This is a genomic window from Pedobacter sp. BAL39, from assembly GCF_000170795.1.
GTDB lineage: Bacteria > Bacteroidota > Bacteroidia > Sphingobacteriales > Sphingobacteriaceae > Pedobacter.
This window is the reverse complement of record NZ_ABCM01000012.1, coordinates 1-115,343: the sequence shown is the minus strand read 5'-3', so window position 1 is coordinate 115,343 and position 115,343 is coordinate 1. Positions and strand designations below refer to the sequence as shown.

Genomic DNA, 115,343 nt, shown 5'->3' with positions numbered 1-115,343 from the left:
AAAGTATGTATCTCCACAATAGTGATCAGACCAAAATGATATAAATCCCTGATCATGTAATCTATCCTGTCCGCACATAGGTCAGGGAGGGGCATCTCAAGCAGGGTGTGGCTGGGATCTTCCAGTAAAGATGTGCTGAATCCATATTTAGCTAGAATAGATGGTATAGTGGAATTTGCGATTACTTCTTCAAAAATTTGTTCGTGATAATCCTCTCCTTTCTGTTGCAGGACGTAATCGATAACATGGGAAAAAGCGGTATGGGAGACATCGTGTAATAAGGCCGCAACCTGTTCTTCCAAACTCCCTCCAAGTTTCCTTACAAGCAGCATCACGCCAATAGAATGTTCATATCTGCTATGATCAACACCAGGAGAGACCAAAAAAATGGCACCTCCCTGATGGATATTTTTTAACCTTTGAACGGGTTCCAAGCTGATCAGATCGCTTAGTATAGCTTCAATTTTGAAATTGCCGTAAAAAATATCGCTTGACATCATCATGCAAAGAAGAAAAATTATTATTGGAAAGCAACATCTCTGAATACTCAAAACTAAGTATTGATTATCGGGGTAAAAAAGAAGGGCAAGACCGGTTACCGTGCTTGCCCTTTCTGGCTCCCGAGACTGGGCTCGAACCAGTGACCCTCTGATTAACAGTCAGATGCTCTAACCAGCTGAGCTACTCGGGAAACTGGTTATAAAAGTAGGTTGCTGTTTCCAGAAACCCTGCTTTTTTTGGGTGTGCAATATTAGAAAATATCATCCGTTTTTGAAAGCCTCAGATCGTTTTTTTGAGGTTTTGTTTGAAATTATAGAATAACCCCCTGTATTCTAGTGATAAAAATATTTAATGAATATCTTGCTGAATACACCTATCGTGTCTAATCCAGAGTTTTCAAAGTAATTTGTAGGTAAAAACTAAAGCAACAAAGCTGCATAGTTTTGATGCTAGTGCCGGGTACGCTATCTTTGTAAGTGTAAAACATTAAATAGAAGATATGTATCCAGAATATTTAGTTGAACCTATGCGTGCTGAGTTGACTAACGTAGGTTTTGAAGAGTTAAAGACTGCTGCAGACGTTGATGGTGCCATCACATCTGAAGGTACTGTGTTTGTAGTCGTGAATTCAGTTTGTGGTTGTGCAGCAGCAAATGCACGCCCTGCAGCCAGAATGGCCGCATCAAATGAGAAACACCCTGATAAACTGGTTACCGTTTTCGCTGGGATGGAAAAAGAAGCTGTAGACAGGGCAAGAGGTTATATGCTGCCTTTCCCTCCATCATCTCCTTCAATGGCCCTGTTTAAAGATGGTAAATTGGTGCATATGATTGAGCGTCATCAGATTGAAGGACGTCCTGCACAAATGATCGCCGACAGCCTTGTTGGTGCATTTGAACAATATTGCTAGTCAGAGCGCTGAATGCTGCGAAAAGGGCTTCCGAAGGGACTGCCCTTTTTTTATGCTCCCTATTTTAATAGCACCGATTAGGCACATGTAGGTTATAGGTCTAGGATAGGTCTAGGACAGCTTGTGTATGTATCCATGCTGAACACAGATCATGTCCATGCTGAATCTACAAAAAAGGCGTAGAAACGTGGACTGTACGTGGACATGAGGTGGAGATGTCGTGCTGGTGGTAGGGCGCTGGTATAGTGCTGTTACTTACCTGTATCAGACGGATGCAACTGTTTTAAGTTTAATAGATGCCAGGGAACTTCGGGGCGGTAGTTCTCACTTAGAAATCCTTATTCAGCAACTTCTCTAATTCTCCAAAAGAAACGTTCATACGCACACGGCCTTGTTTTGCATAGGCAATCTCTCCTGTTTCTTCTGAGATGATCACCGCTACGGCATCCGTAGTTTCTGATACGCCGATTCCTGCACGATGGCGTAAGCCAAACTGAGGAGGAAGTTTATCGTTGTCTGTCAGCGGCAAAATGCAGCTGGCACTTTTGATTTTATTTTCTGAAATGACCACCGCACCATCGTGCAGCGGACTATATTTCTGGAATATACTTTCCAGCAGTCTCTTTGAAATTTTGGAATCAATCACCTCACAACTGTTGGCAAATAACTGGTCATCATAAAATTTCACAAATACAATCAGGGCGCCCGTGCGTGATTTCTTCATGCTCTTGCAGGCATCGATGATTGGCTTGATGCGCACCAGGTTGTCGCGCTCAATGTTTTTGCTGCCGAACAGGTATCCCCACCAGGCCTTATTTTGCTGTAGAAAGGTGTTTTTTCCAATAAGCAATAGGAAACGCCGGATTTCCGGCTGGAAAATCACAATGAGCGCGATGATACCCACGCTCATAAACTTGTTGATGATGGTCGACAACAAACGCATGTTCAGCTGGTCTACCGCAAACCAGATGATCAGGATAATCAGCATACCCAACAGTAAATTCACTGCCAGCGTATTCTTGATCAGGTTGTAGATGTAATAGATCAGCAGTGCGACAAATATGATGTCTACAACGTCAGTGAAGGATACCTTAAGGAAATCGAAATCAAAACCTTTCATTTACGGCCAAGTTAGGAATTTTTTACTAGTATTGGTGTTGTACCTGTTCCACCAGTGCGATACATTCCATGGCTGCTTTAACGTCGTGTACCCTTAGAATGTTTGCCCCCTTCATCAGCGCTATCGTATTCAGCACCGACGTGCCATTTAAGGCTTCCTGCGGACTTGTGTTGAGGAATTTATAAATCATCGACTTTCTGGAAAAACCAACCAGCATGGGCAGCTCGAAAAGGTCAAAGTTTTCCAATTGATTTAATAACTGATAATTTTCTGCTGTACTTTTTGCAAATCCAAAACCTGGATCAAGGATGATGTCTTTTACACCCCTGCCACGTAAATCAGCAACCTTTGCGGAGAAATAATCGACGAGATCCAGGCCGATATCTTGATAACCCGTATGCTGCTGCATGTCCTGCGGTGTTCCGCGCATGTGCATCAGGATGTACGGCACTTGTAATGCTGCAACAGTTTCAAACATCTCCTTGTCGATCTCTCCGCCGGAAACGTCATTGATCAGGTCTGCCCCTGCTTCAATTGTCGCCTTTGCTACGCTGGCACGAAAGGTGTCTGTCGACAGGTACGCCTCTGGAAAGTTTCTGCTGATCAGTTCCACCATGGGAACCATACGTTTCAATTCTTCGGCTTCAGTTACTTCTGCTGCACCAGGTCGTGTGGAATATGCCCCAATGTCTATAAACAAGGCGCCATCTTTAAGAAAGTTCTCGGTTCTTCTCAACACCTCTGCTGCGGAGTCTGCCCTGCTGTCTTCATAAAATGAATCGGGGGTGAGGTTTAAGATTCCCATCACTGCGGGCTTGCTCAGATCCACCAGTTTACCTTTGAGGTTTAATGTGGTCTTTCGGTTTAAAAATGTATCTTTAGCCATCGTTTGATACAAAAATACAGTATTTAAACAGCTTTAAACTAAATATTTTAATTGTTTTGGCCACGAACACATCACAGGAATACGACTCGGTAATAGCGGTTTGCAGATCGCTCTTTTTGAAGAAAACTACAGATTATGGTACAGCATGGCGCATCCTGCGCCCGTCGTCTATCACGGACCAGATTTTTATCAAAGCGCAACGCATCCGCACGCTTGAAGATAAGAAAGTTTCAAAGGTAGGAGAGGGTATTGTCCCTGAATATATCGGCATCATCAATTACTGCGTGATGGCCATGTTACAGCTGACATTCACAGCCGATGATCCTTATGAGCTGGAAGTTTCGGTAGTGGAGAAGCTGTTCGATGAAAAAGTAAATGAAACGAAAACACTAATGCTGGCCAAAAACCATGATTATGGTGAGGCCTGGAGGGACCTGCGCATCAGTTCACTTACAGACCTGATCCTTATGAAAGTCCTCCGCGTGAAACAGATCGAAGACAACCTCGGCCAGACCATTGTATCTGAGGGAATCCATGCGAATTATCAGGATATGCTCAATTATGCCGTCTTTGCGTTAATCAAACTTGATGTAAAATAATGAAGAAACTTGCACTTAATTTCGCCCGTATATTTGTCGGTGTCCTGTTCATCTTCTCCGGGCTGATCAAGGCCAATGACCCCCTTGGATTTGGATATAAACTGGAGGAATATTTCGAAGTTTTCCATATCCCTTTTTTAAGTGGTGCTGCAACAGGAATCGCGATTTTACTGTGCGTTTTTGAGATTGTACTTGGAGCACTGCTGCTGTTTGGCTTTTGGCGCAAACAGGTAACGGCAGGTCTGCTGGTGGTCATCATTTTCTTTACCTTCCTGACTTTCGTTTCTGCAGCATTCAAAGTGGTGACTTCCTGCGGATGTTTTGGCGATGCCATTCCGTTAACACCATGGCAGTCTTTCTCTAAAGATCTGGTGCTGCTGACGCTGATCATCTACCTGTTCATCTACCGCGAGCTGATCCAACCCATCACTCACAATAAGACCTGGCAAAGTGCGCTGCTGTCCATTGTACTTGCAGGCTCCCTGTTGTTTAGCCAGTTCACTTTTAGCAGATTACCTATATTAGACTTCCTGCCTTATAAGGTCGGCGCTAACCTGCCTGAGTTGATGCGCATTCCTCCCGGTGCCCAGCCTGATGAATTTCTGATCATGTACAACCTAAGCAACAAAAAAACGAAGGAAAAAAAGTTCATGAGTGATAAGGATTATCTGAAAACAGAAATCTGGAAAGATGACAACTGGGAGATTGTTGGCGATCCTGAGAAAAAACTTGTTAAAAAAGGATTTGAGCCTAAGATCAAAGATCTTGTGATTAATGATGCTTCAGGGACAGATTATACTAAAGAGCTGATTGAAAATCCTTATTATAACCTTGTGTTTGTAGCATATAACCTGGAAAACGCCAATAAAGATGCAGTAGGAGAATTGAATGCCATTGCCCTGAATGCGGCGGAACAATTCAATATCAGGTCTGTACTGCTCACTTCCAACTCTGCACAGACGGCAGATCAGTTCAGCAAAAAGATGAAACTCTTTGCTGAAATTTTCTACGCAGATGCGGTGCCGCTGAAGAGTATGGTGAGGGCAAATCCGGGTGTGCTCCTGTTGAAGAATGGAGTGGTCATCAACAAATGGCATTATAATGCCATGCCTTCATTCGAAGAATTATCTGACAAATATTTCAGCAAATAAATACCGATACATCACATGTTGCCTTATGCCATCAAAAAAATTCTGTATGGGCTGGCTGTAATGGCAGGGGTGGTGGTCGTGGTATTTGTGCTTTTCAACGTGCTTCCCGGTGATCCGGCGAGGATGACCATGGGGCAGCGCTCCGATGTGCAGTCGCTGGAAGCTGTGAGAAAGGAATTTGGGCTGGATAAATCCCGTCCAGTGCAGTTTTTGCTATATCTGAATGACTTGTCGCCGGTTTCTTTCCACCAGGATGACGTGCAGAATAAGGAAAAATACGGTTATGCGGTGCTCTTTAAAACTGGAACACAGGTAACGGTGTTAAAGTGGCCTTATCTGAGGCGTTCTTACCAGACGAAAAGGGACGTCATGACCATCCTTAAAGAAACAGTGCCGAATACCTTTATCCTGGCATTTGCATCAATGGTCTTTGCAGCAATTATCGGTGTTTTCCTTGGTATTGTCTCCGCTGTACATAAAGATACCTGGATCGACAAAGCTGCAAATGCCTTTGCTATACTGGGCATTTCGGCTCCTGCTTTTTTTGCGGGGATTGTCATTGCCTGGTTCTTTGGTTTTGTGCTGAGCGATTATACAGGTCTGAATATGTCGGGAAGCCTTTACAGTTATGACCCTTTTAAGGGGGAGATCATCACCTGGAAGAACCTGGTTTTACCTACACTCACACTTGGGCTCCGGCCTCTGGCGATCATTGTACAGCTGACGAGGACGGCGATGCTGGATGTGCTGGCGCAGGATTACATCAGGACGGCACGTGCCAAAGGTTTGGGCCGACATGCGATCATCTACAAACATGCCCTGAGAAATGCGTTAAACCCAGTCATCACTGCCATATCGGGTTGGTTTGCCTCCTTACTGGCAGGATCTTTTTTTGTTGAATATATCTTCGGTTACAATGGGCTTGGCAGGACCACGGTGACTGCCCTGGAGATGTCTGACTTCCCCGTAGTGATGGGCTCCATTCTTTTTATTGCCTTTGTTTTTGTAGTTATCAATATATTAGTAGACTTATTATATGCCCTGGTTGATCCAAGGGTGAAACTTGCTTAAAATGAAAATATTTCTGATTGGGTTTATGGGATGCGGGAAAAGTACCCTCGGTAAAAAGCTGGCTTCGAGGATGGGCTATGAGTTCATTGACCTTGATCACCAGATTGAAAAGGAAATCGGAAGTACTATCGCCAACTATTTCAGCGCTCATGGAGAAGCGGTATTTCGCAGTCAGGAAAGCAAAACATTGAAGGAATTTGATTATCCAGAAAATTGCGTGGTGGCAACCGGTGGCGGCACACCGTGTTTTTTTGACAATATGGACTGGATCAATAACAATGGGATTTCCATTTATATTGAGTTGCCGCCTGTTGTACTTGCGCAACGGCTGGAAAGCGGAAAAGACAAAAGGCCATTGCTGAGAGACCTGCACGGTGATGCGCTCGTGGCTTTTATTGCCGGTAAACTTGGGGAGCGCAGCAATTATTACCAGCAGTGCCAATTCACCATCAGTGGCATCAGCCTTACTGCCGATGACCTGAAATCATTACTGTTGACGGCAGAATAATCTTTCTTCCATAAACTGGTGTCCTCGGGATTAGTTGTCTTCTTCCTCAAACTGCTCAGAAATATACTTGATCTGTGTTTTGCCATGAGGAGTCGGATTGCCTTTCTCATCAACATTGACAAACACTATCTTATCAATCGTCAGAATGCTCTTTCTGGTGATCTTGTTCCTGACTTCACATCGCATGGTCAGTGAGGTATGGCCGAACTCAGTAGCCGTGATGCCGAGCTCAATAATATCTCCCTGCCTTGACGCACTGACGAAATTGATCTCAGAGATGTACTTGGTCACTACACCGTGGTTGCCCAGCTGTACAATGGCATATATTGCCGCCTCTTCATCTATCCAGCGTAACAAACTGCCGCCAAACAGCGTTCCATTTGCATTTAGATCCTCCGGTTTTACCCATTTACGTGTGTGAAAGTTCATAACAATTACGTTTTTGCCAAAATTAGTGTTTTAGCAAATGCAATCTTTCACGATCTTGTAATAAATGACAGTTTTATCGTTTGAATTATCACTTTTCTGGCCGATTCCCTGGGATTATCGCTGCGGTTTTCTCCGCATTTGCTCATCGACGGAAAAAGGACCTGAACCGACGATCCAGAACAAGACCAGCAGCAGCAGGACGATAACCGACAACCATAATTCTGAATTCAATGTGGAAAATCCCTGTGATACATTTACAAAGAATACCGCACAGATAAGAATCGGAATTTGTATGACCACTGCAAAGCGCGTCACTAACCCTATCGTAATCAGTATGCCCCCAGCCAAGTGGACAAAACCAACGATGTGTACGGCGAGACTCGCCATCATGCCCGAAAAGCCAAATACATTGTTGTCGAGCAGCAAGTCCTGAAGGGCTTGTGTGTTACTGACAATGGCAATTCCTTTGCTGAAAATTAAAAGGCCCAGAAAGATGCGGATCACATCGAGCCATTTCGCATGGTGCAGGTCGCCCCAATGCTCAATTCTTTGAATAACAGTCATGTTATACCTCCTTTTAGAAAAAAGTGCTAATTAAAGTTAACGATTAACGCTGTCTTATGCAAAAAAAAGAATGTGCCCTGATATGGCTTACGGACTGGCTTTATTTCCAGGAGCTGGATTCTTGCAGTTGCATCATCGCAGAAAATTCGGCCCTTGGGGGGAGGTTAAGATAAGGGTAGGTTACTTTGGATAGGTAAAGTCCCTGTGGATGTGCAGGCGTAATCAGTTCAGGTGTTCTTTTGTCAATCAGGTATTGTTCAAATTCATCTACGCTGAGCACGCCTCTGCCTACCTTCAACAACTGACCCATGATGATGCGGATCATCTTACTCAGAAAACGGTTGGAAGAAATCTGGAACCTCATGCGGTCCCCGTTTGGGTCAACCGTCAGGCTGGCCGACATGACATTACAGATGGTGTGTTCGTACTTGTCTGGACTGGTGCAGAAGGGCCGGAAGTCCTTGTATTTCGGCAGGATGGCCGCCGCGGCTTTCATCTCGTCGAACTTAAGGTCCTTCAGTAGATAATAGGAACTTAAACCTTGTAAAAAAGGGTTTTTGTAAGTGTGTAAAAAATAATCGTAAGAACGCTGTACGGCGTCAAAGCGGGCATGCTGCAGTCCGGGCATAGGAATGACATCAAAGACTGCAATATTCGTTGGGAGCGATTTGTTCAAGCGGAAGATGAGATCGAAGTCCCAGGCCTCCTCAATATCCATGTGGAAGAAAAACTGACTGGCATGCACATGCGCATCCGTACGGCCGCATCCGATGATTTCCACCGGCCTTTTCAGGACCTGTGACAGTGTTTTTTCCAGCACCCCTTGTACGTTTAATACGCCCGGTTGCTTTTGCCAGCCATTGTAATGAAGACCATGGTAGCCTATGTGAACGAAATATCTCAATATCTTATCTTTTGCCTGCGCGTTTGTTCAGTTCTTCAATTGGCATATTCAACATCCTGCCCACGGGCTGTTTGCCCCTATACGTGATTACTTTCAACATGGTCGCGTCTTTTGGTGGTGTCAGCTTTTCTGTATACTTCGGATAGAAACGGTCTGGAAAAGAGTTGTCAAAACTATAATAGATGTCCAATCCCTCCACTTCAGTGCTCATCTCAATCATCAGCTGTCTGTCAGCCGCTCTGCTGGCTTTAAAGATGGGGTCGTAAACACTTGGTGCATATTTTGTTTCAGCGATGTCCAGGCGCTTAAAATGCTGCTCCACTCTGCCAAAGAAATTTTCCCAGTTTTTCTTTTCCTTTGGAGACCATACGGATTCTGCGATCGCCATGCCTCTCGGCCAGGTCATGTATTCTGCCTGACGGATGTTGTATACCTGCTCAGTCCATAAATTGGCTTGCCCACCTTTCACATATTTTGGATCAATTCCAGCCGGGATGGGATCAAATTCATAAGATTTCTTCAGGCGTAGTGATGCGTATACTTTAGGTTCGGTAATGACATCGGCCTGCATATAATCCAGGTAGGCATATGCTGTGGGGCTCATCACCACTTCATGTTTCTTCGAGGTTGCCTGGATGCCATACTTTGTATCCCTCCAGACCATCATTGCTGCGCTTGAAGGCATATCACCGTCAAGGATTTCATCCCAGCCCATGAATTTTTTACCCTTTGAGGCTACGATCTTTTCTACGCGTTTCTCAAAATACCCCTGTACCTGATGCATGTTCTTTAAACCTTCGCGCTGCATCAAAGCCTTGATCTGATCGTTCTTTTCCCAGAAGTTGATGGGCGCCTCATCACCACCCATATGGATGTACTCAAAAGGGAACAATGCCGCAATTTGTGTGATGACCGTATCCAGGAAAGTATATACCTTTTCGTTCGCCGGACAAAGGGTGTTGTCGACCAAGGCAATGGGAGGTGCCCCCCTCGACCAGTCCATAATGCGTTCACCAGACCTTACGCGGTAGTTCTCTGCACCGGGTGTGCAGGACAGTTCCGGATAGGAAGCGATGATGGCAAGGCTATGTCCAGGCACATCGATTTCAGGCAGGATGTTTACAAACCTGTCTTTTGCATATTGTACCAGTTCTTTGATGTCTTCCTGTGTATAAAAACCACCATAAGTACGCGGTTCATCAGCGGTGGGAGGGATAAAGTTCCCAAATTCACCTACTTTTTTGACGCTCCATGCACCCACTTCGGTTAGCTTTGGCAGACCTTTAATTTCTATTCTCCAGCCTTCATCATCTGCCAGGTGCAGGTGCAGGATGTTGTATTTGTAGCGCACCATAGCATCGATGTATTGTTTTACTTCCTCCTTGGTGAAGAAGTGCCTGGCGACGTCAAACATCAAACCTCTCCAGCCTACACGCGGATAGTCCATCACCTGTACACATGGGGCTTTCCATACCACTTCTTCTATCAGTTCCTTACTTTCGATTTCTTTCGGGAACAACTGGATCAGGCTCTGCGCCCCGTAAAATATACCCGCCGCCTGATTGGCACGGATCTCCACGTGGGTGTTGGTGACCGACAGCTCATAACCCTCTGTTCCAAGTGCTGCATTCACTCTTTCATTCAGGATCAGTCTGATTGTCGCTGTTTTTGCAGCGTCAGCAACAACGGAAACATAACTTCCCGTAGGCACAGAAAAGCGGTCCTGCAGGAAGGTGATTACTTGTTTCAAGGCTTCGGCATCACTGGCATGGATGGTTACATTTTCAGGAAGCATAAAATGTCCTTCATTTTTAGTGATGGACACCGGCTCTGGAATGATGGCAATCTCCGACGGAAGTATTGGATTGGAGTGTCCTTCTTCGGCAAGTACGCCCAGGGTAGAGGGCAGCATCTGCGCGAAGATGGGTAGACTTAGTAAGCTGCAGATTAAAAACAAAAAAGATCTTTTCATGAAACTTATTCAGGTGTATGGATGGATAATTCCCGCAATTTATTAAAAAAAGGTAACATATAGGTCTATTTTAAGGCGTCCAGTACCTGGAAGAGCTTGTTGCGGATGCCGGAACCTGTATAATTGTTGATATTGATGACAATGATGTATTTGCGTCCGGCAGGGTCAGTATAGTATCCTGCATAAGCGGAAACATCATTGATGGTACCGCTTTTCAGCTTCATACCATTGTATTCGGGCAGTGATTTATAGTATTCAGGGAACCATTCTTCCTGCTGCGCCTGGAAAAGGACACTGCCCATGGCACTAGCAGTCACCCTGGTGGCTGGAGAAAGGCCGCTGCCGTCAAGGATGTTCATGGAATTTTTGTCTATGCCCTTGCCGGCCCAGAAATTCAGCTCGGTCTGCACGCCATTTCGGGTGGTTGCTGCTTTTCCTGTTTTCCAGGCAATGGTTCTCAGCAGATGTTCTCCATAGAGGTTCACACTTCTCCTGTTAAACCAGTAAATGATCTCGCTGAGTGATGGGGAGCTGATGGTCGCCAGCTTTTGGCTGATGGCGGGAACATTCTTACCCTCAGCTTTTAACAATCTGGCTGTCGTACTGCCATTTTGTGTGGAGATACCAAGACGCTGCAATGTATCCTGCAACCGGAATGCGGCATCGTATGCAGGATCAGGCAGTGCGGCTGATATTCCCGACTTATCAAAACCGATACCCCAGCTGCCACGCAGGTACGCCAGGTTGGAGTAGGGTGGAAGAAAGGCGTAAACATTGTCGCCGGTACCTGCAGCACCCGCCTGAAGCTCATTCACAATCGTTAGGTAGGGCATGGTTGGTATGGTTTTCAATATGGTTACTCCATCAGAGGACTTTGCCCGAAGGTGAATGTCAAATTGGTTTTCCCGCCAGCTGAGTGCCGAAGGACCTGCGCCATAATAGTTGCCGATATCCTGCCAAATCCATCCCTCCGGGGTACTCTGCGTACCCCAGGCGCTGTCATCACCAATCACGCTGCCATTTATCTTTTTGATACCAGCCTTTCTGATTGTTGCTACCCATTGCTGGAGAATCACATTTTCTTTCGTTTGGTCGTACCGCCAGGAGCCCAGTGTGGGGTCTCCTCCGCCAATAATGACAAGGTCCCCGTTCAGGGTGCCATCAGCACTGACACTGCCGCTATAGGCGAGGGTAGTCTGGTATTGAAAATCTTTGCCCAGTATGCTGAAGGCTGTTGCAGAGGTAATGGTTTTCAGGGTAGAGGCTGTGGAAATGCCAATATTTTCATTTCTGCCAAAAAGTGTTTTTCCGCTCCTGGCATCCAGCACCAACAACGTAGTAATAGCGTACCGAGCCTGGGGATCTTTATTGAGGGTATTGTAGGCCTGCTCCAGCTTTTGCAGTGGCGCCTGGGCGGATGCGGCTTGAAAACTGAGGGCCAGCAGGAAACTAAGAATAAGGCTTTTGGTTTGCTTCATAAATGTTCAGATCAGATAAAGATGTAATGGTTTAACGTGCGCAAAAGCCCTAACGATCTAATGGGGCATAAAAAAAGTGATGTATGTGAGCGCAGGCGCCTTTCATACATCACTTCATTATTTTTTGTCGGTAATTTATACCAGTTCTTTTTTGATTAGGTATTCCGCGATTTGGACGGCATTGGTAGCTGCACCTTTGCGCAGGTTATCAGCAACGATCCATAAGTTCAATGTGTTTGGCATCGATTCGTCACGTCTGATCCTTCCTACAAATACCTCATCCTTTTCATGGGCATCTTTAGGCATAGGGTATTTCAGGTTGGCGATATCATCCACCACAATGATTCCTTCAGTTTGCTCAAGGATACTTCTTACTTCAGCAAGATCAAATTCATTTTCAAACTCGATGTTTACCGATTCAGAGTGTCCACCCATTACCGGGATACGTACCGTAGTGGCAGTCAGACGAATGCTGTCATCACCCATGATCTTACGCGTCTCGTTGATCATCTTCATCTCTTCCTTAGTGTATCCGTTCTCTACGAAAACATCAATCTGAGGAATGACGTTAAGGTCGATCGGGTAAGCATAAGCCATCGGACCATCAGTAATGCCTTTACGCTCATTCATCATCTGATCTACGGCTTTCACGCCCGTTCCCGTGACCGACTGATAGGTAGATACGACTACACGTTTGATTTTATATTGATCGTGAAGGGGTTTTAAGGCCACCACCATCTGGATGGTTGAACAGTTCGGGTTAGCAATGATCTTATCGTCGATAGAAAGCTCATGCGCATTCACCTCTGGTACCACCAATTTTTTTGATGGGTCCATACGCCATGCCGATGAGTTGTCGATCACCGTAGTTCCTGCTTCAGCAAAACGAGGTGCATTTTCCAGGGAAGTGCTGCCACCTGCAGAGAATAAAGCAATATCAGGTTTCATTGAAATCGCAGTATCCATGTTTACAATAGCGTACTTCTTACCCTTGAAAGTGATTTCCTTGCCAACACTTTTTTCGGATGCAACCGGGATCAACTCGGTCAACGGGAAGTTACGCTCTTCTAACACTTTTAACATTACGGTACCTACCAAACCGGTGGCGCCTACTACTGCAATTTTCATTTTTTTAAATGGTTATTTTATTGTTTTTTGTTAATTTATATGTATTCAGTTTTTGATAATAAATTCGCAATTTAAGTATCTGGTTAACATGGGTATTGGTCTTGATTTTGCCCCTCAGACCAGATTTTTCAAATATGGTGAATTTTTACCGTTTTCAGCATAAAAAAAGGGAAGTAGCTTTTGAACCACCTCCCTTTTTCGTATGTTAAGATTTCTCCTACACCAGTTCGCGGTTCATGTAATCAATGCTTTCCTTAATGCTGACAAAAGGATCCTTGGAGAAATTCTCCTGCTCCACAATGGCATGTTTCAGACCAGCTTGCTTGGCATGCTTGAAAAGTGATTTAAAGTCTATCGTTCCTGTACCCACCTCTGTGTTGATGGTGTTGTTTGCCTTGTCCATGTCTTTCACATGCCACATCGGGAAACGCTCAGGATATTTATTAAATAGCGCAATAGGATCATTACCTGATCTGACCACCCAATAGATGTCCATTTCAAACTTCACTGCATCTTTATCCGTTTCTTTCAACATCACTTCATAACCTGTGCCGCCATCATATTTTGTGAATTCAAAATCATGGTTGTGGTAAGCCAGTGAAAGGCCTGCTTTTTTGCAGATCCCAGCTGCCTCATTTAAGCGGAGGGCGATTTTTTTATAATCATCAAGATTTGTCCTCAGGGCGTCGCCCATCCATGGTATGGTAACATACGACATCTCCAGCCCTTTGGCACCTTCAATGGCCGCATTCAGGTCATCCTGTTTGCCATCTTTCAGGAAGGTGTCCAGACCAAAGTGTCCACTTGGTGCTTTTAGTCCATTGTCATCCAGCAGGCTTTTAAAAGACTTCACATCCATGCCAAAGTATCCTGTTGCAGCGGCAAAACCGTAAGTTTCTACCTCTTTGTAACCGGCTTTGGCTATTTTTTCAATTACTCCTTTTACATCCTTTTCAATCACTTCTCTGAGGGTATATAGCTGTAGGCCTACCGGTTTGGCAGCACTTGGTGTGCAAGCAAAAGAAGGCAGCATGATGGCGCCTGCAGCGGCAATTCCCGCGGTCTTAATAAAAGTTCTTCTTGAATTCATTCTTATGGTTTTATACGTCACAAATTTTTACAGCGTCGCTGAGCGACTTGATTTTATCCTTATACTTAGGAATGAACTCCTGAGCAAGGTATCCTTTAAATCCAGTGGCCAGCACGGCCCTGATGATTGCCGGATAGAATAATTCCTGAGTGTCGTCAATTTCGTTTCTTCCCGGTACACCTGCAGTATGGTAGTGCGAAATGTACTGGTGGTATTTGTTGATGTTATTGATGACGTTGCCCTCATCGATCTGCATGTGATAGATGTCATACAGCAGCTTGAAATTTTCTGATCCTAGTCTCTTGGCCAGCTCGGCACCCCATGCTGTGGTATCACATTGGTAGTCTTTATGGTCTACCTTGCTGTTCAGCAGTTCCATCACCAGGACCACATTGTGCTTTTCAGCAATGCCAATGACCTGTTTCAGTCCGTCGACACAATTTTTCCATCCTGTTTCATCGTCTTTGCCACGCCTGCTGCCACTAAAGCAAATCAGCTGTGTATATCCTGCCGCCGCAACTTTTGGGATCATCTCCGAATAGTTTTTGATCAGCGTAGGGTGAAACTGAGGATCGTTCCATCCGTCTTCAAGATTGATTTCAGCGCCATTGCACATGGACGAATACAGGCCGTGTTTTTTCAATATATGCCAGTCGGCAGGGCCTACCAGGTCTATCGCCTTTATCCCTATTTTTTTTGCCTCGATACATAGGGTGTCCAGGTCAATATCCCCAAAACACCAGCGGCAAACGGAGTGGTTTACATTTCCTTTTAACATAGTTGATGGAGAGCTTTCCAGTGCAAACGAGGGCAATGTTGCCGAAACACCCAAAGCGGCGGTTCCGGCAACAATATTTTTCAATGCAGTTCTCCTGCTGAGTTCTTTGCTCATGGTGAATTAGCGTTTGTTTATTTAGTCAATCCTTTAAGGCTTTACTGCAACTTTTTTCTTGTCGTTGAAGAACAACGCGAAGAGCAGAAATACTACAAAGGCAATTCCTGAAGGAATGATCCACACCATTTTCCAGTCAAAACTACCATCAGCCAGTTTATAAGCATCCGTGATTGCTCCCGCTACTTCAAACCCGATGAGCATACCTACACCGTAGGTTGCCAGCGTGATGAGTCCCTGCGCGGCACTTTTATACTGCTCTCCGGCAGCGGAGTTTGTATAAATCTGACCAGATACGAAGAAAAAGTCATAACATATACCATGTAAGGCAATACCAATGATCAGCATAAAACTCAGCTCATTTGCATTTCCGTAGGCGAACAACGCATAACGTACGCCCCATGCCAACATGCCTACAAGAATCGTCTTTTTGAAACCGAATTTTGTGAAAAATACCGGTAGCAATAACAGGAACAATACCTCCGATACCTGTCCGATGGTCATCTTTCCCGTTGGGTTTTCCAGGCCTACATTTGTCAAAAATGGATGCGCATTCTGGTAGTAAAATGCCAGGGGAATACAGATCAGGATAGAGGAAACAAAGAAGATCGCGAAGTTTTTGTCCTTAAGGAGCTTCAATGCATCCAACCCCAGGATCTGGGAGATGCTCACCTTTTCACCTGCCGTAACTTTAGGTGGGGTTTTTGGTAATGCAAAGCTGAACAATCCCAGAACTGCCGAAGCGATACCAGCCATCAGAAATGTGTTTTTCAGCAATCCTGCGGATACACCCTCCGGTGAATCCCAATGGAATATAAAGCTGATTAAAAGGCCTGCTACAATCCATCCAATGGTACCGAATACCCTGATGGTGGAAAACTCCTTTTCAGGATCCTTCATCTGATTAAAAGATACCGAGTTGACTAGGGCAAGCGTAGGCATGAACAGGATCATGTACGCCAGCACATAAGGATAGAAGACATCTATGTTAGCGGCATTGTACATGAGGTACATGAGCACGGCTCCGATCAGGTGCAGCACACCGAGAATCTTTTCAGCATTAAAAAACCTGTCGGCAATTAATCCAATGATAAAGGGGGCAATGATGGCGCCCCACGACTGTGTAGAGAATACAGCGGCACTCTGGCCTCCCGTAGCACTCAGGTTATGACCGATGAAGGTTCCCAGTGTGACAAACCATGCACCCCAGATGAAAAATTCCAGGAACATCATGGCTGACAATTTGATGCGGTTGTTTAAGTTCATATTTGGTTTATAAATTTCCCTTTTAGCTTACAATTCTTTAATCATGATGTTGCGGTACCAAACTTCATCTCCATGATCCTGAAGTGCAATTTTTCCGGTTTTGAAAGCTGCAAAATCTTTCCATGTCGCGAATTTGCTTTTTGCAAGTAATGCTTTGAAGTCATCATTCCACAGCGTGGTTTTTACCACGGTGACACCGTTTAATTTAAGTTCCAGTTTGCCATTTTTGCTGATGATCTCACCAGTGTTCCACTCGCCAACAGGTTTTACGGGCTCGGAGCTGCTGGCAATGATGTCATAAAGGTCGGCAGCGCGGTGTTTAACATTTTTTGCATCAGGGTGTCCGTCATTGTCGATCACCTGCATTTCCAGTCCCGTACTATAGGTAGCATGGTATTTTTCTTTGTCTTCCTTTACGTAAAAGATGACACCGCTGTTTGCATTCGGGGCCACTTTCCAGTCGTAGATCAAGTGGAAGTTGGTGTATTCTTTATCCGTAATCAGGTCGCCGCCGCCGTTTTGTACAGAAGGGTCCAGGTGGAAGGCTCCATCTTCTACCTTCCATTTCTCGCCGGCAGTCGCCTGTCCGTATGTATGCCATCCTGCGGTGGTTTTTCCATCAGAAAGCGCTTTAAATCCTTTTTTTACAGACTGGGCCTGAATAGTGTTTACGCCTGCAATTGCAGTCAATAGTAGTGCCGATACAATGTATTTTTTCATGTTGTGTGTTGTTTTAGTGTTGATGTGGTTTGCAGGGGCTGATTACCAGCCCTTGCGGTATTCTCTTTTCACGAACTGGTTGACTTCATCGAAGTTGGTCACCTTCATGTTGGTGTTGTCCCACAGCAGTTTGGTATACCTGCCTGGATAACTGATCTTGCCATTGCTATCTCTGCGTTGTACATCGGTACCACGGATGGCAAGGTTGGCCATCAGCAGTGCTTCAGTCAATGGCCCTCCGATTTCAAAAGGAGAGCTCAGCTCTTTCTTGCCATATCCTGCGATACAGGCTTCTACCCACTGTGCATAGTGGCCGTTGGCGCCACCTTTTACACGTGCAAAACGTTCAGGCACTTTGATGTCTTTGTTTTTGCTCAACGGAAGGAGACGGGGGTCTGCACTGTAGGTGCTGGACATCATCTTACCTTTGGTACCGATAAACAGCGTTCCATTACCTCCATCGCCGAAAGTCTCATTTGCTTCCAGTTCTTCAGGTCTTTCCGGCTGGATTCCACCGTCCATCCAGTGTACGGTAACGTCACCCTGGGTCTTGTTTGTTTTCGGGAATTTCAGCGTAACGTGGCTTGATGGAGGGCAGCTTTCAGGGAAATAACCGCGTTTAAACTCATCCACGTATACCGATCCGACGCTGGCCTCTACTTGAGAAGCATATTTCAGGTTGAGCACGCTGAAGGGAGCTTCCAGCAGGTGACATCCCATATCTCCGAGGGCACCAGTTCCATAGTCCCACCATCCACGCCAGTTGAAAGGAACCAGCTTATCTACATATTCCTTGTATGGTGCAGTACCCAGCCACAGGTCCCAGTTCAGGTCTTTAGGCACTTCAGCCCTGTTGGCCGACCATGCAATGCCTTGCGGCCATACCGGTCTGTCTGTCCATGCATATACGGTGTGTACGTCACCAATCAGTCCGGCATCATACCATTCTTTCATCTGACGAGGGCCATCATTTGAAGCGCCCTGATTTCCCATTTGGGTAACCACTTTATATTTTGCTGCAGCTGCAGTAAGTGCGCGTGCTTCAAAAATGTCGTGTGTCAATGGTTTTTGCACATACACGTGTTTGCCCAGCTGCATTGCTGCAATGGTCTGGATGAAGTGGTTGTGGTCAGGTGTAGATATGGAAACGGCATCGAAGTTTTTCGATTCCTTGTCCAGCATCTCGCGGAAGTCGCGGTAGTATTTTGCTTTAGGAAAGGCCTTCACTGAAGCTGCAGCCCTGGAGTCGTGGACATCACAGAGGAAGCCGATGTCGGCCTTTCCGCTATTGTAAAAACCTTCAATATCGGATTTTCCTTTACCACCGGCGCCGATGGCTGCAATAATCAGCCTGTCGCTTGGCGCAAGGAATCCTTTACCGCCCAATACATGACGGGGAACAATCATAAAAGCCGAAGCTGCAATCGCTGTAGTTTTAAGAAAACTACGTCTGGAGGTAGCTTCCTGGTTTTTTTTGTTTTCTTCCATATCAGGTAAGGTTTAAGGAGGTTTATTTTTTGAGAGATAGGATATATTTTACCATTTCCTTGGCATCGTCTTTCGACAGGCTTGCATGTGGTGTCATCGGTACTTCACCCCAAACACCTTTACCACCCGCGATGATCTTGTCGGCAAGTAAGGCAACAGTTTTGTCGTCGTTGGTATATTTTTCAGCAACTTCAGTGTAGGAAGGACCCACCACTTTCTGCACTTTGTTATGGCATCCGATGCAGTCAGACTTCGCAATCAGGATTTCTCCAGGGTGCTTTGCTGATGGCGTAGCGGGGGCCACGGTAGTGCCGGTGTCCACGGATGTGCTTGTTGATGTAGTGCTTGTTGAACGGGATTCTGGGCTTCCACCACATGAGGCTAATACGGCGGCGAAGCAGGCTGCGATAAATAAGTTCTGTTTCATTTTATTTATTGGGGTTTTGTGTGTTATTCTACCTGGTGTTTCTTAAATTAAGCTAAACCTAAGATTTTTTTATTAAAATCGTCATTACCTCCGGAGGCTGCAAAGTCATCAAAGGCCCTGTCGGTCACTTTGATGATGTGGTCTTTGATGAACACCGATCCTTCTGCTGCGCCAACCTGCGCATCTTTGATGCAGCATTCCCATTCCATTACTGCCCATCCCTGGTAATCGTACTGCGCCAATTTACTAAAAATGGTTTTGAAATCAACCTGTCCGTCACCCGGGGAGCGGTATCTTCCTGCACGATTGGCCCAGCTTTGGTATCCGCCGAAGGTTCCTTGTTTGCCGGTAGCATTAAATTCGGAGTCCTTCACATGGAAGGCCTTGATTCTTTCGTGATAGAAGTCGATGTATTGAATGTAGTCCAGCTGCTGCAGCACGAAGTGTGAGGGGTCGTACAGCAGACATGCACGGGGGTGATTGTTTACTTTTTCAAGGAACATCTCATAGGTGATGCCGTCGAAAAGGTCTTCCCCAGGGTGGATCTCGTAGCAAACATCCACGCCGCAGGTATCAAACTCATTCAGGATCGGCATCCAGCGTTTGGCTAGTTCCGTAAAGCCGGCGTCCACAAGACCTTCCGGTCTTTGGGGCCATGGGTGGAACATGTGCCACAATAGCGATCCGCTGAAGGTTGCATGTGCATTCAGCCCCAGATTTTGTGATGCCTTCGCTGCATATTTCAGTTGCTGCACTGCCCATTCGGTACGTGCCTTGGGGTTATTTTTGTATGGTTCAGGAGCAAAGGCATCAAATGCCAGGTCATAAGCCGGGTTTACGGCAACCAGCTGCCCCTGCAGGTGTGTCGACAGTTCTGTGATTTCCAATCCGTACGACTGGATTTTGCCTTTCAGCTCATCCGCATAAGTTTTACTCTCCGCAGCCAGCTGCAGGTTGATGAAACGTTCGTCGAGCGTAGGCATTTGTATTCCTTTGAAGCCCAGTCCTGCTGCCCATTCACAGATGGATTCCAGGGAATTAAAAGGGGCTTCGTCTCCAATAAACTGGGCTAAAAAAACGCCGGGTCCTTTGATTGTTGTCATTTGCTATAGTGTAAAATCATACCATTTCAGATCGGATTGCGAGGAAGCCACAACAGAGTCGATGAAAGCCATTCCTCTTACGCCATCCTCCACTCTTGGAAAGTCCAGCATGGCTTCCGTAGGCTGTTCTCCTTTTCTGAGGGCCGATATTGTTAACGCGAAATTTCTATAAATGTTTCCGAAAGCCTCCAGGTAACCTTCAGGATGTCCTCCGGGAACACGGGTATTGTGTTTGGCAATGTCTGAAAGATATGGGTTTCCGGTTCTGTAGATCTGTGCCGGCTGGTCCAGCCATTTTAAGATCAGGGTGTTTGGCTCCATCTGGTGCCACTCCAGTCCGCCTTTTTCTCCATATACCTTAATCTTCAGTGCATTTTCCTCACCCGCAGCAATCTGTGAGGCGATCAGTACGCCATTTGAGCCGTTGTCAAACTTCAGCAATACGTTGCCATCGTCATCAAGGCCTCTTCCAGGTACGACAATGTTGAGGTCAGCACACAGTTTGGTGATCTTTAATCCGGAGATGTATTCAGCAAGCTGTGCAGCATGTGTGCCTATGTCACCCATAGACCCGCTTTTACCACTCTTTGCAGGATCGGTACGCCAGGCTGCGCCGGAGTTTCCTTCTTTTTCAGTCAGAGTGCTCAACCATCCCTGAGGGTACTCTACCATCACTTTACGGATGGCACCGAGTTTATCTTCTTTCACCATCTGACGTGCCTGTTTGACCATCGGATAGCCGGAATAGGTATGTGTGAGGCACAATACCAGTCCTGTTTCGTCCACTTTCTGCTGGAGTTGTTTTGCTTCGTCGAGAGATAAAGCGATTGGTTTTTCGATAACGACATGGAAACCATGATCAAGGGCCATCATTGCAGGAGCAAAATGTGCGAAGTTGGGAGTAACAATGGTTAGGAAGTCCATCCGTACCCCTTCAGGTAGCTGGCTTTCTTTTTCGATCATCTCCATATAGTCCGAATAAATGCGGTCATCATCAAGAAACAACGCTTTGCCAGATTCGCGGCCAACTTCGGGGTTCACGCTCAGGGCTCCGCAGCAAAATTCTACCTGCCCATCCATATTTGCAGCAATGCGGTGAACGGCGCCTATAAAGGCATCTTTGCCACCACCAACCATGCCCATTCTCATCTTTCTGTTCGTCATCAGAATATTTTTATTTTTTAATGTTAGTACTGTTTAGTACACAGGTTATAAATCTCGTTAAAAAAATGAAGCCCGCAATGACTTTAGTCATCACAGGCAAAATTTTAAAGGTTGCCTTTTTTCAGCTCTGTTACCGCATGGTCGCAAGCCCTGGCTGTAAGGGCCATATAGGTAAGCGAAGGATTCTGACACGCTGCTGAAGCCATACAGGAACCGTCGGTAACAAATACGTTCTTCACTTCGTGCATCTGGTTCCATTTGTTCAGTACAGATGTTTTAGGGTCATGGCCCATACGTGCCGTACCCATTTCGTGAATGGCCATACCTGGGGCAGAACCATTGTCGTAAGTTTTAACATCCTTGATGCCGGCAGCCTCGAGCATCTCGGCCGCATCGTTCATCATATCAACGCGCATTTTTGCTTCGTTGTCTTTAAACTCGCAGTCGATGGCAAGCACAGGCTGACCCCATTTGTCTTTTTTATCTTTATCGATGTATACGCGGTTCTCGAAATAAGGTAAAGATTCACCGAATCCACCAAGGCCCATGGTCCATGCACCCGGTGTAGTCATCAGATTTTTAAACTCCTCACCGAAAGCCATCTCTGCAATCTCAGAGTGCCAGTTGCCGCGGCTTGCACCGCCCTGGTAACCGAACCCTCTTACATAATCGCGTTTTTCATTGCCAAGATTTCTGTACCTCGGTACGTAAATCCCATTGGCACGTCTTCCATAAGTGTATTTGTCGTCAAAGCCTTCGGCACGTCCTGAAGCACCACAACGGAAGTGGTGGTCCATCAGGTTATGTCCCAGCTGGCCACTGCCATTGCCCAGCCCGTTGGGATGTTCATCAGAAGTGGAATTCAGTAGCAGGAAGGTAGATCCCAGGGTAGAGCCGTTTACGAATACAATTTTCGCAAAATACTCAATGGTTTCCTTGGTTTCTGAGTCAATAACCACTACCCCTTTGGCCTTTTGTGTTTCTTTATCGTAGATGATGGTGTTCACCAGGGAGAAAGGACGTAAGGTCAGGTTGCCGGTAGCGACTGCTGCAGGGAGGGTAGAGGATTGGGTACTGAAGTAGGCACCAAAAGGGCATCCGCGACTGCACAGATTGCGGTACTGACATTTGCCCCTGCCACCATGTTCTACAGTCAGGTTTGCTGTACGTCCCATGGTGATGATACGCGATTTTGCCCATTTGGACTCAATACGTTTTTTTACATCTTTCTCTACACAGTTCATCTCCATTGGTGGCAGGAAATGGCCGTCTGGCAGTGCTGGCCAGTTTTCGTTCGATCCACTCACACCAATGAACTTCTCTACATAGTCATACCATGGAGAGAGGTCCTTATAACGGATTGGCCAGTCTACACCATGCCCATCCTTTGCATTTTCTTCAAAATTCAGGTCGCTGAAGCGGTAGCTCTGACGGCCCCACATCAATGATTTTCCACCAACGTGGAAACCCCTGTACCAGTCAAAACGTTTAACTTCTGTATAAGGGCAATCGTGGTCATTTACCCAGAAGCTTTCATTAAACTCCTGGTAAGGATAATCTCTCTTCTGTACCGGGTGTGCTTCTTTTTGCGCTTCGGTCAGGCGGCCGCGGTGTTCAAATTCCCATGGCTTTTTCATCGCCGTGGTATAGTCTTTTATATGTTCAATGTTTCTGCCGCGCTCAAGGAGCAGGACCTTCAGTCCTTTTTCGGTAAGTTCTTTTGCAGCCCAGCCGCCACTGATTCCTGATCCGACAACGATGGCATCATAGGTGTTCTGTGCTGTTGCCTTAGTATTTAGATTGCTCATTTTTTATTTGATAAAAAGGTTTATGCCCAAACTCGCTGACCTGGTTTCAGATCTACACATCCATCATAACGTCCAGGGATGTGCACATAATCGTAAGCTTTTGTAGCGCCGATTTCGGAGGTAAAGTAGCCCAGGAGGGTGAGGTCCCTCAAGATGGCGAAGAAGTTCGGCGCCGTCTTCGGTTTATCCTTTGGCAGCATGGCTTGTCCGGGATTTTCCTTTTCTGATTTTTTCTGGTTAAGGTCCTGGTATTCTTTGTCCAGCTTTTCCTGGTCAATTTTAGTATTTGCAATGGTCTCTTCTCTCAATTTATTCATGAGCTCCTGTCGCTGGGCAACCGTAATTTCGAGGTATGACTTTTTGTAGGCGTCTTTCGACTGCTTTTCGAGGTCCTCTAATCCTTTGGTAAAGGCGGTTTGTGCGTCTTCAGGATAACATTCTTTAATCATCATGGCGATCCATGGACCCACACCGGCAGCCTTCGCACCCGGGGATGTCGTGGTTGGAATGATGATGTCTGCAGCTTCAGCAAGCATCAACTCCTGATCCGCGGAAAATAACTTACCATTTGTTTTAGTGGATGGTGAATTGCAACTATCTAAAAATACTCCGATAGTAGTTGCAGATAGTGCGCCCCCCAATAAAAAGGCAACACTCTTTACAGCTTCTCGTCTGTCCATACTTAGGCGGTTTTGATGGTGTTTATATAGGTTAAATATGTGTTCGTTTTGTAATATTAGTAAAAAAATACTGGTTAGTGTCAACATTACACGTTAAAGTAACTATATAATATTTTTGTTACTGTCGCAATAATTGACGCTTTACATAGGCAATACTTTGCGTAACGCTATCGTAGGGATCAATCTTGATGACGTCCTGTTCGATGAAAATATGCGCTAGTCCTGCCTTTTTTGCCTCAGCAAAGATCGGCTTAAAGTTGATGCTGCCGCTACCTACTTCAGTGTAAACGTTTTTATCGGCCTTATCCATATCTTTCACATGCCACATTTTAAATCTTCCTTTGTTTTCATTGAATAAAATGAGCGGATCCTTGCCTGCATTGATCGCCCAGAAGAGGTCCAGTTCAAAGCTGACCAGTGCGGGATCGGTTTCTTTAAGGAGAATGGTATACCCATCGGTATCACCCAGTGGTTTGAATTCGAAATTGTGGTTATGGTAAGCGAGCTTCAGGCCAGAAGTCTTGCACAATTCTGCAGCCCGGTTAAATTTGACGGCAAGCTTTTTATAGTCTTCGGCAGTGCCGTCCTGCCTGACGGGAGTTGGAACTGCAGGGATCACAAAATAATGCTGCCCGACGGAAGCAGCGGTTTCAATATGATTCTTCAACATTTCTTCATTGCCGCCTTCTGTCAGGAACTCAGTTACATTGTAATGGCCGGAAGGGCTGCTCATGCCATTATCTCTCAATAATGCCTTGAATTCTTTGGCGTCAAGCCCCCAGAAACCTTTGGTGGTGTAAGCTCCGGGATACCCGTAGTAGGTTTCAACATTGTTGTATCCAATGGTGGCCAGCTTTGGAATGACCGCTTTGACGTCTTTGTTCAGGACATCTCTTAGTGTAAATAACTGTATGCCCAGCTTATCAATTCCTGCACCCTCCAGCGGAGAAACGGTTGAAGTTCGAGAAAGGGAAGAGGCAAATGCCGACTGACCCAGAAAAGCCGCTGCTGCGGCTATACTTGTTTGCTGTAAAAACTTTCTTCTAGTACTCATATCAATATGATGTTGAATGTTGACAATTGATATTCGCCATCCTGATTAATCTCAGGATGGCGAAATCTGATCGTTAAAATGAATAGGCTAATGAAGCCCAGAAAGTACGTTGCAATAACGTCCTTCCAATTTGCAATGTGCCTGGTGTGATTGCGGAGAAGTCACGGAATTGATCTCCCCGGACATCTCCTTCGGTCAGCACACGTGCATTCAGCAGGTTGTCTACCCAGAACCTCATGTCTACTTTTTTCGCCAGTTTATAACCTGCACCACCACGCATGATGATGTATGCAGGAAGTTTGTAACTGCTGCTTGGAGAGGTGAACCTGCTGCCAATGTAGTTTCCTGAAACGTACAGGTTTGCTTTTCCGAATTCATAATTTGCAGAAAGCTCTGTATTGATCACTGGTACACGTTCCGTCCTGTTGCCTGTGAAGCTGTAGGTCCTGTCGCCAAATTCTGCAGCAACTGCGGCATTTGATGCTGTTGAAGCCGTGTAGTCAGTATATTTTGAGTCCTGAATGGTTCCTGTGAATCTCAGGCTCAGCGGTTTAAATAATTTGTAGGATACTTCATATTCCGCACTCCATGTTCTGGTGGAACCAAAGGCGATCAGCGCCTGAAGACCCGCTGCTGTTGTAGGTACATTGATGGCTAGGGAAACATTCTTGATGGCTGAATAACTTCCTGAAGCAAATATGGCCAGGTCATTCTTTGCGTATTTATAACCCAGTTCTGCAAGGTATACCGGGCGGTCCTTAATGTTGTCAGGATTGTAAGCAGTAGCATTATAATCAGCAATATTTGGTGCGTTGTAGGCCCTTGTAGCTCTTGCAAATAAGCTGGACGTGGTATTTATTTTGTAGTTCAGTCCAATAGAAGCGGCCCAGTTGGTGATGGTTTCGTTATAGTCGGTATAACCCGCAATGGTAGGGTTTGATGCTGCCCTGTAGTTCGGCGTTCCATCGGTATTAAAAGCATAAAAAGGTCTTTTACCGTCTACATTCTGGTTGTCCACCCTGACACCGAGGTCTACCCTCCATTGCTCACCCAGTTTCACTTCATCGCTTGCGTAGGCAGAAAGTGTCCTGGTATCACCGATAAAGGTTGTTTTTGTCTGAATGATGCGGGAGCTGTTTGCCGGCGCCTGGATCAGGATGTTTGGATTTTCTTTAAATTCCGAATAGGTCCTGAATGCGTATCGAAGGTCATCCCTATTGTAAATATGTACCCCTCCACCGATGTTGATGCTATGGTTTTTAATGGTTTTTTTCAGGTCCAGGTAATCCACAATCTGAACGTCGCTGTTGAGCTGTCCACCCGATGAGTTGGTAATGACCTGGTCTCCGGCGGCAAAAGGTGCTGCTTCGCCGTTTGTGTAATAATAAGGTGTGGTTGTGGTTCTTGCTGTGATGCCAACAGGTGTGGATGAGGTGCTATTGGTATGGGTATTCTGATAGCGGAAGTTATTCACCATCTGCCATCCGTTGTCTGTCGTATAGTTGAACTGGAACCCCCCGGAGCCCAGACGGGTATGCATGCCATCTTCCAGGTTAAAAGAATGTGATTTTCCGGTTGGGTCGCTATATTCCCATGCAGTCTGCATTGGCGTGATCGACTGGGTAACCATGTCGAAATTTCCATATTTACGTGGTTTTCCCGTTCCGTCATAAGGGTAGTAACTGGTGAGTAACCACTGCACTTTATCGTTCAGGTATTTTCCATATACGCGTACAAAACCTTTGTTGTTCTTGAAGCTGAAAGTCATGTTCCCTTTGATCTGTCCACCGGCATTTGCTGGTTTGAAGCCAGGATTTACCACCCCGTTGTCGCTGCGGTAGAAACCTCCGATGTTATACTTCACCAAATCGCTGAGTTTACCACCTGTATTTGCATCTACGCGATATAAACCCTGAGAAAGACCGGTGGTAAATTTAAACTGTCCATATGCTTTCTCGGCACCGGCATAACTGATGTTGTTGACCACAGCACCAGGAGTATTGGCCTGGATGATAGAGGCATTGCCACCCCTGATGGCTTCTACATTCTGTATGGTCAGGTCGGTTTTGTAATATTGATCGATGGAAGGTGTAGAGTTAAAGCCCGTAGGCAATAGTGGTAGGCCATCTTCCTGGATGCCCAGGAAAATATATCCTCCCTGTTGTGGGAAGCCCCTCACCCAAACGTTGCCCGGACCATCACCACCAGTGCTCTCCACAGTCAGTCCGGGTACGGCTTTCAGGAGGTCGATGCTGTTCAGTGGAGCCCTGTTGACGATGTCCTTATTGCTGATGGAGGTCAGTGCCACACTGGATTCCAGTTTCTTTTTAGGGTTACCACCGCCGGTAACCACCACGCCGTCAAGCTGCAAAGCATCCTCCGAAAGCGAAATCTCAATCGGCTTCTGCGCTTCATTGATGTTGATGTTGACCTCTTTCGTGATGTACCCGATATAGGTAAAGCTGATGGTGTAGTTGCCTGCTGTCGCCACCTTTAGGGCAAACTGCCCATTGACATCTGTCAGCGTACCGGTTGTTGTCCCCTTTAAGGAGACACTCACGCCCGGCAATCCACTGCCTTTGCTATCGGAAACTTTTCCGTTCACAATGACATCAACGAGCTGCGTCGTGCTACCATCGTTGTCTGCATATAGTAAAATGCGGTCATTGATCACTTTATAGCTGACATCATAGGGTTTCAGCAGTTTCTCAAGGAAGCCGCCTAGCTTTTCATTCACGGCATGGATAGAGGTCCTCCTGCTGGAATTGATCGACTTGGGACCATAAACAAATTTTACATGAGTAAGCTCCTCCACTTTATCGATGATGGTTTTAATGTTTTGCTGCTCAGCTTTTAAGGAAAGCTGCTTGTCCAGGACCCCCTGTGCATCTACGCCTTTCGAAAAGGCGGTGATGTTAAAGATGGAAATGGCAATTATCTGGTATATCGAAAATTTCATTGCATAGATTGCTAAGGAAATAAACTGGTTTTTTTTCATAACTTTATTCGTTGTTCATTAATAAATCGGATTTATTGGACATAGTAATACCAGGAGCCATCTCTGATGGTTCTTATTCGGCCGGCAATGCCCCACATTGCCGGCTTTTTTATATACTGATATTAATTATGGAAAATAGAATGCTGGCCCTGCTTAAGGTGAGTCTGTGGTAAAGCTTGTTTTCATAAAATGATTAGGTTTAAATTTGGTTATTTATTGATGGTGTATTCTTGTGAATTCGTATTGTGCTGCCCTTCTTACTTGCAGTCGCCTGCCCTGACAATAATCTCTGTTCCTTTGACCTCGTAGCTTCCTGAAACTGACTGACATACCAGACTTAATTGCTCGAAAAGTTCTTTTCTACTAATGTCGCCGGTGAAAGTACATTCGCTGGGTATTTGGTTCTCCATGCTGATGGTTACACCGTAGGTTGATGCTAAAGTGGCCAGCACTCTGCTTAAAGGACTTTCTGAAAACACCATTTGCTGGTGTCCGGTGCTGAGGTGTTTCAGTGGCTCAGGTTTTTCCACCAGGCTTTTACGGATTTCATGTCGGTTGGCGCTGAACTCGGCTTTTTGATTTGGTGTCAGCAGTACGCCTGGTGTTTTCTTACCAGGCATATGGAACAATCGGCGGCATGAATTTTCATTGACCTGTACTTTTCCTGTACGGACGCTAACGGCAGCGTCGGCTTCCCTGACGTAGAAGCTGGTGCCCAATACTTTTACACGCAGGTTATTGTTGTATACCAGAAAGGGACGTTTTGGATTTTTGCTGATAGAGAAGAATGCATCCCCATGAAGGAAGACCCTTCGTTCTGCGACCGCAAATTTCACAGGATAAGTGATGCCTGCGCCAGGTTGCAGGGTAACCATGCTGCTGTCACTCAGTTTTAAGGTAATGGGGCGATCGGAGTTGTTTACGCTTGACATCAGCACCGACGATTTATTGTCGCGTTCAAAATAGTGCCTGGATGAGTTGTAGTTCATCACGTAGAGAAATGAAGCGATAAAGGCGATGGCGACGGACGCGGCAACGGATACACGTGTCCAGTTGATTGACCTGACAGTAGCCTGAGTGGTTTCCGTTAAAGGAAGCACAGGTTGTGAAAGTGAGGAATCAGCGACGAATGAACGCGGTTGGTGTGCAATATTTTCATATAATCTGTTGATGATGTTGTCACTCATTGCAGAGAGTTCTGTTTCATTCAACAGGACGACATCTTCCTGGTCCAGCGATTCATACCAGTGTTCGACAAAGAGTTTTTCATTCTCTGAGCAATGCTGATGTTGATAACGATCCAATAAATCGAGAAAGGATTTCTTGTTCATGATGGAAGTTATATTTGGTTGATATATGTAAGTAACCTAAACCCACCGATACCCTAAAGGTGATTTGTTTTTTTTTTTTTGGTTATTGTGTAACTAATTGATTTTTAGGCATAAAAAAAATGTCGAAAAATCTGGGGACAGTTATAGGTAGAGGAACATGAAGATCAGCGGATAGTAGTTCTTCAGGTACGCCCTGATGAGTTTCAGGGAACGCGTGATGTGGTATTCGACAGCTTTTTCGGAGATGTTGAGTGCGAAGGAGATCTTTTTTGCTGACTGGTGTTCGAACCTGCTGAGCCTGAAGATTTCCTGCGTTTTGTCCGGTAACGAGCGGATGCCTTCTTCAATGATGTTGGAAAGGTCATCCACCTCTATCTTGCTGAATAGATCTGTTTCCGTTTGTGGCCCGGTCTGACTGAAGCTGATGTATTTATTTTCGACGATCTGGCTGCGGATATAGTTGATGATGCTGAACCGCAAACAACCCAGGAGGTAATGCCTGGCATCCTGTACCTCAAGCTGTTCTCTTTTCTCCCATATAGAAATGAAAATGTTCTGCACAATGTCCTCAACAACAATTTTATTTCTGATTTTATTGTAGGCAGCCTGGAGCAAAAACTTGCTGTATTTATTGTAAATGGCTACATAAGCCTGCTCATCGCCCGCCTTAAGACGCACGAATAAGGGATCATGTAATCCTGGCTCCTGGCTCATATTTGATTGATGTGGTTATCGGTAAATATAATAATAAACATTTTATATAGGTTTGTTTCGTTTTTTTAACTTTGTCAAAATCCAAATTATTCATGATTGAGAAAATATTAGTACTAGGTTCTAACGGTCAGATCGGCACGGAACTGGTAACAGCCTTACGCAAGACCTATGGTGAGGATAATGTTGTTGCCTGTGATATTCGCAGACCTGATTATGATATTAAAAACTCTGGTCCTTTTGAGTTTGTAAACGTGCTCGAAAAGGATATCTTAAATAACATCTTTCAAAAATACAAACCTACACAGGTTTATCTCCTCGCCGCGTTATTGTCGGCTACAGGAGAGCAGAATCCGAAGCTGGCCTGGGACCTCAATATGAATGGGTTGCTTAACATTCTCGACCTTGCCATCACTTATAAAACGGCAAAGGTATACTGGCCTAGCTCCATTGCTGTTTTCGGTCCGAATTCCCCAAAAGACCATACCCCTCAGTATTGTGTAATGGATCCCAACACGGTATATGGCATCAGTAAACTCGCAGGTGAACGCTGGTGCGAATATTACAACCAGAAGTTTGGCCTGGATGTGCGCAGCATACGTTACCCGGGACTGATCAGCTGGAAGGCTGCTCCTGGTGGTGGCACAACCGATTATGCGATCCACATCTTCCATGATGCGCTGACTAAAGGCAGTTATGCTTCATTCCTGAATGCAGCGACCGAACTGCCGATGATGTATATGGACGATGCCATCCGTGGTACAATAGAACTGATGGATGCTGAAGCCGGCAAGATTTCCATCCGCTCCAGTTATAACTTTGCAGGAGTGAGCTTCACACCTGAAGTCCTCGCTGCGGAAATCAGGAAACACATTCCAGACTTTACGCTTACCTACAAGGAAAATGACCCGCGTCAGCTGATTGCCGATAGCTGGCCACGCTCTATTGACGATAGTTATGCGCGCAACGACTGGGGATGGCAGCCGGAATTTGACCTGACCAAGATGACGGCCGACATGTTGAAAAACTTACAAATAAATCATTAATAAGGGAATCCTTAAATAAAATATACAATGGGAAGAGCATTCGAATTCAGAAAAGAAAGGAAATTTAAACGCTGGGCGAAAATGGCTGTGCAGTTTACCAGGATTGGTAAGGAGATTGTTATGGCCGTGAAAGATGGTGGTCCATCCCCGGATACCAACTCACGCTTACGTACAGCGATCCAAAATGCCAAGGCGGTAAACATGCCTAAAGACAGGGTAGATGCTGCCATCAAAAGGGCATCTAACAAAGATGAAAATGGATATGAAGAGTATGTTTACGAAGGGTATGCGCAGCACGGTGTTGCCATCCTGATCGAAACCGCAACGGATAATACCAACAGGACTGTGGCCAATGTGCGCAGTTATTTCAACAAAACAGGTGGTACGCTTGGAAAGACAGGATCTCTTGATTTTATCTTCAGCCGCAAGTCTATCTTCAGGTTCCTGCCTGGGGAGAAAGACCTCGAAGAGCTGGAATTTGAACTGATTGATGCAGGTCTTGAAGAACTTTATCTTGAGGCTGATGAAGAAGGGAACGACATCGCTGTGGTACAAACGGCATTCGAAGACTTCGGCAAGATGCAGAAAGCACTGGAGGATACCGGCCTGGAAATGAAAAGTGCGAAGCTGGAGCGTATTGCGTTGTCAACAAGCCCGATCACCGAAGAGCAGGCTGTTGATGTATTCAAACTGATTGACAAACTGGAGGAAGATGATGATGTTCAGGCGGTGTATCACAACATGGCCGACTAATTATCGTTTTTTCTCCTGAGAAAATAACCAGGGCAAGAGCTGGGGTTCTGCAAAAGCATTATCCCAGCTGTTGTGATTGGCCATAGGATATAAGGTCAGTCGTGCTGGTTTTCCCAATACTTTTAATTGGTCTGAGATGGTGGTCGAGTGAACTACAGGCACCACATCGTCCTGCTCTCCATGAAAGATCCATAGTGGTACATTTTTGTACCTGCGCACATTGGCCACATGGTCACCTCCGCAAATCGCTATCGCGGCCGCAAACAATTTTGGCTTGCGCCTCAACAGCTCATAAGATCCCATCCCCCCCATGGAAAGACCTGCAACGTATACCCTGCTGCGGTCAATAAAGGGCTTATCCATAAAGTTATCAATCATACCAAGCAGCGCTGACATTGCTCTTGTAGGTTTACCTTTCTCCTGGAAGTTGAAGCTGCGCTTGCCGGTGCTGTCAGTAATAATATTTACATTTGACCAATAGCTGTCTGCTGAGCACTGTGGGAATACCACAATTGCCGGAAATTCCTTTCTGATATCCTCCCTGAGAAACAGTTGCCCGCCATGAGTCAGCTGAGCCTCGTTGTTATTTCCCCTTTCACCGGAACCATGCAGAAAAAACAGGATCGGATATTGCCTGTTTGCATCGAAGTTTTCAGGAAACAGGATGCGGTAGGAAATGGTATCCTTACCTTTGTTAAAGCTCCCCCTATCATATTTTCTGAAATCCTGTGATTTTGCCGTCAGGGCAAGAAGCAACAACATAAATGCAGCGATGTGTCTGGTCTGATTCATTTTACTAAAATACACAATTACGGAATCTTACCGAAAGATAAATCAAATCAGCTAAAACGGTGCTTTAGTTTAAGTTGACCCACTGCTTTTTTGTGTGCGGATTAGCGGTGGAATTGATATCGAAGATGGTGTAAATTGCAGCTGGTTAAAAAAAGAACCCCCGTATGAAATCTTCATACGGGGGTTTAACATGGTATTGCCAATGTAATGTTATAGGGTCAATTTGAAGTCTCCGCTCATGTTGTCTCTTGAGTTTGCACCAATAAACACTTTAAAGTCTCCCGGCTCAGCAACAAATTTAAGGTCAGCATTGTAAAATTTCAGCATTTCTGACGTAATCTGAAAGCTGACTTCCTTGCTTTCCCCAGGATTGAGGCTGATCTTCTGAAATCCTTTCAGTTGTTTGACAGGACGCGTGGAACTGCCCACGAGGTCGCGGATATATAGCTGAACGACTTCTTTTCCTGCTACCGTTCCGGTGTTGGTTACGGTTACTGTTGCCTGTATCTGCTGGCCAGCTTTAAAGTTGGATTTGCTCAGTTTTAAATTGCTGTATCCGAAGGTGGTATAGCTTAGGCCATACCCAAATGGATAGAGGGGCTCGTTGCTGACATCCAGGTAGTTGGAGCGGAACTTGGAAAACCATTTTCCTTCTTCAAGGGGGCGTCCTGTGTTTTTATGACTATAATAGATCGGTACCTGACCCACGTTCTGCGGGAAGGTGGTCGTAAGACGCCCTGAAGGATTTACCTTTCCGAATAATACATCAGAAATGGCATTTGCAGCTTCAGTTCCACCGAACCAGACATTCAGGATGGCAGGAACGTTTTCATTCTCCCAGGTAAGGGTTAGGGGGCGGCCGGTGAACAATACCAGGACCACTGGTTTTCCGGTTTTCAATAAAGCCTCCAATAATCGTTTTTGGCTATCAGGAATGTCCAGACTGGTACGGCTGGATGCTTCACCACTCATCTCGGAGCTTTCGCCAAGGGCAGCAACAATGACATCTGCTTTTTTTGCTACAGAGAGTGCATCATCAATGATCTCCTTTTCCAGGCGGTTGTCTCTTGGGATTTCACGGCCAAACATCGTAGCGTGTTCCTGATAGGTAGCATCAGAGACCAGGTTTGAGCCCAGGCTATGCAGGATTTTAACATTAGCACCAGCATTTTTCTGCATCCCCTCCAGAAGGGAGATCGTGTTTGCAAGGTCGCTGTTTACACTCCATGTACCGGGCATGTTTGCTCCTGTATTCGCCAAAGGACCAACCAGTGCAATTGTACCGCTTTGTTTCAATGGCAACACCTGACCTTGGTTTTTTAACAGGACGAAGCTTTCAGCTGCGGCTGCCCTGGCAGCCTGAAGGTGTTCGGGTTTCAGGATTTCCGTTTTTGCACGCTCTTCATTGCAGTAGCGATATGGATCTTCGAAGAGGCCGAGTTTGTATTTGGCCTCCAGAATAAGTCTGCAGGCTTTGTCAATCTGTTGTTGTTTTACTTTACCCTCCTGCACTGATTTCTTTAAGGTGGTTAGAAATCCTTCACCCACCATGTCCATGTCTGCACCGGCATTCAATGATAGTGCGGACACCTGTTTTAAATCACCCAGACCATGTTCTACCAACTCATTGATGCCGGTATAGTCCGTAACTACAAAGCCGTTGAATCCCCATTGTTTTCTCAGCAGGTCAGTCATCAACCATTTATTGGCCGTAGCAGGTACACCGTTGATGTCGTTAAAGGAGACCATTACACTTCCAGCTCCCGCATCAACAGCTGCTTTATAAGGAGGCAGGTAGTCGTTATACATTCTGTCAAGGCTCATGTCTGTCGTATTGTAATCCCTGCCGGATTCCGCAGCACCATACAAAGCGAAGTGTTTTACACAGGCCATCATGGTGTTATATTTAGAGAGATCGTCTCCCTGATAACCTTTGACCATTGCTTTGGCGATCTCGGAACCGAGAAAAGTATCTTCTCCCGACCCTTCGGAGATCCTTCCCCAACGTGGATCCCTGGAGATGTCCACCATTGGAGAGAAGGTCCAGTTCAGTCCGTCGGCGGTGGCTTCCGCAGCAGCGATTCTTGCAGAACGCTCAATTAATGACATGTCCCAGGTGCAGGAAAGGCCCAAAGGGATCGGAAAGGTCGTCTTATACCCGTGGATGACATCCTGGCCGAAGATAATCGGGATCTTCAGCCGGGTATTATTAACGGCGATCTCCTGTGCTTTACGGATCTTTGATGGCGTAGTCATGCTAAACATTCCTCCTACCTGTCCTTTTTTGATCTTGTCTTCCACGTTGGTACTGACTACAGACCCTGTGGTCGCTTCACCACCAGTAAGCAGGTTCAGCTGGCCAATCTTCTCATCAATCGTCATTTTTGACATCAGGTTGTTAATGAAGATGTCCATTTTCGTCGGTTTTGCAGTCACAGCTTTCTTCTGTTGCGCGAAACCCGTTCCGGCACAGAGCAGTCCTGTTAACAGATATAAGTATCTCAGTTTCATGTTGTATGGTTTATTGTGCATTCATTTGTTACTTTTTCTTCAGATAAGGCGTAATCTGTTTTGTCCAGATCGCGTAGCCCTCTGGTTTCATGTGCAGCATGTCTTCCTTAAACAATTCTGGTCTCGGCTGCCCCTGTTTATTGAGCATGGGTGCATTAACCTCTATGAAATGGCTGTTTTTTTCATTCTTAAGGTGTTTGCTGATCAGCTCATTTGCAAGGATGACTTCTTTGACATATTTCATCCTGGAAGGGCTCATTTTAATCGATACATATTCAATGGGTACCTTTGGAAGATGCTGGCGGAGGTTGTTGTAGAAAGTCACAAAACGTTTGTAAGTCTCTTCGCCGGAAGCACCGGCGGCAATGTCATTTTCACCACTGTAGATGACAACCTGCCGTGGATAATATTTTATAACAAGTTCGTTGATGTAAGCGTTTGCCTGAACCAGGTCTGAGCCTCCAAAACCGCGGTTGATGACCGGATAGGATTTGTATTGTGCTTCCAGGGTATCCCACATTCTGATGGAGGAGCTGCCAACAAATACAATGGCATGTGTCGGCGGCTGAGCGATGCTGTCGAGCCGTTGAAAGTTCTGTATTTCATTCCAGAATGGTTTTTCCTGTGCCTGTATGCCAGGGGTGGAGGCCATTAAGGTTAGAAGTAGGGCGAAAAATAAGTGGGATCTGCTCATATGATGTTGATTAGTTAACTTTAATAATTTTTGTTCTTGAGGATACCCCATTTTCATTGAGAGCCTCTATGCAAAAGTAATAGGGTTTTTCTTTGTCCATGCCCTTGTACCAATAATCGTTGGCGCCGTATACCATAATCGAATTGTACAGCTTATCGGGCTCAGTGCCGAGGTGAATCTGGTAGGCATAGGCCTGGTCGTCCAATGTCCATTTGAGCCAGGCACTGCGTTTGTCTTTTTCGGTACGGAGCACGATGAAATCTTTAACGGGGTCGGGCGTTTTACCCGGACCTTTTCCAAACACCCTGAAACCGCTGATGGCAAATTTTCCCGTTGGCATGTGGATGTTTTCGAGTTTGAGGTACCTCGCTTTCACAGGCTGTTTTAACTCCAGGTAGTCATGCGGAACATCATTCTGATTTTTGCTTTTGTCTTCGAGGATTTTCCAGCTCCGTCCGTCCTGGGAATACCAGAGTTTGTACTGGTGATAAATGCCTTGCTGTTTACCCAGGAAGGCAGCGTCCTGATCAGCGTAGTTCAGCTGCACCGCTTTTACTGTGGATACATTGCCCAGGTCGGTCTGGATCCACTCTCCAGCGTTGCCGGAGGCGGCACTCCAATAGGTCTTGATATTTTCATCAACGGCATAATTTGGCGCATAACCGCCGTACGTTGAGGAGACAGTGAGTGGTTTGTTATAATTGAGCAGCATCCAGCCGGTGAAGCCACTTTTGAGGTGATCTGTGACTCTGGTGGGAAGGTAGTGGGGATAGTCGCCAAAAGCAGCATCCATATACATTACTGCATCCTGGTCAAAGCCCGCGGGCCAGATGCCCAGCCTTCTTTCAAAGTTATTCTTTACAGAAATGGCGATGGTGGAAATGTGCCAGTAATTTTTCCATTTATCCTGATAGGTAGCCCCATGGCCTGCACCGCGCGCAAAACCGCCGGGTTTATAGGATAGTGGGAGCGACTGGTGTTCATATGGGCCTAATGGTTGGTCTGAAACGGCTACGCCATCGGCATAACCGCTAAACTCGGTGCCGGGAGCGCCGTACTGCAGGTAGTATTTATTGCGGTATTTGGTGACCCATGCACCCTCCATGAAGGGGTCGAGAAAAGTATTGTCAAGGTATTCACCAAAACGCTGCCAGCCATATCGTTCGTCATTCAGCAGGAGCAGTTCCTTTCTGGTGCCTATAGGCTGGAAGGTTTTCCTGTTGAGTTCAATGCCATACAGTGGATAAGAGTTGCTGCTGCCATTGTACATATACAGTTTGCCGTCATCATCTACAAAGTGAGCAGGATCCCAGCCACCGATCTCAAAATCATGGACCACTTCCTTCCATTCGTCTTTTTTGGGATTGGTGCTCATCCAGATGGGGAAGTTCTTTGCATACGTGGAGCCGAAAACCAACATGGTATCTCCTTGTATCCACACGGATGGTGCGCAGAGGTCGTCATAAACCTTATGCTCCGGGCGTAGGAAACGGCGTGATACAAAGTTCCAGTGACTCATGTCGTTGCTCCACCAGTATCCCCACTGGTTGGTCGAAAACAGGTAATAGTCTCCTTTATAGGTAACGATTACCGGGTCGGCTGTAGCCCTGTGTTTGCCTTGTGTGGCAAAGTTGGGGATGGGGGTATAACCATAATCCAGGTTGATAGGATTACAGTAGGTCTGCTGCTGTGCCTTTCCATCAATCATGAAGAGCGAAAGCAAACAAAAAGCCGATAGATACCTTAGTATAGCCATGATGTAATTATTTGATTGCCGGTGATTCGAATCCCAGGGATTTGAGACCCCGCTGTACATCGGGACTACTCATGAACAATTTCCATAATAATCCCGTCCGGTAGTTTTCAATCATGACAATAATAGGTCCCTGGTCTATTGCCAGATGTGATTTTGCTACCCAGTTGTGTTCCTCACTGAAGGCATCAGCAAAACCGTAGGGAGTCCAGATCTTGTCTCCAAGGTCCTCATAGAAATGCCGTAGTGCCTGCATGGAATACTCTGGTGTATAAGGAAAAGCAGAGAGTGCAGCAGTAGGGGTGATGACACCAAGATCCTCTGTTGGTGAATGTGCAGCATATCCCTGCCAGCTGTCACTGGCGGTAAGGCCCCAGCTGTTTGCGCTATACCCTTTATATTTTTTTGGATTCTCTATGCAGTAGGCTCTGTTAATGAGGGTATGTGCCTTGTTTTGTTCCCAGTAGTCGGCATACTTGTCTTTCAAACCCCTCGGATCAAGTCCTGTGAAAGAGTAGTGTGAAAAGAACAAGGGTCCCCCGTAGTCAAAACCAAGTGGTAAGGTGATGTCATTAAATTTTTTTCCGTTGTAAAAAGTATTGCTGTTTGCCCAGCCATCTTCATAGACACGTCTGCTGATTGCATTTTTTGGTGACGATGCAGCCATGATGTAGGTGATCAGGCATTCGTTCCATCCTTTGATCTGATGGTTCATGCTCCATCCATTATTTGGGCTCCAATGCCAGTACAGCACATTCTGGTTTTGCGTAAACCAGTTCCACTCTATACCTTCCCACATCCAGAGAATTTTATTTCTGATGTCGTTCTCTACTGCGTTATCGGCAGTATAATATTGTCGCGCAGTGAGTAGTCCCTGGAAAAGGAAGGAGGTTTCAACGATGTCGGCGCCATCGTCTTTTGGACTGAAGCGGATGGTTTTACCTGTTTCTCCATTTAGCCAGTGGGGAAATGCCCCATGGTACATGTCTGCCTTCCAAAGGAAGTCAACAATTTTTTTTGTTCTTTCAGCTGCCTGCTCCCTGCTGATGAACTTTCTTTCTGAAGCAACGATGATAGACATGATGCCAAATCCGGTTCCACCTGTGGTGACCACTTCATCGCCATAATCGAATGATTTATTGCTCCGCTCACGGGCCATGCCACTTACAGGATGCCCGAAATCCCAGAAATAGCGGAAGGTTTGTTTCTGGACAAGGTCCAGCAACTGTTCATCGCTCAGGTTTTTTCTAATCTTCGGATCTGAGGGTACAGATATATCTTTTTTATTTTGAGCACAACCTACAGTGGATGATAAAGCAAGGAACGTGAGGAAGGAAAATAAATGAAGGAAAAAACGGTTTGATCTGTTCATGTTGCAGCAGCTTAAGAAAAGAATGGATTAAAAAAAAGGTTGCCCGCCTAAGCTGTGGCAACCTTCTGGAATTTAGATAGTGTGTAATTAGTTTGCGTAACCTGGATTTTGAACAAGCAGGCCACCACTTTGGTCAATCTCTTTTGCTGGGATTGGCCATACTTCATTCTTGTTGGCCTTCCATCCTTTGGGACCGAATACTTCCAGGCCGCGTCCCTGACGGATGACGTCAAAATAGCGGTCGTTCTCCATAGCGAGTTCAACTTGTCTTTCTTTGTAAACGGCATTGCGGAGCGCAGTTTGATCAGTAACTGTCACATCCGGAAGGATATTCGCATTACCGCCCCTTGCTCTTGCGCGAACCCTATTCAAAGAGGTGAGTGCCTGAGTCGAGTTTCCAAGCTCATTTGCGGCTTCAGCATTCATTAACAGGATATCCGCGAACCTCAGTACACGGAAATTCTGCTGAGCACCTTCATTGAATCCGGATACACGTGTATTAAATGGTACATATGATTTTTGATTGTACCTCTCATTAGGTACGGTTGTCGGTATCAGGTCTCCCTGTGGAGTCTCTTCTCCCTTAAACAAAATGGTGGCTTGTTTTCTTGGATCATCTGTCTCAAATGCTGCCTCCAATGCTGCTGAAGGTGTGTTAAAGCCCCAGCCCATGATGCCAGCTACTCCCTGAACCTGACTGTACTGAGAATTGGAAGCATCTGGATTTCCTGCAACCAGTGCAGCCTGAACTTCAAATAAAGATTCTACGCTGTTTTCATTTTCCACCCTGAAGAGTTTTTCATAATCTGGAAACAGGTCATAACCCATACCCATTATTGTATTTGTAAGCGACAATACATCCGCCCATTTCTTCTGGTATAAGGCCACTTTTGCATGTAAGCCGATGGCTGCACCTTTAGTAGCTCTGCCCACATCCTGTGCACCATAACTCTGAGGTAACACCTCAGCAGCCTCTGTAAGGTCTTTTTCAATCTGTGCGTAAACAGTGGCTTTGTCCGATTGTGGCAGGTTGTATTCGGTGTTGTCTTTAGGAGATGCTAACCTCAATACAACATTGCCATAGGCACGAACTAAACGGAAATAGGAATAGGCACGTACAAACTTGGCTTCAGCAATGTACCTTGCTTTCAGTGCTTCATCCATTGTGATTGCAGGAATGTTGTCCAGTACTTTATTGCATAGATTGATGTTTTGGTATTGCCCTGACCAGAAATCCTGAACAGAACCTTCCTGGGAAGTTGCTGTAAAGTTTTCAAAAGCATTGAAGAAGGTGGCGTCCGTAGGAGTACTTCCTTTTTCGGCTTCATCGGAACCGGTGCTTTCTATTGCGATGGCATTGAAGGCCACATTGTTCCAGCTGCGTAGGTTTGCGTAGATGGAGTTTACGGCTTTGGTAGCATCGTCCTGAGTTTTCCAGAACTCTATGGCAGGCTGTTGTCCTTGTGGTGGTACGTCAAGGAAGCCTTTTTTGCAGGAAGCTGTAAATAGCATGCTAGCCATAACTGCAGCGGCAAAGCACGACTTAATATTAAGATTTGTATGTTTTTTCATGTTCAGATCGATTAAAATGTAAGATTAACACCAAGGTTGTACGTTGCGTACAGCGGATATACGTTACCATCTACCCCTGCATTTGTTGGTGCTCCACCCACTTCAGGACTAAACCCTTTGTAGCCGAAAAGGTTGATGGCATTCTGCGCATTTGCGAATACCCTAAGACGCTGCATTTTCCATTTTGAGGTGATTGCTGTAGGAAGGGTATAACCTAGCTGCATATTCCTCAATCTCACATAGGATCCGCTTTCGATATAGAACGAGTTAGGTGCGTTGTTCATGTTACCTGCAAGATTCGCTGAGGGGTAGGAATTGGATGTTCCAGCGCCTGTCCACCTGTTGTTAAAGAAATCTTTAGTGAAGTTCTCATTTCCAAATCTGTTACTCAGGTTCGCATTGAAGACATCTACATCAGCCACACCCTGGATATCAATCGTTAAATCGAAGTTTTTGTAGGCGAAGTTGGTATTTATGCCATAGGTATATTTAGGGTTAGGATTTCCTAAGAACGTACGGTCAGCAGGGCTGACTACGCCATCACCATTGAGATCCCTATATTTGAAATCTCCTGCTTTTTTATTAAAAGGAAGTGCTTCCGCATCAGTTTGATAAATGCCCTCAACTTCGTAGCCGAAGAAGTTACCGATCGGGCGGTTAATTACTGTTCTTGTTGACAGATAGCCACTTGTGATGGTTGCTCCACCTTTATCAATTGGATTTGATCCTGAAGAAACATTCAGCACTTTGTTGTTGTTGATGCCGATGTTACCGCTGATAGAGTATTTAAAGCCGCTTTCTGTTTGGTCTGACCAGGTAGCAGCAAGTTCAAAACCACTGTTTTTGATGTCGGCCTGATTTGCAAGGATAACACTGTTAGCTGTTCCAAGACTTCCGAATACAGGGATCTCAAAAATTGCATCTTCTGTTTTTCTGCTGAAATAATCCGCTTCAACACTCAGACGGTTGTCCATGAATCCCATCTCCAGACCGATATCCGTACCGGTACTTTTTTCCCATACCAGACTTGGTGGAACAATCGTTCTCTCATTTGCACCTGTCTGAGGAAGGCCACCAATGATTGCTATAAGTCCGGCAGATTGATCAATTACCCTTGTAGTTGGATTTAATGGTACGTTGGCATTACCAACTTTACCCCAGCTTCCCCTAAGTTTTAAGTTGCTGAAGATTTTCTGATCTTTCATGAAGTCCTCATTACTGATGACCCAGCCTGCACCTACAGAAGGGAAGTTGCCCCAGAGGTTACCCCCTCCGAAGAACTGAGATGCGCCGTCTCTACGAATAGAGGCATTTAAAAGGTACCTGTTTTTGAATGAATAGTTTACCCTTCCAAAATAGGAGGCAAAAGTTGCCAATGATCCAAGGTCGGTAATGGTACTCTTGCTGGCATTACCCAATTTAAGGTATAAATCTCCATCTGTAGTAAATGGAACATCTCTGGTTTGTGCATTAATGGTATAAGATTTCCTGCGTTGAGCGGTTTGGCCGGCCAGTACAGTAAGGCTGTGGTCATCCCATTTTTTGTCGAATGTTAACGTATTTTCAATGATCCAATTGCGTGTTTCAATGCGGTCTACATCCAGTTGACTATTGGTGCTCAACTGACTTGCTGAGGCCCTGTAAACAGGGATGTAACCCAGCACCTCTTCCTGACCCATGTCACCACCGATGCTCGTCTTGAAGGTAAAGTTTTTGAGGAACTTCAGTTCTGCATAGATGTTACCGGTAAAATTGTACTTTGAGGTAGTCTGATTCCAGAAATCTAATGTGGCCTGCGGGTTTACATTACTTCCGTTACCAAGGCTGAAGTCGTTAGGGTCTCCGTAAGAGCCGTCTTCTTTAAATACCGGAATCACCGGTGATGCGGCATACAATGCGCGGAAAATGCTTGACGGTGCATCTTTTGATTTACTGGATGTTCCGGTGACGTTGTACCCGATTTTTAAAGGTTCAAAGATCTGGAAGTCATGTGACAACCTTGCGGTATATCTCTTGTAATTATTACGTTTAACAATACCGTCCTGGTCAAGGTAACCAAGGGAAAGATTGTATGTTGATTTCTCAGCTCCACCACTTACAGATAACTGGTGATTGGTTACCATGGCATCTCTAAGAATGACATCATACCAGTCGGTTCCCTTTCCAAGATTTGTATTGGCAAATAATGGGGCTTGACCAAGTATTGCATAAGATTCGTTTACTGCGGTTGCATATTCCGTGGCATTTGCCATTTCTACGGCATTTGTGACTTTCTGAAATCCAACGGATCCATTATAGTTAATCACAGGATCTCCTTTTTTGCCACGATTGGTCGTTACCAATACTACACCGTTTGCTGCACGGATACCATAGATGGATTGTGCGGAAGCATCTTTGAGGATGCTGATGTTTGCAATATCTGCCGGATTGAGGAAGTTGATGTCGTCATACCATACACCGTCAACGACATATAACACAGCAGTATTGCCATAGATTGTACCAGTACCACGGATGGTGATCGTCGGCGACGCTCCCGGTGTTCCGGAATTGGCAATAGAGACCCCAGCCACTTTACCTTGTAGAGCACTAACGGCATTTTGTGAGGCTTGTTTACCAATATCTTCTCCTTTTACAGAGGCTACTGCACCAGTAACGTCAAGTTTTCTTTGTGTACCATAACCTACAACGACGACCTGCTCCAGATTTTGGGCTGAAGAAGCCAGTGCTACATTTATAGTTGTTCTGTTGTTTGCCGGAATCTCTTGCGTGGTATATCCTATATAGGTAAAAACAAGAGTCGCATTTGCTGCCGCGCTGATGGAGTAATTTCCATTTGCATCTGTTTGTGCTCCTGTAGTAGTTCCTTTTACCCGGATACTTACAGATGGGATCGGGGTGTTGTCCCCGCCATCTGTGACTTTTCCTTTAATGGTTACATTTTGTGCAAATGCAACGTTAGTAAAAAGAAAACAGAGGAATGCCAAAACAGAAAATTTTGTAAAGATTCTTTTCATGCTCGTTTATATTTGATTGTTTAATTGTCCGATAAATTTCAGATAGAAAAACTGCTATCCCAAAAAATCGACCTATACATTAATACATCACAATTAGATTGTGTAGTATATACAGTTAACAATTGTGTCATGAAAACGGTTTGGAAAAACCATTTAGAATGGCCTTAACAGCTACTTTTGGACGCTTAATAACATCGATAATAAAGTGTGGAGATGTGAGGTGAAAATAAGGTGATGAGAGGTAATGATGTAGTGCTACAACTCCATCAGGAACTCCGTGAGGTTCTTGTCATGTGGTACTTCAAGCTTTTTACGTAACCTGTATCGCCGTATTTCGACGCCCCGCAGAGATATGTTTAACAGAGAGGCCATTTCCTTACTGCTCATATTCATATGCAGATATGCACATAACTTAAGATCATTGGGTACAAGATCCGGATGATTTGCTTTTAGTTTTTTAAAGAAGCTTTCATGTGCCATGTTAAAACTGGTCTCAAAAAGATGCCAGTCCCGCTCGTCATTCATTCCCTCGTCAATTACTTTCTGGATCTTTCGGAGCTGTTCCTCGGCAAGTCCTTTTCCATTGGTGTCTTTTAGTTTCAGGATTTCCTGGCTCAGCTTCTGCAGCAACTCATTTTTATATACCAGGCTCATCGCTGAGTTGGCCAGTTCACGATTTTTACCAGCCAGTTCTGCCTGTAACCTTTCTGTTTGGAGTTTTGTAATTTGTCTTTCAGTAGCTTCCGCCTTTTTCTGCAGATAGATTTCCTTTTCTATTTGTAGCCTGTTTGCAATTTCTTTTTGATCCCGGCTCAGTTTACGTTCATACACACGTTTTCCAATGATCAGGATGGCGATTACACAAAGCAAATAAAAGAAAAAGGCAATTTTCGTAGCGTAAAAGGGAGGTAAGATTACAAATTTAAAGGTGGTCTCCTTGCTCATCAGGTTGTCATTTACCCTTGCCCGTATCTTGAAGGTATAGGTCCCGCTGTTTAGGTTGGTAAAGTCCTTCTGAGAGGTACTGCTCCATTCCGACCATTGCTTAGAGTAACCTTCCAGATAATATTGGTATTTTACTTTTGCCTGCCTATAGTAAGGAAGTGAATAGGCTATCCGGATGTTGTTCCGCCCATAGGGAATCTCAAACTCCTGCTCATCATTTCCCATTTCACTGAGGCTTTTGTATGTATCCGTAATGTCTTCTACCTGGCGGATAAGCACTGTGGGCAGTACATCCTTGTTGGGGCCGCCAGCTGATGCATTGCCGTTATAGATGACAAAACCATCATCTACGCTGATCAGATAAATGTTGTCACTGATCTTACTGATATTTTCATAATACTGCACCATCCGTCCATCAAGGATGCTAAAGCTGTTGGAGTCTATCGATAATTTTCCCGGGATGCTCAGGTCTACCATGCCCATCTTTCCACGATTGATGAACCAGTATTTGCTGGTGCCGGCATTGATGATCTTGTTAGCGGTCGAAAAGCTTTTCAATCGTTGATTAAGTTCTTTATAGTTTCTGAACTTGTTGCTGATCTCATCATAAATATAGAAACCTTTATTGGAGGAGAACAGCAGCTGGTCCTGCATTCTGAAGATGTTGATGTTGTAATCGTCAGGAAGCCCGTTTTTTTCAGTAAACTGTGTGGCTGAGATGACTTTAGTTAGTTCTGCATTTAATTTGAGCCTATATAGACCTTTGTAGGCATGGCTTACCCAGATGTCACCTTTGGTATCTCTTTCCACGTATCGCGAGGGTTCTCCGAAGCCGGACACCTTATGATGGAATTTCCAGAGCCCTTGCACATCTTTTGCATATACCACGAGGCCGTTATAAGTTCCTTGAATGAGAAAGTCATTATTGACCCCCGCCTTTCGTATGGTCCAGCCCCCATTTTCAGTGGATATTTTTTCCATCTGATTGCCGTTAACCCGGAAGGTCCCATTGTTATGTCCGCAAATCAGTTGGCCATCAATTATGGTCAGGTCCCATACCTGTCCCTGTGAGCCGGGAATGATGCTGAAGTCAAAAGAGCTAAATGGTGCTTGTTTATCGCCGTTCCATTTGCTGTAAAACAGTCCCTGATTGGTGCCCAGGTAGATAAAGTTGTTGTATATTAAACTAGTATACACTGTACCGAACTGTCCGGACTTGTCAAAGTAAAAGTACAGTGGACTGTTGAGCTCTACGCGGTCGATGCCATTGTCAAGCCCCGCCCAGAGGTTCTGCTTGTCGTCTGCATACAGGCTGAGGACGGTGTTGTTTTGAAGGCCACTCCATTTATTGATACGTTGAACCACCTTTCCGGCATCGTCAATGATGATCAATCCGTTCAGGATGGTTCCGAAAGCATAATATTTGCCCAGCACTTTTACGCCATTGTTCAGTTGAAATGTTTTTAAAAAATCGTTTGCAGATGTGCTGAAGGGGCTAAAGTTCTGGCCATCGTAAATAAACAGTCCATTTTTACTGGTACCAATAAGAAGTTTGTTCTCGCGATAGGGTAATATCGACAGTACATCCCTGGAATTGGTAGCATCGCTACCCTTCAACGGAACCAGTTTATTGGCGGAAAGTTCAAAAAGGCCGCTTTCCAGTACTTCTACGAAGAAGCGGTGGTTTACCTGATGCAGAAATAAAAAAGGTTTCTTCGCTTTTACCGTACTCAGCTTTTTGTTCTCATAAATATAGATGGTAGAAAAGGACTGAAAGAGGACGCGGTCCCCGTCTACATAGATCTTCCAGATCTCATCCTTTACAAAATTGTCTTTCGGTACAATGGACGTGTAACTAAGCTTTCTATTGCGATAAGACCAATAGCCCATTTCGCCGAAACCACCTGTATAAATTATTCCTGATGGGGCCACGGCAACTGACCGCACAATCTGCCGGTTGGGCATCTGGTGCTGCTGCCAGTATTTGCCATCATAGCTGAGCAATCCCTGGGCATTTCCAAAATACATGACGCCCGATTTGTCCTTGGCAATCGACCAGTTCTGGTTGCCGGAGAGGTAAACAGATTTCGGGAAATTCTGTACATAGGGAACCCCGATACTTTTGATGTCATCAGCCTTAACGGAAAATACCGTGCAGGTGAAAAGGAATAAACATAAAAAGTAACCGGCGATTTTTCTGCTCATGAATAACTAATATAGCTATTATTTGGCCGACACACCAAGGGGTTGCGGCACCTTCACGTAATAACCGGTTCCATCATAAGGCCTTTTCCGCGGATTGGTAGTGCAGGCAACAGAACAGCAGCCCTGCAATTCCTCCCCACAGGCATCACACTGTGTGATGTGCTCATTGCATTCCGGATTGGCACAATTGATCATTTTTGGAGTGATGGTCCCACAGTTGAAACATTTGGAAACAACAGTTGGGTTCACGGAGTTGACATCAACAGCAATCCTGTTGTCGAACACATAACATTTGCCTTCAAAATCTTCACCACCGGCTTCTTTACCATATTTAATAATGCCGCCATGCAACTGGTACACGTCATTGAATCCATGATGCAGCAGCAGTGCAGATGCTTTCTCACATTTGATACCCCCAGTGCAGTAGGTAAGTACTTTCTTGTCTTTATATTTTGCCAGCTCATTGATTTTCTCCGGGAAGTCCCTGAAGTTTTCAATGTCGAGTGTTACCGCGTTTTTGAACTTACCGAGGTTATGTTCATAGTTTGAACGTACGTCCAGGATCACCACATCCTCATCATTGATCATTTTTTGAAACTCAACGGGTTCCAGGTGTTTTCCAGTACGCTCATTCGGGTTAATGATGCTGGTGTCTCTCAATCCTGAATGGACGATTTCTGCCTTGTAGCGACAATGCATCTTGATAAAGGATGGGGTTTCTACATCATCAATTTTAAACTCTGTCTTGGCAAAGCGTTCATCAGCATGAATTGCTACCATGTAAGCCTCACAGGACTCTTTTGTGCCGGACACGGTGCCATTCAACCCTTCATCGGCAACAATGATGCGTCCAACGAGGTTTAGCGATTTACAAAATTTAAGGTGATCGGCAGCGAATTGTTCTGCATCTGCTATGTGACTATAGCAATAGTAAAGTAAAGTCTGATATTTTTCCATAAAATCATTGATACTGTTGCATACAGCGTTTAATGTGCCGCAAAGTTAAGAAAGAAAATGGATGGTAACAATATTTAGACGCTATTGATGTGTTATTGGATAATGCTTAAGTTTGCCCTGTACGTTACAATAGTATTGGGATGGTAACGACGGCTAACTAAACACATAAAATGACTAGAATTTCTATGAAACCTGTAATGATGGCCGCTGGTCTTCTATTTACTGCAGGTAGCTTGTTTGCACAGGACAATCTGGTGAACTCGTTAAAAAACAATCAGAGCACAGACAGCAAGAATAGTTTTACCTTCACTCCGGTAATCAATGCTGAGGCGACATCTGTAAAAAATCAAAAATCATCAGGTACTTGCTGGAGTTACAGCACGAACTCCTTTCTCGAATCAGAGATGATCCGTATGGGGAAAAAACCTGTGGACCTGGCAGACATCTTTACTGCGCGTAATGCCTATATTGAAAAAGGCATCAACTATGTACGCATGCACGGTGCCCTGACTTTAGGTGATGGCGGTGCCTGTCATGATGTAATCAACATGTTTGCATTGTATGGTGCTTTACCTCAGGATGTTTACAATGGCAAGGACTATGGTACCCCTGGAAACTCTTCAGATGTGATGAATGCCAAAACAAAGCAGATTCTTGAGGATGCAGTGAAAGCACCTAACGGAAAGCTGGACCCTACCTGGAAAACCAGATATATTGCTACAATTGATTCCTGCCTTGGTGCGGTGCCTGAGAACTTTACCTTCGAAGGTAAATCTTATACCCCAAAAACTTTTGCTAAAGAAGTGGTAGGTATCAATCCTGAGGATTATGTGGAGTTGTCTTCATTCAATACTTCTCCATATTATAAAAAAGCGGTGCTGATGGTGCCAGACAACTGGTCTTATGATCAGGTGTACAATGTGCAAATGGATGACATCACTAAAACCATTGACAATGCTTTGAAAAAAGGATATACTGTAGCATGGGCTACTGATGTAAGTGAAAAAGGCTTCAGCTGGAAAAATGGTGTTGCCTATGTCCCGGAAAAAGATTTTGCGGAGATGTCTGCAGATGAAAAGAAAGCGATGTTCAATGGTCCAAAGCCGGAGAAAGAAATCACTGTAGAGATGCGTCAGGCTTCATTCGATAACTATGAGACTACCGATGATCATGGTATGCAGATCACTGGTATTGCAAAAGACCAGAATGGTAAAGAATATTATATCGTCAAAAACTCATGGGGTGCGACAAATGACTATAAAGGTTATTTATATGTGACTAAAAACTTTGTTAAATATAAAACCACTGCGTTTTTGCTGAATAAAAAAGGAATACCTTCTGACCTCCGCAAAAAACTTGGTGTTTAATAAACTCTGTTAAATGACATAAGCGGTACCAATTGATTTTGGTACCGCTTTTTTATTTTAGGTAATTTGCGGTATTGATTGTCATTAGTAAGAAAAAGTGTAAATTAATTTAAATATGAAACGCGTATTTGTCACAAGGGTCATCCCGGAACCCGGAAGAAAATTGCTGGAAGATGCTGGTATAACGGTAGTGGAATGGAAAGAAAAAAGGAAGCTGAGCAAAGAGGAGCTGATCTCTTGCTGCAGCCAGGCTGATGCACTACTTTGTGTCAGCAGCCCTGTTGATCAGGAATTTCTTCAGGCGAGCAAACACCTTAAAGTTATTGCCCTCCACTCTGTGGGATATGACCATGTGGATGTCGCTGCTGCAACAGACTTAGGGATCCCCATAGGTAATACCCCGGGCGTTTTGAGTGCAGCCACTGCGGATACCGCCTTCTTACTGATGCTGGCTACTTCAAGGAAAGCTTTTTACATGCACAAAACCATCCTCAAAGGGGAGTGGGGCTTTTTTGAGCCTACAGCAAACCTTGGGATTGAACTGAGGGGTAAGACGCTCGGTATTTTTGGCCTCGGTAAAATCGGACTGGAGATGGCCAAAGCATGTGCCGGAGCTTTCGGCATGAAAGTCATTTACCACAACAGGAGCAGAAATGAGCCGGCAGAAAAGTTGATAAATGCGCAATGGGTGTCATTCGACGAGCTGCTCGCTGAAAGTGACGTACTTAGTGTACATACCGCATTGACGACGGAAACGGCCGGCCGGTTCAATACAGCAGCTTTCGCGAGGATGAAGCCCTCATCTATCTTTATCAACACTGCCAGAGGTGGTATACACCATGAAGGGGACCTGCAGCGGGCATTAGAAGAAGGGCAGATCTGGGGCGCCGGCCTGGATGTAACCAACCCGGAGCCCATGATGTCAGATCACCCGCTTTTAAATATGCCTAATGTTGCTGTACTGCCACATATTGGCTCTGCTACTGTGGAGACGAGAAATGCAATGTCCATCCTGGCGGCACAGAATATCATTGCCGGTCTAAATGGAGAAAGACTTCCGTATCCCGTCAATCCCGAAGTCTACAGGTGAACACGGGTCACCTTTCCTTTAATAATAAACATCCTTCTGATGACATTACGACTGATGATGGTGTCTCCTTTGAATTCAGGGTTTAAAGATCGGAGAATGATCTTTCCCTGATCTTCATGTTCAAAAAGCAGTTTTACGGTGGTCATGTTGTTGGCTTGTTCGTCTGTAACAATGAGATAGGCCTCTCCCCACTGCACAATGTCACGATTCAGGATTTCCTTCACAATGATGATCTCGCCACTGCTGAACTTCGGATGCATGCTCTCTCCATAGATGGGGAGGTAAGCATTGCAGTCGTTGAAAGGTTTGTAATTGACGTAATATTCTGCAGTCTCCTGAAAGACCTGAGTGGTGCCAAACGTGGCATCAGCCAGATCTACATTGAAAAAGGGGACACCATGCTGCGTAGCTGGTAAAAGGTGCTGCCGGTCGTCGATAGGTTTGGTGAAGATTTCTCCGGTCCCTGTAGTTAGAAACTTCAGGTTGATGTGGTGGTATTCAGCAATATCCCTGGTCAGCCGCTTGCCAATAATCCGCTTTCCGTTTTCGATGGAAGAGCAGTTGCCAATATGCCTTGTAATTGGGGTGTAGAACTCTGCAAGTGTGAGGTCTCTTAATAATCTTGCTTCTTTTAATCTTGGTCCGATCATGATTTGTTGTGGATGGCTTGTTTTCATTTTGTTAATCATTTATTATTAATATATTTTTCTTTTCAATAAATTACAGGTAGTATTGTATTAATTATTCCGACAATATAGGGTTTAAAGTAGATAAATTAAATTAATATGTAAAATAATAAGTTATGAGAAGAAGGTATAATAATGTGGCATCTCCGATGCCGAGGTATTTGACTGATCAGGAGCAACAATATCCTTTAACGGTGCTGAATGTGTTTTTTGAGGAGTGTGAAATTGAGCAGTTCAGGCTTGATCTGAGGTTCTGGTTTGCGCTTTCATCCGGTGATCAGCAATACAGGGAAATGAAACAATTTGAACCATCGGGCATGGTAGATTTGCATCAGCAAATTACCCGTTTATTGGAAGCAGCTTACCTGATGCAATCAGATGAGGATGGTGGGGAAGATCTGCCCAGAACAATGTTCGCCTTTCTGACACTGTCGGAGTGGCAGGATGAGCTGGATATCCTGCTTTATTACAGTCTGAATGATACGCCTGTTGCAGCAGATTGCGATAACCACCACCTGTATTTCCCGATGTACGAGCTGCTGGATGAGCTGCTGGACTGGGCTGAAGAGATCCATGAAGATGAATTACAGCAGCAGGTTGCGGATGAGCTCCCTGAAGGAATAGTGATCTTCAATCGCAATGATGATTATTTTCCACCTGAACTCATTCTTGTTTTATATGAGTATGGAAAGGCGCAGGAAGGATCTCAAACCACAGTTGGGCTGTCTCCGGAATTGCACACAAAGGTCTTAAGCTATCTCCATGACTTTCCTCCCCTGGCAACGGTGAATGGCCTGAAGAAGATCTACCTGAATTACATGAAATTCCTGTTGAAACACGGCGATTTTCATAAAGACGATGATGGATCATTTGTAAGCCATATGGATCGTTTGTTCGAATTGCTACAGGCTGCCGGCCAGGAACTCAGATACCCGAACTAAAGTCCGTAAGTAAGTCTGATGCCGTGCTGCACGCGTTTGTTTCCATCATAGGCAAATCCATAAGTCGCCCGGAATATCAGTCGCTGTAGCCCAAAGTAAAATTCTGTGTAGTTCCTTTTGATCGGCTGGCTCAGGTAGTTGACGCCAGCGATCTCTTCTAGCCTGAACTTACGGAGCAGCGGGATTTTGTTGGTGATCAATCCGGAGAAGTTGTGTTCGAAATGCGCCTCAAAATATTCTTCGTCGGTACTGTTCAGGTAGAAATCAAGAAACAGGAATTTTCGTTGGTTGGGCTTGCTGAGCAGGGTTTTGTTGCCTCGGAAATGTTTGAACTCCGGGAAGTACACCGATGCATTGTTCAGAAACTTTCCTGCGCCCAGGATGATGGACGAATAACCCCACAGCCCGGTATTGATTCTTTCTTTATAGATCTCCAGGCCCAGCAGGTCGTAATCGACATCGCTGCCGAGTACACCGGAAATTCCTTTTTTGTAATAGAGGCTGATGCTTGGGTACTTTGATCCTTCATATATTTTACTGTCGGGCCGTGTGATGTACGTTTGCCCAATGGTGTAAGTAAGGGCTGCGTTGACGGTCAGTGCCTTGTAGGTTGGGAACAGCGGTGTTTCTGCTGATGGTGCAAATGGGTTGTTCGAGCTGAAGTTACGGTCGCCATAATCGAAGATTTTGTAGTCGGCGGTATTATTCAGATGGGTGTTTCTTGCATATTCCAGGAAGAGGCTTGTCTGCAGTCCATCTGCCAGCTCTCTGTTTGCGCCAGCGTTGACAAATTCTTTCTTGTAGAACTTTGCGAAATTCCGCTCAAAGAGAAGGGCATTTACGGCAATGCCCGGCAATGTCATTGTGCCATAATTGTTCAGGTCTACAATGTCAGATCCAAAGGAAGCGCTGACGCTGGCGCGTTTTACGGGATCATACCGGTAAACTCCAGACACGTGAGCCGTAAATAATTTGTTGGAGAAGCCATAACGTGCTTCTGGTTGTATCTGGAAGTAGCGGCCATAATCCAACCGTTTGGTGTAGGCGACACCATACTTTACTGCAAAGCCTTCAACAGTATTGTAAAATACGGATTGTGCGATGGGGTCGAAGGTTAGCGACTGTCGTTTGTAGCGGTTATTAATCGTGTAGCCATTCAGGAATAACTTTCCTAAGCCAAACTTGTTGTTGACTTTTTCCAGGGAGTCAAGGTAGCGTTTTGACTGTTTGAGTGTGGCCAGGCTGTCCTTCCGGATGTAGTCCAGGCGCTCTTCCGTTGTGAGGGGGATGGGCCTGTTGTTCAGCCAGAACAACGAATCTTTTTTATTCACCGCCTTGGTGACCTTCAGGATTTCCCCGTTAAAATGCCCTTTTGGGAAATCAGGATTGAGGTTGTATTGGCTGTATACAGCTACGTAATAGCCCTCATATTTAAAACCCAGTACATTGCCATTGAAACGAAAGTTCAATGCGGAAGGCATATACGTTTTTTCAACACCTAAAAACTGCTGCGAAATACGGAGGGTGTCAACGAAGTTGATGCCCGCATTTTTAATCAGGTAAACATCTGCATTGACCAGATGGTAGCTGTCCTCTTTTATGTAGATCACCCCCCTGAATACCGGATCATTTTCCCGTCGTGGGATCACCGCGATCTTGTTGAGCTGAATGCCGTTTTCATTACTTACACCAAGTAGTTTATATCGGTAGTAAAACATGGCGTTGTCCGCAATGGGAGATACAAATCCCCTGTTACTGACGGTGTTTTGCAGCAGGATGTTATCATAAAAATTGGCCAGCAGGTCGGAAGCCTTATTAAAACTGAAGGCGTTGTTCTGACCGGCAATTTTTGAAGAGATCATCTCTTCATGTATTTTGTCCGGACGCTCAACGGAAATATTGGAGGTCGATTCGGAAAGGTAAAGGATGCCTTTTCTGTTGGTGTCCAGCTCCAGTGTCTTTTGGATATCCCTTCCAAAGAACTTCTTTGGTGCACCGACAAGCTTCTGAAGCCCTTTTACATAAGCATGAGCAGTATAGGAGCCTACCTCATTGAGGTGTTCTTTTCTTCTTTTTATGGCCTGTCTGATGATTTCATAGGCCGGGTCTTCTGCGTTTCCATCAATGGTGACTGTCGAAAGGGTAACCGTTTCGGGAACGAGGGTGATGTTTTCTGTGGTGTTGCCGCTAATGGTGACCGTTTTTTCGACCGGTTTATAGCCAATTGCCTTATATATAATGCTGAAAGTGCCTTTTGAAATGGCCATGCTATAGATGCCGTCGACGTTAGCAGAGCTGCCCTGCGTAGTGTTCTTGATAAAAACAGAGGCAAATGGAATGGCTTCTCCTGCTGCATCTTTAATACTTCCTCTGAGCTGCATATCCTGGGCTAACAGTGTGCTTAAGCTGCTGAAAAGCAATAAAAGCGTCGCAAAAACTTTATTCATATGGTCGATTATGGCCTAAATATCGGTGATGTAAATTAATTTTTAACACAATTGTCATGTTAAAGTTTGGAATCGTGGTTTACAGGTTGTTCTGAAAGACGATATTTTCATAACTTTGGTTGCAACAAGCAGAAAATAGTATGTATAAAACATTAAAACCCGTTCTACAACAAGAACTGGAGCAAATAGAAAAAGACGGTTTATTTAAGCGCGAACGTGTGATTGTCACTCCTCAGGGTGCAGACATCAAAGTAAGTACTGGTCAGGAAGTGATCAACTTCTGTGCAAACAACTATTTGGGTTTGTCGGCAGATGCCCGTGTGACTGAGGCTGCTAAACAGGCGATTGACAAATATGGCTATGGCATGTCTTCGGTACGGTTTATCTGCGGAACCCAGGATGTACATAAAGAGCTGGAGGAAAAACTAAGCAGGTTCCTCGGTACCGAAGATACCATCTTATATGCTGCAGCTTTTGATGCAAACGGGGGTGTTTTCGAACCGCTGTTTAATGACCAGGATGCGATTATTTCAGACGAGCTCAACCACGCTTCAATTATTGACGGCGTGCGCTTGTGTAAAGCGAAACGTTTCCGCTATAAAAATGCAGATATGGCCGACCTGGAGCAGCAACTGATTGCCGCCAAAGATGCGAGACACCGTATTATTGTAACTGATGGTGCCTTTTCAATGGATGGTGTCATTGCTCCACTTGATCAGATTTGTGACCTTGCTGATAAATATGAGGCACTGGTGATGATTGACGAGTCACACTGTACTGGCTTTATTGGCAAAACCGGCCGCGGTACACATGAACATTTTAATGTGATGGATCGCGTGGATATCATTACCGGCACGTTGGGTAAAGCCCTGGGGGGTGCTTCCGGTGGTTTTACTGCTGGTAAGAAAGAAATTATAGACATGCTGCGTCAACGCTCAAGGCCTTACCTGTTCTCCAATACGCTGGCGCCTGCCATTGCCGGTGCTTCCGTTGCGGTACTGGATATGCTGAGTGAGACCACCGACCTGAGGGATAAACTGGAACGCAATACCATGTATTTCCGGGAGAAAATGACGGCAGCAGGATTTGATATTAAACCGGGGGTACACCCAATCGTTCCGGTGATGTTGTATGAGGCCAAACTGGCGCAGGAATTTGCGGCTAAAATGCTGGAGGAAGGCATTTATGTGATTGGTTTCTATTATCCTGTAGTGGGACAGGGCAAGGCACGTATCCGCGTGCAGTTGTCGGCAGCCCACGAACAGCATCACCTTGATAAAGCCATCGCCGCCTTTACCAAAGTTGGTAAGGCCCTTGGTGTGATCTAGTATTTTCTTTTTCGCCGGGTCTATTTTCCTATCGGAGATTGCTCCCAAGTTGATTTTTGGACCCGGCGATTATAAATATATTGTATAATTAGCTGTATATTTGGCCTCATGTTACAAGATAAGATAACACAGTATACCGCAGAAATAAATGCGTTTTCTACCAGCAACGCAGACGAATTAGAACAATTCCGTATTAAATTCCTTGGTACCAAAGGAATAATCAAAGATATATTTGATGAGTTTAAGGCTGTTTCACCAGAGGAGAAAAGAACACTGGGGAAAGTTTTAAATGAATTTAAACAACTGGCAGAAGCCAGGTACCAGTCGCTCAAAGAAGAAACGGAGGTTGCCGTATCTTCAAAAGATAGTGGCCTGGACCTTACGCTGCCAGGTGAAGGTTTTGATGTGGGCTCACGTCATCCTCTGGCCCTTGTAAGAAGGGAAATCATCGAGATTTTTAGTAAGCTTGGTTTTGTGGTTGCCGAAGGCCCCGAAATTGAGGACGACTGGCACAATTTCTCTGCCCTGAACTTCCCTGAAGAGCACCCTGCGCGCGACATGCAGGATACGTTCTTCATTAAAAAAGGGGGCGAAAAGGGTGACATCGCCCTGCGTACCCATACTTCATCTGTGCAGGTACGCATGATGGAGCATGGCAAGCCGCCTTTCCGGGCGATCATGCCGGGACGTGTATACCGCAATGAAGCGATCTCCGCCAGGGCACACTGTTTCTTCCACCAGATCGAAGGGTTATATGTGGATGAAAATGTTTCTTTTGCAGACCTCAAGCAAACGTTGTTCTACTTTGTGCAGGAACTATATGGAGAGGGTACTAAAGTAAGGTTCCGCCCATCTTATTTTCCTTTTACGGAGCCATCGGCGGAAATGGACATCTCCTGTACGATCTGTAAAGGTGCCGGCTGCCCTATGTGCAAGTACAGCGGTTGGGTGGAAATCCTGGGCTGTGGTATGGTTGATCCGAACGTTCTGGAAAACTGCGGCATAGACTCAAAAAAATATAGCGGTTTTGCATTCGGGATGGGCATCGAAAGGATTGCCAACCTTAAATATGAAATTAAGGACCTGCGTTTCTTCTCTGAGAACGATGCGCGCTTCCTGAAACAATATAAAACTTCCCTGATCTAATAATGATGATCAGGAAGGTTTTAACGGCTTTTTTATTGGTGCTTCTGATTTCCGCCTGCGGAAAGGAAAGAAACAACATTCCCAATATTGCGGTTAATTATAGTGCACTTTTAACGACCCCTGCTTTGCTTAAATTGAATAGTCCGGGGGGAGCGGTCATCATTTCAGGCCATGGCGTGGCCGGCTTGATCATTTACAGGACCTTAAGTGGGAACTATGTTGCGTACGACCGTTGCAGCACTGTGAATCCCGAAAAGGTATGTCCGCTGGACCTGGATGATCCAACGTTTACGGTTACGGATAAATGCTCAGGTGGAAAGTTTTCCCTCGAGGATGGAAGTCCGGTGAAGGCACCTGCAGAATTGTCGCTCAAGAAATATACGGTGATCACCACCAATAATACAATACAGGTAAGGAACTGATGGAACCAGAGAAGATAAAAGAAAGTATAATCAGGGCTGCTAAGGAGTTGTTCAGGAAGTATGGCTATCATAAGACAAGTGTCAATGAGATCGCCAGAAAAGCGCGTATTGCCAAGGCGACGATATATAAGTATTTTGAAAGTAAGGAGCAGGTGCTGGATGCCATTTTGATGGACTACCTGGACCTCAACCTGAAAGAAATTCTCCGCAACAAAGCGCAGTTTTCCAATGAAGAAGAGCATCTGAAGGCCTTGGTGATGAAAACCTGCCGCCTCACCTTTACCGTTTGCAATGAATTTATCGGATGGGACTTTGTCCGGGAGAATGCGAATTCCCAGGAATTTTTAAAACACCTGTCTGATCAGCTGGAATCATTGCTGCTCTCTGCGTATCTGGAGCTCGATCATTTCAAAAATAACCCCTCACGTAAAGAAGGGCTGGCGTTTCTCCTGAAAGCAAGTAAGAGCATTGTGTTTTCCTTCGCCTTCACGTCCGTAAGCGATGCCGATGTCCGCAAGAACTTTGTCAGCTTCCAGAAGGAGCTGTTGCCTTTTCTGGTGAAGGCCGCATTGTAATTTCTTTTTAATTATTTCATAGGATATTAACGTATACCGTTTTGGTATATGGTATATAAATGGCTATATTGTGCATTATGCAATCGTAAATAGTCATGAGTAAAGAGATTTTAGAAATTACTATTCTGGTTGATGAAAAGTTTGACGTGGACTTTAACATGGTCAATGGTCTTCTGGGCTTTATCCTGAATATCTTTGGCAAGTAAACACCTCAACTGATTGTTCTCCCTTTGGCTTGATGTTCATCATGCCCTGGAAGCCTCATGCATTTATTCCCCTCCCAAAAACAATTATATAACGTCTGAAAAAAACATTATTTTTGCGAAATAATGAGTAGAAACAGAAAATCCGGAACGGTAACCATTATCCCAAATTTAAGCATCATTGACATTGCCGAAGAGGGCAAGGGCGTAGGTAAAGCAGATGAACTGGTTGTCTTTGTTGATAAAGCAGTGCCTGGTGACGTCGTGGATGTTCGCCTGGTAAAGAAGAAAAAGAATTTTGCAGAAGCAGTCATTGAGAACCTGCAAAAGGGTTCAGAGCTGAGAACGGATCCGTTCTGTCAGCATTTTGGTACTTGTGGTGGCTGCAAATGGCAACATATGGGCTATGATGCACAGCTGCAGTTTAAACATAAAAATGTTGAAGCGGCGCTACAGCGACTTGCAAAAATTGATACCTCTGCAATGGAACCGATCCTTGGTTCTGCTGAAAATAAATATTATCGCAATAAACTGGAATATACGTTTTCCAATAAACGCTGGCTGAATAAAACAGATATGGCTACACCAGAAGACGGAGATGTCGCGCTGGAAATGAATGCCCTGGGCTTTCATGTGCCGCTGCGCTTTGATAAAATCCTTGACATTGACCATTGTTACCTGCAGGCAGATCCTTCCAATAACCTGAGAAATCAGGTGCGTGCCTATGCACTGGAGCATGGATTGACCTTCTACGACCTGCGTAACCATGAAGGTAACCTGCGCAACCTCATCATCCGTACTTCTTCAACAGGAGAGGTCATGGTGGTGGTGGTTTTTGCTTATGTTGAGCAGGAACAGATCGATGGGCTGATGGGGTATCTGAAGTCTAACTTCCCGGAGATCACTTCCCTTCTATATATCCTCAACCAGAAAAAAAATGACACCATCTTTGATCAGGAGGTGTTGACTTATGCCGGCAGGGACCACATCTTTGAAGAGATGAATGGCCTGAAGTTTAAGATTGGTGCCAAGTCCTTCTATCAGACGAATTCCAATCAGGCACATGAGCTTTACAAGATCACGAAAGAGTTTGCCGGTTTCTCTGGCGACGAGCTGGTGTACGACTTATATACCGGCGCTGGGACCATTGCAAACTTTGTGGCGCGCAGCGTAAAACAGGTGGTGGGTGTAGAATATGTCCCTACCGCTATTGAAGATGCAAAGTTCAATTCTAAACTGAATGGAATTGAAAATACCATCTTCTACGCCGGAGATATGAAAGACATCCTCACGCGCGACTTTATCGCCGAACATGGTAAGCCAGATGTGGTGATCACCGACCCGCCAAGGGCAGGGATGCATGCCGATGTCGTAGAACGCCTGCTTGAGATGGAAGCCGAAAAGATCGTCTACGTCAGTTGTAATGCCGCCACACAGGCACGCGACCTGGCATTGTTAAAAGAAAAATATGAAGTAACGCGCATTAAACCGGTGGATATGTTCCCACATACCCAGCATGTCGAGAATGTGGTGTTGCTTACCTTCAGAGGTGCACCTGAGCTTAGTGAGGCACCTGAGGCTACAGTTTAATCAGTCATCATTTAATTGTATATCATCGTATGAATATAGAAGAATTGATGCCCCAGCAGCCGGAAGGCGGGGCAGAGGAGCAAAAGAAACAAAGTCCTTTGGTGAGTCTTGAGAAGGATCTTGAGTTATATGCGGACTCGCTGAAAGAGGTTGCTGTCGAGGTGATGATGGAAGGGATTACAAGCTACCCTATATTTGTCGCTCATCAGCATACCGTGAGCATTGGTGAGGTCATCCTTGACCGGAAAGAGCTGAATACAGAATGGACCATTCAGGCTTCCACATTCGAAGAGTTTGTGGAGAAAGGAATCATCAGCCCGGAAAAAAAGACCCTTTTCATGAAAAGTTATAAGAAACCGGAAGACTTCATGTGCATTTTTGTGATTGTGCCGGAAGGTGCAAATTTCATTTACTATCCTTACAAAAAAGGATAAACTCCAACAGTCGTTTTTAAATGCAAAACAGCCTGCTGAATCCAACTCAGCAGGCTGTTTTGTCGTATATAGGGTCTGGCTTTAGTTGGCTTTGCGCACATCTCCGCTTTTAGAGGATGATGTTTTGTTCAGCGCTGCATCTCCCTTGTAAGTGATGTCGCTTCCACCACTTGCACTTGCCTCCAGGGCTTTATTGACATAAACATTGGCATCAGATCCTCCGCTTGAACTGACCTTTGCATAGTCCGTAATCAGATCAAAGGCATGCACGTCACTGCCGCCGCTGGAATTGACAGCCATATTTGTTGCTGTTCCCTTTAATTTTGCATCCGCACCGCCGCTGATGCTCAGCTGAAGGTCTTTTACCGCCAGATCAAGCTTTACATCTGCCCCACCTGAAGCATGTACCGTAAGTCGCGGCGACTTCAACGTATTCTCGGTAAATACGTCACTGCCTCCACTGGCATTGATGACTTCCATATTTTTATAGTTGATGTATATCTTTGTGCCCTGCCCTTTAAGCAGTCTGTTCATTCCGTTGCTGTTTTTATACCGGATGACCAGCCCCCTGCCTGATTTTTCAATCAACACATTTTTGAGCACTTCTTCATTCGCACTGATGCGGATGTTTTCTGAATTACTTTGGGTAAGGTAAACATCGATGCCGCTGGAAACACTGACTTCGTTAAAGTTGGTCAATGCTACATTTTTGCTGGACTGCGCTTTTGTAAGCGTCGGGTGTATGGTAAAGGCCAATAGCAGCGCTGCCAGGGGTTTGAAAAGTTGTATGTTTTTCATGTTCGAGGGTCTGGTTAGGGTTTGTAAATTAGACGCATGTTCTTTTAAAACGTTGCAGAAAGCGCAAATTATTTTTTAAATATTTGAATATGCCCCTTAAAATCGTTCTTTTTGTAGGATAAAATAAGGCATTGACAAATGGCAGAATCGCAGTTACTCATTCTTGATAAAAAGCAGATACAGCAAAAGATAAATAGAATCGCCTACCAGATACTGGAAGACAATCTCGATGAAAAGGAAATTGTACTCGCCGGCATATGGGACCGTGGTTATAAGATCGGGTTACGCCTGAAAAAGGTGTTGTCTAAAATATCCGACCTGAAAATTATCATGCTCAAGATTGATCTGGACCGGCTCAACAGTAAACTGGTGGCACAAACTGACCTCGATGAGAGCCAATGGAAGAACAAAGTCATCATCCTTGTCGACGATGTTTTGAATAGTGGCAAAACGTTGGCCTATGGACTTGGTGTGTTTCTGAATACCCCACATAAGAAAATCAGAACCGTCGTACTTGTTGACCGAAGCCATAAAATATTTCCGATCGCTACAGATTTTGTAGGGTTGCAGATGGCTACGGTACTTAAGGAACATGTGGATGTCGTAATCGACGTGGAGGGAGAAGAAGATCGCGTTTATTTGAGTTAGTCTTTGCATTTTATGCTTATTTTTCCCATTTTAGGGGGATGTACAGGTCCCGAAAAAGCCCTATCATCTTTCAGTTCTTTTCCTGGTATATCGCTTATATCATCAAAAAGGACTTTGCCAGTTATACCTATAACCGGCTTCAGCTTAAAGAAGATGAGGCCATACTTTTGCTGTCAAACCATTCGGGCTGGTGGGATGGATTCCTGATGTTCCAGCTGAATAAAGTAGTTTTCAAAAGACAATTTCATGTGCTTGTGACGGATGAGGTCTACCATAAACAATGGTACCTGAAGTATCTCGGAGCCTTTGCTGCTGAAAACAGGGGGAAGGATGTTGTGGATACACTGACTTACGCCGGGCAGCTGCTCGATGATCCCCGCAACTTACTCCTTATTTTTCCTCAGGGAAAGTTGTACACCAGTTATGTCAATACGATTTCTTTTGAGAAAGGGGTGATGCAGCTGATCAATGCTTCCAGGAAGAAGTTTCAGATTGTCTTTTCGGCCACACTGACGGATTATTTTGATAAACGCAGGCCTGCTGCGAGAAGTTACCTGGATCAATGGGAGGCGGAGGAATACGTGAGCCTTCAGCTGCTCAAAAGGGAGTTCAACAAACATTACAGTCAGTCGATTGGTCAACAAAGTAAGGCTGCATCATGAATATTTTTATTTATGCTGTCCTGGTTTTTCTAACACTGCGTTTTTCCGTCACCCTGTTCAATTTTATCTCCAATCCTAAACTTGGTGATTACCGACGCAAGTTTTCAGAAAAAGTAACCATTGTTATTCGGATCCATCCTGATCAGGAGGCGGTCCAACTGCTGGACTCCATCAGCAAACAGGATTACGAACATCTGGAAGTTGTCATGTCTGATGAACTGCCGGATGTCTCCGATAGCAGTTATGTATTGGTGCTCGATCCCAATACCTCCATTCAGAATGGTCTCATCAACAGTCTGGTATATAGGGCTAGGATCTTTAACCTTTCTATGCTGAGCATTATCCCAACGCAGCAGAATAAGGGCTTTTTACCCGATTGCCTCTTCCCCGTCGCTGATTTTGTCTTGCTGAACCTGTTCCCCCTGAGGGCCGTCCGCCTGATCAATCATCCAATATTTTCTGCCGCTCATGAGTCCTGTCTGTTTTTTGAAGCGGGAGTATACCGTAAGCTTAAGCTGCATCAGCAAGTCACAGACTCTGCAATTGCGGTTACCGATGTGGTAAAAGCACTGAAGCAGGAGCAACTGAAAGTGGATGTGCTTTTGGGAAACAGGCTGGTTAATATTCAGCATCGTGCGGATGCTGCCGAGTTTGGGCTGTTCTCCAAAAGATTGATGCTCAGCTTCAGCAATTATGCGTTTGTGGCACTGATATATGTATTGCTGGTTGTTGCCGGCCCAGCGCTATTGCTGCTGCGCTTCGCCCCTGTGTTCTACATCCTGCCCTTTGGTCTGATCTTTCTTTCGAGGATCATGATCTCTTTCATGACCGCACAAAATCCAGTGCTGAGCCTGATCCTTCACCCTCTTCAGATGATAGGGCTAACATTCACCGTGCTTAGTGCTTTTTTTAAAGGTCTATTTACCGCTGGAAGACAGAAGAAATAGTATATGAAACTCTTTTTATGTAATTTTGTTCCATCATTGGTATCCATATAATTGATTTATGAAGTACGATTTGGCCGTAACGATAGATAAGGCATCAGGGTTTTGTTTTGGGGTAGTGTACGCGATAGACATGGCTGAGGACATCCTTGATCATGAAGAATACCTGTATTGTCTTGGTGATATTGTACACAATGATGAGGAGGTCAGCAGGCTTAAGGCCAAAGGTTTGAGGATTATTGACCATGATCAACTGCATGAGCTTCGCAATGAAAAGGTTCTGATACGTGCACACGGCGAAGCACCCAGCACCTATCAGCTTGCACTGGAAAATGGCCTGACATTAATAGACGCCTCCTGCCCTGTAGTCTTAAAACTTCAGAATAGAATCAAAAATTCCCATGACGATGAAGAACAGATCCTGATCTTTGGTAAACACGGCCACGCGGAAGTGATTGGCCTTCAGGGACAGACCGATGGGAAGGCTATTGTTTTTCAGGATCTAGCTGAGCTTGATCAGGTGGAACTGCCCTCGAAGTTTACACTGTATAGCCAGACCACAAAGAGTACAGATAAATTTTATCACATCAAAGACCAGCTCATCGGCAGGGGATATGACGTGAAGGCCAATGATACCATCTGCCGCCAGGTATCCAACAGGTATGGGGACCTGGAGAAGTTCGTGGTAAACTTTGATAAAATCCTCTTTGTTTCGGGCAAGAAGTCATCCAACGGAAAAGTACTGTATGATGTCTGTAAGAAGCATAACGACCATTCCTACTTTATATCCAACCTGGAAGAGATTGAGCTGGACTGGCTTGCTCCCGGTGATCGCGTGGGCATCTGCGGCGCTACTTCAACGCCAATGTGGTTGATGGAGCAGGTAAAGGCAAAGCTGGAATCGTATTAAAATCATCATCATTAAAAAGTAATTATTGTTTTTCCGTTCGGACAAGCGGGGTTATAATATTTTGAATCGTTATTTTTGCGCAAATTATGGGAAAAAAGGGCATATTACTTGTGAATTTAGGAACTCCGGATAGCCCGGAGGTGAGTGACGTACGCAGATATCTGGATGAGTTTCTGATGGATGAGCGGGTAATTGACATTAATGCTTTCAAGAGGACCTTACTGGTGAAAGGCATCATCGTTCCATTCCGTAGTCCTAAGACTTCCAAATTATATAAAGAGATATGGGATGAGAACGGTTCTCCACTATTGTATTTCAGCAAGATTCAGGCGTCTATGGTGCAGGAAGGGCTTGGTGACGACTACCATGTGGAACTTGCAATGCGCTACCAGAACCCTTCTATACCGGCGGCGCTGGATAAGCTAAAGGCCGGAATGGTGGAAAGCATCCAGGTGATCCCTTTGTTTCCCCAATATGCTTCTGCAAGTACGGGCTCTGTGATCCAAAAGGTGATGGAGATTGTCAGCACCTGGCCAACAGTGCCACCCATCAGCTTTGTGAACTCTTTCCATGATGACCCGCTGATGATAAATACCTTTGCAGAGCACGCTGAAAAGTATCAACCTGAAAGCTACGATCAGATCCTGTTCAGCTTCCATGGTCTTCCTGAGCGTCAGCTGATTAAGTGTGACCATAGCGGTCAGCATTGCCTGAAGAAAAATGATTGCTGTGCCACGCTTACTGATGTCAATAAGTTCTGTTATTCTGCTCAATGTCATGATACCGCCCGACTGATTGCGAAACGTCTGAACATTCCCAAAGATAAATATTCCGTATGCTTCCAGTCAAGGTTAGGGAAAGAACCGTGGGTACAGCCCTATACCAGTTCCGTGTTAAAAGAGCTGGCTGAAAAAGGTAAAAAGAAACTCCTCGTTTTTTGTCCTGCTTTTGTGGCGGACTGTCTGGAAACGCTTTATGAAGTCAGCGTGGAATACCATGAGGAATTCAGGGCGCTTGGAGGTGAAGAAGTACAGCTGGTATCCAGCCTGAATGATGATCCAAAGTTTATCGAAGCCTTGATCGGTATGATCAGGAAGAATTAAAACTTTTTTTCCATATAGCTGACAATTTGGGCGGTGGAGCCTACTTTGCCAGACACATAGGTTTTGGCAAGGTTGCCTGCGTCTTCATGCCTGCGGAAATGCTCAAATGCCATTTGCAACTCTTCAGCATTGTCGATGCTGATGGCTGCACCCAGTTCAATCATGTCTTTGGCTTCCTGAAACTTATGATATACGGGGCCAAAGATTACCGGAATGCCGAAGGCTGCCGCTTCCAGCGTATTGTGGATGCTCACACCAAAGCCACCTCCGATATATGACATCTTCCCGTACTGATATAAAGAAGACAGCAGTCCAATGTTGTTGATGATCAGTACCTGTGCATCTAACTGATGCATGGCATCTGAATACCTGATGGCACCGGGCAGTAAAACTTCTATTTCCTGAATATGCGCCTCATTGATCTCATGAGGAGCGATGATGAACTTCCAGTCGGGGTGTGCCTTGATCAAAACGGCAATAAGTTTTTCATCTGCGGGCCATGTGCTGCCGGCAATAAATACCGGCTTTCCCTGAGTAAACTGTGCGGCGACACTGATCTCCTTGGGCGCACTCGCATTTTCGGCCACACGGTCAAAACGTGTATCCCCGCTCAGGCTCACCTTGTCAATTCCCATCGATTCCAGTAGCGCTACGCTTTCCGTATTTTGCACAAAAAAGTGATCGACCAGCTTGAGTATTCTGCGGTTGAAGCCACCGTACCATTTAAAGAAAACCTGCTCCGGTCTGAAAATTCCGGAGATGATATATAAAGGGATATGTTGCTCATTGAGGGCCTTAAAATAATGATACCAGTATTCGTATTTTGTGAAGACCGCAATCTCCGGGTTGATGGCAGCGATCAGTTTTTTTGCGTTGCTATGGCTGTCCAGCGGAAGGTAAAAGATGCCTGCCGCCAATGGGTAGTTTTTGCGGATCTCGTAACCCGAAGGCGAGAAAAAGGTGACGACAATTGGTTTTTCAGGATGTCGTGCCTTGAGCTGCTCCATCACAGGTCTTCCTTGCTCAAACTCGCCTAAAGATGCAAAGTGAAACCAGAGGTGCCGTTGCTCAGGATCGATGACGGTGCTTATTTTTTTAAAGATATCTTTCCGTCCGTTGATAAAAAATGCAGCTTTCTCATTAAATAGGGCAAAAATCCTCACCAATATCCCGTAAAATCCAATCCCTATGTTATAAAGCCAAAGCATTTTGTATGTTTATTTATTATCTTAGCCGAAGATACTACCATAAAAATTAAAACATAATTATTATATGAAAATAGCTGTTATAGGAACAGGATACGTCGGATTGGTTACTGGTACTTGTTTGTCTGAAACAGGAAACAGTGTCATCTGCGTAGACATAGATGCTGCAAAAGTGCAGAAGATGCAAAATGGCCAGGTGCCGATTTACGAACCTGGCCTGGATGTTTTGTTTCACAGGAACATCGCTCAGGGAAGACTGACTTTTACAACTGACCTTGCTCATGCTATTAAAGATGCCCAGATTATCTTTATGGCCCTGCCTACGCCTCCGGGAGGAGATGGAGCAGCAGACCTTTCCTATATCCTTGGTGCAGCTAAAGACATTTCTAAACTCGTAACTGAATATAAGGTCATCGTTAACAAATCTACAGTGCCGGTTGGGACTGCGGATAAAGTACAGGCAGTATTCAAAGAAAATACAGATGTAGAAATTGATGTAGTCTCCAATCCTGAGTTCCTCAGGGAAGGTGTGGCTGTAGAGGATTTCATGAAGCCTGACCGCGTGGTCGTAGGTACCAGAAGCGAGAAAGCACAGAAGCTGATGGCAGAATTATATGGTCCTTATGTAAGACAGGGAAACCCGATCCTATTTATGGATGAACGTTCTTCGGAGCTGACAAAATATGCGGCAAACTCTTTCCTGGCAACGAAAATCACGTTCATGAATGAAATTGCCAACCTTTGTGAGATCGTAGGTGCAGATGTGGATGCCGTTCGCAAGGGCATAGGTTCTGATGCACGCATCGGTAAGCGTTTCCTTTTTCCGGGAATCGGTTATGGTGGTAGCTGCTTCCCTAAAGATGTACAGGCACTTGCTAAATCTGCTGATGAACATGATTATGATTTCCAGATTCTGCGTGCCGTAATGGACGTGAATGAGAAACAAAAAACAGTGCTTGTCGACAAGCTGCTGAAATACTATAAAAATGACCTTAGTGGCAAACACTTTGCTTTGTGGGGACTGGCATTCAAGCCGGAAACAGATGACATCCGTGAGGCGCCTTCACTGTATATTATTGACCAATTGCTGAAACATGGCGCTACCGTTACCGCTTTCGATCCTGAAGGAATGGAAAACGTAAAACGCCTGCTGGGAGATAAAATCAAATTTGCAGACACACAATATGATGCATTGAAAGAAGCAGATGCCCTGCTTATCGCTACGGAATGGTCCGTTTTCAGAAATCCTGATTTCGATAAAATGGAAGAGTGTTTAATCAACAAGGTCATCTTTGACGGACGTAACCTTTATGATCTGGAGAAAATGATTGAACTGGGATATTACTACAATAGTGTAGGCCGTAAACTGATTGACTAATGGGACGTAAAAGAGTTTTAATTACGGGAGCTGCGGGTTTCCTGGGATCGCACTTATGTGATCGTTTTATAAAAGAAGATTACCACGTAATCGCTATGGATAACCTGATTACAGGTGACCTGCAGAACATCGAACATCTTTTTAAACTGGAGAACTTCGAGTTTGTTCACCATGATGTGTCTAAATATGTGTATGTATCCGGCGAGCTGGATTACATCCTGCACTTTGCCTCACCGGCAAGTCCTATCGATTACCTGAAGATCCCTATCCAGACCTTAAAAGTAGGTTCCCTGGGAACGCACAACCTGCTGGGACTTGCAAAAAACAAAAATGCAAGGATGCTCATCGCTTCTACTTCTGAAGTATATGGCGATCCAAGCGTCAATCCTCAGCCTGAAGAATACTGGGGTAACGTAAATCCGGTTGGACCACGAGGAGTGTATGATGAAGCAAAGCGTTTCCAGGAAGCGATGACGATGGCCTACCATACTTTTCATGGTGTGGAAACCAGGATCGTCAGGATCTTCAATACCTACGGACCGAGAATGCGCCTTAATGACGGCCGTGTGCTGCCTGCTTTCATCGGACAGGCTTTACGCGGTGAAGACCTTACCGTATTTGGTGATGGTTCGCAGACACGTTCTTTCTGTTATGTGGATGACCTCGTTGAAGGGATCTACAGACTCTTGCTGAGCGACTATGCGCAGCCGGTGAACATCGGAAACCCCGACGAGATTACCATCAAACAGTTTGGCGAGGAAATCATCAAGCTCACAGGTACCAGTCAGAAGCTGGTCTTGAGAGACCTGCCTGTTGATGACCCTAAACAAAGGCGCCCGGACATCACCAAAGCGAAAGCCCTTCTTGGCTGGGAGCCTAAAGTGAGCAGGGCAGAAGGATTGAAAATCACTTACGAGTATTTTAAATCTTTGCCAGCAGAAGCCCTGGTAAACAAAGAACATAAGGACTTTACTACATATAACCGCTAAGACGAATGAATAAGATACTAGTTACCGGAGGTACAGGATTTATTGGCTCACACACTGTTGTAGAGCTGCACAATGCAGGATATGAAGTTGTCATCGTCGACAATTTCGCCAATTCCAACCCTAAGATTCTTGATCAGATTGAATCCATCATTGGCATTAAGCCTGAATTTGTGGAGCTCGATTTGTGTGATGAGGCAAAAGTCGCTGAGTTTGCTGCTAAGCATACTGACATCGCTGGTGTTATTCATTTTGCGGCTTATAAGGCGGTAGGCGAATCTGTACAACAACCGCTAAAGTATTACCGAAACAATTTTTATTCGCTGATCAATGTAATCAACGCATTTAATAGCAATCTAAACCTGGTATTTTCTTCTTCGTGTACGGTATATGGGCAACCTGATGTACTGCCGGTAACAGAGGCTGCGCCAGTAAAAAAAGCAGAATCACCTTATGGCAATACCAAACAGATTGCGGAAGAAATTCTTCAGGAAACCTGTGCGGTAAGCCCGGATCTGAAAGTAATCTCCCTGCGCTACTTTAACCCGGTTGGGGCGCACGAAACGGCGCTGATCGGAGAACTGCCGATTGGCGTTCCGCAAAACCTGATTCCTTTCATTACCCAGTCTGCCATTGGCAAACGCGGCCCTATTACGGTGTATGGTAACGACTACGACACCAAAGATGGTAGTGCCGTCAGGGATTATATCCATGTGGTGGACCTGGCTAAGGCACATGTGGCCGCGATACAGAGACTGGAACAACAGAAAGCTGAAAGTAATTATGAGGTGTTTAACCTTGGTACCGGCAGGGGCACCACGGTGCTGGAGGTAATTGGTGCTTTTGAGCAGGCTACAGGTGAGCAGCTGAATTATACCATCGGTGCGAGAAGAGAGGGGGATGTGGAGAAGGTTTGGGGAGATGTCACCAAATCGGCTACCGCATTGGGCTGGACCGCAGAGCTGGGGATCAATGAGATGATGTCTTCTGCCTGGAACTGGGAGAAATATTTGAAGGACAACCCTTTCTAAATGCTGTTAAGCGAACATAAAGACCTTAAGCTGGAGATCAAATCCCTTCCTGAAAAGGAAAAGGATAAACTCCTGCTCCGGCTGATCGCAAAAGATAAAGTGCTGACTGAGCATCTTCATTTTAAATTGATGGAAAATGAAGCTGACCTGGAAGAAAGACAAGCACGTCTAATGATGCAGATTGATGAGGGGATTAAAGAACTCAGCTTCATCAAAAAGCCCAACTCCAAGGATGCACTTTTGAAAATGCGCAAACTTAGTGGTAGCATCAATCATCACCTTAAGGTGACCAAAGATGTAAACTCTGAGCTGGAATTGAGGATCCATCTGCTTCGAAACATGCCCATAGACTTCAATGAAAGTGTGTTTTCTGCACTTCATAAGTATAATGAGAAACTGATGGTCTATTTTGCCAAATCCTCTGCTACGGCCTTTGCCAAGTATCAAAAACTGCATGAAGACCTGCAGTTTGACCTCAAACCATTGATGGCTGAGCTGCTTGAGAAAGTCCATCACCATAAAACAGGAGCGATGGCGAAGGAACTTAAATTACCGGAGTCTTTATAATCCACATTGTTCAATAAAGAAGCGGTTGATCTGTTATCGCATGGTCAACCATTAAACATAAAAAAACGCTAATGAAAAAAATACTTATCACGGGAGGCGCCGGGTTCATAGGGTCGCATGTCGTACGCAGGTTTGTTAACGAATATCCGGACTATCAAATTGTGAATCTTGATAAACTGACCTACGCCGGGAACCTCGCGAACTTAACAGATATCGAAGACCGGCCAAATTATAGATTTGTAAAGGCCGATATTACCGATGCTCCGCGAATAAATGAGTTGTTTTTACAGGAGAATTTCGATGCAGTGATACACCTTGCTGCGGAATCACACGTGGACAGGTCAATTACAGACCCTTCGGCTTTTGTCATGACCAATGTCATCGGTTCTGTCAACCTCCTGAATGCTGCACGTGAGTACTGGAAAGGAAGCTACGCTGGTAAAAGATTTTATCATGTGTCTACTGATGAGGTGTATGGTGCATTGAGTGAGGAGGGAATGTTTACGGAACAGACCGCTTACGATCCTCATAGTCCTTATTCTGCTTCAAAAGCAAGCTCGGATCACTTTGTAAGGGCTTATCATGATACTTATGGACTGGATGTGGTCATCTCTAATTGCTCGAACAATTATGGGTCGCATCACTTTCCTGAGAAACTGATTCCTCTCGCAATCAACAATATCAAAAATGGACAGCCTGTGCCCGTATACGGCAAAGGTGAAAATGTGCGCGACTGGTTATGGGTGGAGGATCATGCACGTGCCATTGATGTCATTTTCCATCAGGCGAAAACGGGTGAAACCTACAACATTGGCGGACATAATGAATGGAAAAACATTGACCTGATTCATTTGCTGTGCAGGATCATGGACAAGAAACTGGGCCGGGCTGAAGGTGAATCGGCAAAGCTGATTACTTTTGTCACAGACCGAGCTGGTCACGACCTCAGGTATGCGATCGATTCTACCAAATTGCAGCAGGTATTAAACTGGGTGCCTAGTCTTCAGTTTGAAGAAGGACTGGAGAAAACGGTCGATTGGTATCTTGAAAATGAAGAATGGCTCGCCAATGTAACCTCGGGCAATTATCAGGCCTATTACGAGAATCAGTATAAGAGCAGGTAGCTCATAATATACAAACAAAACAGGCCCGGATTTCTATAGATTCCGGGCTGTTTTGTTTGTATAATGCCTGTTTGTTATTCGTATCGAAGTGCTTCCACGGGGTCTAATTTTGATGCTTTTTTCGCAGGGTAATAACCCGACAATATACCAACCAGTACACAAAGGCCAAAACCTCCGAAGATCCATAGCCATGGAATAATAAAGGATCCACCCATTGCCAGTGAGATCAGGTTCCCCAGGGATATCCCCAGAAAAATACCAAATGCGCCTCCCATCAAACAAATCATGACGGCTTCTATCAAAAACTGCTTCCTGATGACCGCGGGGTTGGCGCCTATTGCTTTACGGATACCGATTTCGCGGGTGCGCTCTGTTACTGAGACCAGCATGATGTTCATCAATCCGATGGAGGCACCGATGAGTGTAATGGCACCAATGGCAATGCCTCCCCAGACGATGTATTTCAGGTTCTCAAAGAGCGTCTGTGCAATTGCATCACTTTTCGAGATCTCAAAATTATTGGGCTCAGTTACTTTAATCTTTCTGATATTCCGGAATTCTGCGGTTGCCTCTCCAATCAGGGCCTCCTGGATGTCGTTTGAGGGTACAATAACGGTGATGGTATAGGAGGGATTGCCGTTTGAATTGATCAGCTTAGCCTTGAGCAGGGGGATATATACAGCCCTGTCGCCACTGAAGCCCATACTTTGACCTTTCGAGGACAATACCCCGATCACTTTAAAACGACTGTTTCCGGCGTTTACAATCTTGTCTATGGGATCTTCCTTTTTGAACAGTTTGTCTTTTACCTCGCTACCGATGATACATACATTGTTGCCATTCAGCGTTTCCGCCTGACTGAAGTTACGCCCCATTGAAAGCTCCAGTCCCTGAGCATTCAGGCCATTTTCGTCTACCCCCTGCAAGGTAATGTTTGGATTGGTCTTTTCTGTACCGTATTTGACTGTTGCACCGCCACTGGTGAAAACACTGATGGCCACTGTCGCCGGAGTTTTCAGGCGCTCTTTAAAGGCAATGGCATCTTCATATCGAATTGACTTAAAAGGTTTGGGCCGTTGACCCCCGCCGCCGATCCTGATTCCTGTACCACGGTTGCGAATGGTAAATGAGTTGGCACCCATACTGGAGAACGCCTCGGTCATACTTTTCTTCACTGCATCAAGGGTGGTCAGGATGCCAACCAGTGCAGATAGACCTATTGCAATAATCAGGGCCGTTAGCATGGTGCGCAGACGGTTGCTTTTAATGGATTGTATGGCAATTCTGACGTTCTCGGTATAGGTCATGCGCTGGCTTGCTTGAATTTTTTAAGGGACATAAACGATGAATCGATAAAAATAAAAAGTCCCGTTGTTAAGACAACGGGACCAGTTATAATGTTACAAAAGTTAACGCTAATTATACGGAAAAACTCGTGCCACAGCCACAGGTGCTGCTCGCATTTGGGTTGCTGAAAGTGAAACCCCTGGAATTTAAACCATCTTGCCAGTCTACCTGCATGCCCAACAGATACATCTGATGTGCTTTATGCATAAATACCCTGATGCCATCAATCTGGAACTCCTGATCTCCGTCTTTCTTCTGATCAAAGCCAAGTACATAGCTCATGCCAGAGCATCCACCACCGTCAACACCTACACGTAAGCCAAAGTCTTCAGCAATTTCCTGTTGGTCTCTTAATTTAAAAAGTTCTTTGACAGCGGTTTCTGTAAACGTTACCGGTGCAAATGCTGTATCCACTGTATTACTCATGATATTAAAAATTAGGAAGAACAAATATAAATAAAAATGTCCACATAAGTTTTTTGAAGAATATCATATCCTCGTAAAGAAGTTGTCCATAAGTCCGTCCCGTTATAAATAAAATGTACATTTTTGCGGGGTGCTTTTATACCTGAGTAAAGCATAAATGCAATTAAAGTAAACATCAATGAATACAGATCTTATAACAGCGGGCGCATCCATCGCCATTGGAGGGGCGGTAACCGTAACACTGGGTTATTACCTTGTCAGGAATGATATACAGGCCTTCCTGAAGCTGAAAACCCCATTGCGCCAGAAAGATGATGGATCAGATCATCTGTTGTCCTTGCGGCTTCAGGCGCATGAGCGCCTCATCATTTTCATTGAAAGGATCAATCCTTCAAACTTGCTGCTGCGCCTGCACCATCAGGGGATTGCAGTGAAAGACCTCCAGGTATTGATCTTAAATGAAATTAAAGCAGAATATCAGCATAATGTGACCCAACAACTGTACGTCAGTGCCGAGGTCTGGAATGTCGTTCGTCAGCTAAAAGACGATACCCTGGCAATGGTCAATAATGCTGTTGAAGGACTGCCACCACAAGCGACAGGAGTGGACCTCAGCAGAAAGGTGCTCCAGAAGATGTCAGTCATCGAAGAGAACCCCTATGACCTCACGCTGGATCTTATAAAAAAAGACATTCACAGGTTGTTCTGATCTTAGAGCAGTATGGGAATTCGGTATGATTACCTGCAGGTGCATTGTTATCCTTAAAGCGACGTTTAAAAGCGCTGTATAGTGTTTTTTGGTTAGAATCGAGTTGTTTTTATGTGGATAACTGGTGTTAATAAATAGTTATCCACATAAAAAATTTAGGTTAACTAGGGTATCAAGTTGCTGTTTAAGTACTTACCAAATAAATGAAAATTAAGTTTTATTTGTTGATAATTTTTTGAATATTCGATCTCTCGTCGAGGCGTATTTTATATGCCCATAGCGCTGCTGAAACCAACAAATTATACTATGACAATGGAAAAAACTTGTATTGAAGTATGGAAGAACTGTCTCCAAATCATTAAGGATAATATCCCGGGCCAAAGTTTCAAAACCTGGTTCGAGCCCATATCTGCCCTTAAGCTGGAAGGCAATGTTTTGACCATACAGGTGCCAAGTTTATTTTTCTATGAATGGCTTGAAGAACATTATGTTGGATTACTGAGAAAAACCGTAAAAAAGCAGCTTGGAGAAGACGGGCGGCTGGAGTACAACATTGTTGTCGACAAGTCGTCGGGCAGTGGCTCGCCTTATACTACAAATATTCCGAGCAACGGAAACGGTGCGGAATCCAAGTTTCAGTCTATGCCGATTCCGGTTTCTATCAATAAGGACATCAAAAACCCCTTCATTATTCCGGGGCTAAAGAAGCTTCAGGTGGATCCTCAGCTGAATTCAAACTACACTTTTGAGAATTATATCGAAGGTGATTGTAATCGCCTGGCACGCTCCGCAGGTTACGCCGTTGCGGCTAAACCGGGAGGTACCTCTTTCAATCCACTGATGATCTACGGTGGGGTAGGTTTGGGGAAAACACACCTTGCACAAGCTATAGGGAACGAAATCAAAAGAAATATGCCGGACAAGCTGGTGATCTATGTTTCCTGTGAGAAGTTCTGCCAGCAGTTTGTCGATTCACTGAAAAATAATACGATTAATGATTTTGTGAATTTCTACCAGGCGATGGACGTCATCATCATGGATGATGTACACAATTTCTCCGGGAAAGAGAAAACGCAGGACATCTTCTTTCACATTTTCAATCACCTGCACCAGTCGGGCAAACAGATCATCCTGTCGTCTGATAAATCGCCGAAAGACCTCGTTGGTCTGGAGGAACGCCTGTTGAGCCGTTTCAAATGGGGCTTGTCTGCTGATCTTCAGGTTCCAGATCTGGAAACACGGATTGCGATCCTGAAAAAGAAGATGTATGCCGATGGTATTGAGCTTCCCGCAGAGGTTGTGGAGTATGTAGCTCATAACATTGACAACAACGTGCGGGAGCTGGAAGGAGCCATGGTTTCCCTGCTGGCACAGTCGACATTGAATAAAAAGGACATTGACCTTGACCTTGCCAAGCAGATGCTCAAAAACTTCATCAAGAATACCTCTAAAGAGATTTCTATGGAGTATATACAGAAGCTGGTATGTGAATACTTTGAAGTTCCTGTAGATATGGTGAAATCAGCGACACGGAAGCGGGAAATTGTACAGGCACGTCAGATCTCTATGTATTTGTCAAAAAGCCATACCAAATCTTCACTTAAAACCATCGGAGCTTTCTTTGGCGGCAGGGATCATTCTACGGTTATTTATGCCTGCCAGACCGTGGAAGACCTGATTGATACCGACAAGAAGTTTAAAGGATATGTACACGATATCCAGAAGAAATTGAAGATGAACTAACTGAACATCCTCTACGCAAAATCCCCGGAATAACAGCAACTGTTGTTCCGGGGATTTTTGCTTTAATGTCTTCCGGTATCCGGTTTTAGGACATTACGCCCAGTTTCATCATTCCATAAAAAAGTGCAGAGCTGTGTATCGACTGCGCGATTTTATTGTCTATCAATAGCTGTTTTGCTTCCTCCAGGGTATACAGCTCCACATTGAGTATTTCATGCTCGTCCAAATCTTGCTCCTGTGTTTTGACGCCACCTTTCAGGAGGTAAGTGTAGGTTACATTGTTTGCCGTTGCCGGATTCGGATATAAGGTAGAGATCAGTTCTGCTTCCTGAAAAGAATAACCAGTCTCTTCGAGCAGTTCTCTTCTGATGGCATTTTCGGGTGATTCATCTCCGTCGATAACACCGCCGGGCACCTCCAGGGAGATGATGTCGCCTGCGTGACGGTATTGTCTCACCATGATGATCTTATTGTCGTCAGTAAGGGCTATGCCACTTACCCAGTTGGGGTATTCCAGTACGTAGTAGTCGTCTTTAATGGTGCCATTTTGAAGATCACAGGTATCTACCCGTAACGTTGCCCATTTTTCTTTGACCAGATACCTGCTGGATATTTTTTTCCATTTTAAGATGTCCATGTTAAGCATTTAAATAGTTACTGATCACTTTCTGCCGGTCCAGATTGACCATGTTGATGACGTGGTGTGTGACTTCCAGCACATGATAAATAGATAGTAGTCTGTCCGCCAGCATGTGGTTTGCTGCTGAAGGTGTGTGTTGGTCAAATTGAAAGAATAAAAATTGACTCAGCATGTCCAGTTTTTCTGCAGGGAAGTCTTTTTGCAGCAACAGCTGCTCAAACTCATCCTTTGTTCCGGTATTGACCGCTGCTGTAGAGAGGCCAAATTCGTTTTCCAGGGCGGATGACATCAGTTCATCCGACTCGGCCAGCTTTCCTTCCAGTTTTAAGCCCATGATACGGGCAAGGACCTGTGCAAGCTTTTGTATTTCTGCGGTAATTAAATCTCTTCTGTACATGATCGTATTTTACCAGCTTCCACTACTACCACCACCGCCAAAGCTGCCGCCGCCAAATCCTCCAAAACTGCCTCCGCCGCCTCCACTGCTGCTGCCACCTCCCCAGCTGCTACCGCCGGAACTTCTTCCTCCCCCAAGCAGCATGCTCCAGAAAAGTGCATCCGCAACACCGCGACTGCCAATGACCTGTCCGCCACCACCTCTGCCACCTCTCTTCAGGAGAACGATCACGATGACAATGATGATGATCAGAATGACCACCCCAGAGCCACCAGCTCCAGTTTTTGAAGGCTTAGGGTTGTCATTTTTATATTCTCCTTTAGTATAACTGATAATCGCATCGGTACCCGCTTCCAATCCTCCGTAATAATCTCCCGTTTTAAAGTGTGGTTTGATGTCATTGTCGATGATCCTTCTGGCATACATATCCGGAAGTGCGCCCTCTACGCCATATCCGGTTTGTATGGATACCTTGCGGTCGCCAAGTGCAACTAAAATGATGATCCCGTTATTTTTCTCTTTATTCCCAACTCCCCATTTTCTACCCAGCTCCATCGCATATTCACTGATGTCATATTCGCCAACAGATTTGATCACTGCGATGGCAATCTGAGTGGAGCTGGAGTCATCAAAGGCAACCAGCTTACGTTCCAGCTGGTCAACCTGACTGGAGCTCAGGGTGCCGGTATAATCGTTGACAAGTTTATTGGGCTTCGCCGGAAAATCCTGGGCAAAGCTAAGGGTATAAGTTAATGTCAGTAGAAAGGCAATGATGTATTTTCTCATGGTTTCAGTTGTTCTTGATGCTGATCCATGTAGATGATGTCATTTGGAAGCTCATTGACGTCTCCGCCTTCATAGGGAAAGAAGTTGGCCATTTTTTCACCGGCAAGGACAATCCCGGCGATGATGCCCTGGGCAATATTGCCGCCCGCAAAATGTGCTTTCATCGCAATTTGTGTCATTTCCCAAAAATCAGGGGGGACAACCTTATTGATGCCCTTATCACCAATGATGGCAAATTTATGGTCCGCATGTGCAAGATAAATGAGTACGCCATTGTGTCTGGAAGTTTTGTCCATCCCAAGTTTGGAGAAGTATGCGGTAGCTTTCTCAAAAGCATCACCGCTGCAGTGTTTGTCTACTGCAATCCGAATCTCTCCGGAGGTTGTCTTTTCAGCTTCTGCAATTGCGTTTGCAATTAATTCTTGTTCTAGTTCAGTGAATATTCCCATAGCAGGATTTATGAATTTATAAGGGTAAAACCTGTTTAATAAAACACATTTTACCCCTAAATGTTGTGATCGGAAAGTTTAGAATTCTACTTTAGGCGCTTTTTCGGCACCTGCTTCAGCTTTGAAGCCTGCTTTTTGACTAAAGCCAAACAATCCTGCTGTGATGTTGTTCGGGAATGACCTTACTTTGACGTTATAAGTCTGCACAGACTCATTGAAATCTTTACGCGCAACACCAATCCTGTTTTCAGTTCCGGCAAGCTCCGCAGATACATCTCTGAATTGTTCTGTTGCTTTTAACTCCGGATAGTTTTCAGTAACCATTAATAAACGGCCCAGGGCCTGACTGATCTGGCCTTGTGCTACCTGGTATTTTTCAATATTCTCAGGAGTCAGCTTATCCGGGTCAATGGTCACCTGAGTGGCTTTAGCCCTCGCCTCAGTCACCTGAGTCAATGTAGATTGCTCAAACTTAGCGGCGCCTTTAACTGTATTGACCAGATTCGGTATCAGATCTGCACGACGCTGATACTGGGTTTCCACCTGGTTCCATTTTGCCTTTACATCCTCATCTAACTTTACAAGGTTGTTATAACCACAACTGCTTAGGGCGGTAAATAAAACCAAAACGCCAACGATTACCAAGACTGTTTTTTTCATAATCTTTCTTTTAATGGAAACGCAGAAGATCCGTTTTTGATTGCTGCATTCCAGATTTTTGTTTTTCTAATGTTAAGATAATAATAATCATTCAATTTCCGTACCCAGGTCTGCAAAGCAATTAAAAACTGACAGCTTTGACGAAAAACCTGCACTCAGGTCTTGCTTGTGGTGCCTTAAATGTGGCATGTTGTCAGGTAAAGGATTATCATCAGGATTTATTTATCTTTGCAACCATTCGGGATAAAAACCCGGCAGAGTATGCAAAAGGAAATTGAGATTACCCTCGCTCCGGAAGAAAACGGAGAAGAACAGGCGTTGAAGAACGTACTGTCTAAAGCTTTAAAAGTAGAAATTTCGAGAATAAAAGATTATAAAATACTGAAGAGGTCTATCGATGCCCGCTCCAGAAAAGTGATATACAGGCTGCAAGTTCGTGCTTTTATTGATGAGACTCCGGTTGTCGATGCTTTTGTCATGAAGTATGGGAATGTGAGTAATAGCAAACACGTGCTGATTGTTGGTGCCGGCCCGGCAGGTTTGTTTGCTGCATTGCAGTGCATTGAAAACGGATTGAAACCAATTGTCCTGGAAAGAGGTAAGGATGTGAAGCAGCGACGCAGAGATCTTGCGGCGATCAACAAGGAAGGGCTGGTCAACACCGAGTCCAATTACTGTTATGGAGAAGGGGGCGCAGGTACTTATTCTGATGGCAAGTTATATACACGTTCCAATAAACGTGGTGACATCCATAAAGTACTACAGTTGTTTGTACAGCATGGTGCTACGGATGATATTCTGGTAGATGCACGGCCTCATATCGGGACAAATAAACTTCCGCACATCATCACTGCCATCAGGGAAACCATTTTAAATGCGGGTGGGGAAGTCCGCTTTGATCAGAAGGTGACTGATCTTATTGTAGAATTTGATCGTGTAAGAGGAGTGGTGGTGAATGGTGAAGAACGGTTGCTGGCGGATGCAGTCATCCTGGCCACTGGCCATTCTGCAAGGGACATCTATGAACTTTTACATCGTAAGCATATTTTGGTAGAAGCCAAGCCCTTTGCGCTGGGTGTCCGCATCGAACATCCTCAGTCGATTATCGATGCAGCACAGTATCATTGTGACATACGCAGTGAGTTTCTGCCGCCGGCATACTATAGCCTGGTGGAGCAGGTTGCCGATAGAGGTGTTTTCTCTTTCTGCATGTGTCCAGGAGGTATAATTGCTCCATGTGCAACTCATGAGCAAGAAATTGTGGTCAATGGCTGGTCCCCCTCAAAAAGAAATAATCCTTATGCCAATTCCGGTACTGTGGTGCAGGTAACACTGGATGATGTAGCTGGTGAAGATCCTTTGAGGATGATGCATTTTCAGGCTGCCATTGAAAGAACGGCTTTCAATCTGGGTGGAGGAAGCCTTGTTGCCCCCGGGCAGCGAATGGTTGACTTTGTTGAGGGCAGGGTATCGGCCGACCTGCCAAAGAACTCTTATCTGCCAGGTACAAAAAGTGTGATGTTGAAGGATACTTTACCTGATTTTGTTCATGATAGTTTAAAACGTGCACTTCCACAGTTTGGTAAGAAACTTCGGGGTTACTATACGAACGAGGCCATATTGGTAGGGGTTGAAAGCAGGAGTTCCTCTCCGGTGCGCATTCCCAGGGACAAAGAAACTTTCCAGCATCCGCAGGTGGCAGGATTGTATCCTTGTGCAGAAGGTGCGGGATATGCCGGCGGGATCGTATCCGCTGCGATTGATGGGGTCAACTGCGCCAATGCGGTGTTGAGGTTCTCTTAGCGAAAAAACAGATTTTTATATCGGTTGTTGTATTGATGAGATTGCCTGCGGGACGGTTCCTGATCATCTTGTTGTTTTGTGCGATCTAAAGTTATGCAAATGAAGTCTGGCCTTATTTGCAGTTGTTGACTAAAAATATATCTGATGAAAAATACTTTAATTATCGGTGCTACTCCTAATCCTACGAGGTATGCCTATCGTGCAGCCCAAATGCTGAAGGCGAAAGGACATCCAATTGTGAATATTGGTATCAAAAGCGGCGAAGTTGCAGGTGTTGCGATAGAGCGTCCTGCTGAAATCCATGAAGATGTTCATACCATTACTTTATATATTGGTCCTGCCGTACAGCCTGAGTATTACGACTATATCATTAAGACGGACCCTAAGAGGGTGATTTTCAATCCTGGAACTGAAAATGAAGAGCTTGAAGATTTGTTGAAGAGCCATGGAATCGAGCCTGTGGAGGCTTGTACGTTGGTCATGCTGGCTACAGGGCAGTATTAGATTGGTCTGTTGACTTCTTTCTTTTGCGATTGATATTTCATGTTTTCCAAGCATTTCTGACGATGTTTTTTTATCTTTATGACATCCAGTTGGTATTAGACTGTAATCTTTTTTTCGGACGACACATCTTGTCGTGGTGATACCTCGATTATTACTTCCTGCCCGGGAGTACGGGGTATTGTGGTTTGAATCCAATGTGAATTTGCTAACTGTGGATATGGTCTGAGGTCTGTTCGTGCACTGTTCGGGGATGGTTCTGTCTTTGTTCTGGAAGCAGGATGAATAATGACAGATCATAGAGAGAGAAAAAAGAGACCAAAGAGAGGTGCATCGTGCTTTTTGTCTCTGTTTAGTCTCTGTTTAGTGTCTCTTTAGTGCGTGTGCTTCCAGAACAAGGTACGGGCGAGGACCGAGTAAGGACGCGATAAACTAACCGTTGATGGTGATGTTGTATACTATATGTATATATGATACATTATGGATCCTACAATCCGATGCTATTTGTATTCCAGTAAGAAGGAGCCTAGGAGGAGGCTTTTAAGATTGTAATAGGGTGGTTTTGATGATTGGTTACCTATTCTTAAGGGCTTTTAAATTCATTTAAAAGATAGATTGAGCTGTTTTCCGGATTTGGGCTAGGGGATTTTGGGTTCGAAGTAAGGTTTCCTGATGCTTGAAAATGTGTTTTAAGCTTGTGAGGCCGATGTGCTAAGCCTAGGTTCCTCCGGTGTGTTTAACATAATTCGGTAATCCTAACGACGCTGATGATTTTTTTTTTGATTGTAAACCATGCAGTTAGCGCCCCGATACAAATAAAGGGCTAGAAATGTTTTGGTCTACTGATATTTTTCCTACTTTTGCATCCCGCTTCGGAGGAAGTGAAACGGTGAGAAGGATAAGAGAAGAAGAGTTTGAAATATTGCAGTAGGAATTGGCCAGGCAGGTTTTTTAGTTTTAGAAGGTTAAAACAGAGAAAATAAAAAAGATCAAAAAAAAGCTTGACAATAACAAAAAGATTTCTACCTTTGCAATCCCAAACAACGGGGAGCTAAACGAACGGAGTTCGCAAGCGAATAAACAAGATTGAAACAATAGGCTTAACCGCAACAGAACTGGACGAGAAAGACCAGGTAAACACAGGGGCAGCAGATTGCAACATATAAAGAAGACCCGTGAGGCGATTCGAGAAGTTCATTAAAGAGATGTCATTTATAGCGTAGCGAGGTAGATTAGTACGGAATCAAAGTACATGATACTGAAGCTATTTTTTTAAGTTTGATTCTAACAGACAATATAACAATTAGAATAAAGACTATTATTAACAAGTTAAGAATGGTCAGCGTTCAAACAACACATTTTACAATGGAGAGTTTGATCCTGGCTCAGGATGAACGCTAGCGGCAGGCCTAATACATGCAAGTCGAACGATACTTTCCAGCTTGCTGGAAAGGAAAGTGGCGCACGGGTGCGTAACGCGTATGCAACCTACCTTAATCAGGGGGATAGCCCGAAGAAATTCGGATTAACACCGCATAAAATCACAGTATAGCATTATACAATGATCAAATATTTATAGGATTAAGATGGGCATGCGTGTCATTAGTTAGTTGGCGGGGTAACGGCCCACCAAGACAGCGATGACTAGGGGATCTGAGAGGATGACCCCCCACACTGGTACTGAGACACGGACCAGACTCCTACGGGAGGCAGCAGTAAGGAATATTGGTCAATGGAGGCAACTCTGAACCAGCCATGCCGCGTGCAGGAAGACGGCCCTCTGGGTTGTAAACTGCTTTTATTCGGGAATAAACCTCTTTACGTGTAGAGAGCTGAATGTACCGAAGGAATAAGGATCGGCTAACTCCGTGCCAGCAGCCGCGGTAATACGGAGGATCCAAGCGTTATCCGGATTTATTGGGTTTAAAGGGTGCGTAGGCGGCTTATTAAGTCAGGGGTGAAAGACGGTGGCTCAACCATCGCAGTGCCCTTGATACTGATGAGCTTGAATACATTAGAGGTAGGCGGAATGTGACAAGTAGCGGTGAAATGCATAGATATGTCACAGAACACCGATTGCGAAGGCAGCTTACTATGATGAGATTGACGCTGAGGCACGAAAGCGTGGGGATCAAACAGGATTAGATACCCTGGTAGTCCACGCCCTAAACGATGAATACTCGCTGTTAGCGATATACAGTTAGCGGCTAAGCGAAAGCGTTAAGTATTCCACCTGGGGAGTACGCCCGCAAGGGTGAAACTCAAAGGAATTGACGGGGGCCCGCACAAGCGGAGGAGCATGTGGTTTAATTCGATGATACGCGAGGAACCTTACCCGGGCTTGAAAGTTAGTGAATCATTTAGAGATAGATGAGTGAGCAATCACACGAAACTAGGTGCTGCATGGCTGTCGTCAGCTCGTGCCGTGAGGTGTTGGGTTAAGTCCCGCAACGAGCGCAACCCCTATGTTTAGTTGCCAGCACGTTAAGGTGGGGACTCTAAACAGACTGCCTGTGCAAACAGAGAGGAAGGAGGGGACGACGTCAAGTCATCATGGCCCTTACGTCCGGGGCTACACACGTGCTACAATGGATGGTACAGAGGGCAGCAAGCTGGCAACAGCAAGCAAATCTCAAAAAGCCATTCACAGTTCGGATAGAGGTCTGCAACTCGACCTCTTGAAGTTGGATTCGCTAGTAATCGCGTATCAGCAATGACGCGGTGAATACGTTCCCGGGCCTTGTACACACCGCCCGTCAAGCCATGGAAGTTGGGGGTACCTAAAGTATGTAACCGCAAGGAGCGTCCTAGGGTAAAACCGATAACTGGGGCTAAGTCGTAACAAGGTAGCCGTACCGGAAGGTGCGGCTGGAATACCTCCTTTCTGGAGTAGGTCAGACTACTCGCTGCGCAAATGATATAAATGACAAAAGATCTCAAAAAGAAACACCCATAGGATGAAACATCGTTTAGTGTTCTCATACTGAAGTAAAGACACCTAGTCCCGTAGCTCAGTTTGGTTAGAGCACTACACTGATAATGTAGGGGTCAGCAGTTCAAATCTGCTCGGGACTACAGATATATTCTAAGGGGGATTAGCTCAGCTGGCTAGAGCGCCTGCCTTGCACGCAGGAGGTCAACGGTTCGACTCCGTTATTCTCCACCATCACCGGTACTTAAGATAGAAGGTACAGAAATAGGGTTCAGTAATGAACTCCGGGATAGAAAAGTTCTTTGACATATTGGAAGAAGTTAAAAAAGAAGAGCAAACAACAATAGAGACGTTGTTAGCTTTGAGGAATGAAATGAGTAAGCAATTACAAATAGAAATCTGAAAGAGATAACAACCATCAAAAAAAGCATTTCCATAGGCGCAAAAGGCTATGGAGAGAAGAAAGTAAATAAGAGCACACAGGGGATGCCTTGGCTCTCAGAGGCGATGAAGGACGTGATAAGCTGCGATAAGCACTGGGGATTAGCAAATATGAATTGATCCGGTGATTTCCGAATGGGGAAACCTGGCTAGTTGAAGACTAGTCGTATAATACGCAAACCTGCCGAACTGAAACATCTAAGTAAGCAGAGGAAGAGAAAATAATAATGATTTCCTAAGTAGTGGCGAGCGAACGGGAAAGAGCCCAAACCATATTTGTTACGGCAAATGTGGGGTTGTAGGACTACGATATGATTATAATGCAATGAAGTGGAACAGGATGGGAAGCCTGGCAACATAGAGTGAGAGCCTCGTACACGTAAGTACCATTAGTCTAGTAGTATCCTGAGTACCGCGAGGTCGGAGACGCCTTGTGGGAATCTGCCGGCACCATCCGGTAAGGCTAAATACTCCTGAGAGACCGATAGTGAACCAGTACCGTGAGGGAAAGGTGAAAAGAACCCCGAACAGGGGAGTGAAATAGAACCTGAAACTGTGTGCTTACAAGCGGTCGGAGCGTCCAGGTGGCGTGACGGCGTGCCTTTTGCATAATGAGCCTACGAGTTACTCTTCTCTGGCAAGGTTAAGTGTTTAAGACACGGATCCGAAGCGAAAGCGAGTCTGAATAGGGCGTATAGTCAGGGGAGGTAGACGCGAAACCTTGTGATCTACCCATGGACAGGTTGAAGGTGCGGTAACACGTACTGGAGGACCGAACCGATAAACGTTGAAAAGTTTCCGGATGATCTGTGGGTAGGGGTGAAAGGCTAATCAAACTGGGAAATAGCTCGTACTCCCCGAAATGTTTTTAGGAACAGCGTGGATATAAAGTTATATAGAGGTAGAGCTACTGATTGGGTGCGGGGGAGTCAAATCCTACCAAATCCAGACAAACTCCGAATGCTATATAATATGATCTGCAGTGAGGCCCGGGGTGCTAAGGTCACGGGCCGAGAGGGAAAGAACCCAGACCATCAGCTAAGGTCCCCAAGTTATAGTTAAGTTGAACTAACGAGGTCCGATTGCATAGACAGCTAGGATGTTGGCTTGGAAGCAGCCATTCATTTAAAGAGTGCGTAACAGCTCACTAGTCGAGCGATCGGGCATGGATAATAAACGGGCATTAAACTATACACCGAAGCTATGGGTAATATTAATATTACGGTAGGGGAGCATTCCAGCGGCAGCGAAGTTATGACGTAAGTTGTGGTGGAGCTTCTGGAAAAGCAAATGTAGGCATAAGTAACGATAAGGCGGGCGAGAAACCCGCCCACCGAAAGGATAAGGTTTCCTGATCAACGCTAATCGGATCAGGGTTAGTCGGGGCCTAAGGAGAACCCGAAAGGGATATTCGATGGACAACGGGTTAATATTCCCGTACTTTTTATAACTGCGATGTGGTGACGGAGTAGTGACACTACCGCGATCTGACGGAATAGATCGTTGAAGACAGTAGGTATTGGTCTGGTAGGCAAATCCGCCGGACTAGCTGAAAGTCGATAGTACCGCGAACCTTCGGGTAAGTGGATAGTGTAGGTAATCAGACTTCCAAGAAAACCCGCTAAGCTTCAGGTTATAAAAACCCGTACCGCAAACCGACACAGGTATCCGGGAAGAGAATTCTAAGGTGCTCGAGTGAATCATGGCTAAGGAACTCGGCAAAATGGCCCTGTAACTTCGGGAGAAGGGGCGCTGGTAGCAATATCAGCCGCAGTGAAAAGGCCCAGGCGACTGTTTAACAAAAACACATGGCTTTGCAAAATCGAAAGATGAAGTATAAGGCCTGACACCTGCCCGGTGCTGGAAGGTTAAGAGGGGATGTTAGTCGCAAGGCGAAGCATTGAATCGAAGCCCCAGTAAACGGCGGCCGTAACTATAACGGTCCTAAGGTAGCGAAATTCCTTGTCGGGTAAGTTCCGACCTGCACGAATGGTGTAACGATCTGGGCGCTGTCTCAGCCATGAGCTCGGTGAAATTGTGGTCCCGGTGAAGACGCCGGGTACCCGCAACGGGACGGAAAGACCCCATGCACCTTCACTACAATTTAACATTGACATTGGATACAGGATGTGTAGGATAGGTGGGAGACTATGAAGCGGCGTCGCCAGGCGTCGTGGAGTCAACGTTGAAATACCACCCTTTCTGTATTCGGTGTCTAACTTCGCCAAGCGAAGGACATTGTTTGATGGGTAGTTTGACTGGGGTGGTCGCCTCCAAAAAGGTAACGGAGGCTTTCAAAGGTAAGCTCAATACGCTTGGTAACCGTATGAGGAGTGCAATAGCATAAGCTTGCTTGACTGTGAGGCATACAAGCCGAGCAGGGTCGAAAGACGGATATAGTGATCCGGTGGTTCTGCATGGAAGGGCCATCGCTCAAAGGATAAAAGGTACGCTGGGGATAACAGGCTGATCTCCCCCAAGAGCTCATATCGACGGGGAGGTTTGGCACCTCGATGTCGGCTCGTCACATCCTGGGGCTGGAGAAGGTCCCAAGGGTTCGGCTGTTCGCCGATTAAAGTGGCACGCGAGCTGGGTTCAGAACGTCGCGAGACAGTTCGGTCCCTATCTGTTGTGGGCGTAGGAATTTTGAGTGGGGCTGACCTTAGTACGAGAGGACCGGGTTGGACTAGCCTCTAGTGAATCTGTTGTTCCGCCAGGGGCATTGCAGAGTAGCTACGCTGGGAATAGATAAGCGCTGAAAGCATCTAAGTGCGAAACTAGCCACGAGATGAGAATTCCATATAGGACCGTAGCAGACTACTACGTTGATAGGTTACAGATGTAAAGGTGGTGACATCAAAGTCGAGTAATACTAATCATCCGAAGCTTTCAAGAGCAGTAAACTGTTGTTTGTTCTTCCTAACTAACTTCTTTCAATAATATGTCATTGTTTGACAGCAAAAGGTAAGTCCATTCCGAAGCTGTATAAACATTAAAAATATTTAGGTGCCTATATCGGTGGTGTCCACCTCTTCCCATTCCGAACAGAGAAGTTAAGCCCACCAGAGCCGATGGTACTGCGGTAACACGTGGGAGAGTAGGTCGGTGCCAAATCTTAAAGAAAGCCTGTAGTCAAAACTGCAGGCTTTTCTTTTACTAATAAAGAACTTTAAAGAAATTGAAAATATTTAGGTGCCTATATCGGTGGTGTCTACCTCTTCCCATTCCGAACAGAGAAGTCAAGCCCACCAGAGCCGATGGTACTGCGGTAACACGTGGGAGAGTAGGTCGGTGCCAAATCTTAAAAGAAAGCCTGTAGTGATGAACTGCAGGCTTTTCTTGTATGGTGCTGTTTTGGATGATGAGGGTTGAGCCGGTTGATAACTGGTCTTACTGATGAGCTTTCGATAGCTTATCAAAGGCCTCGAAGTCACAATCAAGATAACCATTATCATCAAGAAATATAAGTTCAGTACGGTAGGCTTCTGCAATTACATTGAACATGCTTGTCAAAGAGCTGTAGGTGTAATCAGGCTCGCTTCCAAATGTATTTGTCCAGAATATTCTTCCGTAATCTGGTGTACGCTCATTCAGATCCACCCAATAACAATTGCCTGCCCCATCTTCCAAAAATGGAAAAAGTTGCTTACCAGGACTAAAGCCTCTGGTCCAATTGTGAAAAGATTGTTCAAACTCCATGCTTTCGTGGTAGTAACTAATGGCATCCTGCAAAGACAGGAAATTATGTATAGGTATCAGACCTGTAAGTCCCGACGGCGTGACCGTATCAATGTTGGTCCCGTCGGCAAATAAGTAAAGTTCTTTCAGTTCATTATTGAACGCTACGCCTATGGATTTTTCCGTATGTTCGATGTCCTGGAGCGTTGCAGGTTGTCTGATTATATCTGGGAAAGGGTATCGCAGTGCCTTTTGCTTAATTAGAATTGAATTGAAATTTTCTCTGATGGCGCTCATAGTTTATCTGATTTTATATTCGTATGTTACTGATACATCATCAAGATAACAATTGAATTCGGTTTAGTGGCGTTTCATGTTCATGAACTGGGTCAGTAGAAGAGATGCCATCAGCATTATTCCTGTAGACTGATGCAATAAGGCATATATCTTATGGTCGGGATGTATACTACTTACAAGCGTAATGATGCCAAGCATGCATTGCGAGGTAACCAGGAGTAGCGGCATCATTCTGATCATCGAAAGCCGTTTGTTAATCTTCCAGCTATAAGTTCTGAAATAAAGGATAATCACGAGTATCGTGATCAGATAAGCCAGGTTGCGGTGTATAAACTGAATACTCAGCAGGTCGCTGGTCATGCTCGTCAGGTTAACTGGCCGTGAACGGACGGCCTTCGGTATAAATGAGCCATTCATATCAGGCCAGGTAATTGCTGCGAGCGCCGCGTTGGTTCCTGCCATAAACGCACCATAGACCATTTGGATGCAGAGGAACCCCAGGACGATGATATTTAGCATAGGGTATTTCACCCTATGCCGCATGTGAATGTCTCTGAAGCTTAAGGAAAATGCGATCCAAAGCGTATAACAGAGCAATATCAATGCAGTGAAGAAATGGATGGATAGTCGGATGTGGTTTACCCGGATATCTGTATCATTTAGACCGCTCCTGACCATGATCCAGCCGATTACACCTTGTAACAATCCTAGGGACAAGAGTATGATCAGGGGAAAGACTAATGTCCTGCTGATCTGTTTGGTGATCAGGAAGTACGTCAGTGGAAGAACAAATATTACGCCGAGCAGGCGGGCCCAGTTTCTATGGAACCACTCCCAGAAGAAAATAGATTTGTAGTCCTCCAGGGTAAAATGGGAATTGACAAGATGAAACTGTGCAATTTGTTTGTAACGGTCGAAGCTTGCCTGCCATTCGCTTTCATTCAATGGCGGAATACTGCCGAGGAGCGGTTTCCATTCTGTAATGGAAAGGCCTGAACCTGTAAGTCTGGTAATACCACCCAGAAGTATTTGAATGATGATGCAAGCGGCACCAATGTACAGCCAATTGGCGATCCGGCGGTTATAGTTATCCTTCATAGATGACACCTGTACCTGGAGTTTCACTAAGCTCAATTTTTGCGAGTGCCGGAAAAACAGGTTTGATCTTCTGCCACAACCATACGCTAAGATTTTCACTGGTTGGATTTTCCAATCCCGGGATATCATTTAGCAGGCGATGATCCAGCAGGTCTACAAATGGCTGTATGCCGCGTTTGAGATCGCCAAAATCTGCAACCCAACCCGAGTGTGGATCTGGTGTACCTGAAAGATATACGGTGAGCTGATAGGTATGGCCATGCATTCTGCCGCATTTGTGGGAGGCAGGAACTAAGGGAAGGTAATGGGCGGAATCAAAGGAGAATTTCTTGTATATGATCATAATTTGTCAATAGTGAACAAATTTCTGCTTTAAGACGGTTGTTTTATATGATCGTCATCACAAAATGGAAATGTATCCTATTGAGAAGTTTGTTGCTTATAAAATTGGTAACGACGCGTGGTGATTCCTCAATAATTGTCGAAGCCCCATTTAAAAGTTTATTTTTTAATGTACTAAATAGTTAGCTCGTTATTCAGTTGCCAATTTATTCGTTTTTGCAATCGTGTGCTATTTTTGTAATTATTTTCTTAATAAATGCGTTTTTTTTGTGTGTAATTTTGGTTTTTTGTTCTGTTGTTTTGGATTTATGGAGAATTTATAGGTCAATATTGCATTGATGATGTAATTAAAATGAATTAATAGCTTCAATTAAGTTGTTTCATTGGTATAATTGTAATTTTTATTTATTTATTTTGATTATTTTAAATTTTTATTTTGTATAATTGTCATATATACGTTTATATGCAGGTTAAGTAGCTTCTTTTTAGTGTTTTAGTACTAAATATTACTGCTGATCTTTCATTTTTACGGTTTTGTAGGGGGTACGTGAGTTGGGTTGCCAGTTTATTATCTGTTTTCTAAATTTTTATTGTAAATGTCCTAACTAAAATATATTACCAACCTAAACCAACCAAACTATGCTAAATTTTACTTCTCACCATCTTTTTTCTTTCAACTTTTTATATGCCGGCGCGACCCAGCGCAGGCATATAAGTGACATTCATCCCATCTAACTTGTAAATTTTATTTTCTGATTTAGCTAAAACGATTTATTAAAATCGTGTAAATCCGTTTTGCCTATTGCAATCATCCGTTATCAACGGATAAGGGATCTCTATGTCCTAAGATTTGCAAAGTAATCTTCAGAAAACACATAAATACTAGTTTCAGTCAGTTAATAACTAATTATCTGTTATGCGCGTAATTGCAATTATTTCGTTCATGGGATTGGTGTGTCTAAACACTTTCTCTTTAAGTGCTCATGTCAGGGCCATCTCTTTATTTAAACCAGCCGCCGGTGGCAGCTCTCAGGTCCAGACAGACACTACTAAAATTAAATCTGCCGATACTGCGAAGCAAGATGCGGATACTACAAAAATTTTGAAAATCTATTCGGACAAGCCCTCCCCGTTTTCAGAATTAACTCTAAAAGGGGGAAGGATCAATCCTGAAAAATTACTCAGCTACCCAAGTCTGTCGCTGCAGCAATATATGAAAGGACAAGCTGCAGGCTTGTATGTTCAGGAACCCTCTGGAGAGCCAGGAACACTGCAGAATATGTTCATCCATGGAACAGCACAGCCTCTTTTTTCTGCGCGGGAGCAATTCCAGGTGCAGCCTCTTGTTGTTCTGGATGGTGTGCCACTGATTGGCGAGCATCCTTTCGCGTTTGACATCCAACAGTACAAGTTTAACCGGATCGGGCCGGCAACCAACCTGCTTGCCAACATTGATATGGAAAATATCGCCCGCGTAGAGGTACTGAGCAATATCGCGGCAATCGCGGCTTATGGCCCCAGAGCCATTAATGGAGTGATCGTGTTGACCTCAAAGTCGCCGGATGAAGCGAAGATCACCTTCAGCTCCTTCGTCAGCCTGGGCCAGAAACCGCAGGTAACGACTACCAATGGTAAATATGAAAATGCCTTCAGGAAGCAGTTTTACGACAGGTATACTGCTGCAGGTAGGTTTTCTGACGATGATACGTATCCACTCTACCTCAGTGATTCTTTAAGCAACGCTTATTATGGTGCCTCCAACTGGAACGACCTTTATTATAGGAATGCCCTTTCCTATAACGTAAATGCATCGATTTCCGGAGGGATGGAGCGTGCAAATTTCCGCTTCTCCATTGGCAATGTGCGCAACGCAGGTATTGCTGATCAGACGCTGGCAAACCGGTACAGCACCATGTTTAATATCAATATGAAACCACTGGAATGGATGACCTTTTCCGCGATGGTTAATGCCAACAGAATTGAGCGTGACCGCAACAAAAGCCAACGCGACCGGTTTAGTCAGATGAACTACATTCCCGATCTCAGTGCCCCCCTAAGTCCGAACAAATCGGTCTATGGGCGTTACCTTGATGATATTGATGTCGGCTTTGACAACAATAAAACGAATGTCCTGGAAGCGTATGCCTCATTGGGGATCAACATTGGTAAGTTTAACTTTATTTCCAGGTTCAGCGCCGATTATACCGAAGGGTATCGCGACCTCTTTTATCCAAAGGTATTGATGGAAGAAAATAGCTATGCCTCAAATTACTATGGTTATAGTCAGCGTCTGTTGTGGGACAATAAGGCAACCTATGACCTTCAACTAAATGGCTTGCATAATTTTCATTTTGAAGTCGGGCAGTCTGTAAACTGGGATTCTTATAAATACAATTATGGTTATGCCTATAAAGGAACAAACGACTACATCAAGCTAAACCTTCTGAATGGCGACGGAAATGCAAGTGCCTTTCCAAAACAGCTGATGTATAAGTTTCTTGATATTACTAAAAATAACCTTGTATCATTTTACGGTACAACATCCTATAATTTCAAGGAGAAATATAGCTTCTCAGCATTGGTACGTACGGATGCTTCCTCAAATGCACAGCCTACCAGCAGATGGTTTACGTCAGCGGCATTCTCTGGCGGCTGGAACATTAAAAATGACCTGCTTACAAAAAGCAATTTTATTGATCAATGGAACCTCCGGGCAAGTGCCGGCCGGTTGGGACGTATCGAGCATTTTGACAATTACGCGGAAGGACCGCAGTATTCTGCAGACCTTGGCTTTACGGGCAACATTATTGTCGCTGGCTACAACGGCTTTGCGGGACTTGCCAGGCCATATGGCTATGGATGGGTGGGTTATGGGATTCCATGGGCCTATGCAGATCAGCTGAACGTTGGGACGGATGTTACCGTATTCAACAACAGAGTTCGTTTGTCAATGGACCTGTACACGAAAACAGATAAAAATCAGCTGATCGGAATTCCTGATTTTGCAGAGTACGGCTACACACAAACCTACAAACCCGGTTTATCGGTGAACAATAAAGGTCTGGATGTCACGCTGTCGGCAGATGTGCTGCAAAAAGGAAAACTTTCATGGACACCTGCGCTGAACCTGAACTTTAACAAAAATACATTGGTGGCGTTGCCTGACGGATTAACGGAGATCATGATTGGCGACAGGCTGCTGAAGGTGGGCCATGCGGTAGATCAGTACTGGCTGCTTACCAACGAAGGAATTTATCTGTCCGACGATGACGTTCCCCTGGTAAATGGGGAGGCGATGAAGTACAATGGAAAAACACTGAAGGCCGGTGACCCACGCTGGAAGGACCTCAACGGCGACAACCGGATTGGTGATGAGGATAAGTCGCTGATGGGCCATAGTCTTCCCACTGTTTCCGGAGGCTTTAACAATGATCTCAAATACGGAAAATGGAGCCTGGGCGTCAATTTCTATTTTAACCTGGGCAGGAAAATCATGAACCAGGAGATGGCCAACCGGTTTGACTTCATCAACCAGGAAAGTGGAAGCACGATCAGTTCTGTAAAAGAGATCACCTTCTGGGAGACCCGTGGCGACTATGCCAAATACCCGCTTTACAACCCTTGGAGTACTGTTATTCCCTATCGTATTGATCAGGATCTGTTCCTGGAGAACGGTGCATTCCTGAAACTGAGAACAGTATCGCTGGGCTATGACCTGAGCCAATGGATGCGTAAACGTGCCTCAAAAGGAACACTCTATGTGTACGGTACAGCAAATAACCTTTTTACACTCACAAAATACTCAGGCCAGGATCCCGAACTCATCAGTTTCACAGGATATGACAGCGGTTATGGGATGCCCATTCCGACTACCTATACCCTTGGGGTACGCATGAGTCTGTAAGCTGCAAATGGAATCGATTGTACAATTATAGAAATTGATAAGATGAAAAAAATAATACTAGCAACACTAATTTCCTGTAGCGTTCTGATTTCAGGATGTGAAAAAGTCCTGGAAATAGATTCGACGCGGGTAGTGGGAGAAAAGAACATGTGGAAAGTGCTGGAGGATGCTCGTGCGGGACTGATTGGAACTTATGGGCTGACCAGGGCTGCCTTGGCCGATAATAATGCGTTTTGGATCTATGGCGAGGTTCGGCCCGGAGAGTTCACTGTTACAAACCGGCAGGACCTGAAAGCTGTGGTCAGCAATGACCTTACCGCATCTTACCCAGCCCTTGAGGCGATGTCCGATTGGAGAAGGTGGTATGCGGTGATCAACTCGGCAAACATCTTTCTGGAACGAATTGGAGAAGTGAAGGCAAATGATCCAAGGTATACCGCAAATAATATGACGGTAGATGTTGCGCAGATCAGGTTCCTTCGTGCCTTTGCTTACTTCTATATGGTCCGAATATGGGGCGATGTCCCTTTAATTGTCAAAGACCACGATGGGCAGTTTGAGGATCAGCCAAGGGAGAACCAGCAAAAGGTACTGGCTTTTGCTGAATCAGAGCTGATCGCTGCCGCTGCCGATCTGCCTTATAAATACAGTGCAAATGATGTTCAGCAACCCGGACAATATTACAACGAAAATGAAGCACGCTGGCAGGGCGCGCTTGCCAGGAAGATCAGTGCTTATTCTTTACTCGCACACATCGCCGCCTGGAGAGGCGACTATCCTAAAGTAGCCACCTATACCAAGTTTGTCATGGATAACTATGGTAAAGGAGGAATCGGATTTACAGGATCTGACGACCTTACCAACGGGAACGGCTTTTTTCAAGGAAAGCGAAACAGCCATATCATTGGGTTTAACTTTGATTGGGGGCACGTAGATGCATCCTTTACCGGCCACATTGAGGAGCTGACGCTGGCCAGCCCCGTAGTGAATAAACCTATTCCGGACATCTACCTGAGTAAAGATTCGATCCTTTCCATTTTTAATGAGCCTGATGATGAGCGTTTCAGTCTGGATACGCTGGGTCAGCCGGTAGATATCCGCTACTTCAGCAATTTCAATGGCAAGTATCCGATCTTTAGTAAAATCAAAGTGATCCAGAATGGGGTGACCGATGGCAGCTTCAGGATTTTTTCAAGTGCCATTGTTTTCACCAGGATAGAAGACATTTCCCTGCTTCGTGCGGAAGCCCTGGCGGTCCTCGGCGATAATGCGGGAGCAATAGAGCTGCTCAACTATCCGGTGCGTGCCTACCGGACTTTGCCTCCGTACAGCCTGGAGGTCAATGGCAACCTCATTGATGCCATTTTCAAAGAACGTCAGCGCGAGCTGATGGGAGAGGGGCACCGCTGGTATGACCTCATCCGTCAGACCAGGATCCGCGAGAACAACCCTAAAATCGCAGCGCTCATCGCCAATGGTGGAATTTACTGGCCGATATCCCGGAAGGTGCTCGCTCAGAATCCGCTACTCACTCAAAACTCTTATTGGAAATAATATGAAAAATTTTAGATCCTTACTCCGTCCTCTCGTGCTGTGCCTTTGTATAGGTACGGTTGCACTACAGAGCAGCTGCAGGAAAGATGATACTTTCCACGAGGAGCCTGCAGAACGTGAAGTTGTGAATATGAATACCTACGACTATCTGAAGAGTAAACGCGGAATTTACGACTCTCTCGTCTTTCTGATTGACAGGCTGGGCCTGGCTGATACCTTGAAAAATGAAACGGTGACTTTGTTTGCACCTACAAATGAGAGTTTCAAGCTGGCCATTACCAACCTGAACAACCTCAGGGCGAGTACTGGCAAAAGCCCCCTGTTCCTTGCCAATATTGATACCAGGCACCTGGATACGCTACTTACGAAATATATCATTAAAGGCGCTTATCCCTCAGACTCCCTGACAAAACAGGATGGGTTGATGTTCTATGGGGTGAAATACCAGCGGATGATGCATGCGAAAAAGCTGACTTCCTCCTCTTCAGGTTATGGAAATGGCGGCCCCGCGTACATACAGTTTGATGATACCAAACAGAGTATCTTCAACCGTTACTGGTCGACCACCACAACAGGTTCGATCGACATCCAGACCAACAATGGCTTCGTGCATATTGTAGAGCCCAATCATGTCTTTGGCTTCGACGAGTTTGTTAGCCGCATTACTTTCATTCCAAAAGTCAATATGCCGTTCTATGGTACGCCGCTTACCATTCCGGGAGTGATCAACGCGGTAGATTTTGACCTCGGTGGCCCTGGCTTAGGATACGCTGACTCTGATGACAAAAATGACCTTGCCTACTATCGTAGCGCTGAGGGCGTTGACATCGCCACCTATAATGGAGGTTTCAAAGTAGAAAAAACCGTTTCCGGAGAATGGCTCGCTTACACTGTGAGTGTGGCTGAAGATGGAGACTATGACATGATGGCCGTTCTGGCTTCCGGAGGCGATGGCCGCAGGTTTAGCCTGGAAGTAGACGGCGTCAATGTAACCGGAATACAAGCGGTGCCTAACACCGGTGCAAACAATACTTTTGGAGGCGTTTCGACGACTGTACCATTAACAAAAGGAAAACACATCATCCGGTTTAACATCGTTACCGGTGGTTTTGATGTCTACCAACTGATCTTTACCCCCAAGATGACGAATGTTCCCGATGGCCTCACCGCTACCTGGCTGGAACACTGGGGTAACCACAACCAGTTCCTGAGGTTATTTGACTACACGGATCATATTGCCGTTTACCATGACCAGTATATGTTTTCTTCCGTTACCTGGCCGAAGCAGGTCTTTAGTGATGCCTGGGCTTATGTGAAACAAACCTATGGTGGCAACGCAACTTTCGGTACTGACCAGCGCCTGCGCCTCATTCTTCACAGGGTTATTCCTGCAACCGACAACCTGGGTGGAGGGCATCCGGCACATTATCTAGATTCCAGTCACGATTTCAAAAATGTACTGGACTGCGGACTGGGCGATTGGTCGCTGCCGGAAGGACAGAACATCGGTCTGCCGGTGCATGAGATGGGGCACATTGTGGAAGATAACATTGATGGCATCAAAGGCTCGCCAACAGGAGTGATCTGGGGAGACAGCAAGTTTATGGAGATCTTCAATTATGATGTCTATAAGAAAATAGGGCTGGACCGGATGGCCGCAGATGTGGTTACTGAAATGGAAGCTAAAAATCCATACCGCTCTTATCCGGGAATTGCCTTCCCGGGAGTGCGCTGGTTTACGGAATGGTTTTACCCGATCTACAATCAGCATGGAAAAGAGCAACTGCTGAATAAGTATTTCCAGGTACTGCGTGCCAACTTTCCGAGAAATGGCAACCGCATAGAGAGATCAAAACCAATGAACCTTGGGGAGTTTGTGCATTTCTACAGTGGCGCTGCCGGGGTAGACCTCAGTGCGCAGGCCCGTATCGCATTCAACCCCGCATTGGGCGCCGACCACTGGCCCGATAAGGACGAAGGGGACCCGAAATACTGGCCCCCATATAAGGCACCCCAATACTGGACTGAATACGGAGAAGCTCAGTTTCAGCAGGCAAAACGTGATTTTCCCAATGTGAGGTACTAGTGTTTCGTTCTCCCTTCATCAGGCTGCATGCAGTTGCTGCAGTCTGATGATTACCTGATTCAGTTTGATACTTTTTACTCCAATGACCTTGAAAATGATAAAACTAATTAAATACAATCTATTGCTGCTGCCTTTCCTTTTTCTTGGGACAGGGTGTAAGAAAATTCTCAATCTTCCGGATGAGAAAGACTACCTGAGCAACAACATCAATTACGCCAACAAGGTGTTCGAACCAGTATTGGGCCGGACGGCGCTGATGGGTGATTTTAGTGCTGACAACTCCACCTTTCCCATGCAGTTTGAAATTGTGAATGCCCGGTTCGGCAACGGCCTTCCGGTGACAGACCTCTTCCAGGTGCAGAAAACCTGGGTGTGGACCAGTGCATACGACGGTTATGAAAAGTCGCTGGCAGAAGTCAATGCGAAGAGAAAGCTTGAAGACCATCCGATGTTTGAGGTGAGGTCGTCAGGGCAGTTTATCCTTTGGGCATCGTCGACAAATGCGCTGATCACACCAAGGCCTGCCGACAGCTCCAACCGTGTGCAGGACATCCGTTTTTTTGATCTGAAGGTAAAAAATTCAGGTGGCGAGACCATCCTGCGGGATTTCCAGATCAAACCCTGGAGAGAACGTCTTTATGAACCTTCGAATGACATCAACCCCTATACTGGTGCCGTGGCGCGGGATCCGAGAGATCCCAATAATCCCACTAAAAGAGATTACCTGACCCCTAATTTCAGCAACATCATTGGTGCGGTGAGCAATACTGCGCTCCGGAATGATGATACCAGGAAAGATATTGTGGTTTACATCAGGCCTTTTATGGGAGGTTCGGGACATTCCCTGCGGTTTGTATTTCTGGATAAAGATTCTACGGCCATTAACCCACTGTTGTTCAATGAAACCAAATGGGATTATCTGGTGCATGGATTTGACCGTCAGATTACTCCCGGATATGTACAGTTTGAGGTGGCTTATCCGATTCCTCTGGTGCAGCTGGCAACAACCTACGCGCCGAACGGCTCCCAGGCATCAAGTACCTTTTCCTATTCGCGGAGGGGATTTGGTGGTCAGCGTACGACAGCCAATATTGGAATGAACTACAATATCTATAAGGAAGGCGACTGGGAGATTGTCTTTCACTTCCGCCGGGAGAACCCAAAATTTGAAGACGAATAATCATGCTTGGATATCATATTATGAGACAAAAAATACTCTTTTTATCATTATTGGTTTGTGGCATGCTCCATGGTAGCCTGCAGGCACAAACGAAAAAGTCTATCGTGAAGGGTACTGTAACTGAGCGGTCAACCAACTTACCCATTCCCGGGGTTTCCGTTAGTACAGGAAAACCGCTGAAGGGCGTAACCCAAACAAATGGAAAAGGACAATTTTCAGTGTTGGTGGAGGATGAGGCTACGCTATCTTTCAGTTATACCGGATTTAAGACCTATACCACCAAGCTGAAACCAGGCCAGCTGAACATTGATGTGTTACTGAGTGAAAGTAATAGTCAGCTGGACGAGGTGGTGGTACGCGGATACCAGACACGGTCCAAGGAGACCAGTACCGGGTCGTCCTTTACCATTTCCGGAGATCAGGTGCAGGATGTTCCTGTGTCCAACGTGGAACAGTTGCTGCAAGGTAAAGTGGCAGGTTTGAACATCCAGGTCAACAATGGGGCACCCGGTTTCAGAGGATCAGCTACTATCCGTGGTCTGAATACGCTGGCCATCTCTGGTTCGGGAAGTGAATCGTTCCTACAGCCGACATCCCCATTATACGTGATCGATGGCGTTCCTATTGACGCCGACAAAGCCGCAGAATACGGTTACAATACGATGGGGCCTGGTGTAAGCCCGCTGTCGCTGATTCCTCAGGAAGACATTGCCAGTCTGGAGGTGCTTAAAGATGCGCAGGCCACCTCCCTCTATGGATCACGTGGTGCCTATGGTGTCATCATCATCACTACAAAACGTGGAAACTCAAAGATCCCCCGGATCCGTTACACCACTAACTTTTACGTGAATACACCACCGAAGCTCAGGGAAACCCTTGGTGGAAATGCCGAGCGTCAGTCCAAGATCAACCATATCCTGGCAAACGCCACGGATGAGGCATTTCTTGATCTTTTGGCGACCACCTATTTCCTGACCGACAGTCTGAACAGCTATAATAACAATTCCACAAACTGGCAAGGGGTATTTTATGAGAGCACCTACAATCAGACGCATAATCTGGCACTGGATGGGGGAGATACGAAGTTCAACTACAAAACAAACCTGGGTTACTCCACAGAAAAAGGGGTGATCAAGAATACAGGTTACGACCGCTACAACCTGAACATGAACATGGAGTATCAGCCGACACCGAAGTTCCGGATATTTGCGGCACTCAATGGAGGTGTGGGGATGCAGAATAAAGGCAATGGTTCCGGCTTGCTCCAAACCGGGGTTGCTACCGGAGGCCAGTCTTCCTCACTACTTCCTGGTCCTTCCTTTTACCAGGCAAATGGAGGAACACTGGCCGCATTACAGACGAACGATGAAAATAGTACAAAGAACCTCCGTGCCAATATTGATGCACGTTATCAGCTCATCACAGGGCTATGGGCCGCCAGCAGCTTGAGCTACGATTACACCTCAGACAATACGGATACGTTTACTCCTGCAGCTGCCAATAATCAGTTTGCAAAAGTTTATTCGTTCAACGGACGAAGCACTTCGCTTTACAACAGGAACAACATCTCGTACTCGAAGACCATTGCGGAGCAACATAACCTTTTTATCAATATTTTTAACGAGATCACCATCCAGACCGGACAGTCTACTTCCATCACCCAAAACAGGACTGCAAATGATCAGTTTCATGGTCCACTGGGCTTCGATGCCTTTACTTCCAGCGGTGGTGGTGTACTTCCTGGTTACAAAGATGCCAGACTCGCCTCATTTGCTGCTGCAGTATCTTATGATTTTAATAAGAAATATGTTGTGGACTTGTCCTATCGCCTGGATGGTTCATCAGCAAGCGGATTGGAAAACCCATATTCCAAAAATCCGGCACTTGGGCTGCGCTGGAATTTTAATAAAGAGACATGGCTGGAGAACGTAAAATGGCTGAGTTATGGAGCGCTTAGGTTCTCTTGGGGACAGAACGTTTCTCCCACAGGAAACCTACAGAGTATTTACGGTCTGTATAATGTAACAGGTACCTATAATAACAACCCTACAATTGGTATAGATTACGGCTCGGTACCAAACCCAAGGCTTAAGCCGACGACAACAAGTCAGTTTAACATTGGCCTCGATGCCGGTTTGTTCGACAACAAGGTAGAGATGAACATGGATGCCTATTATAAGAAGGTAGATAACCTGTTGTTTACGCGTAACCTGAGCAACCTTACCGGATTCGGCAATGTGCTGAGTAATGATGCGGGGATTGCGAATTATGGTCTTGAGCTATCGGTAACCTTACGTCCGCTGAGTAAAGCCAGTAAGGTAGACTGGTCGATTTCCTTTAACGGGGCGGTAAACAATGACGTGCTGTTGAAGTTACCTGCTGAGTTTAACGGTCAGTATATCCATAATGATGGACAGATGATCGTTTACAGGGTGGGTACCAACACGCTGTCTAACTATCTGCGCATTAACCAGGGGGTATTCAGCACAGATAACAATGTGCCAGTAGATCCTGTAACAGGATTAAAATACGCTACGAATGGAGCTGTGTTTGAAGGCGGTGACCCTTATTTCAAAGATGTAAATGGTGATTATATCCTGGATGGAAGGGATTATGAGATCAATGGAAATTCTCAGCCTCTGGTAGTGGGAGGTCTTTCCACGAACATCAATTACGGAAACTGGGGCTTGAACATCAACGGCTCATTTACTTTACTGCGTACGGTACTCAATAATGCCCTGGCAGATCGTTTCCGCATCATGAGCAATCCTTTCGACCCAAGAGCGGTGGTACCTCTGGATGATCTGGATACCTGGAAAAGGCCGGGAGATCAGGCAAAATACCCTTATGCCTACGCTTATACAAGGTATAGCCAGATTGATCCTTTCCGTCTCGATCAGACATTATGGGCAGAAGAAGGATCTTATTATAAGATGAACACCGTCACCCTTTCCTATCGTTTTGCAAAGCAGCTGGCGAACAGAATTGGTCTGGCGGGCCTGAGGATGTATGCATCAGGGAATAACCTGATTACTTTCTCCCCGTACAGCGGACCCAACCCGGAGAGTGTTACTGCGCTAGGCAGGGATGCTTCGGGTGGATACCCGGTGCCACGGACTTATAATTTTGGTTTGAACGTCGAATTCTAGTACTGACATGATAAAATTGAACGATATGAAAAAGTATATGATCTGCTTCCTATTGATATGTAGTAGCATCAGTGAGTTCAGCTGTAAGAAGTTTCTGGATGTAGAACCTCTGGATAAGCTCACAGGAAATAATTTTTATAAAACTAAGGGCGATGTTGAGGCCGTCATCAACGACATGGCCAGGATGCACTTTGAAAAACTCAATGAGACCCAGGTGGTGGGCGCCGTTGGCGAATACCGCTCCGGTGAAGTGAAATATGAACCTACCAATGACCTTGGCACGAGAAGGCAGTTTGTAGAGGTACTCGGCAGAAATGAAATGATCGACATCGTCACGAACAGTGCCCGGTGGACATTTTATGATTTTGCGAGAATCACGCGATGGACGAGGTACTACCAGATTATACAGTCGGCAAACATTCTCATTTATAACCTTGAGCAAGGAGTGGAAGCCTTGACAGCCGCAGAAATTAAGCAGTACATCGGCGAAGCCAAGTTTGCGCGCTGTCTTGCTTATTACAATATGGTACACCTTTTCGGAGATGTACCTTATTATACGAATGCTTTTGCCATTCAGGCCATCGGTCGTGAAAACATGGTGTCGGTGTTTAATAAATGTATCGCCGATCTGAAGTCAAGCATGAATGACATGCCATGGACTTTCAGCGATCCGGCCCTGAAGGGAGTACGTGCCAGTCGCGGAAGCGCAATTGCGCTGATCATGAACATGAACATGTGGAATGCAGGCTTTGACCAGGCAAATGCCTCGAAGTATTGGCGTGAAACTGCAGATTTGGGTGGAGAACTGGTGCGCAGTCGCGCGTTCAGGCTCATCCCGCTTGCTGAATGGGCGACTGTAGCCAAAGGCCGTTCTGATGAAAGTCTGTTTGAGCTTTTCCGGACAACGAATTATGGTGATGCCGTATCAAACTGGGCTCCATTTGCAGATATGTTTTTACGCTATCCTTATAAGCTACCTCAAAGCTCTCATCAGGTAAGCAGCGCCTTTTACAAGGCAGAGTACATGGAGAAGATTTATCCCAATCTATTACCTGACGGACGTAAGGAAGCCTGGTTTGAGAGCATGTACGCGAACAGCGGTGAATTTATGGTGCTCAAATACGCCGGTAACACCTTTGTGGAGGGCGGGGAAGAAAACAATCCCGATAATACATTTATGGTTTTTAGGTATGCGGAGTCCATCTTGCTGCGTGCCGAGGCATTGGCAAACCTGGGGGAAGAAGACGAAGCAATCACTATGCTGAATCTGGTGCGGGCACGTGCAAAGGCACCGAGCTATGACGGTAGTGGAGGCCAGCCGTTAAAGGATTTCATTTTCCTGGAGCGGGCGAGGGAGCTCTTTGGGGAGGGGCATTATTACTTTGACCTGATCCGTACCAGAAGAATCCTTTCGAGAAGCTGGACCTCAAATTCGCTGTCGCTCGACCAGTTTAACCGCGGTGGATGGACCTGGCCGATCGATGCTGATGCGACAAGAAATAATCCTTACATGGTCTTGAATACCTATTGGTTAAACGGAGGTAAATAATGGACACTAATCGTAAAAAAGACATGAGAAACAATACATCAAAATACATCAGGTGGTCATTTTTAATCTGCTGCTTTGTGCTCGGTATCTCTTCCTGCAATAAAGACGATTATTATCGTGATGGGGGATTGGCCAGTGGTGACTTCAAGGGCAATATGCTGGAATATCTGGAATCGAAGCCGAACGATTTTGATACCATTGTGCAGGTCATCAAACTTGCCGGTATGGAAGAAACGTTCAGAAATGAAGAGCTCACTTTCTTTGCACCGAATGACAAGCTGATCAGGGAGACCATCAAGCAGTTAAATCCTGAGCTGAACAGGCTTTATCTGGATACGGTGGTTCAGCTTTCTGATGTAAAGCCCGAGATCTGGGCGAAATATTTATCACGTTATCTGTTTAAAGGAACTTATCAGCTTGCCGATTATACCCAGATTGATTTCGATCTGATCAATACCTTCCCAGGACAGAACTATTTCTCTTACGACGGTACCGTGCTGAATGTAGGTGTGGTGTATGAACCTGCAAACGGGGTGAAATACCTGGGCTACCGCAGGCTGGTGCTGAGTTATATCCCAGACATCTCGAAACCAAAGGACAACTGGCTGAGGACAAATATTTCCTCATCGGACATCCATCCGAACAATGGTTATGTGCATACACTCGCCTATGACGGGAAACTATTTGGTTTCAGTTTCAATGATTTTTTTCAGGATGTATTGCTTTCGAAACGATAGACTATGATCAGGAATGTATTCATCAACAGAACAGACAGTGCTAAATCAATCGATATGAAATTTAATCTCAAAATAATGACTTTTGCCTGCTGCTTGCTCTTAATGGCAGGCTGCAAGAAGACCGAAGAGAACTTTGAACCACCTTATCCTGAGGGGAAATCGCCCTTGGGGATCATTTTGAATGATACAGAGCTGCCTACACCTGCAGAAGGTACACCGGGTACTACGGTAACGATTTCCGGTACTGGCTTACTGCCTTATAAAGACAAGCTCACTTTTCTTTTCAATGGGGAACCTGCGGAGGTAACGGAGATCACTGCTACAGGTATTACCGCAAAGGTCCCCGACAATGCCAGTTCGGGTGTCACCTCGGTCATGGTGGGCGACAACATCGTGTTCGGGCCTGTTTTTAAAGTGCAGGGATTGATTTCCTTTGATCCCACATTCCGGGTAGTCAATGGGACGAACAACCAGATTTATCAGGCCTTTAAAACTTCAGAAGGCAAATACTTCTTTCTTGGAAGTTTTACCAACTACGACAACAAAGGGGTGGTGGTGCCCATTAACAGAATTGTACGCACCTCGCTCGATGGGGACATGGACAGGACGCTGCGTTCCGGTACTGCCGCCAACGGTACACTTTCCAGCATGGTTGCCGTGGGTAACCAATACATCATCGCCGGAGGTTTTGGCGGTTATAATCAGCGAAATGAAAACATCAGTAACCTGACCAGGATCAATAACAATGGTACAATAGATACGATGGGGATAAGCACCTTTGTTCCGGTTGGTAAAAATGACACCATTAAATATTTCCCGAGGTTCAATGCCGGGGCAGATGGGTTCATCGACAAGGTTTACAGCCATCAGGGTAAGATCATCGCGACAGGTAATTTCAGGTACTATGTTTCCCGTCGTTACGATCAGCCGAATTTCTATGAAACGAAAGATACCGTGATCCTCGACAGTACAGAGGTACGTCAGATCATGCGCCTGAATGCTGATGGCACACTAGATAAGAGCTATCGCTTTAACACCGGGACTAACAGAAGTCTTAGTGGTGGCAATGGTTATGTCAACAGCTTTATGCATACCGATGTCGCAAATGAAGGCAAGTTGCTCCTGTTTGGCTCGTTCAGCACTTTTGATGATGCTCCCGCCGGATACCTGGTCAGGCTTAATGCCGATGGCACCAGGGACAACACCTTCAATACCGGCTCGGGGACAAATCTTGAGATCGCCTATGCAAACTATAACGCCAGTACCAACAAATACCTGATTTCAGGCCGTTTCAGAACGTATAATGGAGTGACCTCACCAGGGATCGCCTTGCTCAATGCAGATGGCACGATCGACAATGGCTTTGTGCCACAGGCCGTAACGGGAGGATTTATCAGGGGCGCACGGCAGCTGAGTGACGGTCTGATCGTTGTGTTTGGCGACTTTAAAAAGTATGGCAACTACACACGCAATGGATTTATGGTGCTGAAGCCAAATGGGGAGCTGGCTCCGGGATACAACGCAACGGGCATCTTCAACGGATACCTCAATGACATCATTGAAACTACCTCTGCAGATGGCAAGCGGGCGCTGTTGCTGATCGGTGGATTCAACCGGTTTGACAATGTGGAAGTCAATAACATCACGAGGATCATCATCGAATAGTAGCATAGGCTAATAGAGGAAACTAAATCATTTGAAAATGAAAAGAAATCAAGATTATATTTATTTAGGTCTGCTTGTGTGCCTGCTGACAACGGTGTTTGGCTGCAACAAGGACTTTGAGACGAAGCTGTCTGAGGAGCGGGACATTGATAGCGTATCGGTGATCTACGGTGATCCGAAAGTCATCCTGCTGGTGGTAGACGGTGCCCGCGGGACATCCGTAAGAGATGCAAAAACGCCGGTCATTACGGGGATGCTGCCGCATTCCATTTATTCATGGACCTCTCTTGCAGACGAGGAAAATCCTCAGGCAGGCACAAACTGGGCTGATTTGCTGACAGGTGTGAGGAAATCGAAACATGGTGTGATCGGTAACGACTTCTCTGCGAATAAGTTTGAAGCCTATCCGTTGATTTTTAGCCGTATAAAAGCTGCGAATCCAAGAACAAAGATTGTCTCCTATGCATCTTCAGCATTATTTAATGAGCAGCTGTCGGAGGATGTTGATGAGCATGCCGCACTGGGGACGGATGTGGCGGTAAAAAGTGCAATCGTTACCGCATTGCAGACTGATACCGCTTCATTTATTGTCGGGCAGTTTAAGGATGTGGATGCTGCGGGCGCAGCAGAAGGTTATGATGTCAGCAAGCCTGGATATAAAGCTGCCATTAACACATTTGACAGTCAGCTGGGCGAAGTGCTGACTGCGCTGAAGAGCAGGCCGAACTATGCTTCTGAAAACTGGCTTGTTGTTATTGCCTCTAACAATGGCGGTAAGTATACATTGCCGGCAGAGGAAAATGACAATACGATTTTCAGCAATACCGAGGTAAACACCTTTTCCGTCATTTACAATCCGCAGTATAAGACGAGGTTCATTACCAAGCCATTTCTGGGAAACCGTTTCGGTGGCAAAGGAGTGCGCTTGTATGGCAAAGACAATAGTCTCGTCAATGCTACTGTGGATGAGGCCGCATTGTTCAATTTTGGCGATACGACTCAGTTTACGATAGAGATGAAGGTGAAGAAAAATAGCGGGCCGAGAGGTAATTACAGGTTCACCTATCCTTCAATCCTTGGTAAACGCCAGGAGTGGTCGAGCAACTGGGCAGGCAACGGCTGGACCATTTTTCTTGAGAACAGCAGCTGGCAGTTCAACATCCGCGGTACAGGAAATAGTGGTGCACAGGTTTTGGGTGGCGCACTAAGTAATGGCAACTGGAACAGCGTTGCCGTAGTTGGGGTCAATCGGGAAGCTAAACGATATGTGCGTGTGTTTACTGATGGCGTGTTCAACAGGGAGCTGGAGATTACCAGCTTTGGAAACATCAACAACAACTTCCCACTGACGCTGGGATTGCTGCCGGGCAGTGGGCACAATGAGCCTGATGTGGTACTTGCAGATGTCCGTATCTGGAGAGCGGCGCTTACTGACGCGACCATCAAGCAGTTTTCATGCGATACGGATGTGAGCACAGATCATCCCAACTACCCTTACCTGATTGGATTCTGGCCGCTTACCGATGGTGAGGGGGATGAATTTAGGGACCTGGGGCCGACAAGCAACAGCTTTAAGATCCACGGACCTTTCCAATGGGAAAATTTCAATGACCTGATCTGTGGCTTGAATGCGGAGACGCTGGGCGCTGCGGTTCCTAAAAATGCAGATATCGCCACGCAGATATTGAGCTGGATGCGGATTCCTACCAGGCAGGTATGGGGTCTTGATGGCAGAGTTTGGTTAGATCAATAATCCTTAAATATCAACGAACATGAACAAAAATAGAAATAGATCATTCTTCTGCCTCCTTGCATCGATTTGTATGCTGGGGGTATCCTGTAAAGATATTGGACTGGAAGATTTTTCACCGGAGAAGTCCAGAAGTGTTCAGATCTCTGCAGCACCATTGACGTCGGAGATCTTCAAAACACAGACACAGGTGAACCTTGACCTGGAAGTGTTGCTGTCCGACGCAGCTGACAATGCTTTTGAGATTGACATCGCAGCCAATCAGGATACCATCAGTACGCTGATCGAAAATGGAACTTTAGAAAATACGGTGATGCTGGCACCAGGCACTTATGAATTCCCTAATGTGCTGAAGGTCGCTTATGGCGTGCGGAAACATGCATTCAAGGCTGCGGTAAACATCAATGCAATGGAGCGCAATTTTGGTAAAAAGGTAGCTTTTGCACTGACGCTGAACAGACCAAGTAAAGGAAATACAATTGTGGCAACTAAGGAAACTTTTGTAGTCGTGTTGGACACCAGGGAGATTCTTAGTCTGGAGGACATTCATTATATCTCTTTCCAGAGTGGGACAAACGGGGTTTACCAGGTGCCGAGTGCCAAAAACTATAACGTGACTTCCGGAGGTATTGTGATTCCCGTGACGTTACAGTTAAACGGTACAGGCGAGGGGCCTGCCTTTTCTTCCAGACTGAAGCTGAATATTGACACGATCAGCGAGCTGGTCAGCAATGGGACACTGGCGGGTAACACCTTTCCACTTACAAGGGGTACTTATTCTATTGATACTGTAGTGAGGTTTGCGGGGAATACGAAAACGGCGAAATTTAACATCACCGTTCCTATGAATACGATTAATGACAATCTTGGCAAAGCGCTGGCGGTATCACTTCGTCTGACAGATGCAACTCGAAACCTGATTGATCCTGTAAACAATAACTTGATCGTGGTGGTCAATACCATTAACCTTGCAGAACGTGACATTACGAGTATGGCTACATTGAGTGTTACCAAAGACAACTCGGGAGGTCCAAATGCTGGTGAGGGATCTTCAAGGCTGGTTGATAATAATGTGAATACTAAATTCCTGTTTTCGGGCTGGGAGGCTTTTTCTGTGAACATGAGGTTTCCAAGTCCGATGACGGTAAAGGCTTATACGCTGACCTCCGGAAATGATGCCAAGGACAGGGATCCAAAGAGCTGGAAGTTAAAGGGCTCAAATGATGGCATCAACTACGTGACACTTGATGAACGTACAGATGAACAGTTCCCAACCCGGACCTTGACCAAGAGATATGAGTTCGACAATACAGAAACCTACTTGTATTATCAGTTGGAGATTACTGATAATGATGGTTCAAGCGATTTTCAACTGTCGGAATTCCGTTTAATTCAACTTCCATAATTATGAAAAAGATATATCAACTTAGTTTAGTCTGCCTGCTGATGCTGGCTGCATCTTGTGGAAAAGATGATCCTGTCGAGATCGTCCCTGAAGAACCTAAACCGCTGGCGAGGTTCAGTATCGAGCAGTCGGCTCCCGATGATGCTTTTACGTTTGATTTTAAGAATGCCTCCGAGAATGTGAAAAACATCCGATGGACCTTTGGTGATGATAGCATCTCTACGGAGATGACACCAAAACATACCTATCTTAATCCCGGTACCTATACCGTACTGCTAACCGTAGGTAATGATCAGGGTTATATCGCAAGACAGGAGCTGGAGGTAAAGATCGATGCAGATAAGCTATTGAATTTTACTGCAACACCGGAATCAAATGGCAATGTAAAGCTAAACCTGTCTTCACAGACTGCTTTTAGCACTTTTCTCTGGACTTTTGAGAATAACAGTACATCTACGGAATCTTCGCCTGTGACAAATGTTCCCTCGGGTTCGATCCGAAAGGTAATGTTGAAGGCAACAACAGCTAAGGGCTCAAGTGCAACAATTAACAGGCTGGTTACTGATTTTGGCGTAGCACAGGATGTGACGATCGGGGCCTCGTTGCTGGTCTCCAAGGACAACAATTCAGGTGCAACTTCGGGTGAGGGTTCGTTAAAGTTGATTGACAATAGCATCGACAGTAAATTTCTGGTGTCTAGCTTCACCGGTCTGTGGGCAGTTCAGACGCTTACCCTGCCTCAGGTGGTGAAGTTGTATTCCATCACCTCAGGAAACGATGCTTCTGAGCGGGATCCTAAGGAATGGACACTTGAAGGGTCTGAGGATGGAGTCAGCTGGGAGCTGCTGGACACCAGAAATGAAACCTTCGGCTCAAGAAAGCAAACCAGAATTTTTGCGATTTCGAATAATAAATCATTTAGATACTATCGATGGACGATAACGAAGAATGTAAATAGCTCATTGATGCAGGTGGGCGAATGGAGGCTGATGTCCGTAAATTGATCAGGAAACTTTAGAAGCGGGAGAGGGTTCCCGCTTTTTTATTTAATCACATATATCTTTATATGTGGTTTTTTGCCTCTTTATACATGTTTCTCTTGTGTTAGTAGTCTATAATGCAATTAATGGGATTGTAAAGCCAGATGAGGTATGATTTGTTTTTTGTCCCTGTTGTTTTTGTTGTCGATGAGCTTAGATCATGGTGATGTTAATTTCGTGTTAAGTTTTTCTTATTGTAAATCATACACTTAGGTGTATTCTGTAAATAAAGGGCTAGAAATGTTTTGCTGTAGTAATATTTTTCCTACTTTTGCATCCCGCTTCGGAGGAAGTGAAACGGTGAGAAGGATAAGAGAAGAAGAGTTAGAAATATTGCAGTAGGAATTGGCCAGGCAGGTTTTTTAGTTTTAGAAGGTTAAAACAGAGAAAATAAAAAAGATCAAAAAAAAGCTTGACAATAACAAAAAGATTTCTACCTTTGCAATCCCAAACAACGGGGAGCTAAACGAACGGAGTTCGCAAGCGAATAAACAAGATTGAAACAATAGGCTTAACCGCAACAGAACTGGACGAGAAAGACCAGGTAAACACAGGGGCAGCAGATTGCAACATATAAAGAAGACCCGTGAGGCGATTCGAGAAGTTCATTAAAGAGATGTCATTTATAGCGTAGCGAGGTAGATTAGTACGGAATCAAAGTACATGATACTGAAGCTATTTTTTTAAGTTTGATTCTAACAGACAATATAACAATTAGAATAAAGACTATTATTAACAAGTTAAGAATGGTCAGCGTTCAAACAACACATTTTACAATGGAGAGTTTGATCCTGGCTCAGGATGAACGCTAGCGGCAGGCCTAATACATGCAAGTCGAACGATACTTTCCAGCTTGCTGGAAAGGAAAGTGGCGCACGGGTGCGTAACGCGTATGCAACCTACCTTAATCAGGGGGATAGCCCGAAGAAATTCGGATTAACACCGCATAAAATCACAGTATAGCATTATACAATGATCAAATATTTATAGGATTAAGATGGGCATGCGTGTCATTAGTTAGTTGGCGGGGTAACGGCCCACCAAGACAGCGATGACTAGGGGATCTGAGAGGATGACCCCCCACACTGGTACTGAGACACGGACCAGACTCCTACGGGAGGCAGCAGTAAGGAATATTGGTCAATGGAGGCAACTCTGAACCAGCCATGCCGCGTGCAGGAAGACGGCCCTCTGGGTTGTAAACTGCTTTTATTCGGGAATAAACCTCTTTACGTGTAGAGAGCTGAATGTACCGAAGGAATAAGGATCGGCTAACTCCGTGCCAGCAGCCGCGGTAATACGGAGGATCCAAGCGTTATCCGGATTTATTGGGTTTAAAGGGTGCGTAGGCGGCTTATTAAGTCAGGGGTGAAAGACGGTGGCTCAACCATCGCAGTGCCCTTGATACTGATGAGCTTGAATACATTAGAGGTAGGCGGAATGTGACAAGTAGCGGTGAAATGCATAGATATGTCACAGAACACCGATTGCGAAGGCAGCTTACTATGATGAGATTGACGCTGAGGCACGAAAGCGTGGGGATCAAACAGGATTAGATACCCTGGTAGTCCACGCCCTAAACGATGAATACTCGCTGTTAGCGATATACAGTTAGCGGCTAAGCGAAAGCGTTAAGTATTCCACCTGGGGAGTACGCCCGCAAGGGTGAAACTCAAAGGAATTGACGGGGGCCCGCACAAGCGGAGGAGCATGTGGTTTAATTCGATGATACGCGAGGAACCTTACCCGGGCTTGAAAGTTAGTGAATCATTTAGAGATAGATGAGTGAGCAATCACACGAAACTAGGTGCTGCATGGCTGTCGTCAGCTCGTGCCGTGAGGTGTTGGGTTAAGTCCCGCAACGAGCGCAACCCCTATGTTTAGTTGCCAGCACGTTAAGGTGGGGACTCTAAACAGACTGCCTGTGCAAACAGAGAGGAAGGAGGGGACGACGTCAAGTCATCATGGCCCTTACGTCCGGGGCTACACACGTGCTACAATGGATGGTACAGAGGGCAGCAAGCTGGCAACAGCAAGCAAATCTCAAAAAGCCATTCACAGTTCGGATAGAGGTCTGCAACTCGACCTCTTGAAGTTGGATTCGCTAGTAATCGCGTATCAGCAATGACGCGGTGAATACGTTCCCGGGCCTTGTACACACCGCCCGTCAAGCCATGGAAGTTGGGGGTACCTAAAGTATGTAACCGCAAGGAGCGTCCTAGGGTAAAACCGATAACTGGGGCTAAGTCGTAACAAGGTAGCCGTACCGGAAGGTGCGGCTGGAATACCTCCTTTCTGGAGTAGGTCAGACTACTCGCTGCGCAAATGATATAAATGACAAAAGATCTCAAAAAGAAACACCCATAGGATGAAACATCGTTTAGTGTTCTCATACTGAAGTAAAGACACCTAGTCCCGTAGCTCAGTTTGGTTAGAGCACTACACTGATAATGTAGGGGTCAGCAGTTCAAATCTGCTCGGGACTACAGATATATTCTAAGGGGGATTAGCTCAGCTGGCTAGAGCGCCTGCCTTGCACGCAGGAGGTCAACGGTTCGACTCCGTTATTCTCCACCATCACCGGTACTTAAGATAGAAGGTACAGAAATAGGGTTCAGTAATGAACTCCGGGATAGAAAAGTTCTTTGACATATTGGAAGAAGTTAAAAAAGAAGAGCAAACAACAATAGAGACGTTGTTAGCTTTGAGGAATGAAATGAGTAAGCAATTACAAATAGAAATCTGAAAGAGATAACAACCATCAAAAAAAGCATTTCCATAGGCGCAAAAGGCTATGGAGAGAAGAAAGTAAATAAGAGCACACAGGGGATGCCTTGGCTCTCAGAGGCGATGAAGGACGTGATAAGCTGCGATAAGCACTGGGGATTAGCAAATATGAATTGATCCGGTGATTTCCGAATGGGGAAACCTGGCTAGTTGAAGACTAGTCGTATAATACGCAAACCTGCCGAACTGAAACATCTAAGTAAGCAGAGGAAGAGAAAATAATAATGATTTCCTAAGTAGTGGCGAGCGAACGGGAAAGAGCCCAAACCATATTTGTTACGGCAAATGTGGGGTTGTAGGACTACGATATGATTATAATGCAATGAAGTGGAACAGGATGGGAAGCCTGGCAACATAGAGTGAGAGCCTCGTACACGTAAGTACCATTAGTCTAGTAGTATCCTGAGTACCGCGAGGTCGGAGACGCCTTGTGGGAATCTGCCGGCACCATCCGGTAAGGCTAAATACTCCTGAGAGACCGATAGTGAACCAGTACCGTGAGGGAAAGGTGAAAAGAACCCCGAACAGGGGAGTGAAATAGAACCTGAAACTGTGTGCTTACAAGCGGTCGGAGCGTCCAGGTGGCGTGACGGCGTGCCTTTTGCATAATGAGCCTACGAGTTACTCTTCTCTGGCAAGGTTAAGTGTTTAAGACACGGATCCGAAGCGAAAGCGAGTCTGAATAGGGCGTATAGTCAGGGGAGGTAGACGCGAAACCTTGTGATCTACCCATGGACAGGTTGAAGGTGCGGTAACACGTACTGGAGGACCGAACCGATAAACGTTGAAAAGTTTCCGGATGATCTGTGGGTAGGGGTGAAAGGCTAATCAAACTGGGAAATAGCTCGTACTCCCCGAAATGTTTTTAGGAACAGCGTGGATATAAAGTTATATAGAGGTAGAGCTACTGATTGGGTGCGGGGGAGTCAAATCCTACCAAATCCAGACAAACTCCGAATGCTATATAATATGATCTGCAGTGAGGCCCGGGGTGCTAAGGTCACGGGCCGAGAGGGAAAGAACCCAGACCATCAGCTAAGGTCCCCAAGTTATAGTTAAGTTGAACTAACGAGGTCCGATTGCATAGACAGCTAGGATGTTGGCTTGGAAGCAGCCATTCATTTAAAGAGTGCGTAACAGCTCACTAGTCGAGCGATCGGGCATGGATAATAAACGGGCATTAAACTATACACCGAAGCTATGGGTAATATTAATATTACGGTAGGGGAGCATTCCAGCGGCAGCGAAGTTATGACGTAAGTTGTGGTGGAGCTTCTGGAAAAGCAAATGTAGGCATAAGTAACGATAAGGCGGGCGAGAAACCCGCCCACCGAAAGGATAAGGTTTCCTGATCAACGCTAATCGGATCAGGGTTAGTCGGGGCCTAAGGAGAACCCGAAAGGGATATTCGATGGACAACGGGTTAATATTCCCGTACTTTTTATAACTGCGATGTGGTGACGGAGTAGTGACACTACCGCGATCTGACGGAATAGATCGTTGAAGACAGTAGGTATTGGTCTGGTAGGCAAATCCGCCGGACTAGCTGAAAGTCGATAGTACCGCGAACCTTCGGGTAAGTGGATAGTGTAGGTAATCAGACTTCCAAGAAAACCCGCTAAGCTTCAGGTTATAAAAACCCGTACCGCAAACCGACACAGGTATCCGGGAAGAGAATTCTAAGGTGCTCGAGTGAATCATGGCTAAGGAACTCGGCAAAATGGCCCTGTAACTTCGGGAGAAGGGGCGCTGGTAGCAATATCAGCCGCAGTGAAAAGGCCCAGGCGACTGTTTAACAAAAACACATGGCTTTGCAAAATCGAAAGATGAAGTATAAGGCCTGACACCTGCCCGGTGCTGGAAGGTTAAGAGGGGATGTTAGTCGCAAGGCGAAGCATTGAATCGAAGCCCCAGTAAACGGCGGCCGTAACTATAACGGTCCTAAGGTAGCGAAATTCCTTGTCGGGTAAGTTCCGACCTGCACGAATGGTGTAACGATCTGGGCGCTGTCTCAGCCATGAGCTCGGTGAAATTGTGGTCCCGGTGAAGACGCCGGGTACCCGCAACGGGACGGAAAGACCCCATGCACCTTCACTACAATTTAACATTGACATTGGATACAGGATGTGTAGGATAGGTGGGAGACTATGAAGCGGCGTCGCCAGGCGTCGTGGAGTCAACGTTGAAATACCACCCTTTCTGTATTCGGTGTCTAACTTCGCCAAGCGAAGGACATTGTTTGATGGGTAGTTTGACTGGGGTGGTCGCCTCCAAAAAGGTAACGGAGGCTTTCAAAGGTAAGCTCAATACGCTTGGTAACCGTATGAGGAGTGCAATAGCATAAGCTTGCTTGACTGTGAGGCATACAAGCCGAGCAGGGTCGAAAGACGGATATAGTGATCCGGTGGTTCTGCATGGAAGGGCCATCGCTCAAAGGATAAAAGGTACGCTGGGGATAACAGGCTGATCTCCCCCAAGAGCTCATATCGACGGGGAGGTTTGGCACCTCGATGTCGGCTCGTCACATCCTGGGGCTGGAGAAGGTCCCAAGGGTTCGGCTGTTCGCCGATTAAAGTGGCACGCGAGCTGGGTTCAGAACGTCGCGAGACAGTTCGGTCCCTATCTGTTGTGGGCGTAGGAATTTTGAGTGGGGCTGACCTTAGTACGAGAGGACCGGGTTGGACTAGCCTCTAGTGAATCTGTTGTTCCGCCAGGGGCATTGCAGAGTAGCTACGCTGGGAATAGATAAGCGCTGAAAGCATCTAAGTGCGAAACTAGCCACGAGATGAGAATTCCATATAGGACCGTAGCAGACTACTACGTTGATAGGTTACAGATGTAAAGGTGGTGACATCAAAGTCGAGTAATACTAATCATCCGAAGCTTTCAAGAGCAGTAAACTGTTGTTTGTTCTTCCTAACTTAACTTCTTTCAATAATATGTCATTGTTTGACAGCATAAGGTAAGTCCATTCCGAAGCTGTATAAACATTAAAAATATTTAGGTGCCTATATCGGTGGTGTCCACCTCTTCCCATTCCGAACAGAGAAGTTAAGCCCACCAGAGCCGATGGTACTGCGGTAACACGTGGGAGAGTAGGTCGGTGCCAAATCTTAAAGAAAGCCTGTAGTCAAAA

The 115,343-nt window shown here is 45.4% G+C and carries 88 protein-coding genes, 5 tRNA genes and 7 rRNA genes (1 of these 100 running past the window's edge); 53 read left to right on the top strand and 47 right to left on the bottom strand.

Annotation, left to right across the window (positions count from 1 at the left end; translation table 11 throughout):
* Positions 1 to 503, bottom strand: partial view of an HD domain-containing protein gene (locus PBAL39_RS15960; protein WP_008243316.1) — the 5' portion only. Its footprint begins 361 nt before the window's first position; only the first 503 of its 864 coding nucleotides appear in the window; the start codon lies at positions 501 to 503; its stop codon lies off the left edge, out of view.
* A gap of 111 nt (positions 504 to 614) precedes the next feature.
* Positions 615 to 691, bottom strand: a tRNA-Asn gene (locus PBAL39_RS15955).
* Positions 692 to 1,000: 309 nt separating this feature from the next.
* Between PBAL39_RS15955 and PBAL39_RS15950 the strand changes: the two genes are divergently transcribed.
* Positions 1,001 to 1,411, top strand: coding sequence for a BrxA/BrxB family bacilliredoxin (locus PBAL39_RS15950; RefSeq protein WP_008243315.1), 411 nt, complete (start codon positions 1,001 to 1,003; stop codon positions 1,409 to 1,411).
* 328 nt (positions 1,412 to 1,739) lie between these two features.
* On the opposite strand, the gene cdaA is transcribed toward PBAL39_RS15950, so the two are convergent.
* On the bottom strand, positions 1,740 to 2,531 hold the full coding sequence (gene cdaA, locus PBAL39_RS15945; protein WP_008243313.1) for a diadenylate cyclase CdaA: 792 nt from the start codon (positions 2,529 to 2,531) through the stop codon (positions 1,740 to 1,742).
* A 25-nt stretch (positions 2,532 to 2,556) separates the two neighbouring features.
* Positions 2,557 to 3,417, bottom strand: a complete 861-nt coding sequence (folP, locus tag PBAL39_RS15940) for a dihydropteroate synthase (RefSeq protein ID WP_008243311.1) — start codon at positions 3,415 to 3,417, stop codon at positions 2,557 to 2,559.
* 56 nt (positions 3,418 to 3,473) lie between these two features.
* Between folP and PBAL39_RS15935 the strand changes: the two genes are divergently transcribed.
* The 4 genes from PBAL39_RS15935 to PBAL39_RS15920 are packed head-to-tail and all read left to right on the top strand — an operon-like array spanning position 3,474 to position 6,746.
* Positions 3,474 to 4,016: a DUF1599 domain-containing protein gene (locus PBAL39_RS15935; protein ID WP_039866808.1), complete on the top strand. Its 543-nt coding sequence runs from the start codon at positions 3,474 to 3,476 to the stop codon at positions 4,014 to 4,016.
* Positions 4,016 to 5,167 carry a BT_3928 family protein gene (locus PBAL39_RS15930; protein WP_008243309.1) on the top strand — a complete coding sequence of 384 codons (1,152 nt, stop codon included), beginning with the start codon at positions 4,016 to 4,018 and terminating at the stop codon, positions 5,165 to 5,167. The genes PBAL39_RS15935 and PBAL39_RS15930 overlap by 1 nt, the downstream gene beginning before the upstream one ends.
* Before the next feature lie 15 nt (positions 5,168 to 5,182).
* Positions 5,183 to 6,238 (top strand): ABC transporter permease, encoded by a 1,056-nt coding sequence (locus PBAL39_RS15925; RefSeq protein ID WP_008243308.1) that lies wholly within the window; start codon positions 5,183 to 5,185, stop codon positions 6,236 to 6,238.
* Between the two features lies 1 nt (position 6,239).
* Positions 6,240 to 6,746 carry a shikimate kinase gene (locus PBAL39_RS15920; protein WP_008243306.1) on the top strand — a complete coding sequence of 169 codons (507 nt, stop codon included), beginning with the start codon at positions 6,240 to 6,242 and terminating at the stop codon, positions 6,744 to 6,746.
* A gap of 30 nt (positions 6,747 to 6,776) precedes the next feature.
* Here PBAL39_RS15920 and PBAL39_RS15915 read toward each other — a convergent pair whose 3' ends face one another.
* The 20 genes from PBAL39_RS15915 to PBAL39_RS15820 all read right to left on the bottom strand — a co-directional run bounded on the left by PBAL39_RS15915 (position 6,777) and on the right by PBAL39_RS15820 (position 29,956).
* Positions 6,777 to 7,175 (bottom strand): acyl-CoA thioesterase, encoded by a 399-nt coding sequence (locus tag PBAL39_RS15915; protein WP_008243304.1) that lies wholly within the window; start codon positions 7,173 to 7,175, stop codon positions 6,777 to 6,779.
* A gap of 114 nt (positions 7,176 to 7,289) precedes the next feature.
* Positions 7,290 to 7,739: a DoxX family protein gene (locus PBAL39_RS15910; protein WP_008243302.1), complete on the bottom strand. Its 450-nt coding sequence runs from the start codon at positions 7,737 to 7,739 to the stop codon at positions 7,290 to 7,292.
* Positions 7,740 to 7,839: 100 nt separating this feature from the next.
* Positions 7,840 to 8,643: a tRNA pseudouridine(38-40) synthase TruA gene (gene truA, locus PBAL39_RS15905; protein ID WP_008243301.1), complete on the bottom strand. Its 804-nt coding sequence runs from the start codon at positions 8,641 to 8,643 to the stop codon at positions 7,840 to 7,842.
* A 4-nt stretch (positions 8,644 to 8,647) separates the two neighbouring features.
* Positions 8,648 to 10,615: a beta-N-acetylhexosaminidase gene (locus PBAL39_RS15900; protein ID WP_198139838.1), complete on the bottom strand. Its 1,968-nt coding sequence runs from the start codon at positions 10,613 to 10,615 to the stop codon at positions 8,648 to 8,650.
* Between the two features lie 65 nt (positions 10,616 to 10,680).
* On the bottom strand, positions 10,681 to 12,093 hold the full coding sequence (dacB, locus tag PBAL39_RS15895; protein ID WP_008243299.1) for a D-alanyl-D-alanine carboxypeptidase/D-alanyl-D-alanine-endopeptidase: 1,413 nt from the start codon (positions 12,091 to 12,093) through the stop codon (positions 10,681 to 10,683).
* Between the two features lie 135 nt (positions 12,094 to 12,228).
* Complete coding sequence (locus tag PBAL39_RS15890; protein ID WP_008243298.1) at positions 12,229 to 13,221, bottom strand: aspartate-semialdehyde dehydrogenase; 993 nt, start codon at positions 13,219 to 13,221, stop codon at positions 12,229 to 12,231.
* A 217-nt stretch (positions 13,222 to 13,438) separates the two neighbouring features.
* Positions 13,439 to 14,311: a sugar phosphate isomerase/epimerase gene (locus PBAL39_RS15885; RefSeq protein ID WP_008243297.1), complete on the bottom strand. Its 873-nt coding sequence runs from the start codon at positions 14,309 to 14,311 to the stop codon at positions 13,439 to 13,441.
* Positions 14,312 to 14,321: 10 nt separating this feature from the next.
* A complete protein-coding gene (locus PBAL39_RS15880) occupies positions 14,322 to 15,203 on the bottom strand; it encodes a hydroxypyruvate isomerase family protein (protein WP_008243296.1) in 882 nt (293 codons plus the stop codon).
* Between the two features lie 33 nt (positions 15,204 to 15,236).
* A complete protein-coding gene (locus tag PBAL39_RS15875) occupies positions 15,237 to 16,469 on the bottom strand; it encodes a nucleoside permease (protein WP_008243295.1) in 1,233 nt (410 codons plus the stop codon).
* Positions 16,470 to 16,496: 27 nt separating this feature from the next.
* Complete coding sequence (locus PBAL39_RS15870) at positions 16,497 to 17,189, bottom strand: DUF1080 domain-containing protein (protein ID WP_008243289.1); 693 nt, start codon at positions 17,187 to 17,189, stop codon at positions 16,497 to 16,499.
* Between the two features lie 42 nt (positions 17,190 to 17,231).
* Complete coding sequence (locus PBAL39_RS15865; protein ID WP_008243287.1) at positions 17,232 to 18,677, bottom strand: Gfo/Idh/MocA family protein; 1,446 nt, start codon at positions 18,675 to 18,677, stop codon at positions 17,232 to 17,234.
* A gap of 22 nt (positions 18,678 to 18,699) precedes the next feature.
* On the bottom strand, positions 18,700 to 19,104 hold the full coding sequence (locus PBAL39_RS15860) for a c-type cytochrome (RefSeq protein WP_008243285.1): 405 nt from the start codon (positions 19,102 to 19,104) through the stop codon (positions 18,700 to 18,702).
* Between the two features lie 47 nt (positions 19,105 to 19,151).
* A complete protein-coding gene (locus tag PBAL39_RS15855) occupies positions 19,152 to 20,207 on the bottom strand; it encodes a sugar phosphate isomerase/epimerase (RefSeq protein WP_008243283.1) in 1,056 nt (351 codons plus the stop codon).
* Positions 20,208 to 20,210: 3 nt separating this feature from the next.
* Positions 20,211 to 21,371: a Gfo/Idh/MocA family protein gene (locus PBAL39_RS15850; protein WP_039866807.1), complete on the bottom strand. Its 1,161-nt coding sequence runs from the start codon at positions 21,369 to 21,371 to the stop codon at positions 20,211 to 20,213.
* A 104-nt stretch (positions 21,372 to 21,475) separates the two neighbouring features.
* On the bottom strand, positions 21,476 to 23,179 hold the full coding sequence (locus tag PBAL39_RS15845) for a GMC oxidoreductase (protein WP_008243278.1): 1,704 nt from the start codon (positions 23,177 to 23,179) through the stop codon (positions 21,476 to 21,478).
* Between the two features lie 20 nt (positions 23,180 to 23,199).
* Positions 23,200 to 23,859, bottom strand: a complete 660-nt coding sequence (locus PBAL39_RS15840; protein ID WP_008243277.1) for a gluconate 2-dehydrogenase subunit 3 family protein — start codon at positions 23,857 to 23,859, stop codon at positions 23,200 to 23,202.
* Between the two features lie 118 nt (positions 23,860 to 23,977).
* Positions 23,978 to 24,913 carry a sugar phosphate isomerase/epimerase gene (locus PBAL39_RS15835; RefSeq protein WP_008243276.1) on the bottom strand — a complete coding sequence of 312 codons (936 nt, stop codon included), beginning with the start codon at positions 24,911 to 24,913 and terminating at the stop codon, positions 23,978 to 23,980.
* A gap of 73 nt (positions 24,914 to 24,986) precedes the next feature.
* Positions 24,987 to 27,872, bottom strand: coding sequence for a TonB-dependent receptor (locus tag PBAL39_RS15830; protein WP_232282969.1), 2,886 nt, complete (start codon positions 27,870 to 27,872; stop codon positions 24,987 to 24,989).
* Between the two features lie 296 nt (positions 27,873 to 28,168).
* Positions 28,169 to 29,242 (bottom strand): FecR family protein, encoded by a 1,074-nt coding sequence (locus PBAL39_RS15825; RefSeq protein ID WP_008243274.1) that lies wholly within the window; start codon positions 29,240 to 29,242, stop codon positions 28,169 to 28,171.
* Between the two features lie 141 nt (positions 29,243 to 29,383).
* Complete coding sequence (locus PBAL39_RS15820) at positions 29,384 to 29,956, bottom strand: sigma-70 family RNA polymerase sigma factor (protein WP_008243272.1); 573 nt, start codon at positions 29,954 to 29,956, stop codon at positions 29,384 to 29,386.
* Between the two features lie 92 nt (positions 29,957 to 30,048).
* Between PBAL39_RS15820 and PBAL39_RS15815 the strand changes: the two genes are divergently transcribed.
* On the top strand, positions 30,049 to 30,999 hold the full coding sequence (locus tag PBAL39_RS15815) for an NAD-dependent epimerase/dehydratase family protein (protein WP_008243270.1): 951 nt from the start codon (positions 30,049 to 30,051) through the stop codon (positions 30,997 to 30,999).
* A 27-nt stretch (positions 31,000 to 31,026) separates the two neighbouring features.
* Complete coding sequence (locus tag PBAL39_RS15810) at positions 31,027 to 31,752, top strand: YebC/PmpR family DNA-binding transcriptional regulator (RefSeq protein WP_008243268.1); 726 nt, start codon at positions 31,027 to 31,029, stop codon at positions 31,750 to 31,752.
* On the opposite strand, the gene PBAL39_RS15805 is transcribed toward PBAL39_RS15810, so the two are convergent.
* From PBAL39_RS15805 to PBAL39_RS15765, 9 genes are all read right to left on the bottom strand, one after another.
* Positions 31,753 to 32,544 (bottom strand): prolyl oligopeptidase family serine peptidase, encoded by a 792-nt coding sequence (locus PBAL39_RS15805; protein ID WP_008243266.1) that lies wholly within the window; start codon positions 32,542 to 32,544, stop codon positions 31,753 to 31,755.
* A gap of 210 nt (positions 32,545 to 32,754) precedes the next feature.
* On the bottom strand, positions 32,755 to 35,055 hold the full coding sequence (bglX, locus tag PBAL39_RS15800) for a beta-glucosidase BglX (RefSeq protein WP_039866835.1): 2,301 nt from the start codon (positions 35,053 to 35,055) through the stop codon (positions 32,755 to 32,757).
* A gap of 28 nt (positions 35,056 to 35,083) precedes the next feature.
* Positions 35,084 to 35,749, bottom strand: a complete 666-nt coding sequence (locus tag PBAL39_RS15795; RefSeq protein ID WP_157274054.1) for a GDSL-type esterase/lipase family protein — start codon at positions 35,747 to 35,749, stop codon at positions 35,084 to 35,086.
* A 10-nt stretch (positions 35,750 to 35,759) separates the two neighbouring features.
* Complete coding sequence (locus PBAL39_RS15790) at positions 35,760 to 37,505, bottom strand: family 43 glycosylhydrolase (RefSeq protein ID WP_198139837.1); 1,746 nt, start codon at positions 37,503 to 37,505, stop codon at positions 35,760 to 35,762.
* Positions 37,506 to 37,512: 7 nt separating this feature from the next.
* A complete protein-coding gene (locus PBAL39_RS15785) occupies positions 37,513 to 38,874 on the bottom strand; it encodes a glucoamylase family protein (RefSeq protein ID WP_008243258.1) in 1,362 nt (453 codons plus the stop codon).
* An 87-nt stretch (positions 38,875 to 38,961) separates the two neighbouring features.
* Complete coding sequence (locus PBAL39_RS15780) at positions 38,962 to 40,446, bottom strand: RagB/SusD family nutrient uptake outer membrane protein (RefSeq protein ID WP_039866804.1); 1,485 nt, start codon at positions 40,444 to 40,446, stop codon at positions 38,962 to 38,964.
* An 11-nt stretch (positions 40,447 to 40,457) separates the two neighbouring features.
* Positions 40,458 to 43,460, bottom strand: coding sequence for a TonB-dependent receptor (locus PBAL39_RS15775; RefSeq protein ID WP_008243253.1), 3,003 nt, complete (start codon positions 43,458 to 43,460; stop codon positions 40,458 to 40,460).
* Between the two features lie 255 nt (positions 43,461 to 43,715).
* Entirely contained in the window at positions 43,716 to 46,610 is a 2,895-nt protein-coding gene (locus PBAL39_RS15770) for a triple tyrosine motif-containing protein (RefSeq protein WP_008243252.1), read from the bottom strand.
* Positions 46,611 to 46,628: 18 nt separating this feature from the next.
* Positions 46,629 to 47,567, bottom strand: coding sequence for a rhodanese-related sulfurtransferase (locus tag PBAL39_RS15765; RefSeq protein ID WP_008243251.1), 939 nt, complete (start codon positions 47,565 to 47,567; stop codon positions 46,629 to 46,631).
* Positions 47,568 to 47,737: 170 nt separating this feature from the next.
* Here PBAL39_RS15765 and PBAL39_RS15760 point away from each other — a divergent pair, with 170 nt between their 5' ends.
* Together PBAL39_RS15760 and PBAL39_RS15755 are read left to right on the top strand one after the other, a co-directional pair.
* The gene (locus tag PBAL39_RS15760) at positions 47,738 to 48,934 is read left to right on the top strand and encodes an aminopeptidase C (RefSeq protein WP_039866802.1); all 1,197 of its coding nucleotides are present in this window, start codon (positions 47,738 to 47,740) and stop codon (positions 48,932 to 48,934) included.
* A gap of 115 nt (positions 48,935 to 49,049) precedes the next feature.
* A complete protein-coding gene (locus PBAL39_RS15755) occupies positions 49,050 to 50,024 on the top strand; it encodes a D-glycerate dehydrogenase (protein ID WP_008243249.1) in 975 nt (324 codons plus the stop codon).
* On the opposite strand, the gene PBAL39_RS15750 is transcribed toward PBAL39_RS15755, so the two are convergent.
* Positions 50,015 to 50,701: an XRE family transcriptional regulator gene (locus PBAL39_RS15750; protein WP_232282968.1), complete on the bottom strand. Its 687-nt coding sequence runs from the start codon at positions 50,699 to 50,701 to the stop codon at positions 50,015 to 50,017. The two genes, PBAL39_RS15755 and PBAL39_RS15750, sit on opposite strands and share 10 nt — an antisense overlap.
* A 125-nt stretch (positions 50,702 to 50,826) precedes the next feature.
* Between PBAL39_RS15750 and PBAL39_RS15745 the strand changes: the two genes are divergently transcribed.
* Positions 50,827 to 51,651 carry a hypothetical protein gene (locus PBAL39_RS15745; RefSeq protein ID WP_039866797.1) on the top strand — a complete coding sequence of 275 codons (825 nt, stop codon included), beginning with the start codon at positions 50,827 to 50,829 and terminating at the stop codon, positions 51,649 to 51,651.
* Here the strand turns inward: PBAL39_RS15745 and PBAL39_RS15740 are convergent.
* Positions 51,648 to 54,098 (bottom strand): DUF5686 and carboxypeptidase regulatory-like domain-containing protein, encoded by a 2,451-nt coding sequence (locus PBAL39_RS15740; RefSeq protein ID WP_008243246.1) that lies wholly within the window; start codon positions 54,096 to 54,098, stop codon positions 51,648 to 51,650. The two genes, PBAL39_RS15745 and PBAL39_RS15740, sit on opposite strands and share 4 nt — an antisense overlap.
* Positions 54,099 to 54,238: 140 nt before the next feature.
* Between PBAL39_RS15740 and kbl the strand changes: the two genes are divergently transcribed.
* The 7 genes from kbl to PBAL39_RS15705 all read left to right on the top strand — a co-directional run bounded on the left by kbl (position 54,239) and on the right by PBAL39_RS15705 (position 59,796).
* Positions 54,239 to 55,426, top strand: a complete 1,188-nt coding sequence (kbl, locus tag PBAL39_RS15735; RefSeq protein WP_008243244.1) for a glycine C-acetyltransferase — start codon at positions 54,239 to 54,241, stop codon at positions 55,424 to 55,426.
* 108 nt (positions 55,427 to 55,534) lie between these two features.
* A complete protein-coding gene (gene pheS / locus PBAL39_RS15730) occupies positions 55,535 to 56,572 on the top strand; it encodes a phenylalanine--tRNA ligase subunit alpha (RefSeq protein ID WP_008243243.1) in 1,038 nt (345 codons plus the stop codon).
* A 2-nt stretch (positions 56,573 to 56,574) separates the two neighbouring features.
* Positions 56,575 to 56,994: a hypothetical protein gene (locus PBAL39_RS15725; RefSeq protein ID WP_008243242.1), complete on the top strand. Its 420-nt coding sequence runs from the start codon at positions 56,575 to 56,577 to the stop codon at positions 56,992 to 56,994.
* Entirely contained in the window at positions 56,994 to 57,569 is a 576-nt protein-coding gene (locus PBAL39_RS15720; RefSeq protein ID WP_008243241.1) for a TetR/AcrR family transcriptional regulator, read from the top strand. Before PBAL39_RS15725 ends, PBAL39_RS15720 begins: the two co-directional genes overlap by 1 nt.
* A 95-nt stretch (positions 57,570 to 57,664) precedes the next feature.
* Positions 57,665 to 57,775 carry a hypothetical protein gene (locus tag PBAL39_RS15715; RefSeq protein WP_008243240.1) on the top strand — a complete coding sequence of 37 codons (111 nt, stop codon included), beginning with the start codon at positions 57,665 to 57,667 and terminating at the stop codon, positions 57,773 to 57,775.
* Positions 57,776 to 57,898: 123 nt separating this feature from the next.
* A complete protein-coding gene (gene rlmD / locus PBAL39_RS15710; RefSeq protein ID WP_008243239.1) occupies positions 57,899 to 59,362 on the top strand; it encodes a 23S rRNA (uracil(1939)-C(5))-methyltransferase RlmD in 1,464 nt (487 codons plus the stop codon).
* Positions 59,363 to 59,391: 29 nt separating this feature from the next.
* Positions 59,392 to 59,796 carry a hypothetical protein gene (locus PBAL39_RS15705; protein WP_008243238.1) on the top strand — a complete coding sequence of 135 codons (405 nt, stop codon included), beginning with the start codon at positions 59,392 to 59,394 and terminating at the stop codon, positions 59,794 to 59,796.
* A gap of 81 nt (positions 59,797 to 59,877) precedes the next feature.
* Here the strand turns inward: PBAL39_RS15705 and PBAL39_RS15700 are convergent, their stop codons facing one another.
* Entirely contained in the window at positions 59,878 to 60,594 is a 717-nt protein-coding gene (locus PBAL39_RS15700; RefSeq protein WP_008243237.1) for a head GIN domain-containing protein, read from the bottom strand.
* 138 nt (positions 60,595 to 60,732) lie between these two features.
* Here PBAL39_RS15700 and PBAL39_RS15695 point away from each other — a divergent pair, with 138 nt between their 5' ends.
* The 5 genes from PBAL39_RS15695 (at position 60,733) to hemH (ending at position 64,861) form a co-directional block, all read left to right on the top strand.
* Positions 60,733 to 61,242 carry a phosphoribosyltransferase family protein gene (locus tag PBAL39_RS15695; RefSeq protein WP_008243236.1) on the top strand — a complete coding sequence of 170 codons (510 nt, stop codon included), beginning with the start codon at positions 60,733 to 60,735 and terminating at the stop codon, positions 61,240 to 61,242.
* Between the two features lie 38 nt (positions 61,243 to 61,280).
* Positions 61,281 to 61,904, top strand: coding sequence for a 1-acyl-sn-glycerol-3-phosphate acyltransferase (locus PBAL39_RS15690; protein WP_008243235.1), 624 nt, complete (start codon positions 61,281 to 61,283; stop codon positions 61,902 to 61,904).
* Positions 61,901 to 62,851, top strand: coding sequence for a hypothetical protein (locus PBAL39_RS15685; protein ID WP_008243233.1), 951 nt, complete (start codon positions 61,901 to 61,903; stop codon positions 62,849 to 62,851). Before PBAL39_RS15690 ends, PBAL39_RS15685 begins: the two co-directional genes overlap by 4 nt.
* A 58-nt stretch (positions 62,852 to 62,909) precedes the next feature.
* On the top strand, positions 62,910 to 63,758 hold the full coding sequence (locus tag PBAL39_RS15680; RefSeq protein WP_039866794.1) for a 4-hydroxy-3-methylbut-2-enyl diphosphate reductase: 849 nt from the start codon (positions 62,910 to 62,912) through the stop codon (positions 63,756 to 63,758).
* An 86-nt stretch (positions 63,759 to 63,844) separates the two neighbouring features.
* The gene (gene hemH, locus PBAL39_RS15675; protein WP_008243230.1) at positions 63,845 to 64,861 is read left to right on the top strand and encodes a ferrochelatase; all 1,017 of its coding nucleotides are present in this window, start codon (positions 63,845 to 63,847) and stop codon (positions 64,859 to 64,861) included.
* Here the strand turns inward: hemH and PBAL39_RS15670 are convergent.
* Positions 64,858 to 66,069: a 3-deoxy-D-manno-octulosonic acid transferase gene (locus PBAL39_RS15670; protein ID WP_008243227.1), complete on the bottom strand. Its 1,212-nt coding sequence runs from the start codon at positions 66,067 to 66,069 to the stop codon at positions 64,858 to 64,860. The two genes, hemH and PBAL39_RS15670, sit on opposite strands and share 4 nt — an antisense overlap.
* Positions 66,070 to 66,133: 64 nt before the next feature.
* Between PBAL39_RS15670 and PBAL39_RS15665 the strand changes: the two genes are divergently transcribed.
* From PBAL39_RS15665 to rfbB, 5 genes are all read left to right on the top strand, one after another.
* Complete coding sequence (locus PBAL39_RS15665; RefSeq protein ID WP_039866792.1) at positions 66,134 to 67,444, top strand: UDP-glucose/GDP-mannose dehydrogenase family protein; 1,311 nt, start codon at positions 66,134 to 66,136, stop codon at positions 67,442 to 67,444.
* Positions 67,444 to 68,433, top strand: a complete 990-nt coding sequence (locus tag PBAL39_RS15660; protein ID WP_008243223.1) for a UDP-glucuronic acid decarboxylase family protein — start codon at positions 67,444 to 67,446, stop codon at positions 68,431 to 68,433. Before PBAL39_RS15665 ends, PBAL39_RS15660 begins: the two co-directional genes overlap by 1 nt.
* A gap of 5 nt (positions 68,434 to 68,438) precedes the next feature.
* A complete protein-coding gene (gene galE, locus PBAL39_RS15655) occupies positions 68,439 to 69,461 on the top strand; it encodes a UDP-glucose 4-epimerase GalE (protein WP_008243222.1) in 1,023 nt (340 codons plus the stop codon).
* A complete protein-coding gene (locus PBAL39_RS15650) occupies positions 69,462 to 70,028 on the top strand; it encodes a hypothetical protein (protein WP_008243220.1) in 567 nt (188 codons plus the stop codon).
* A 71-nt stretch (positions 70,029 to 70,099) separates the two neighbouring features.
* Complete coding sequence (gene rfbB, locus PBAL39_RS15645) at positions 70,100 to 71,152, top strand: dTDP-glucose 4,6-dehydratase (protein ID WP_008243218.1); 1,053 nt, start codon at positions 70,100 to 70,102, stop codon at positions 71,150 to 71,152.
* A 74-nt stretch (positions 71,153 to 71,226) separates the two neighbouring features.
* On the opposite strand, the gene PBAL39_RS15640 is transcribed toward rfbB, so the two are convergent.
* Positions 71,227 to 72,459 (bottom strand): ABC transporter permease, encoded by a 1,233-nt coding sequence (locus PBAL39_RS15640; protein WP_008243216.1) that lies wholly within the window; start codon positions 72,457 to 72,459, stop codon positions 71,227 to 71,229.
* A gap of 112 nt (positions 72,460 to 72,571) precedes the next feature.
* Positions 72,572 to 72,925: an iron-sulfur cluster assembly accessory protein gene (locus tag PBAL39_RS15635; protein ID WP_008243215.1), complete on the bottom strand. Its 354-nt coding sequence runs from the start codon at positions 72,923 to 72,925 to the stop codon at positions 72,572 to 72,574.
* A 178-nt stretch (positions 72,926 to 73,103) separates the two neighbouring features.
* Here PBAL39_RS15635 and PBAL39_RS15630 point away from each other — a divergent pair, with 178 nt between their 5' ends.
* A complete protein-coding gene (locus tag PBAL39_RS15630; protein WP_008243214.1) occupies positions 73,104 to 73,634 on the top strand; it encodes a hypothetical protein in 531 nt (176 codons plus the stop codon).
* 312 nt (positions 73,635 to 73,946) lie between these two features.
* Positions 73,947 to 75,377, top strand: a complete 1,431-nt coding sequence (gene dnaA / locus PBAL39_RS15625; RefSeq protein WP_039866832.1) for a chromosomal replication initiator protein DnaA — start codon at positions 73,947 to 73,949, stop codon at positions 75,375 to 75,377.
* An 85-nt stretch (positions 75,378 to 75,462) separates the two neighbouring features.
* Here the strand turns inward: dnaA and PBAL39_RS15620 are convergent, their stop codons facing one another.
* The 5 genes from PBAL39_RS15620 to PBAL39_RS15600 all read right to left on the bottom strand — a co-directional run bounded on the left by PBAL39_RS15620 (position 75,463) and on the right by PBAL39_RS15600 (position 78,309).
* Positions 75,463 to 76,014 (bottom strand): NUDIX hydrolase, encoded by a 552-nt coding sequence (locus PBAL39_RS15620; RefSeq protein WP_198139836.1) that lies wholly within the window; start codon positions 76,012 to 76,014, stop codon positions 75,463 to 75,465.
* A gap of 1 nt (position 76,015) precedes the next feature.
* Positions 76,016 to 76,414 (bottom strand): hypothetical protein, encoded by a 399-nt coding sequence (locus tag PBAL39_RS15615; RefSeq protein WP_008243207.1) that lies wholly within the window; start codon positions 76,412 to 76,414, stop codon positions 76,016 to 76,018.
* 9 nt (positions 76,415 to 76,423) lie between these two features.
* Positions 76,424 to 77,200 carry a YgcG family protein gene (locus PBAL39_RS15610; RefSeq protein ID WP_008243205.1) on the bottom strand — a complete coding sequence of 259 codons (777 nt, stop codon included), beginning with the start codon at positions 77,198 to 77,200 and terminating at the stop codon, positions 76,424 to 76,426.
* Positions 77,197 to 77,649, bottom strand: a complete 453-nt coding sequence (locus PBAL39_RS15605) for a TPM domain-containing protein (protein ID WP_008243204.1) — start codon at positions 77,647 to 77,649, stop codon at positions 77,197 to 77,199. The genes PBAL39_RS15610 and PBAL39_RS15605 overlap by 4 nt, the downstream gene beginning before the upstream one ends.
* A 78-nt stretch (positions 77,650 to 77,727) precedes the next feature.
* Positions 77,728 to 78,309 (bottom strand): LemA family protein, encoded by a 582-nt coding sequence (locus PBAL39_RS15600; protein ID WP_008243202.1) that lies wholly within the window; start codon positions 78,307 to 78,309, stop codon positions 77,728 to 77,730.
* Positions 78,310 to 78,570: 261 nt separating this feature from the next.
* Between PBAL39_RS15600 and PBAL39_RS15595 the strand changes: the two genes are divergently transcribed.
* The 8 genes from PBAL39_RS15595 to rrf (PBAL39_RS15560) all read left to right on the top strand — a co-directional run bounded on the left by PBAL39_RS15595 (position 78,571) and on the right by rrf (PBAL39_RS15560) (position 87,286).
* On the top strand, positions 78,571 to 80,112 hold the full coding sequence (locus tag PBAL39_RS15595) for an NAD(P)/FAD-dependent oxidoreductase (RefSeq protein ID WP_008243199.1): 1,542 nt from the start codon (positions 78,571 to 78,573) through the stop codon (positions 80,110 to 80,112).
* Positions 80,113 to 80,256: 144 nt separating this feature from the next.
* Complete coding sequence (locus PBAL39_RS15590) at positions 80,257 to 80,616, top strand: CoA-binding protein (protein ID WP_008243198.1); 360 nt, start codon at positions 80,257 to 80,259, stop codon at positions 80,614 to 80,616.
* Between the two features lie 1,359 nt (positions 80,617 to 81,975).
* Positions 81,976 to 83,497 (top strand): 16S ribosomal RNA (locus PBAL39_RS15585).
* A 116-nt stretch (positions 83,498 to 83,613) separates the two neighbouring features.
* Positions 83,614 to 83,688, top strand: a tRNA-Ile gene (locus tag PBAL39_RS15580).
* 14 nt (positions 83,689 to 83,702) lie between these two features.
* Positions 83,703 to 83,779: transfer RNA gene (locus tag PBAL39_RS15575), tRNA-Ala, on the top strand.
* 225 nt (positions 83,780 to 84,004) lie between these two features.
* Positions 84,005 to 86,881 (top strand): 23S ribosomal RNA (locus tag PBAL39_RS15570).
* Between the two features lie 107 nt (positions 86,882 to 86,988).
* Positions 86,989 to 87,100 (top strand): 5S ribosomal RNA (rrf, locus tag PBAL39_RS15565).
* Between the two features lie 74 nt (positions 87,101 to 87,174).
* A 5S ribosomal RNA gene (gene rrf, locus PBAL39_RS15560) occupies positions 87,175 to 87,286 on the top strand.
* Together the 16S, 23S and 5S rRNA genes with 2 tRNA genes alongside form the textbook arrangement of a ribosomal RNA operon.
* A gap of 90 nt (positions 87,287 to 87,376) precedes the next feature.
* Here rrf (PBAL39_RS15560) and PBAL39_RS15555 read toward each other — a convergent pair.
* The 3 genes from PBAL39_RS15555 to queD all read right to left on the bottom strand — a co-directional run bounded on the left by PBAL39_RS15555 (position 87,377) and on the right by queD (position 89,402).
* The gene (locus PBAL39_RS15555) at positions 87,377 to 87,961 is read right to left on the bottom strand and encodes an SMI1/KNR4 family protein (protein ID WP_008243197.1); all 585 of its coding nucleotides are present in this window, start codon (positions 87,959 to 87,961) and stop codon (positions 87,377 to 87,379) included.
* Between the two features lie 63 nt (positions 87,962 to 88,024).
* Positions 88,025 to 89,086, bottom strand: a complete 1,062-nt coding sequence (locus PBAL39_RS15550) for a COX15/CtaA family protein (protein WP_232282967.1) — start codon at positions 89,084 to 89,086, stop codon at positions 88,025 to 88,027.
* On the bottom strand, positions 89,049 to 89,402 hold the full coding sequence (queD, locus tag PBAL39_RS15545) for a 6-carboxytetrahydropterin synthase QueD (protein WP_008243195.1): 354 nt from the start codon (positions 89,400 to 89,402) through the stop codon (positions 89,049 to 89,051). Before queD ends, PBAL39_RS15550 begins: the two co-directional genes overlap by 38 nt.
* Before the next feature lie 915 nt (positions 89,403 to 90,317).
* Between queD and PBAL39_RS15540 the strand changes: the two genes are divergently transcribed.
* The 16 genes from PBAL39_RS15540 (at position 90,318) to rrf (PBAL39_RS15460) (ending at position 115,319) form a co-directional block, all read left to right on the top strand.
* Positions 90,318 to 93,305 carry a SusC/RagA family TonB-linked outer membrane protein gene (locus tag PBAL39_RS15540; RefSeq protein ID WP_232282966.1) on the top strand — a complete coding sequence of 996 codons (2,988 nt, stop codon included), beginning with the start codon at positions 90,318 to 90,320 and terminating at the stop codon, positions 93,303 to 93,305.
* A 42-nt stretch (positions 93,306 to 93,347) separates the two neighbouring features.
* Positions 93,348 to 94,859 carry a RagB/SusD family nutrient uptake outer membrane protein gene (locus PBAL39_RS15535; protein WP_039866788.1) on the top strand — a complete coding sequence of 504 codons (1,512 nt, stop codon included), beginning with the start codon at positions 93,348 to 93,350 and terminating at the stop codon, positions 94,857 to 94,859.
* 1 nt (position 94,860) lies between these two features.
* Positions 94,861 to 96,945: a carbohydrate-binding protein gene (locus tag PBAL39_RS24755; RefSeq protein ID WP_008243190.1), complete on the top strand. Its 2,085-nt coding sequence runs from the start codon at positions 94,861 to 94,863 to the stop codon at positions 96,943 to 96,945.
* A 94-nt stretch (positions 96,946 to 97,039) separates the two neighbouring features.
* The gene (locus PBAL39_RS15520) at positions 97,040 to 98,125 is read left to right on the top strand and encodes a DUF5007 domain-containing protein (protein ID WP_008243188.1); all 1,086 of its coding nucleotides are present in this window, start codon (positions 97,040 to 97,042) and stop codon (positions 98,123 to 98,125) included.
* Between the two features lie 20 nt (positions 98,126 to 98,145).
* Positions 98,146 to 101,274 carry a SusC/RagA family TonB-linked outer membrane protein gene (locus PBAL39_RS15515; protein WP_232282965.1) on the top strand — a complete coding sequence of 1,043 codons (3,129 nt, stop codon included), beginning with the start codon at positions 98,146 to 98,148 and terminating at the stop codon, positions 101,272 to 101,274.
* Between the two features lie 25 nt (positions 101,275 to 101,299).
* Entirely contained in the window at positions 101,300 to 102,823 is a 1,524-nt protein-coding gene (locus tag PBAL39_RS15510) for a RagB/SusD family nutrient uptake outer membrane protein (RefSeq protein WP_232282964.1), read from the top strand.
* On the top strand, positions 102,823 to 103,560 hold the full coding sequence (locus PBAL39_RS15505; protein ID WP_008243184.1) for a hypothetical protein: 738 nt from the start codon (positions 102,823 to 102,825) through the stop codon (positions 103,558 to 103,560). Before PBAL39_RS15510 ends, PBAL39_RS15505 begins: the two co-directional genes overlap by 1 nt.
* A 54-nt stretch (positions 103,561 to 103,614) precedes the next feature.
* A complete protein-coding gene (locus PBAL39_RS15500) occupies positions 103,615 to 105,225 on the top strand; it encodes a DUF5008 domain-containing protein (protein ID WP_198139835.1) in 1,611 nt (536 codons plus the stop codon).
* A gap of 37 nt (positions 105,226 to 105,262) precedes the next feature.
* Positions 105,263 to 106,978 (top strand): LamG-like jellyroll fold domain-containing protein, encoded by a 1,716-nt coding sequence (locus PBAL39_RS15495; protein WP_008243176.1) that lies wholly within the window; start codon positions 105,263 to 105,265, stop codon positions 106,976 to 106,978.
* Between the two features lie 19 nt (positions 106,979 to 106,997).
* Positions 106,998 to 108,380, top strand: a complete 1,383-nt coding sequence (locus tag PBAL39_RS24750) for a discoidin domain-containing protein (RefSeq protein ID WP_157274052.1) — start codon at positions 106,998 to 107,000, stop codon at positions 108,378 to 108,380.
* Between the two features lie 2 nt (positions 108,381 to 108,382).
* Entirely contained in the window at positions 108,383 to 109,384 is a 1,002-nt protein-coding gene (locus PBAL39_RS24745; protein ID WP_008243174.1) for a PKD domain-containing protein, read from the top strand.
* An 809-nt stretch (positions 109,385 to 110,193) separates the two neighbouring features.
* Positions 110,194 to 111,715 (top strand): 16S ribosomal RNA (locus PBAL39_RS15480).
* 116 nt (positions 111,716 to 111,831) lie between these two features.
* Positions 111,832 to 111,906: transfer RNA gene (locus PBAL39_RS15475), tRNA-Ile, on the top strand.
* A gap of 14 nt (positions 111,907 to 111,920) precedes the next feature.
* Positions 111,921 to 111,997, top strand: a tRNA-Ala gene (locus PBAL39_RS15470).
* A gap of 225 nt (positions 111,998 to 112,222) precedes the next feature.
* A 23S ribosomal RNA gene (locus PBAL39_RS15465) occupies positions 112,223 to 115,099 on the top strand.
* Positions 115,100 to 115,207: 108 nt separating this feature from the next.
* Positions 115,208 to 115,319, top strand: a 5S ribosomal RNA gene (rrf, locus tag PBAL39_RS15460).
* Positions 115,320 to 115,343 lie beyond the last annotated feature (24 nt).

Excerpts from the sequence above, each read along its gene's own strand:
- PBAL39_RS15640 (WP_008243216.1), bottom strand. The coding sequence starts at position 72,459 with ATGACCTATACCGAGAACGTCAGAATTGCCATACAATCCATTAAAAGC.
- PBAL39_RS15785 (WP_008243258.1), bottom strand. The coding sequence starts at position 38,874 with ATGAACAGATCAAACCGTTTTTTCCTTCATTTATTTTCCTTCCTCACG.
- PBAL39_RS15615 (WP_008243207.1), bottom strand. The coding sequence starts at position 76,414 with ATGTACAGAAGAGATTTAATTACCGCAGAAATACAAAAGCTTGCACAG.
- PBAL39_RS15890 (WP_008243298.1), bottom strand. The coding sequence starts at position 13,221 with ATGAAAATTGCAGTAGTAGGCGCCACCGGTTTGGTAGGTACCGTAATG.
- PBAL39_RS15805 (WP_008243266.1), bottom strand. The coding sequence starts at position 32,544 with ATGAATCAGACCAGACACATCGCTGCATTTATGTTGTTGCTTCTTGCC.
- PBAL39_RS15670 (WP_008243227.1), bottom strand. The coding sequence starts at position 66,069 with ATGCTTTGGCTTTATAACATAGGGATTGGATTTTACGGGATATTGGTG.
- PBAL39_RS15885 (WP_008243297.1), bottom strand. The coding sequence starts at position 14,311 with ATGAATTCAAGAAGAACTTTTATTAAGACCGCGGGAATTGCCGCTGCA.
- PBAL39_RS15840 (WP_008243277.1), bottom strand. The coding sequence starts at position 23,859 with ATGGACAGACGAGAAGCTGTAAAGAGTGTTGCCTTTTTATTGGGGGGC.
- PBAL39_RS15795 (WP_157274054.1), bottom strand. The coding sequence starts at position 35,749 with ATGAGCAGATCCCACTTATTTTTCGCCCTACTTCTAACCTTAATGGCC.
- PBAL39_RS15600 (WP_008243202.1), bottom strand. The coding sequence starts at position 78,309 with ATGAAAAAAACAGTCTTGGTAATCGTTGGCGTTTTGGTTTTATTTACC.
- PBAL39_RS15950 (WP_008243315.1), top strand. The coding sequence starts at position 1,001 with ATGTATCCAGAATATTTAGTTGAACCTATGCGTGCTGAGTTGACTAAC.
- PBAL39_RS15635 (WP_008243215.1), bottom strand. The coding sequence starts at position 72,925 with ATGAGTAATACAGTGGATACAGCATTTGCACCGGTAACGTTTACAGAA.
- PBAL39_RS15925 (WP_008243308.1), top strand. The coding sequence starts at position 5,183 with ATGTTGCCTTATGCCATCAAAAAAATTCTGTATGGGCTGGCTGTAATG.
- PBAL39_RS15930 (WP_008243309.1), top strand. The coding sequence starts at position 4,016 with ATGAAGAAACTTGCACTTAATTTCGCCCGTATATTTGTCGGTGTCCTG.
- PBAL39_RS15740 (WP_008243246.1), bottom strand. The coding sequence starts at position 54,098 with ATGAATAAAGTTTTTGCGACGCTTTTATTGCTTTTCAGCAGCTTAAGC.
- PBAL39_RS15540 (WP_232282966.1), top strand. The coding sequence starts at position 90,318 with ATGCGCGTAATTGCAATTATTTCGTTCATGGGATTGGTGTGTCTAAAC.
- PBAL39_RS15695 (WP_008243236.1), top strand. The coding sequence starts at position 60,733 with ATGGCAGAATCGCAGTTACTCATTCTTGATAAAAAGCAGATACAGCAA.
- PBAL39_RS15720 (WP_008243241.1), top strand. The coding sequence starts at position 56,994 with ATGGAACCAGAGAAGATAAAAGAAAGTATAATCAGGGCTGCTAAGGAG.
- PBAL39_RS15725 (WP_008243242.1), top strand. The coding sequence starts at position 56,575 with ATGATGATCAGGAAGGTTTTAACGGCTTTTTTATTGGTGCTTCTGATT.
- PBAL39_RS15650 (WP_008243220.1), top strand. The coding sequence starts at position 69,462 with ATGCTGTTAAGCGAACATAAAGACCTTAAGCTGGAGATCAAATCCCTT.
- PBAL39_RS15555 (WP_008243197.1), bottom strand. The coding sequence starts at position 87,961 with ATGAGCGCCATCAGAGAAAATTTCAATTCAATTCTAATTAAGCAAAAG.
- PBAL39_RS15690 (WP_008243235.1), top strand. The coding sequence starts at position 61,281 with ATGTACAGGTCCCGAAAAAGCCCTATCATCTTTCAGTTCTTTTCCTGG.
- dnaA (WP_039866832.1), top strand. The coding sequence starts at position 73,947 with ATGGAAAAAACTTGTATTGAAGTATGGAAGAACTGTCTCCAAATCATT.
- PBAL39_RS15660 (WP_008243223.1), top strand. The coding sequence starts at position 67,444 with ATGGGACGTAAAAGAGTTTTAATTACGGGAGCTGCGGGTTTCCTGGGA.
- PBAL39_RS15595 (WP_008243199.1), top strand. The coding sequence starts at position 78,571 with ATGCAAAAGGAAATTGAGATTACCCTCGCTCCGGAAGAAAACGGAGAA.
- folP (WP_008243311.1), bottom strand. The coding sequence starts at position 3,417 with ATGGCTAAAGATACATTTTTAAACCGAAAGACCACATTAAACCTCAAA.
- PBAL39_RS24755 (WP_008243190.1), top strand. The coding sequence starts at position 94,861 with ATGAAAAATTTTAGATCCTTACTCCGTCCTCTCGTGCTGTGCCTTTGT.
- PBAL39_RS15860 (WP_008243285.1), bottom strand. The coding sequence starts at position 19,104 with ATGAAACAGAACTTATTTATCGCAGCCTGCTTCGCCGCCGTATTAGCC.
- PBAL39_RS15605 (WP_008243204.1), bottom strand. The coding sequence starts at position 77,649 with ATGGGAATATTCACTGAACTAGAACAAGAATTAATTGCAAACGCAATT.
- hemH (WP_008243230.1), top strand. The coding sequence starts at position 63,845 with ATGGGAAAAAAGGGCATATTACTTGTGAATTTAGGAACTCCGGATAGC.
- PBAL39_RS15610 (WP_008243205.1), bottom strand. The coding sequence starts at position 77,200 with ATGAGAAAATACATCATTGCCTTTCTACTGACATTAACTTATACCCTT.
- PBAL39_RS15665 (WP_039866792.1), top strand. The coding sequence starts at position 66,134 with ATGAAAATAGCTGTTATAGGAACAGGATACGTCGGATTGGTTACTGGT.
- PBAL39_RS15760 (WP_039866802.1), top strand. The coding sequence starts at position 47,738 with ATGACTAGAATTTCTATGAAACCTGTAATGATGGCCGCTGGTCTTCTA.
- PBAL39_RS15775 (WP_008243253.1), bottom strand. The coding sequence starts at position 43,460 with ATGAAAAGAATCTTTACAAAATTTTCTGTTTTGGCATTCCTCTGTTTT.
- PBAL39_RS15630 (WP_008243214.1), top strand. The coding sequence starts at position 73,104 with ATGAATACAGATCTTATAACAGCGGGCGCATCCATCGCCATTGGAGGG.
- PBAL39_RS15700 (WP_008243237.1), bottom strand. The coding sequence starts at position 60,594 with ATGAAAAACATACAACTTTTCAAACCCCTGGCAGCGCTGCTATTGGCC.
- PBAL39_RS15765 (WP_008243251.1), bottom strand. The coding sequence starts at position 47,567 with ATGGAAAAATATCAGACTTTACTTTACTATTGCTATAGTCACATAGCA.
- PBAL39_RS24750 (WP_157274052.1), top strand. The coding sequence starts at position 106,998 with ATGAACAAAAATAGAAATAGATCATTCTTCTGCCTCCTTGCATCGATT.
- PBAL39_RS15715 (WP_008243240.1), top strand. The coding sequence starts at position 57,665 with ATGAGTAAAGAGATTTTAGAAATTACTATTCTGGTTGATGAAAAGTTT.
- PBAL39_RS15820 (WP_008243272.1), bottom strand. The coding sequence starts at position 29,956 with ATGAGCCAGGAGCCAGGATTACATGATCCCTTATTCGTGCGTCTTAAG.
- PBAL39_RS15835 (WP_008243276.1), bottom strand. The coding sequence starts at position 24,913 with ATGAGTACTAGAAGAAAGTTTTTACAGCAAACAAGTATAGCCGCAGCA.
- PBAL39_RS15620 (WP_198139836.1), bottom strand. The coding sequence starts at position 76,014 with ATGGACATCTTAAAATGGAAAAAAATATCCAGCAGGTATCTGGTCAAA.
- PBAL39_RS15770 (WP_008243252.1), bottom strand. The coding sequence starts at position 46,610 with ATGAGCAGAAAAATCGCCGGTTACTTTTTATGTTTATTCCTTTTCACC.
- PBAL39_RS15790 (WP_198139837.1), bottom strand. The coding sequence starts at position 37,505 with ATGGCTATACTAAGGTATCTATCGGCTTTTTGTTTGCTTTCGCTCTTC.
- PBAL39_RS15510 (WP_232282964.1), top strand. The coding sequence starts at position 101,300 with ATGAAAAAGTATATGATCTGCTTCCTATTGATATGTAGTAGCATCAGT.
- PBAL39_RS15515 (WP_232282965.1), top strand. The coding sequence starts at position 98,146 with ATGAGACAAAAAATACTCTTTTTATCATTATTGGTTTGTGGCATGCTC.
- dacB (WP_008243299.1), bottom strand. The coding sequence starts at position 12,093 with ATGAAGCAAACCAAAAGCCTTATTCTTAGTTTCCTGCTGGCCCTCAGT.
- PBAL39_RS15755 (WP_008243249.1), top strand. The coding sequence starts at position 49,050 with ATGAAACGCGTATTTGTCACAAGGGTCATCCCGGAACCCGGAAGAAAA.
- PBAL39_RS15825 (WP_008243274.1), bottom strand. The coding sequence starts at position 29,242 with ATGAACAAGAAATCCTTTCTCGATTTATTGGATCGTTATCAACATCAG.
- PBAL39_RS15680 (WP_039866794.1), top strand. The coding sequence starts at position 62,910 with ATGAAGTACGATTTGGCCGTAACGATAGATAAGGCATCAGGGTTTTGT.
- PBAL39_RS15520 (WP_008243188.1), top strand. The coding sequence starts at position 97,040 with ATGATAAAACTAATTAAATACAATCTATTGCTGCTGCCTTTCCTTTTT.
- queD (WP_008243195.1), bottom strand. The coding sequence starts at position 89,402 with ATGATCATATACAAGAAATTCTCCTTTGATTCCGCCCATTACCTTCCC.
- PBAL39_RS15505 (WP_008243184.1), top strand. The coding sequence starts at position 102,823 with ATGGACACTAATCGTAAAAAAGACATGAGAAACAATACATCAAAATAC.
- PBAL39_RS15920 (WP_008243306.1), top strand. The coding sequence starts at position 6,240 with ATGAAAATATTTCTGATTGGGTTTATGGGATGCGGGAAAAGTACCCTC.
- PBAL39_RS15810 (WP_008243268.1), top strand. The coding sequence starts at position 31,027 with ATGGGAAGAGCATTCGAATTCAGAAAAGAAAGGAAATTTAAACGCTGG.
- cdaA (WP_008243313.1), bottom strand. The coding sequence starts at position 2,531 with ATGAAAGGTTTTGATTTCGATTTCCTTAAGGTATCCTTCACTGACGTT.
- rfbB (WP_008243218.1), top strand. The coding sequence starts at position 70,100 with ATGAAAAAAATACTTATCACGGGAGGCGCCGGGTTCATAGGGTCGCAT.
- galE (WP_008243222.1), top strand. The coding sequence starts at position 68,439 with ATGAATAAGATACTAGTTACCGGAGGTACAGGATTTATTGGCTCACAC.
- PBAL39_RS15590 (WP_008243198.1), top strand. The coding sequence starts at position 80,257 with ATGAAAAATACTTTAATTATCGGTGCTACTCCTAATCCTACGAGGTAT.
- PBAL39_RS15535 (WP_039866788.1), top strand. The coding sequence starts at position 93,348 with ATGAAAAAAATAATACTAGCAACACTAATTTCCTGTAGCGTTCTGATT.
- PBAL39_RS15900 (WP_198139838.1), bottom strand. The coding sequence starts at position 10,615 with ATGAAAAGATCTTTTTTGTTTTTAATCTGCAGCTTACTAAGTCTACCC.
- PBAL39_RS15500 (WP_198139835.1), top strand. The coding sequence starts at position 103,615 with ATGAAATTTAATCTCAAAATAATGACTTTTGCCTGCTGCTTGCTCTTA.
- bglX (WP_039866835.1), bottom strand. The coding sequence starts at position 35,055 with ATGAAACTGAGATACTTATATCTGTTAACAGGACTGCTCTGTGCCGGA.
- PBAL39_RS15855 (WP_008243283.1), bottom strand. The coding sequence starts at position 20,207 with ATGACAACAATCAAAGGACCCGGCGTTTTTTTAGCCCAGTTTATTGGA.
- pheS (WP_008243243.1), top strand. The coding sequence starts at position 55,535 with ATGTTACAAGATAAGATAACACAGTATACCGCAGAAATAAATGCGTTT.
- PBAL39_RS15705 (WP_008243238.1), top strand. The coding sequence starts at position 59,392 with ATGAATATAGAAGAATTGATGCCCCAGCAGCCGGAAGGCGGGGCAGAG.
- PBAL39_RS15910 (WP_008243302.1), bottom strand. The coding sequence starts at position 7,739 with ATGACTGTTATTCAAAGAATTGAGCATTGGGGCGACCTGCACCATGCG.
- kbl (WP_008243244.1), top strand. The coding sequence starts at position 54,239 with ATGTATAAAACATTAAAACCCGTTCTACAACAAGAACTGGAGCAAATA.
- PBAL39_RS15815 (WP_008243270.1), top strand. The coding sequence starts at position 30,049 with ATGATTGAGAAAATATTAGTACTAGGTTCTAACGGTCAGATCGGCACG.
- PBAL39_RS15745 (WP_039866797.1), top strand. The coding sequence starts at position 50,827 with ATGAGAAGAAGGTATAATAATGTGGCATCTCCGATGCCGAGGTATTTG.
- PBAL39_RS15880 (WP_008243296.1), bottom strand. The coding sequence starts at position 15,203 with ATGAGCAAAGAACTCAGCAGGAGAACTGCATTGAAAAATATTGTTGCC.
- PBAL39_RS15750 (WP_232282968.1), bottom strand. The coding sequence starts at position 50,701 with ATGAAAACAAGCCATCCACAACAAATCATGATCGGACCAAGATTAAAA.
- PBAL39_RS15915 (WP_008243304.1), bottom strand. The coding sequence starts at position 7,175 with ATGAACTTTCACACACGTAAATGGGTAAAACCGGAGGATCTAAATGCA.
- PBAL39_RS15685 (WP_008243233.1), top strand. The coding sequence starts at position 61,901 with ATGAATATTTTTATTTATGCTGTCCTGGTTTTTCTAACACTGCGTTTT.
- PBAL39_RS15875 (WP_008243295.1), bottom strand. The coding sequence starts at position 16,469 with ATGAACTTAAACAACCGCATCAAATTGTCAGCCATGATGTTCCTGGAA.
- PBAL39_RS15495 (WP_008243176.1), top strand. The coding sequence starts at position 105,263 with ATGAAAAGAAATCAAGATTATATTTATTTAGGTCTGCTTGTGTGCCTG.
- PBAL39_RS15850 (WP_039866807.1), bottom strand. The coding sequence starts at position 21,371 with ATGACGAACAGAAAGATGAGAATGGGCATGGTTGGTGGTGGCAAAGAT.
- PBAL39_RS15865 (WP_008243287.1), bottom strand. The coding sequence starts at position 18,677 with ATGGAAGAAAACAAAAAAAACCAGGAAGCTACCTCCAGACGTAGTTTT.
- PBAL39_RS15870 (WP_008243289.1), bottom strand. The coding sequence starts at position 17,189 with ATGAAAAAATACATTGTATCGGCACTACTATTGACTGCAATTGCAGGC.
- rlmD (WP_008243239.1), top strand. The coding sequence starts at position 57,899 with ATGAGTAGAAACAGAAAATCCGGAACGGTAACCATTATCCCAAATTTA.
- PBAL39_RS15780 (WP_039866804.1), bottom strand. The coding sequence starts at position 40,446 with ATGAAAAAACATACAAATCTTAATATTAAGTCGTGCTTTGCCGCTGCA.
- PBAL39_RS15830 (WP_232282969.1), bottom strand. The coding sequence starts at position 27,872 with ATGAAATTTTCGATATACCAGATAATTGCCATTTCCATCTTTAACATC.
- PBAL39_RS15845 (WP_008243278.1), bottom strand. The coding sequence starts at position 23,179 with ATGAGCAATCTAAATACTAAGGCAACAGCACAGAACACCTATGATGCC.
- PBAL39_RS24745 (WP_008243174.1), top strand. The coding sequence starts at position 108,383 with ATGAAAAAGATATATCAACTTAGTTTAGTCTGCCTGCTGATGCTGGCT.